Source organism: Bacillus cereus group sp. MYBK245-2 (genome assembly GCF_051916145.1).
Lineage (GTDB): Bacteria > Bacillota > Bacilli > Bacillales > Bacillaceae_G > Bacillus_A > Bacillus_A pacificus.
In genome coordinates, this window is sequence record NZ_JBQAGB010000015.1 from 1 (window position 1) to 112,585 (window position 112,585).

Sequence of the window (112,585 nt, forward strand, 5' to 3'; positions counted from 1 at the left end):
ATTCGTAACCTTTTGGTGCTTCTACTTCCACTAAGGTATAGTTACCTATTGGCAAATCTTTTGATATCGCTTCTCCTTTTTCATCTGTTACTAACTCCCCAACTACTTTTTCATTTAAATCTGTAATATGAAACTTTGCTCCGAGCAATTTTTCATTATCATTATTACTATCAACTTTTTTTATTTTTACTTTTCCTGTACTAGGCTTGTTCCAGTGTTGCCAGTTAAATTTGAAATTGTGAAATTCAAATCCACCAGTTTGTTGTACCGCACCGACAAATGCTTGTCCATTAATTGAGCCGCCTTTTGTTTCTAATACAGCATTTGGAGCAAACACACTCCCAACAACACCATATCCCTCTGTTGTAATCTTTTTCGCGTTAGGAAAAACCCAAATCACTTTCCCGTATAGCTCAGTAAACGGTGAATTAGAAGAATAGGGTTGAGAGGTAGGAATTATATCTGTAGCCCTTCCAATATTGTTCGTATCATATAGAATGGACCCATTTTTAAATGTAACCTCTATTGCATCCGAATACATAACAATAAAATCTTTATCCTTAGCATTGGGTAAAAATACATCTCTTATATCAAAATTGATTTTCCCGGTCAATTTTGATGAAACATAAATATTAGGATTGTTTATATCTTTTCCAATACCATAACTCATATTTGGAATTGGGGTATTCGTTTTATATTGACCTGCATTTTTACTGACTTGGTTGACTATGGTGCGAAATTCATTAAATTTCGCGTCAATTTCTAGTTTTTCTTTATAAACGATACGATCATAAAAAGATTGTATAATACAATCTGGATCACTCTCTTTTGTCATTACGACTATTCCGTTTTGAATGATAAAAGATTCCTCTCTTGATTTTTTGAATTTTCCAGACAATAATAAGGATGGATATCCCTCATCACTCCATTTTTCACCTACTATATTAGATGTTCCTGCTGCAGCACCTACAATCGTATAACCTGATGCATCCATATCACCTTGAACTGCGATTGCCCCTTCAATATCGCCACCTACTGCTTTATGGTTACCAAAGACAACAGCGTTATAACGCGATATATCTCCTAGACCTTCTAAGTTTATCGTGGATCCATATACTTCTTTTGATACATATACGACAAAACTTACACATAACATTAACAAAACCATAAATGGAATACTTACCAGTTTTAATCGTAGCCTCAATTCCTTTGTTCCCACCTTTACCGTATTTTTTCTACAGTCGAATAAAGTGCACTTTTATTAGTGATCCTTCCCTACATACCTTTTTTGCTTTTCCCAAAATTTTTGGATACACTACCGATTAGCGCGGGATAGATACATTCTATCTAGTTATTTTTCTCTTATAAATTACGATCAGAAGCGTACATAACAATAGGATTGGAACTATTACCGTCCACTTATTAAACATAGATACCCCTGCACCCATTCCTTGTTTTTCTTCCTGATTGAACTCTACACGTTCACCCCGAACTAACAATCTATTGGTGTTTACTCCATAAGGCGTACACGTAATTAATGTTGTATAATCTTTATTTTCTACAATTTGTAGATCGTCCGTTTCGTGTGGTAAAACTACTTTAATTTGATCTACTTTATAAGCAAGAACTTTGTCTAAAGAGTGAATATAAAAACGGTCTCCTTCACTCAACTTATCTAAATCTGTAAATAATTTTGCTGACGGTAAACCACGATGCCCTGTTAAAATAGTGTGCGTATTTTCTCCACCTACCGGGAGCGAAGAATAATCTAAATGACCTATCCCGCGACTCAACACTTCCTCAGAGGTCCCTTGATATATTGGTAGTTTTATATTAATTTTCGATATTTCAATATACCCCATTACATCACCTAAATTTAAGGCATCGGCATACGCTTGATGATTACTTTTTTCTTCAGAAAATGGATCTGCAAATGTTTTCATGGAAGTTTGAATTTGTTTATTATATTCGGCTGCTTCTTTTTCTCTTCGTTCTATTTCTTTCTTTTGTAGTGCTTTAATCTTCTTATCGTAAGAGCTAACCTCAGAATAATGTGCACGAGTCGCCAACCAATTACTAATAGTAGGATATAAAAAAATACCTAATCCAAATAAAAAAATACCTCCTAAAACAAGATTTCGTTTCATATTTCCACCTCTGTATATACTAAAATATCGAAAAGAGGGAAGCATTTTGCTTCTCCCCTTTTCACATCAAATGGTTACATGTTCCTAAAACCTTAATTATTAGCAAACTTTTTTCTAAAGAAAACAAATGCCGCTGTAACCATTAACACAAGACCTATTACAATAAAAAGAGTCGTTCCTATACCACCCGTAACTGGAAGCATCCATCCACTTTTATTATTTTCTATCGTTAATTTAACCGATTGATTATTTTCACTAATTTTTACATCAATGGGGTCTTTTAATAATTGATAAGAAGCTGTTGTACCATCCTCTTTTGTATATGTTGGTGCTTTCGTTTCAAAAATTTGATAGTCTCCATACGGAATGTTAGTCCATTTAATAACACCATTTTCATCTGATACACCAGTGACTTCTTTTCCTGCTACAACAACTATTTTCCCATTTTTATCTTTAAGTACAAACTCTGCACCTTTTAATTTCTTTTTATTAGCACCATCAATTTTTGTTAACTCAATTATTCCAGTTGTCGGAACAACAACTACAGGTTTAGATTCCTTTTCTCCAAATACATCATTTTTATTTATAAAATCAATTTTTGCTGTATTTAAAATTTCGGAACCAGAAGCTACTCCTTCTTTTACTTGTGATTTAATTTGTAAATGAAATTCTTTTTTACCATCTAATTTTGTGAAATCTTTTACTATAGCTGTTATTTTTTGACCTTCTACAGCTACCTCAACAATGCTTGCATTTACTTCCGCTCCATCAATTTTAACGATTGGTTTTCCTTGAATCACTAATCGATTGTCCAAAGTATCTGTTACTACATATTTTCTGTATTCTTTAATGTCTTCGGGAATTATTGTTTTAATATCATAATTGTAATTAGTTAACGGATTAATTGGTAGCGCTTCCAAATTTCCGTTAATCTTTTTATCAATAGTGGGTTCTTCATAGTTTTTCACTTCTACTTTAACTACTGTACCAGAAGTAATTGTTCCATCTTCGTTAATAGTTCCGGAATTCTTTATAAAAAACTCGCGTTTAGTCGGATCTATTACATACCCTTTCGGCGCTTTTGTCTCTTGGAAATAGTATTCCCCATACTCTAATCCTTGCACGCGAATATACCCATTACCATCTGTTACTAACTCTTTTTTTACTTCCGTACCATCTTTTTTAAATAAAGAGAATACTGCACCTGCTAAAGCTTTTTCATTTGCACCAGTTTTTATTAAATCAACTGCACCACGTTTAATCTCATTTTTCGGATACATATGAACATCATAGTTTAGCACCTTACCCTCTTTATTCGTTAATGGAATATCCACTGTATACGTATTTGGATTTAGGTTAACATGTGGAGGTCCTGCCACTTCCTTCACTTCATAACGTCCTAGCGGAAGTTCTTTTAATACAGCTTGTCCATTATCATCTGTTACTACTTGAGTTGGAGTTGCTCCCATTACAGGTTTCACATCTTCTTTTACGATTTTCCCATCGTTTGAAATTTTTTCAAACGATGCAACCCTTTTCACTTCAAACGTTACACCTTTTAACGGTTTCGCATTTGTTGGCACCTCTTGATTTGCAAAGCCGTCACCTTCTAGTCCTGGTGCTCCATCTTTTTCTTGTTCATATTTATGAATCGTTAAAGTACCTTTGGATGGTGACGCTGCCTTTACTAATACACTAGACCATGTAGAAAATGTTAAGAAAAACATTAAAAGCACACTAAATATTTTTTTCATTTCTCTTATCCCCCTTTACTACTTCTATCATTTTAAAAATCTCTTAATTACTATTACCTTCTTGAAAGCAATAGTGTGCCAAGTATCAGATCTAAACAAATAACATAAAACCTAGCCGACCAACAATCCATTGTTTACAATCACTTATTCACTCTTCTTCTTTTCTATTATTACGTTGTCTCTCCGTATGATAAATGTAGTTCTCTCCCATAAATTACACTTATATCCCTACTTCAAAAATCGTTACATATTAACTTTCATCGCTAAATTTCATTAAATACTTTGCGTCAATCCATTAATCTCTCCTTTCCTATCCCTATTTAAAATTCAATTTTAATCATTTTTTGATACATATAAGCAATAACAAGCAAATAAGTGTGACGATTCATATTTTACGTTACTCTTTAAAACTATTACCTGTATATTCAAATAATATGTGCTATTCATGTTAAATTATGGTATTATTCTTAGAAGTTTATAATTTTTATAGATAAAGTTTTTCCGTTTCTACTTTTGAAAAAAGGAATATGTAATCATTCAACTATTACGCACAACTGTAAGGAGGAAGAATATGACTAAAAAGCTCAGTCTAGTCGAGATAGAGTACATTTGTAATATGTTTTTCCAATCTTTTGAAATTCCAGTTTGTTTTTTAGATTGTAACAAAAATATTCTTATAGAGTTTACATCAAAAAATGATTCACATTCGTGGTATGCACCAAACATAGAGCAGTTACATGTGCTTTTACAGAAAAATGATTCGTATAATTTCCCAATCTTCAGAACTCACTATCATTTAGGGCACTTTATTTTAATTCACATAAAAAGTGATTACATGGTGAACGGTACTGTTATTATTGGGCCCTTAACACAGGTAAATTTTTCTACAAGTAAAACGGATAGTAACCTTAATTTTATTGCTAATTATAAAAAAACAATTAACCATTATTTTTCATTGTCAATCAAAGATCAAAATTTCTTTGTAAATATAGCAATATTATTCTATAACATTCTCTATAAAAAAATTTCAGATGTAAGTACCTTTTCAAATAACAGTGACTCATTTCATATAAGTCATAGCAGAATCTTAAATGAAGATATATATTTTTCAATGCAAAAAGACGAATCTATTTGTCATAACTTGTATATAGAACAACAACTACTTGGAGCTATAGAAAACGGGGATAAAGAAACCGTACTCAAATATTATTACGAGTTCCAACAAGAGACTCTTTCATCTTTATCTTCATTTCATCAATTAAGACGTCATAAAAACATTTGTATTTCATCCATCACACTTGCTACTAGATATGCTATAAAAGGAGGACTTCCTTCCGGGATTGCTTACAAGATTTACGATTTATACATTCAAAAGACAGAAGATTTAAAAGAAATAGAATCCGTTTGGGATTTATTAAGAAATGTTTTCTGTGCTTTTGCAGACCGTGTAAAAGTACAAAAAGTACAGCAACATTCAAAGACTATTTCTATTTGTAAAAACTACATTTTCAAAAATATTTACAATCAAATATCTATTAAACAAATTGCTAAATTTGCAAATGTGAATTCAGATTATTTATCTATATTATTCAAAAAAGAAGTCGGTATATCATTAATTGAGTACATTCAACGTGAACGAATTGAAGAAGCGAAGAAATTATTAACTTTCACAACCTATCCCTTATCAGACATATGTGCTTCGCTTAATTTTAGTGATCAAAGCTATTTCACTAAAATTTTTAAAAAATTCACCAACGAAACACCTGGTAAATACCGACAATCTCATGTTGTCATATAGAGTGAAATTTCAATTAAAACAAAGTGTTTTCAGTAACTTATCAATAGAAGTTTAGAATAAGTCCCGCATTCATGACCTTTTGGGTTTAGGCTATTTATAAATCAAAAAAACACGTTACTATTCTTTTATTTTAATGAGAATAGTAACGTGTTTTATATGTAATGTAGTTCTTTAGACACAATAGCATCCCAGCGCAAAGTTTTATAGAAACCAAATACACCACTTAACTATTAAAATATTATTAAGTAAAAAATCCATCTAATAATTATTGTGTGAGAAATAATCCCTACTATTATTTTTGTATCTTTCTAAATTTACGAGCCAAAGTGAGTACTGTACCTACAATAACCATCCATAAACCCATTGTTGTACTGTTAGTTGTACTAGCCCCCGTGTGGGGAAGCTCTTTATATGTAGATTCATTTTTATCAGAATTACTGTTGTTCGGGATATTACTGTTATTAGCAAGACCATTAGCTTTTCCAGTGTCATTATCTTTTACAAATACTTTTTGTATTGTATTTACTTCATTACCTACAGAATCTCTGACACTATATTTTATTTCAAAAGTATCAGTTCTAGAGGTATCTACAGTTCCTTCATACGTGACTTTAGAAGTAAGATCACCATCCTCTTTATCAGTAGCTGATACACCTACCATTGGATTGAATTCATCTCCCTTAGTAATTGTAGTTGTAGAAGGTACTTTTAGTATTGGTATGTCATTCTTAACTTCTTCTCTACCTGTGACTGTTACAGTTTGTTTCGCAATTTCTTCATGGCCTTTAGAATTTGTAACTGTATACGTTACTATGTAAGTACCGACTTTAGAGGTATCTACTTCCCCCTCAACTTTTACTTTAGAAGTAAGATCGCCGTCTTCTTTATCAATAGCTTTTACTTTTGCCATCGGATCGAATGATTCTCCTACAGTAATTATCGCTGCAATAGGAACTGTTAATGTAGGTTTTAGATTTGATGTTTTTCCATTTCCCTCTACAATTACAGTCTGTGTTACCGTTACTTTCCCACCTTGAGAATTAACAACAGAGTACTCCACAATGTATTTGCCTGGTTTAGAAGTGTCTACATCACCTTTATGTTCTACTCGATTTGTTAAATCACCATCTTCTTTATCAATAGCTTTTATATTGCTCATCGGGTCAAACGTATCACCGACACGTAGTGTAATTGTTGGCGGTACTGTTAGCTCTGGGACTTGGTTTGCCTCAGTTTTTTCGTTTTCTTTCACTGTTCCTTTAATTTTTGCTGCATCAAAAGCTTTTTGGACCGTTTCAACCTCAATGGAATTTGCCCCATATTTATTTGTTGCAACTTTAAGACACGCTAATCTTAATTCAGAGAAATTAGAAGTCATGTTCAATTCATCAGTATTTGCATAATAGAAAATATCAAACATTTTATCTTCACCAATACCATTTACAGTTACACCGTTATGAGTACCACCTTGTGCAATTAAATATGCGACTTTATTAATAATACTTGAATTAAAATGAACGCCCTCATTATCCTCTCCGTTTAAATCACTGAATTTACTATAATCATCCGGATACGGTACTCCATCAAAAAATTTGACTGAAGATGGATCTTTCATATTACGGAGAACGGATCCACTTTGTTCTCCTATTGTCCAATTAAATTCTCCATTATTTACATATTTCTCAATAGCCGTTCCCATAATATCAGATAATGCCTCGTTAATTGCCCCGGATTCTCCAAAAAATTCAAGATTAGATTCACTAGATGTAACCGCATGTGTAAATTCATGGCCCGCTATGTCAAACGCTCTAACCATTGGATCACCATATATAAGCATACTAACATTGTTAATATTAGCGCTAAATGCATTCCCCCAATTTTTAGGATCATTTGTTTCTCCTGAATCCCATGCATGTACAACTGAAACTACTTTTTTCCCGTTATTATCAAAACTATTACGCTTATATTTGTCTTTATAAAAATCATATACGTTTGTCGCTAAGAAATGAGCACTTACCGCTTTTGGGTCATTAAATGTTGTTGATGTGCTAGTTGCTAATATACCAGGATAATATTTATCTTCAAAAGTAATATCTCTATAATTTACATCGTACGTCTCAATTCCTTGCCCTCTTGTGTAATCGGCAAGCGCATACTTCCCGTTACTTTGTTCAGAAATACCAAATGTACGAGTTATTCCTAAATCATCTTTTCCAGTCCCGGTTAATGATTTAAAATTACTTTTTTTACTCTCCTGAATAGCTTCAACACGCTCTTCACTTACTTTTAAATCTGACTCTTGCACCATATTTTTCAACATATCACCACTATGAGCATCCACTAAATAAGTTCCAGATACATAGTTTGGTGTGGCAGCTGCAAATGTAACTTGATATGCATTTGTAGCCTGCCCACGATTTTCATCAACAAAAATAACTTCCTTAACTTCTGCCTCAGAAATAAATTGAATATCATTTCCGTACTTCGTATAAATAAATTCCTTTGCTTCTTCTTTTGATAAATTAATAGGATTCTTTAAATCTTCTTTTTCTAAGTTTTGTGCACTTTCCCCTGAAACACTTTTAATAATACCCTTTTTATCTACATGAGCAGTCAATTGGTGTCCATATACTTCTTTTCCTTCATATATTTGTTGCATACGCAAAAGTGTCGTCCCATCATATGAACTACGTTTTTGAAGAACCTTGTAATCTACCCCTTTGTCTCCACTAACTTGTTTTGGAGACAAAGCATGCTCCGTCTTTTCCTTAAGTGCATCTTTCACTACATTCTCTGGCGTCTTTTGTGATGGTTGTGTAAGTTCACCGGTACGAAACGAATCCTCTTGAACATCAACTTGCATTTGAACCGTTTCCTCTGCATAACCTACTCCATATGGTGTCACAGTTGTTAAGGCCAATCCTGTTATTAAAGCAACTATAGCTATTTCTTTTTTATTATTCATGTTATTTTCCTCGTATAATTTTTTAAAATATGAAACTGCTAAAATTCATACAATTTATTCCTAGCATAAAAAGATGACTTCTGTAATCAACAAAAGCCATCTCTTCAATATGTAATATCCCTAATATATTTTTAATGCATAATTTCTATATAAAAAGAAGAAACATTCTTTAACGAGCATTTTGTAAAACTTTTATTAGGTCATTTATATTTTCAACTTTCTGCTGAAACTGATCAAACCTGCTATGTAACAATGAAGGATTTTTATCTTCAGTTGAAATAACTAGTTTTAATTCCTGTTCTAATATATCATATGTATCAAAAAAATTATCAAATTCTACACTTACAAGTTCTTCATTTTCACGATAAAATCTTCTTGCTTCTATATAAGTCATATATGATTTATTTAAAAATCCTAATGAAACTAAATATTTAGAAGTGTTTTCTTGATAAATAGCAATATCACATGCTATTTTCATATCAGAATAAGTCTTTTGAACGAAACAATGCAACTCAACAATCTTAAGCTTTAATCCGTTATTCATTTTATCCCCTCCCATCCTATCTATTCTACATAAAAAAAGAATATTATACAAAGTAAAATATCAGTATAGTACAAAAATAAAAAGCGAAAGAATAACTTCTTTCGCTTTTTACAGTAATACATACATTTCATATTGTGCTAACGAATTCTTTTCAAATCCAGTTTTCTTTAAAAATCCTTCTAGTAAATTGTTGTTTGGAAACCCAATTGATAAACTTGACACATTTAAGTTTTCTCTTGCCACTTGTAATAATCTTGATCCAATACCACGATTTCTATAGTCTTTGTCTACGAAAAAAAAACTAATTTTACCTTGTTCATTCATACATATTGAACCTTTTAAATCATTATCGACATATGCGCCATAAAATGTATGATTTGTTTTTTCAATATAATCCATATCATTTTGCCAATTTATATGGAAGTATAACCATTTTTGAACTTCAACTTTGAAAGCTGCAAATTCTAATTGTTTTACTTCAATTCCGTTACAGTCTTTAGTTATTATTTTAGTCATATCTTTTAAATTATAATAAGATAGATCATATACTTTTTCATAGCCTAATTTATTATAAAAACGAATCGCCCGGTCATTACCTACAATGACTTCAAGGAAAAGTTGCTTACACTCATTTTGAATCGCCTCTTCTTTATGTAATTCAAATAACTTTTGGCTCACACCAATACCGCGATACTTAGGGTGAATAGCTAATGTTCCACAACGCATTGTTTTTATACTTTCATAAATCTTAATACCACCAAGTATTACACCAACTGGTTTGTCACCGTCTACAGCAAGAAACGAGTGTTCTAACGAATTCCCTTCAGCTCCAAAAAATCTTTTTATAAAATCTTCTTTTGAAACTTCCATCTTAATAATATAATCTGAAAACCCATCCCTAAAAGCTTCATACACTAAATCTATATTTATCTCACTGCATCTTTTATATTGAATCATATAAAATTATCCCCCACTTACTCGTGTTAAACTAATGTTCAAATATATAAGATCTACTAGTCACATCATACTTTAATTTTGAATTCTACTGCTTAATTTGAAATGAACGGACACTTCCCTACATATCTGTCACTATTAATTTGTTTTATAACAAATGGTGCAATATCACTATTTTGAATTTTGATTCCTGGCATATCTACTAAACTCTCGTTTATACGTCCAATACCATTTCCCTCTATAACAAATGGTAATCTAACAATTGTCCAATCTACTTCACTACTTTGGATAATTTGTAATTCTTTATATTTATCTTACATCATTTTTGATAAAAAAATTTTAAATAAGGTAGCTCCTATTTTATTTACAATTCCCTTTTGATCTCCTGTAACATTTAAAGAGCCTCCGGAAATTACAATATATCTTTTTATTTCAAACTCCTTCATTGCTTCTAAAATATGCTTCGTTACTGTGCTAAAAATATAAGATTCATTTTTGGGTTGACCTACTGCATTAATTACAGCTCCACACCCTTTAAGTAATTTGCGTATTGAAGCAAAATCACGTGCATCTCCATTAATGATCTCTATATTTTCATTTGTTATTTTGATATTATTAGAATTTCTTGTTAATATTTTTACTTGATACCCCTTATCTAGCGCTTCTTTTACAAGGAATTTCCCCGCTTTTCCGTTTGCACCCAAAATAGCTATTTTATTTGTACTTTCCAATATTAACCCCTCTTACTATCTATGATTTACTACATTAATCTCATATACACGTAAAAAAGCAATTAAATGCTCACACGCTCGTTCACATGCTAACATTTTAAAGATTTTTTGTTCCTCTTTCGTTTTATCATTCGCTTGATCTGAAGCAGCTTTTAAACATAGAAAAGGTTTGTTATTGATTTGGCACACATAAGCAAAAGCTGCCACTTCTTGATCAACCGCTAATGCTCCATATACAGTATGGAGTAAATATCTCATTTCTGAACTACGAATACGTTGATCTCCAGATAAAAATGTACCATAATGAATCGGATCATATGATCGTATCTTTTTTATTCTTCTTACAAGCCACTTTGTTGTTTCAATAGGTGCTGTCCTACCATTATATAAATTAAAAACATCTTCCCCCGAACCGGCAGCAGTAACATCGTGTTGTATTGCATTAAGAGCTACTACAATATGTCCATTTTTCACCTTATTTGATAGACTTCCACATATTCCTGTCATAAACAACTCATCTGGCTGAAACTCACTAATTAATAATTGTACACAACTTGCACAGCTTACTTTCCCAACTCCAGTTATAACTGAAATAATTTCCAGATCATTTATAGTATGAAAATGAAATTCCCAAGCTGCTCTTTTTTCAATACGTTTACTTGGATAATATTGATGCAAATACGTAAGTTCAGGTTCCCAAGCTGCTACAATTGCAATACGTTTCATTACACGCTTCACTTCCCCTATTGTTATCATGTAAATACTTTATCTATCCTCTCTCGTTCATAATCTGGAATCCACTCTTTATATTTCTCATATAAAGTGAAACTTTAATCAGCCCTCACCAATCGGACTTTTATGGGCAGCCCGATCTCCACCTAACTTCTTTGTTTTCGCTGAATTTTGAGGTGGGGGTCTTACTGCCCATTAAAGCGGGATAAACTTCGTATTGTTTCTTTATTCTTCGTAATTACTTCACTTCCTCTATCATCATACATAAACATAATAATATCTTTTGTTATATTTATGAGAAATACATCTGGATAAGAAGTTTCTTTTTTCGTCCAAAACGAGGAAAACGATTTGGAAAACCTTTATAATTCGGTGTTTAAATAGGTCGCTTATGCTTTATATCACCAGTGAACCATTTTAATGAAAATTGATATGTACAATACAAAGCAACTTCTTCATCTTTAAATAAAAATGGCATTGTTTCTTGCCTTATATGATGCTTTAAGTCTCTTTTCTAAATAAATCGTCTATATATTTATTTTCTGTAGATTTTTCACATTTTCCTTTTTCAATCGATAACCATTTGTTATTAAAAACACTTTATCTTCTTTTGAAAATATATCTTCAAATAAGTGTTTATTAAATGTACGGCACTAATGTAACCCCAGAAAATCTTTGATTCATTTATTTTCTTAGCTACATTTTCATACCCTTTCTACTCTACAATTTCTTTTAACTGCCAATATGATTCTTCTAACCAAGGATGCAAAACTTTCAACTTATCTTTTCTATCCCACAAATATGAAATATATGCAAAAGCAGCATGTTCTAAAGATTTTTCTAATCCTTTTTTTACTTCTGCTAAATATGGTGGCGCTCCATTTTGATCCCATTCTATTTTATCAGCAACAAATAACACTAAATCCATTTTCGTTGCATGTTTACGTAGTGTAGTATGGCAGCAAATTGCATTCAAAATTTCTTCATCATCCACTTTAAATATCTCTTTTGCAATTACTTTCGATAACTTTTGATGAATAATCATTGGAAATTCTCGTTCTTCTTGTAATATCTCTATTCCAAATTGCTCAGCAACTACAATCCGATCTCCATTCGGAAAGATTGCACTAATATCATGTAAATATCCTGCAATTGCTGCCTTTTCTTCATTTACATGATACATAACTGCAATTTTACGAGACTCATTTGCCACTCGAATTGAATGTTTATATGTAACTTCTTTATTGTATTTTAATAGAAAAGCTTTTATATCATTTTCAATTTTTCCAGTTGGAGTAAATGAGTATATATCCTTATATAGCATCGTATATCCCCTTCTTCCTAACTTTCAATATAACGCTGTATTTAAATATCCTTTTTATTTGTATTCGTTATTAATGTTTTAATCCCTTTTTTATACGTTACATGAAATTTTATAGAGAATCATTGCTACAAAACACATAAATGTTTGATATTATAGTAATGTTAATGATTTGTAAGGAAAGGAACTACATAATGAATAAAAACATATTAATTATTGATGACGATAAAGAAATTGTTGAATTACTTGCTGTTTATTTGCGAAATGAAGGCTATAACATTTATAAAGCATACGATGGCGATGAAGCATTGCAAATGATTTCTACATATGAAGTTGACCTTATGATTTTGGATATTATGATGCCAAAACGAAACGGATTAGAAGTTTGCCAAGAGGTTCGTGAGAATAATACTGTACCTATTCTTATGTTGAGTGCAAAAGCAGAGGATATGGATAAAATATTAGGTCTTATGACTGGTGCAGACGATTATATGATTAAACCATTCAATCCATTAGAATTAGTAGCTAGAGTGAAAGCTTTACTACGAAGATCATCTTTCCAAAATGCCACTTCTTCCAAAAATGAAGATGGTATGATTCGCATTCGTTCTGCTGAAATACACAAACATAATCATACAGTTAAAGTCAATGGAGAATATATTAAGCTTACATCTATTGAATTTGATATTTTATATTTACTTGCGAGTAATACGGGGAGAGTATTTAGTTCCGAAGAAATTTTTGAACGTGTTTGGAATGAAGATGGTTATGGTTCAAATAAAACTGTAATGGTTCACATTAGTAATTTACGAGATAAACTTGAAACAGGAATGAATGGAGAGAAGTTTATTCATACCGTTTGGGGAGTAGGCTATAAAATTGAGAAATGAAGCATTTGATATATTAAAAGATATCCCAAAGTGGAAGTTAATTTTTTGGTTCATGTTAGCTATCACACTTACCCCTATTACTGAATTAATTATATATCGTCTTGTTACAAGTGTAATTGAAAGTTCACTTACATTAAGCGAACTCGGCAAAGAGTTCATTAGAATTTTTGGTTATGAAAAATATAAAGGAATAAAAGAATCTCTTTGGATGATGATCGTCTCTTATTTATTTTTATTTTCGATTTTCTCATCTTACCTATACATTTTTTACCGTCATGAAAGAAAGCTTTACTATGAAACTTGCATTAAAAAAATGATAGAAGAGATTCGTTATATTGCAAATGGAAACTTCAATCATAAAGTTTCTATCGTAAACCATAATTATTTGGAAGAGTTAGCAAGCGGGGTTAATCAAATTGTTGAACAATTGAAAGTCTCAATTGATGAAGAAAGACAGGCAGAACAAGCAAAAAGTGAATTGATTACAAATGTATCACATGATTTACGCACTCCTCTTACCTCTATAGTTGGATACGTGAATTTAATCCACCATGATAATTATAGAGATGAAGTGGAATTACGTCATTATATACAAGTCATTTACGATAAAGTAACCCGTCTTAATGCATTAATGAATGATTTGTTTGAATATACACGTGTTCAAAATAAAGAATTAAGTTTATATTCTGTCCCTATTGATATTGTGGAGCTTCTTGGACAATTAACAGTTCAATTTCGAATACAGCTTCAAGAGGCTAATATTGATTGTCGCCCCTTTTTTCCATCAAAGAAGCTAATGGTATTAGCTGATGGAGACAAATTAGTGCGCGTATTTGAAAATCTAATTATTAATGCTATCGCTTACGGTAACGATGGTGATTATATTGATATTACTGCTTATGAAAGTAATAATATGATTGCAATCGATATAACCAATTACGGTCAACCTATTCCAAGTACCGATTTACCTCATATTTTTGAACGTTTTTATCGCGTTGAGAAATCGCGCTCTACAAACACTGGTGGATCTGGACTCGGATTGGCAATTGCAAAAAGTATTGTCGAATTGCATAAAGGAACAATTGAAGTGTATAGTGATGACAAAAAAACAACATTCACTGTAAAACTACAACCATATAAATGTTAATACAGCTTAATTTCAGGTCCAATTTCTTACGATATAAGAAATTGGACCTTTTATTTTCCATTAACATCCAAAATTTAATAATCCTTTATAATTCTTTAGAAATTCTTTACCTTTTCTTTCTTCCTAATTAAGCATTCCTTTTTACAATATTATTATCGATGTCATAATAGGAGGATCGCTTATGCAATTCTTAAAAAAATTCGCAATTTTATTATTATCTTTTGTTATTACTGCATTTATCGTTTTATATTTTTATCTTTATGTAAATGGCCCAATTATTCAAGCTAAATCAGCTATTTTAATAGATGCTCATTCAGGTGAAGTTGTTTATACAAAAAATGAAAAAACTCCTATACAATCGGCTACTTTATCTAAATTAATGACAGAATATATCGCACTAGAACAACTGAATGAAGGAAATATACAGTTAGATGAAGTCGTAAAAATAAGTAACGAAGTTTTCCAAGCAGAAACGAGTCCTATACAAGTAACTTCGAAAGATAAAACGACGGTTCGTGATTTACTACATGCATTGTTATTGACAGGGAATAATCGTTCCGCACTTGCCCTTGCAGAACATATCGCTGGAAACGAAGATAATTTTACACAGTTAATGAATGAAAAAGCAAAACGCCTAAAGTTTTCACAACCATCTCCGTTTCTAAACGCTACTGGAATGAATAACGATACAAATAAACTTGCAACTACAACAGCAATTGAAGTTGCTAAACTAGCAACAGAATTAGTAACAGACTTTCCAGATATACTGAACATTACAAAACTAACCTCTTACCAGTTCTCCTTCAAAGATACGAAAGTTTTCAACACCAATAAAATGATATATTCCCTTAATAAAAACATTAAACTCCAAGGTGTTGATGGCTTACAAACTAATTTTTCAACTAATGGTAATTATAGTTTTGTCAGTACCGCAAAACGAGGAGATACTAGACTTATTTCAGTAATATTAGACGCCGAAAATGAAAACAGTACTTTTATTGAAACAAAAAAGTTACTTCAGTACGGCTTTGATCCTTCTTCTTACTCTGCACTCCAAGCGTTCAAAGATGCTGTTACATCTTGGGCAGTTTTGCTTCAGTTTAAAAATTTGATTATACAAACATTGTTGATTTTCTTCATTATAACAATTTTAATGTTCTTACATATACGTCAGAAAAAATCCGAGGATTTCAACTAGGAAATCTTCTTATATATATAAAAACGGCTTGTATTTACAATGCAAGCCGTTTTCTAAATCTATAGTCCTCTCTCCCAATTAAATTCGCTGAAACAGGCTGGAGATTTAACTCCCTCGCCCATATAGATAACTGACCGATATGATGAATTTCATGTACAATTACGTGCCTTAAGACCTCACCATATGTATATGTTTTATCTGTCCACGAAGCTTTTAATAGCTTACATTCTAAGTTAGCTGACCATACTTGTAAAAAATCTTCTAATTCTTTTTTATATAAATCAGATAACACTTTCACTTTTTTAATTGATTGATAATCCTTAAACTGCGGTTCACTATCTTCTTTCCCTTGAATTGCACTAATCCAGCTATACTCAACATCAACAATATGAAATAATGTTGCTAAAATACTTCCAACACCACCAACACGTTTGCGGAGTAATTCTTCCGCTGAAAGTTGCTCACACCACTTAAACCAATCATCTCTTACTTGCCAATTGTATTGAAGTAAAGTGTACATATTTATCCCTCCCCTACCTCAATTATCCATTTAACAGCATCTATAATATAATGTGGCTCGTCTTTTTGAATATAGTGACCACTTTGTTCTGCAATTACAAACTTATTATTGCTCGATAATCGTAATAATTCTTCTTGAAATTGTAATGATTTTCATTTTTTTACTCATATTTCCTCTCCATACCCTTTTAGTTAACATAATAAAATTATAGAAAATAATTATTTTTTAACGCTCCATTCATATTCTAACATACTCATTTCCCATAAATTCCAATACGTTTCCCCTACTTTTTTTGATTCTCTTAATAAACCTTCTTTAACAAATCCTATTTTTTCATAGCATGATATAGCTGACGTATTAAAATCAAAAACACCAAGAGTTACTCTATGTAGTTTTAATTCTTCAAATGCAATATGAAGAACTGCTTTCATCATATGTTTCCCTATAGAACGTCCTCTCATTTCCGTATCACCAACTAGCACTTTTCCAATCCTTGCAGACTTATTTATGTTGTCTATTCGCCCAAGTGAAATATGACCAATTACTTTTCCGCTCTCTTCATCTATTACTTTAAATGCAAGCGTATTTGCGCTTTCTATATATTTTTCTAATTGTTTTTCATTTAAGGGATATGCAAATGCATTTCCTGACCATTGTATTAAAAATTCTTCGGAATGGATCCAGTTCATTAATTGTTTAAAATCGTTTCTTTTAAAGGGTTCTAGTTTAATCATTTCCATACTCCTTATCATGCCCGATAATTTTCACCTAGCTCTTTTCCAATTGAAAAATAATGTCTGAAATTATAAAACAATGGTTTCCATTTTAATGGATCAATATGATTTTCACTTTTAATGATCTCGTTATGTGCATGAACATGAACAACTTCAGTTTCAACAATTGCAAAGAAAGGTGCATATTCTGGAATATGTATTTCCTTCACTTTTGCTTCAATTTGTATTGGGCACTCCACTATTCGCTGTGGCTGTATTTTGGTTGAATCGATTAAAGTGAAATCACATACTGATACCTTGTCTTTTTTATATGTATATCCCATGTCTTGCTTAAAATTAGGAACATTTTCCACACCAGTAAATGGTGCAATTTTCTCAACTTGTTCCCATTGTAATGAAGAAGGTAAATTTACTACACATTCTTTATTAATTTCAAGATTTTGAATCGCTTTTCCTCCAAGACCTATCCCTAAAATAATATAATTCCCTAAAGCCCATGAAGATGACATAGGACTAACATTTGTTGTACCGTCCTCATTCAAAGTAGATAATAAAAAAATTGGCATACCATAATATAAAATCTTCGGTTGTATCTCTTTACATACAAACTTATTTATTTTTAAATCCATATTATCACTCCTAATATTTTCTATAAATCTATTGTAACTAATAAAAACTTCCATTATCATCGAAATATGGATGTAAAAAGGAGGGAATAAGATGAGTACAAATATTGCACGAATGGCATCGTTACTTAGTGATGCATCTCGATCCGCTATCTTAGTTCATCTTATGGACGGACGACCTCACCCTGCAACTGAACTGGCTAATGCAGCAAAAATCAAACCACAAACAGCAACTTTTCACCTTAATAAATTGTTAGAAGCACAAATTATCTCCGTTGAAAAGCATGGAAGGCATCGTTATTATAAACTAGCAAATCATGAACTAGCCGATTCTTTAGAAACAATCTTCTTCATTACGCAACCCGAACCAATTCAATCGTTTAAACAAGCAAAAGAAATGAATGAAATTGAATTCGCTAGAACATGCTATGATCATTTAGCTGGAAAATTAGGCGTAGAAATCGCAAATGCATTATTAAGAAAAGAAGTATTAGTAAAAAATGAAACTGATTTTCAAGTAACTAAGATTGGTGAGAAATTCTTTTATGGTCTTGATATAGACTTAGAAAAATTACAAACTAAAAGACGAGCCTTTTCTAAATGTTGTTTAGATTGGACTGAAAGAAAACACCATATCGCAGGAGCATTAGGAAATATACTTTTAGAACGAATGCTTGAAATGAATTGGATTATAAAAGTAAAACACTCAAGAGCAATACATATTACCCCGTTAGGTCGACAAAAACTTAAAGAAGTGTTTTCAATAAAAATTTAGTTTTCATTGAAAAAGGACAAGATATTCTGTAGTCTACTAAAAAAGCCATTCACAAGAATGGCTTTTTTAGTAGACTATTTAATTATGCTTTATTTGCTATATCCACACCGTTAAAATCAAACTCAGCAGTAACTGTTGTAACAGGCGGGAAAATTGCTTCAATTTTGCAAATTGAGATAATTACCCCAACTGAACCAGGAATAGCAGCAAGCTTAACGACGTCACAACTTACAGATGAAACAGTACCTACATAAGTACGTCCCTCTGTGTTAATTTGTACTGTACGATTAATTAATTTCTTAAGCTCGTCTCTAATTCCTTGTACACAAGAGTCATCACATTTTTCATTTTGTTCTTTTTTACACTCTTCGAAAACATCCCAACAATCATCCTGTTTACATGTACACTTCTTTTTACAATTATTAAATCGAGAACCCAAAATCTCACCCCCTAATCATTTCTATTAATATAGTATGTCCACTAACTTTAAAGTGTACGAGGCAAAAACATAGAAAGGAAAAAACAAACACATGTACTAAATTATCCTGTATATATAAAAACTGACCTCTAACAATTAGAGGTCAGTTCACCTTATACATGCTTTAATTTTATAATTTACTAGACTGCAATCCCTGAATAAACGGAACTACCTCAGGATTTACAAGTGATGATAAATCGCCTAATTCTTTTCCTAAATAAGCGGCTTTAATGACGCGTCGCATTACTTTAGAATTACGTGTTTTCGGTAAATCTTCTACAACGTGAATATCTTTTGGACATAATGCTTTTCCAATATGAGAGTTTACTAAACTCATTAATTCTTTCTTTAATTCTTCAGTAAATGTTACATTATCTCTTAATACTACAAAACAATGACAAACTTCACCTTTTACATCATCTGGTACACCAATCGCGGCAGCTTCTATGACATCATTATGCTTTACAAGAATTGATTCATATTCAGCAGGTCCAATACGTTTCCCAGCAATGTTTAACGTATCATCCGAGCGTCCTGTAATAATATATTGCTCACCATCGTAAACAACCCAGTCACCATGAACCCATTTATTTTCAAAACGTGACCAATATGTGTTCACATAACGCTCATCGTCTTCCCAGAAACTTTTCGTCATACCAACCCAAGGTTTCTCTAAACATAATTCTCCAACTTCATCACGAATCGGATTGCCTTGATCATCGAGCACAACCGCTGCCATTCCTGGTAAAGAAGCGTTAAAGCTAATCGGTGCAATTGGTTTAATAAGGACGTTCCCGAAAATCCCACCAGAAATTTCAGTCCCGCCTGAATAGTTACAAATTGGTACATTACTTTTTCCAACTGTTTCAAATAGCCACATCCAAGGATCTGGATTCCAAGGCTCACCTGTTGAAGCAAATACTTCTAAACTCTTGAGTGAATGTTTATTTACATACTTATCACCTTTTGCCCTTAACGCACGAATTAATGTTGGTGATATACCGAGATGTGTAATTTCATATTTATCAACTGTCTCCCATAAACGATCTGCTTCTGGGAAGTCCGGAACACCTTCATACATAACCATCGTTGCTCCATTAATGAGAGAGCCAAATAATAAAAATGGTCCCATCATCCATCCCATATCAGTTACCCATAATACGCGGTCACCTTGTTTGATATTCATTCCAAATCCCGCATCAAAAGCTGCTTTTAAAGGAAATCCAGCATGAGTGTGTACTGTCCCTTTCGGTTTTCCAGTAGTACCTGATGTATAAATGAGCATTAATGGATCATCACTATGCATTTCTTCAGCATGTACAAATGGTTTTTCTTTTTCTAATGTACTCCATGAGAAATCATAATTATGCGGTGTAAAATCATTTCCTGCATGACGCACGATAACAACTTTTTCAACAGTTGGACAATGCTCACAAGCTTTATCTACTTCATCTTTTAATGAAACAATTTTACCTCGGCGTGAAAAACCATCTGCAGTAATAATCATTTTAGACCCTGCCGCTTGTACACGTGTCATGACTGCATCAGATGCAAATCCTGAGAATATTGGTGAAATAATTGCTCCGATCTTCATAACCGCTAGCATCGCAACAACGGTTTCTGGAATCATCGGCATATAAATTGTGACACGATCACCTTTTTCAATACCCGCATGTTTCAAACCGTTTGCAACGCGACTTACCCAGCTATCAAGCTCCTCATATGTAAATGATTTTGAAGTTCCATTTTCCCCTTCATACTGAAGTGCTGGTTGTGTCCTCGTTTCATCATCTGCAAGCCAGCGTGATAAAACCGATTCTACAACATTACATGTTCCGCCATTATACCACTGTGCAAATGGCGTACCATTTTCTAAATCTAGCACTTCTGTATAAGGTTTCATCCATTGATAGCCAACTGCTTTCTCAGCTTCTCCCCAAAACCAAGCTGTTTCTTCGATTGACTTATTATAAAACGTTTCATAATCTTCATAGCCCAATGATTTCATCCAACCATATAAACGCGTTTTTTCTTTATACTCTTCTGTTGGAAACCAAACTGCTTGTTTCAATGTTTTCCCCTCCTTGACTTTTTGAGCAAGAAAGCCCTAAATAGGGCTTTTAAACTGGATAAACAGGATGTTTACGATCCGTAAACACTTGATATTTACTCATATACATTTCGAATCGTCCTTTTAACTCTTCTCTTAAATTGTTCGGATGAACAATACCATCAATGACCATCTCTGATGCTAAATGGTAAATATCAATATCTTTCTTATACTCTTCGCGTTTTTCAGCAATGAAGCTATCACGCTCTTCTTCAGGTAAAGCTGCAATCTTATTTGCATATACAGCATTGACCGCGGCTTCTGGACCCATTACCGCAATAGAAGCTGTTGGTAATGCTAGGCAGCAATCTGGTTCAAAAGCTGGACCTGCCATCGCATATAAACCAGCACCATATGCTTTACGAACAACGATAGAAATTTTCGGTACAGTTGCTTCACTCATTGCGGAAATCATTTTTGCACCGTGACGAATAATACCAGCACGTTCTACTTTTGTACCAATCATAAATCCAGGTACATCTGCAAGGAATAGTAACGGAATATGATATGCATCGCATAAATTAATAAATTTCGCTGCTTTATCAGCTGAATCGTGGAATAATACGCCGCCTTTCATACGCGGTTGATTTGCAATAATACCAACTGGCTTACCATCAATACGTGCTAAACCTGTAATGAGTTCTTGAGCAAATAATTTTTTCACTTCATAGAAAGAACCTTCATCAATAACTCTATTAATAAGATCTTTCATATTGAAAGGAGCATTTTGATTTTCTGGAATGATTTCTTCTAACGTTTTATCGAATTGTTTCGGTTCTTGAGGTGTAACTAATGGAGTCTTTTCTAAGTAGTTGTTTGGAAAATATGAAATGTATTGTCTTGCTTGTGTAATTGCATCTTCTTCTGTCTTACATAAAACATCTCCGCATCCTGATACAGAGCAATGCATACGAGCTCCGCCCATCTCTTCTAACGTTACCTTCTCACCGATAACCATCTCAGCCATACGAGGAGATCCTAAATACATAGATGCATTTCCCTCAACCATCATTACAACGTCACAAAAGGCTGGAATATAAGCACCACCAGCTGCAGAAGGTCCAAATAACAAGCATACTTGAGGAACTTTACCTGATAATTTCACTTGATTATAGAAGATTCTTCCTGCACCGCGGCGCCCTGGGAACATTTCAACTTGATCAGTAATACGTGCTCCAGCAGAGTCAACTAAATAAAATAACGGAACACGTAATTTTTCTGCCGTTTCTTGAATACGTAAAATCTTTTCGACTGTACGTGCACCCCATGATCCAGCCTTTACTGTTGAATCATTCGCCATTACGCATGCTGTACGACCATGTATTTTACCCGTTGCCGTTATAACACCATCAGCAGGTAATCCTGTTTGTTCACAATTTGCAAATAATGCATCTTCTACATATTCACCATTATCAAATAAAAGAGCTAAGCGATCTCGAACGAATAGTTTACCTTTCGCTTTGTTTTGTTCATGATATTTTGGTGCGCCGCCTTGTTTAATCGTTTCAACTCGTTCTTCAAATGTATTCGATTGTTGTTTTTGATCTAACATATTTACTCCCCCTTATACATTGGTGTGCGTTTTTCCTTGAATGCCTGTAATCCTTCTAATCTATCTTTCGTATGGATTACACCTTCATACGCTTGTTTTTCCATTTGTAATCCGGTATGTAAATCAACTTGAATACCGTTTGAAATTGCTTCTTTCGCTAATCGAACAGCAATAGGGCCATTACTAGCAATTTTCTCTGCTATTTCAATTGCTTTTTCTTCAAGTAAATGAGCTGGTACAACAAATTCTACTAGACCATATTCTTTCGCTTCTTTTGCTGAAATACGTCTTCCTGTATAAATTAATTCTTTCGCTCTACCAACACCAATTAATCTTGGCAATCGCTGCGTACCACCCGCTCCTGGTATAATTGCAAGTGTAGTTTCAGTAAGACCAAGACTTGCAGATTCAGCCGCAATTCTAAAATCACAAGCTAAACTTAATTCCGTACCACCACCAAGTGCGATGCCATTTATAGCAGCAATAACTGGCTGTGGTAATTGTTCAACCATTTCCATAGTAGTACGAATCATACTAACAGCATGGCGAACTTGTTCTTCATTCATACCAGCGCGTTCTTTTAAATCAGCACCAGCACAAAACGCTTTTTCACCAGCACCTGTTAGAATAACTACACGAGTATTTGCCTCTTCATTTATTTGAGTTAATATGTTTTGTAACTCTTCTAATAACGCTAAAGATAATGAGTTTGCTTGTCTTTCACGATTTAATGAAATCTTTACAACGTGCGGTGTTACATAATCAACTGAAATATTTTGTAATTGTAGCATCTTCTCACCTACTTATCGTTTTATGTTGAAGCGCTCTATACACATGACTCGGTAATTGGATATTTAATTTACTTTGAATAAATTGACTCGCTCTCAATAACTTCTCTTCATCAATATTCGTTTGGACCCCTAACTTATGGAGCATATGAACTAAGTCATCAGTTGCAACATTGCCCGATGCTCCGGGTGCATATGGACAGCCGCCAAGACCACCACAAGAACTATCAAATGTTGTAATACCATATTCTAAAGACTTTACTACATTCGCAAGAGCCATTCCGTACGTATTATGGAAGTGCATTGCAAACTGCGAAGCATCATATTTCTTTAATAAATGCTCTAATACTCGCTCTACTTGTAACGGATTCGCTACTCCTATTGTGTCACCAAGAGACACTTCATAAATGCCGTATGAAAATAGTTGATCACATAATTCGTCAACTGCTATGACGCTTATATCGCCTTCATAAGGACATCCAAATACAGTAGAAACATAGCCTCTTACTTTTTTCCCTTCGAATAATGCCTGTTTTGTTATATCTTCAATTACAACTAATGCTTCTTGAATTGATTTATTAATATTGCTTTTATTATGAGATTCACTTGCTGATAAAAAAACATTCACCTCATCTACATTTTGCAAAAAAGCTCGCTCCAAACCATTTTGATTTGGAACAAGCGCTGCATATGTAACATTTGGATCCCTTTTCAACTCAGAAAACACATCATTTGCATCTGCTAATGCAGGGACCCATTTAGGGTGAACGAATGAGGAAACTTCAACGTACGATAATCCAGCCTCTGTAAGTAGTTGAATCCATTTTACTTTATCTTTTGTGCCAACAATCTTTTTTTCATTTTGTAAGCCATCACGTGGCCCGACTTCTTTAATGACAGCAAAATTAGGTAGTTTCAATTCGCTTCCCCCTATATCTCCCTATTCAATTTCTAGTAATACATCTCCTTCATTTACAAAATCGCCTTCTTGCACATTAATTTTCATAACTGTGCCAGCTTCCTCTGAAACGATTGGAATTTCCATTTTCATAGATTCCAAAATGACGACATCCTGTTCTTCCTCTACTGTATCCCCTACTCCTACAACAATCTTCCAAACGTTTCCTGCCATCGATGCATATACTTTCGTCATCATTTTTTCCCCCTTAGTATTGTTAAATCTTATTTTTTAACAAGTTGTTTCGTTACAAAACTTGTTGTATAAATGCCCTCTTTAAACACTTCGTCCTCTAATACTTGAAGTAGCATTGGCGTGTTCGTTTTAATACCTTCTACTTTTAATTCTTCTAATGCATCGTGTAATTTGGAAATTGCTTCTTCACGCGTTTCACCATGAGCAATGACTTTCGCAATCATTGGATCATAGAAAGGTGTAATCGTTACTTGATTCTCCAAAAAGTGATCAATACGTACATTTGTTGGAAGCGTTAAATCTGTAATTTTCCCAGGTGATGGGAAGAAAGTTTTCGGATCTTCTGCATAAATACGTGCCTCGATGGCATGACCACTACGTTTTACATCATCTTGTGTAAACGATAATTTTTCACCATATGCAATTAGAAGTTGTTGTTCTACAAGATCTAAACCAGTAATTTCTTCTGTAACTGGATGCTCTACTTGTAATCTCGTATTCATCTCTAAGAAATAGAAGTTTTTCTGATCATCTACAAGAAACTCAACTGTACCTGCATTTGTATAACCAAGTGCTTTAGCAGCTTGTACAGCAACTTCACCCATCGCTTTTCGTGTACCTTCATCTAAAAATGGTGAAGGTGCTTCTTCAATTACTTTCTGATTTCGGCGCTGTACTGAACATTCACGCTCCCATAAATACACTGTGTTACCATGTGTATCTGCTAAAAGCTGAATTTCAATATGATGTGCATCTGCAATATAGCGCTCTAAATACATTTCTCCGTTACCGAAGAAGTTTTGTGCTCTTGTTTTGTTGCTTTCAAATGCTTTGGTGAGCGTTTGCTCAGTTTCCATCAACTGCATTCCAATGCCTCCGCCGCCTGCGGATGCCTTCAACATTAATGGGTAACCAATTTGTTTAGCAATTTCAATTGCTTCTTCAGCAGTTTCAATATTTGTAGTAATACCTGGAACTACTGGGACATCTGCAGCTTGCATCGCAATACGTGATTCGATTTTACTTCCCATCTTCGTAATGATTTCTTCTGATGGACCGATAAATACGATTCCTTCTTCTTTACAACGAACCGGAAAAGATGGATTCTCAGATAATAATCCATACCCCGGATGGATTGCTTCAGCATTTGTCTTCTTAGCTATTTCAATAATTTTTTCAAGGTTTAAATAGCTTTCTTGGACACGCGGCCCACCTACTAAGTAAGCTTCATTTGCCATTTTTACATGCAAGGCATTTTCATCTGCCTCAGAATAAATAGCAACAGTGCGAATGCCAAGTTTTTGACAAGTTTTCATAATACGAACTGCGATTTCCCCGCGATTAGCAATTAATATTTTTTGAAACATAGTGATTCCTCCTTTTTATCTACATCCTAAATGTCTAGCAATTACAAGACGTTGAATTTCAGAAGTTCCTTCACCAATTTCTAATAGTTTTGCATCACGAATATGTCGTTCTACTTCATATTCACGCATATAGCCGTATCCACCGTGAATTTGTACCGCTTGATTGGCAATACGACTAGCAGCCTCAGATGCGAAAAGCTTTGCCATAGCCGCTTCTTTACCGAAAGGTTTATCGTTATCTTTTAACCAAGCTGCTTTATGTACTAAATTACGCGCTAGCTCTACTTCAGTCGCCATATCAGCTAATTTAAATTGAATCGCTTGGAAATTAGAAATTGACTTTCCAAATTGTTGACGTTCTTTCGCATATTGCAGTGCACGTTCAAATGCAGATTGCGCAATACCAACAGCTAATGCTGCGATTGAAATACGTCCTCCATCAAGTGTATATAAGAATTGTTTAAACCCTTTATTTACATCACCAAGTATATTTTCTTTCGGTACACGTACACCATCAAGTACGATTTCACATGTATTAGAAGCACGTACGCCCATCTTATCGTAAGGGCTTGAAATCGTTAACCCTTCACTAGTAGTCGGTACGATAAATGCAGAAATACGTTTTCTACCATTCTCTTCAACACCGTTGACAGCGGTTACAATAATTGTGTTTGCATACTCTGCATTTGTAATCCAACACTTCTCACCACTAATAACATACTCGTCTCCATCTAATATAGCTTTCGTTTGTGTACCGCCTGCATCAGATCCAGCATTCGGCTCAGTTAGTCCGAAAGCACCTAACGTTTTGCCTGATGCCATTGGAACTAAATATTTCTGTTTTTGTTCTTCTGTACCGAAATAATAAATTGGAGAAGCACCTAATGAAATTGTTGCAGCGTAACTTAATCCTGTTCCACCACAAGCACGACCAATTTCTTCAACTGCTAACGCGTACGATACAGTATCGCCACCTGAACCTCCATACTCTTCTGGGAATGGGATACCTAATAATCCTAGTTCGCCCATTTTTTGAAATGTTTCATATGGAAATTCTGCAGTTTTGTCATAATATACAGCTTTCGGTGCGATTTCCTTTTCAGCAAAGTCACGTACCATTTCTTTAATCATTTGTTTTTCGCGAGTTAGAGTAAATTCCATTCCGCTACACACCCCTTATCGAATATTGAGTTTCGACAGCGTGCGAGTTTCTACTACAAACATTACGAATGAAAAGACAAGAACATTAGTTAGATAATTGTTATAATTCTGTCATAATTTAATTTTAAAACAGATTCTGTACTAATGCACAAAAAAATTCCTACATTGTTCTACAACAACATAGGAGTTTTATTGTCGAATTATGTAATTTTTTGTTTAATAATCTCTACCTTTACCTGAATCTGAAATCTCTACTAAAGCTTCAGGATATGGTTCGAAATATGTTTGTCTTAATAAATACTTTTCATCAAATCGAAGAGCCCATGATTTTAAAATTGCAAGTAAGCTACTAAGCGGAATTTTCTTTTCTTTATATTTTTGTATCAAATCTAAAAAATGATCTTTTTCTTGTTTTTTCAGCTTTGTTTTAAAGTATCCAAAAATATGCTCACATACATTTACATTCGATGTATAGCGGGGTGTGCGCATAAATAATTCATATAAAGTCTTCTCATAATTTTCAAATACAACTTCAATCTTTTCATTTTTGTGATTTGCAATAATACGCCCTAATTCCTTTTGTTTTACCTGATTATATGCCATAAATAAATATTTATTATCCGACTGAAACGATACGAGGTCTTTCATATTTTTATTCCGTTTCATCATCTTGTAATATGCGATTGTAAATAACCTTGTAAGGAAATGTTCTCTAATAATAAAATTCGACAATCTACCTTCTTCTTCAATTGGAAGATGCGAAAAATTTTTTATTACTGCTCCGCCAAATAAACCAGGTCCCTTTCCTTTTGCTGGTGCTTTTTCAAAACCAGAATAAATTTTCACATCACGCGTACCACAACTTGGTGAACGATTTTTTAAAATAAAACCATCCACATCTGATATCGTTTGTAAAAATTTATTTGAAAATTGCTCCATTTTTCCAGTGAGGTCTTCTCTTGTAGACGGTTGCATAAGTTTATTAACCCCTTTTTCTTCTACAATGCGTATCGTTTCACGAGGAGTCCCCAATCCAATCTCGACTTCTGGACAAACAGGTATAAATGTAACAAATGGCTGCAAATTTCGTATTGTTACATCCGGAATCATCTCTCCATTATAACGACAAGCATCAAACTCTAAACATTTACTTACAACGATTGTAGGTTTTGCAAATTGTCGCATTTCATTACCTCCTTAATGCTAGTCCGTATAATATAAATTGTACTAAGATTAACATTTTAAGCAAAGTTTGATTCATTTAATTTTATGATACATATATAGCCAATAATATATTAGCAATCATTCAACTCTATTTTCTATAAATGTGTCCTTTATAATGACGGTTTAGAAACTGTGAAACGAATAATACACACATGCTCTGGAGAAATTAATATGTAAGAAAGGAGGGAGCGTTATGAAGAAAAATTTATCATCTATTTTAAGTGTTTTAGCACTATCTATTATGTTTTTAGGTACATCTGCACAAGCTGAATACGATGGAACTAATATGAATAGAGTTAATAACACTGATATTTCAACTCGAGTTAATGACAATAACTTAGACAGAGTTAATAATGATGTAAGAACTCGAAATGTAAATACAACAAATGATTTAAATGATAATCGTGATAGAAATAATAATTGGGCTTGGCTCGGTTTATTAGGACTAGCAGGATTATTAGGCCTTAGAAGAAGAGACAAAGAAACACGTTAATTTAGAACATTTTTAGTAAACCAGTACTTATTTATCAAAAATATATAATGGATATAAATCGCCTTTTTAAAGGCGATTTATTATTTTTTTAATGGAAAATATGTACTTCACACTGCCACACATTTTTGCCTGCGATTAAATTCGTGGCGTTAATCCGTACAATATGAATTGAATCGTATTTTCAATTTCCGCTTCATCATTCCATTTTTCTTCTGGCAATAATAAAAATCGTGTTAATAATAAACCTAATACAGCTGATAAAGTAAGTCGTAAAACAGTAACTGGGGGCATTTCAATAATTTCCCCTTTTTCTTGAAACTTTTCAATCAACTTTTTAAAATGTGAAAGTAATTCTGTTTCAACTAACTGCTGTATTTCATTTTTCAGTTCCGGCTGAAATGGCACTTCTTGAATTAATATTTTTATCATTGGAAAATGCTTTTTTGCAAATTCAAACCTATTATGAATAACAACTCTTAGAAGCCCTTCATATGATTCATACTCCGATTCAAATATTTCCTTTGCGAATGCTTGCACGAAAAATGGTGCAGCAAACTTCGTTAATGTCGGCATGACAACTGCTAGCAATAAATCTTTTTTCGTTTTATAGTAGCGGAAGATTGTTCCTTCCGCTACACCAGCCCGTTTTGCAATTTCACTTGTTGAAGTTGAAGCATAGCCTTTTTCTCCAAACATATCAACAGCCGCCTCTAATATACGCATTTGACGTTCATTTCGTTTGTCTGTATTTGTTGCGGCAATTAATTCTTCCAGCCAGTCCTTCGTCATCTATAATGCCCCTTTGTATCATCATTATATTTTTCGATGTTTCTTTAATGCAAACACATTCCCTACTGCAAATAATACTGAGAAAAATAGTAAAACAGTTAAATCTAATGCAATCTCTGTAAATCCTTGATTTCGAATCATCACTTGTCTCATTGCGTCAGCGCCGTATGTGAGCGGAAATAATTTCCCTAACATTTGGAGCCACTTATTCATCGATTCAATTGGAAACAAACCAGAAAAGAATATTTGCGGCACAATGACAAGCGGTATAAACTGAATCATTTGAAATTCATTATTTGCGTATGCTGATAAAAACGTCCCTAAAGTTAGTGCCGTTAAAGAAAGCATACATGTAATAAGTAGGGTTAGCCATATAGAGCCAGCTACATACAAATCTAAAATATAAACTGAAAAACTTACGATTATAATGGATTGTATAAATGCAAAGATTCCAAAACCAATAATATATCCTACAACTATTTCCCATCTTTTAATTGGAGTCGATAATAACCTTTCTAACGTACCGCTTAAACGTTCTCTTACGAAAGACACCCCTGATAAAATAAATACAAAGAAAAATGTAAAGAAACCGATCAATACAGGGCCAAGCCCATCAAACATTGTAAAGTCTTTAGAGCCATGTAAATAATTCACTTCAGGTTTCATTATCGATACATCGTTCTTCTCTGTACTTTTTTGTAATATTTGAAGTACAGCACGATTTTTTGACGAATCACTACCTTCTAATACAATATTCATTTTTCCATTTTCTAAACGAATTACTGCATCTACCTTTTGATTTTCTAGCTCAGACATTGCCTTTTCTTTACTATATTCATAAATTGACGCTTCCTGATTTTTCATCACTTTTACTACCTGAAGCGGCATATCAACAACTGCGATATGCGGTACATAGTCTTTTTGTGTAAACACTAGCGATAATAACCAAAGTAATAACATAGGTGCTCCAAACATCATGGCTAACGAACGCTTATCTCGAAAAAATTGGCGAATAATACGAATAATTACACCAGTAACTCTCATGATAGGGCCACCTCTTCCAACAAAAAGACATCTTCAATCCGTCCTGATGATACCAGCTTTTTCAATTCTTCAGGCTCTCCAGTCGCAACTAGCTTTCCTTCTCTAATCAACCCTAGACGCTCACAAAACTCAGCTTCATCCATAATGTGTGTTGTTACAATAATGGTAGTTCCTTTCTTTTTCAAATCATAAAATTTTTCCCAAATCGTTTTTCTAAGAAGTGGATCTATCCCCACTGTTGGCTCATCTAAAATTAATATTTCAGGCTCATGAATGAGTGCTATCGCTAATGATAAACGCTTCTTCATACCTCCCGAAAAATGCTGTACTTGCTTTTTCATATGTTGTGATAATTGAACAAGATCAAAAACCTCTTCAATTCTTTCTTTTTTATGCTTTCCCTTTAATCCATACATTGTTGCCATAAAATCTGCATTTTCATATGCTGATAATTCTTCGTATAATGCATCAGCCTGAGCCATATAACCAATTCTTTTCATCTCATTTAAATTAGGCATGTTCGTGTTGTAAACAAGCACCTCACCTTTAGTCGGCTCATTAATACCAGCAATCAATTTAATAAGTGTCGTTTTCCCTGAACCAGAAGGCCCAACTAAACCAAATATCTCTGCTTTTTCAACTTGTAATGAAAGATTGTGTAAAACTTCTTTTTTTCCAAAACTTTTTGACACGGTTCGTAAAATAATTGCAGGTTGCTGCACGTTTTCTTCCCCCTTTTCAAAAATGAGTGAGTACTCACTTTTATTTTACTCTTGCGTAATTATATGTCAAACTTCATTGATTAGTATATATTTTCAATCCACAATATTAAACAATGAAACAGAGTCAACATTAGAATTTCATTTCCTAAAGCCGACTCTGTTTCATTTAAATTATATATTTTATTTTACGTTTTTAAATTCATATATTTTCTAATTCTAGCAACATCTAAAGAATACTCGATAACTAACTGCTGTAACGGTAATATAACTGTATCAGGATATAAATGGGCATATTGTAATGTTTCTGCGTATTTTTCTAACCTTTTTTCTAAATACTTAATTATTTGATCAGGATGACTTACTAATAAACATTTACAATAATAATGTATTTGTTCCTCAATCGCCGTATATTCTTCAATTTCATATTCTTTATGCATGTGTACACCCCTTTAAGTTTTTTCACATGAGTTACTTATCACATTTTTCACTCGACTAATTTTTAAGTTTTTTGATTATTTACACTATAACAAACTCTTCGGGTCAAATTTTGTTACTTTATGTAACGTAGAAAATTTTTAACAAAATTGTAATGTTTACTCCTGCAAAATACAGAAAGCCCCTTTACTCATTTTTGTATAAAAAAAATCGTACAGCTTAATTTAGCTGCACGACTACAAGTTCTGGCCTATTAAAAATTCTTTGCGGAATGATACTATTACCTAATCCTCTACTTACTACCATAGACGTATTTTGTTCTTCATATAAACCAGCTGTATATGTAGGGAATACCCCTTGATTCGGAGCAACTAACCCGCCAATAAATGGCAATCTAACTTGCCCTCCATGAGCATGACCCGATAATACTAAATCTAGTTGCTCATCAGCGTATTCTGTCAAAAATTCAGGCCTATGGGATAGTAATACATCAAATGTATTTGGAGGCATTTCAAATTTCGCTTTTAAAATTGCATCTTTTACAATATTTCCTTCATCACGGTTTCCAGTTACAAACTCCGGATCATCAATACCTAGCAAATTTATTTCTTGCTCACCCTTTCGAATGCCTACATGTTCATTCCTTAAAACATTGACATCATATTTCTTCAACTCTTTTTCTAAACGGTTATACTTTCCAGACCATTGTTCATGGTTTCCTGTCACAAAATATACAGGATACTCCTTTACAATTTCTCGTATTAATTGCATACTAACTTCTGCATCGTATGATTTACTGTCAATTAAATCACCCGTAATCGCAATAATATCTGGGTCTATGCTTTCAATTTTTTGAATTAACACACCTTGCTTATTGCCAAATTGTTTATTGTGTAAGTCTGAAATTTGTAGAATTTTATACCCTTTAAAAGAGGAGGATATTTTACTAGAGGTTATTTTAACCTCAGTTATACCTATTAAATTGTTCTGTAAATATAAAAAAGTAATAAAAGCTACTAATATGCCAATAAACAATATGATTCTATTAATATTTCTCTTCATATTCTCTCCTTTTATTTTTATAAAACACTTATTTTATATTAACAGAATTATATGATACATTTTGGTTTTTATTGAATATAGTACAGTACATGAAATTTCATATCGAATACGTCATATATATTTATTTTACCTTTATCCTCTTAATAATAAAAATACAAAAACGATTCTTTTCATACGAAAAAGAATCGTTTTCTAATTTTATACATCCAATAACATATGGTAAAGAACTGAAATAACTAAGAAATTATTATTTAATAGCATCAATTACAACTTCAGCCGCCTCTTTAATTAGTTGATTATCATAGGTAGCCCCTTTTTCATCTTTACTCGATAAAATTGCGATGATAATGGGTGCTCTATTTGGTGGCCAAACGATAGCAATATCATTTCGTGTCCCGTAACTGCCAGCTCCTGATTTATCTGCAACTACCCAGTCAGTTGGCACGCCTGCACGAATAAGTTTGTCTCCTGTAGCATTTCCTTTCATCCACTCTATAAGAATGTTACGCTTATGGACTGGAAGCACATTTCCGGCTGTAAAAGCTTTAAGATTCGTAGCAATTGCTTTCGCTGTACTAGTGTCACGAATGTCTCCTGGAATAGCCTCGTTTAACTCTGTTTCAAAGCGATCAGACATAGTAACCCGGTCCCCCATCTGTCTAAGCGCTTTTTCATATCCTTTCGGTCCGCCTATTTGATGAAATAAAATGTTCCCTGCAGTATTATCACTGTAACGAACAGCAGCCTCCGCAATTTCTCCTAGTTTCATTCCAGTATCTACATATTTCTCTGTAACAGGTGAATATTCCACTAAATCGTCTTTCGTGTAAGTAATAACGTCATTTAATTTCTCAGTAGAGTATTGCTGCAGTAATACTCCTGCTGCTAAAGCCTTATAAGTTGATGCAAAGGCAAATCTTTCGTTAGGTCGATAAGAAATTGTTTGATTGGTACCAGTATCAATCGCATATACACCTAATCGAGCATCAAATTTTTTCTCAAGTTTAGAGAACTCTTTATGCGTCGCCTGATGGTTATGTTTCACTTGTCCAGTCTTTTCTTTCGCTTCAACTTGCAATGCACCTCCTGTAAAAGTTACTAGGCTTGTAATACTTAAACCTAATATACCAACACACATCCCTATTTTTAGCATTTTCTTGTTTTTCAAAACTATCATTCCTTTCAAATACTTAATACCTTTTTATACGTACACATAATAGACAATCACCGAAACAAATTTGTTCCATAAACTTAAAAATTTTTATCGCTCGTATCACAGTTATTAATAAAATAAGAGATAACAACTATGACCGCTGCTATCTCTTATTTCACATTTCATCTTTTTACTTATAAATGCCTTTATACAAACAGGGGCTCTTCCCTGAGAAAAGTACACAAATTTTACTAATTTTGATTCGAAGTATCTGTACTAGCAGCTTCATCATGCATACGCTGCTTTTTCAAATCAAAGTATACATCTAAAACTTCCTTTCCAATTATAGAATTAATTCCACTTTTATCATTATGAAGCCATGGGACTACTACAGAAAACGCTACTTCTGGATTATCATATGGAGCATATCCAACTAACGTTAAGTTGTAACATTCCATACGTTCTCCTTTTGCATTTCTACCTATTGGATCATCTCCACCATACACAGTTTGGGCTGTCCCTGTCTTTCCTGCTGGTTTATATGGAGCATTTTTGAAATACTTCACGCCAGTTCCATCACCTTCTTGGAATACCCATCTAAACCCTTCTTTTATTCGATCAATATATTCTGTCTTCATATCAATCCGATTTAATACGACAGGCTCTATGGAGCGAATAACTTTGCCAACCTCTTCTTTTATTGATTGCTCTCGTATTTCTTGTACAATTTGAGGTTGCATTCTATAACCACCATTCGCAATCGTTGAAATATATTGAGCTAATTGCAATGGCGTATACGTATCATACTGACCTATAGAAAAATCTAGTAAAAAACCAGGTTGACTATCTACTTTTCTCGTTTGTCCAATTATTTCATTCGGCAAATCAATACCTGTTGGGACACCCAAACCAAATTGCTTGAAATAATAGCGCATCGTATCAAATGCCCCTTGTTTAATATCCAATGAACCATTTGGTACGTAATTAACTCCCGCAATTTTTAAAGCTGTCTGGAACATATATACATTCGAAGATACTTGTAGAGCTCGTAAATCATTAATATTTCCAAACCCAGATACATTCCATGATTTCTTAGCTTGTGTACCTTTAAATTTCATTGGCGCGTCATAAAATTGATCTCCTGGTTGTATTGCCCCTGTCTCATATCCAGTTAATAAAGTTGCACCTTTTACAGCTGATCCTAGTTCATACGAAGTTGTCATATTACCTAATGCCAAATCCTTGATTTCCATTTTCCCTTCTTTTTCTACAATCCTTTTGCCTGCCATAGATAAAATCTGTCCGTTATTCGGATTCGTCATAACAACAAAAGCTCGGTCCAATAGCGGCTCTGAACTCTTAAAAGCTCTCAAATTTTTCTCTAAACTTTCTTCCACTTTCTGTTGTAATTCCATATCAATCGTTAATGTTAAACTATTACCACTTTTTCCTTTAGAAATTATTTCTGTGTTTATAATATTTCCTGATTTATCTGTAATATTTTTCACTTCTTCTTTTGTACCATGTAACACATCTTCATATCGTTGTTCAATGTAACTTTTCCCTACACGATCATTACGGTTATATCCGCGTACTAAATAAGAATCTAAATTTTCTTTTGGCAAACCTTCTTCACTACTCGTAATATTACCTAACACGGAACGAAATAAATCACCATTTACATAATTGCGCTCCCAATCAACCGTTGCATCTACTCCTGGAAAATCCGCAAGATTTTCACTTATCCGCGCATACTCCTCATCTGTTACATCTTTTTTAATAATTTGTGGTGTTAGTTGATAACCTGAACTCATTTTACTTTTAATAGCTAACACCTTTAAATCTTGTTCTGTTAACTCACCCAATTCTAATTCTGTAACGCGACTTCGTCTTAAATCTTCTATTTTTTTATCTAACTCTTTTCCCTCTATTCCCTTTTCTTTAAACTTTTCTATATCTTTTTTCGTAATCATTGTTTCCGCACGTTTCGTATTCAACTGCATCCAAAAATCCTTTTTATCGATATCGGTTAATTTATTTATGTCTTGTTCGGGCATTTCAAGTACTTCCGCCAAGTCTTTTGCTGTTTTTAAAATATCTTCACTCGTAATCCCCTTTGCCCTTGTATACGTAATTGTGCGAAGAGATTTATTATTAACGACTGTTTTCCCTTCTCGATCTAAAATTTGTCCACGTGGAACTGGAATACTCGTTATTGCATTTTGACTACTTTCCACTTGGTTCTTATAAGCCTCTCCCTCAACAATTTGTACTTTCCCTAGCTGCATAATAATGGCTGAGAATAGTAAAAATATACAAAGGAACATGATATTTAATCGAATAGATATATATGTCTTCTGCTGCTTTCCTTTTTGTTCTTTCATAAATCCTCCATTTAATCCTTTCAGGGATTGCTACAAATACTAAAAGCATTCCTTATATATTAGATACCGATAATCGGTTATAAATATCGTCTCATTTTTTTCTTAATCCTTGTAAGCACCCATTCCTTTTCGTTTAACTACGTAATTAACGACTCTCCCTTCTTGTTTTCTCTATTTTTGTAGCTTGTATTAGATATGACTCATATTAAACTTACACATAGACTTGCTAGTAATTTTTCATACTGATTATTCCTTTCTTCATGCTGTAATACTTAATAGACAATCTAAATAATAAAGTTGTTCCACATTTACAAAAAAAATAATTAACTATAATATGGAATAGGCTACATAAGGGAGGGTTATATGTTACATACAAAAAGATGGAGATTTTTTGCGGTTCTTTCTATTGTAGGTTTGATTTTACTAATTTTATTTAAAATCAACTTCATTTCAATTACTATCGCAACTTCTTCAGCTGAAAGAGGAAAAATTTTTGATCAAAATGGTGTAATACTAGCTACAAATAAGAAAGTTAAGTCTCTTTATTGCACTTCTAATTATGAAAATTTATCGAATCAAGATACATCAAACACATTAGCTTTTTTCAATCAATTTTCCAACGAGTTTCAACATCATATTTCTACAGAGAATATAAAATCTCAATTACAACAATCTTGTAAAAAGCAAACTATGAATGATATACCGTTATACTCTGACATCACTGAGAACGAACTTGCATTCATAAAGAAAAACAAACCCAAAAATGTAATAATTAAAGATGAAGTAATACGTTATTATCCTAAACACGAAATTGGTTCACAGGTAATTGGGTATGTAGAACATGACCTTAATTCAAAGTATATGGTTGTTGGAAAAAGCGGGATTGAGTTGCAATATGAAAATGATTTAAAAGGCAAACCAGGTAAAACTCTTATTTTTAAAATGAATAATAAAAAGTTCTTTTGGAGCATTCGAAAAGTACAAAACGGAAAAGATGTCTGGCTAGCTTTAGATTTTAAGTTGCAACAAAAAACTGAAGAGGCATTAAAATCTCAAATTAAGAAAACACCTGATGCTAAAGGTGGTTATGCTGTAGTGAGCGATGCAAAAACTGGCGCGATTTTAACTATGGCCAACTCAGCAGTTTTTGATCCAAATATATTACATACACATGTAACAACTAAAATAGATAACATAAAATCACTTTCGCAAAATAAAGCAATTCAAAAATTAAAGTATGGTGAATCTTATGTAAATATGGCTTCTACTATAAAGCCACTTACTATTTTAATTGGATTAAACGAAAAGCTTTTTCAACCTGAAGATACTTACTTAGATAAGGGTACTTTTCAGTATGATAATCAAAATAATATTACGAATGCACCTGGAACACCAACAGGTGAGATTACACCGAGGCAGGCTATCATTAATTCATCTAACACATTTATGACAGCAAAAGTAGCTTTGCCCTTATTCAACCAAAATAATGGAAATATAGAAAAAGTGGCACATATATGGACAGATTATTTAATGCAATTCGGCCTACGTTCTAAAACCGGGATTGATTTACCCTTTGAAGAAGACGGACAATATGAATTCCATCCCTCTAATAAGTTTGAAAATGGAATTTCCGCTTTATTAAATGCCTCTTGGGGAGGAAATGAAGTGCATACTCCTCTTCAACTTGCTCAATATGCAGCAACTTTAGCAAGTAAAGGTGATAAATATAAACCTCAAATCGTAAGTGCTATTATTGGTCAAGATGGTAAGGAAACAAAAAAGTTTAAACCAATTTTAGAAAGTTCAAATCGTTACCCGATGAACTTTTGGAGTGTCGTGCAAGGTGGAATGAGTCAAAATATAGAGGAGATTAAAAAGTTGCCCTTTGACGTCGCTGGTAAAACAGGTATTACAGGTTTTCCAAATGAGCAAGCAAGAATGATAAATCATTCTCTATTCATTGCATATGCTCCTACCGAAGATCCACAGATTGCCGTTTCTGTCGTTATTCCTGGTAGTAATTCAGAAAAAAACATTGCTGCTCTCGTTACATCAGAAATTTTAGAGTCCTGGAATACTCTTCAAAAAGAGAATAAAAACCAAAAGGAAGGTTCACTTTAATGAACCTTCCTTTTTTACCAAATAGAATCTATATTTATTATTTTCCATTCACCTTCATTATTCTTTTCAAACATAAATGAGTATTTAATGTCAGTTAAAACATACTCTTTTTGTACATATCCAGTATTACCGTTAATTGTCGATATTTTTATATATTCATCCTTCTGCACTTTTTCTGGAATCCAAGCTTTTACCATTTCATTAGATACTTCATATAAAACTTGTGATTCTCGCTTTGGTTCAGCTAAAATTTTCGTTTTATTCCCAGTAACAGTCGCATATATAAAATGAGGTTGCTTTGGTTGGTTATTTTCTGTCAATCCACTTGGTACTTTATATACATGTTTTGTATCATTTGCAAATTCTCCCCCCATTGTAAGTGCGACTTGCAACTCATGAAAAATATCTTCATCAAACTTCAATTCATCCTTCTTATAGCTCTTCCCTTTAAATTGAACTTCATCGTTTAACGCTTTATACAATTCATTTTTATTTTTTACATTTGTACTTTGATATAACTCATTCATGAATTGTTTTAATGTTGGATCTTGAGCAGACTCATCTTTTGTTTTAGGCTTAATTTGTGTACTACTTTGCACCGGTGATTTATTATCATCAAGCCAAGGTTGTTGAACAATAAAAAATAAAAATGTACAAGCTAAAACCACAACAATTGGCAATGCTTTTTTACGAAATCGTCTTGTTTGTTTTAGAGAGCCTCCCTCATTACTTTCATATATAGATTGCTTTATTTTATAAATATATTCTTCTTCGTTTTTACGGTGTTCCATTGGGCCTTTTTTTAATTTTCTATACCAGTCAGGATTTTGTTTATTGTTCATCACTACTACCCTCCCCTATTAATTTTGAAACCTTACTTCTTGCTCTACTTAATCTAGATTTTACAGTTCCAATGGATACTCCTAGTGTTTCAGCCATTTCTTCATAAGATAATTCATATTTTGCATCCAATATTATTATTTCACGGTGCTTTTTAGGTAGTTTTAATACAACTTTCCACACATCATTCATTTCTTCTTGCTTAAAAAATTCTTGTTCTGCCGACACAGTTTGCTTATCGTCACTAAAAAAACCTACTAAAGATATTCTTTTAAAATAAGATGATTTCAAATAGTTTATTGCCGTATTTCTTGTGATTTTTAATATCCACGTTTTAATAGATGACTCCTTTCGAAATGAATTCCAATTTTTAAATACCTTTATAAATACGTCTTGCGTGATATCATCTGATAAGTGTGGATCTTTCGTAATAATAAATGAATAATTCCATACATCTTGCCAATAGTCTTTTATAACATAGTCCAGCTCATCATGATTACACTTTTCAATAAACGTCTGTTCCATTTCCACACCTCAAACTTATTTGAATAAACATAAAACTGCCCTCACTTTTATTATGGTTTCAATATATAGACAAGATACAAGTTTCATTTGTTCCATTGTTTATCTTTTAATAATCCCCTATACATTCTCTTACATGACAGGCTCCTAAAAAACAAGTAAAGCATACAATGTTAAAAATACACTCATAAAAATCTGATTATTATTTGTGAATTTCATACAACACTCCACTTATATCACATTTTTTCTTAGAGCATGCTTATTTGTGTGCTCTATTTATGTTTTACTAAATAACTGTTTTGTTTAATTTTAAAACTTGTCCATTTCATTTTGTTTTACTCTTCTATTTACTATTTACAATGTCAACCTTTCAAAAATGAAGATGAGTTATCAACTTTCTGTAGCCACAGTAAAAAAGCATTCTCGACTAGCAAGAATGCTTTTTCAAAATATATTTGTTCTATATTTCACGCAATTTATACCTTTGAGTTAAGCAAACATATAGTGAATTTACTAGAAGATTTCACCTTATGATAAGCTATTATTTCTGAAAAACATGTTTTACTTTTTCGCCTGGAACATTGCTCCCTCCTCTTCCTTTTACATCTTCAATCATCATGGTTACAATCATGTCTGGCTTATTTGCATCAAAAGCTGCAAACCATCCGAGTTCTTTTCCGTCTGCCTCTTTCGATTCTTTCAATTCTGCTGTACCTGTTTTACCAGCAAGAGTTACACCATCAATCTTAGCAATTCTCCCCGCGCCATCAGGGTCATTAATGACTTTGATTAATGCACTCTTTAATATATCTTGATTCTTTTTAGAAATCACATTTTCTTTCCAATTCCCCGTAACTTTTGCTTCTTTTAAAAGATGAGGCGACGGAATATTCCCTTCATTCACAATCGGTGCATATGTTAATGCTAAATGAAGTGGTGTCATTAATACTTGTCCTTGTCCGTATCCCGTGTCTGCTAGTTGAATATCATTTTTTATCCCATCTCTTGCAATGATTGAAATAGGAAATTCGTATTCAATTGGTAATTTTTCATGAAATCCGTATTTCTTAAATTCATTTACATACTGATCTTTTCCCATTTTCAAAGCTTGTTGAGCAAAATAAATATTATCAGAATACTTCATTGCCTTGTCAAAATCAATTGGACTTGCATCCTTCACACGTGTTACATAATAATTTCCCCAAGAGGAATCTTTTGTCCACTTTAATCCTTGAATATTAAATTCTTCCTTAGGTTTTATTGCGTTTGTTTCCAAACCAATTGCACCTGTAATCGTTTTAAATACGGAACCTGGTACAAATGCTTGTGTGAAGCGATTCATCATTGGTAGTTTCGAGTCGTTATTCCATGCTTCTCGTTGGGCCTTTGATGCTCCTCTAACTATTGTATTTGGATTATACGCAGGGCTACTTACAAGCGCGATTGTTTCACCTGTTTTAGGATTGATAGCTGCACTAGAGCCGACTTCATTTTTCATCTCATTATAGATTTTTTCTTGAATTGCAGCATCAATTGTTAACGTAACATTTTCCCCTGCTTTCGCTTCTTTTTTGGCTACGTTTTTAATTTCTTTCCCGTTTTCATCTTCTATAAATACGCGTCCACCCTTTTCACCACGCAATTTATTCTCCAGTACTTTCTCTAAACCTGTCTTACCTATTAAATCATCAGCTTGATAACCTCTTTTTTGAAGCGATTTTAATTCCTCTGCATTCACCTTTCCTATATATCCAATTAAATGTGCAGCTGCTTCACCTAATAGATACGTACGAATATTGACTGGACGAGATGATACTCCTTCTAATTCAATATAATCATTCTGTCTAGTTCCCTCTTTTAAAATACCAATTGGTACAAAGGAATCCGGCTTTATCCATTTCGCTGTAAGCTTCTGATCGACCTCTTCTATAGACATATCCAGTAACTGTGCTACTATTTCTTTTGTTTGCGCCGCCGTTTCGCCTAGTTTCTCTGGAATAATTCCAACTTCAGTCGCTTTACCATTCGTTGCTAGACCTTTCCCATTTCGATCGTATATTTCCCCACGTTTTCCTTGTTCTATTTGCATACGTACTTTGTAATCTTTTTTCATACCTGGAAAAATAAAATCTGGTGTCCAATCTATTTTCCAAGATTCTTTCTCTTTTACAAGTTTTGCCTCATGGATAAATGAAGCTGTTCCTCCACCTGTATCCATCTTAACTTCAAAAAGTAAAAGTTCTTTATCTTTTGCATTCTCTCCTTTCGTTTTAACTTTTAAATTCTTAACGCCAATACCTTCATAAATTTTTTGATATTTCTCTGTGAATTCCTTTTTAGAAATCGTTTTTTGGGCATGTTCTGATAAATGATCATACATATTTGCAAATTTTTTATCATTCCATAAATTTATATATTCTTCAAATGCTTGTTTTGGCGATTCGTTTTTATTACATCCTACCAATATAACTACGGAACAAAAGAAAAGCAGCATCCATAATTTTTTCAATTCAATCTTCTCCCTTAGTTAAAAATATTTATTTCTTTCTTGATATATTGAATAAAAAATGTTGTAACACTTAATAGACAGTGCAAGTAATGAAATTGTTCCACATTTACAAAAAATAAAACCAGTGTGTCCGATTAAATATCGAGACACACTGGTTTTATTAACTATAAAGGATTTTAATTATTCAATTCAGTTATTTGCTAGACTCATACCAGAGATAAATTCTCCTTAGTCTAGACTATTAATCTCTTATAATAAAAAACTACATCCTATATAGAATGTAGTTTTTTCACAGACTTATCTATTTTTTACTTCCTTTTTATAAAAATCATATAATAGATTGATAGATGAGCTAGATAATATAGGCATTGCCTTCTCAACTAATTCTCTATCCCAATCAAACCAACGCATTTCCATCAGCAAATTTATTTCTGTATCAGTGAATCGTTTCTTTATTTCTTTAGCTGGAGTTCCCCCCCACTATTGTATACGGCGGAACATCTTTACTTACGACAGATCCTGCTGCAATGATTGCGCCTTCACGATTGTAACGCCAGGCATTATAATTGATATGACTGTTCAATTTGCTCAGCGAATGGATATACTGTAATCCATTCTGAGTGATGATTATGATTACCACCCATTAAAATGACTACTCCACTGGCAATACAAACATAATTCCCAATAATGAGTTTATCAAGATGCCATCCCATCTGTTCAATTGGATTGAAAAGTGCTCGGGACTTAGCATCCCCCACAAATACCTTACACAGCTATCTTCAAAATTTTGATGACCATAATACCCTGAATAATAGGAGTACTCTCCTACTTCAATGAGTGGATTTGTTACTATATCTTTTATATACTTTGTTTCCGGCCAATGATTACATAATGGATGCTTCATAACTTTATTCCTCGCTTCTAAGTAGTGTAGGTTTTTACAATTTACTTAGAAGCTTACTATGACTGCTACATTTTTTAGCTTTCTCAAACGACGAATCATTGTCTTCAAGCCTTTCTTTTATTACAAAGGAATCTCTAATAAAACTCTATACAAAAAAATAGCCTATAAATTTTTATAGGCTACTTTTCATTTCATCATTATTACTTAGCTAATTCTTTCGTACCCTTCATTACATCAACAAAGAATCCCCAGTTATTCACAACAGAAGAAATACTAATATGTTCATCCGGAGTGTGAACATTAAATATATCTGGACCGAATGAAATTGCATCTAATTCAGGCATCTTTTGAACGAATACACTACATTCGATTCCTGCATGTACAGCAAAGATTTCAACATCTTTATTGTATTTTTCTTGATGCACTTTTTCAAACAAATTACGAATTTGTGAATTCGGATTGTATGGCCATTCTGGATACTCTGACTCGATTTCAAATGTTGCACCAACTAAATCGGCGATACATTTAATCTCATCTGCAACATGTTGTTTTAAACTACTTACAGAACTTCTCACTTCGTTACGTAATTTAATTTCATCTTGCAACGTTTCAATAACACCTAAATTTGTTGAACTTTCTACAAGACCTTTAATATCCATGCTCATACTTTGAATGCCGTTTGGGATTAAGAATAATGATGAAATAAGTTGTTTTTGCGTCTCTTTAGCAAATACTTTTTCTACTTTCTCATCCAATTTTGTAAGTGTAACATGAACATCTGGATCAACAGCACGCATTTCTTCTTGTAATACTCGTGTCCATGACTCTAGCTTTTCTTCTACCTTCTCTACATCTTCTTGACGTAATAAAATTGTAGCTACACTTTCACGCGGAATTGCATTTGTTTTTAACCCGCCGTGAACTTCACTTATATCAAATTGAATATTTGCTGATAAATCGCGTAATACTCGTCCTAATACTTTGTTTGCATTACCACGTTGTTTATCAATTTCCATACCAGAGTGTCCGCCTTTTAAACCACCAACATATAGACGATATGCATCCGTATTCGCTGACGCTTCATCCCAAATTACTGGAATTGTTTCAACAGCTTTCGCACCACCTGCGCTACTTACAAGTAATTTATGATCTTCTTCAGAATCAATATTTATAAAAATCTTTCCTTCAAAATGATTTGAATCAACAGCAAAAGCACCGCCCATTGTTGTTTCTTCTTCAGTAGTAATAACTACTTCAAGTGCTGGATGCGGAATGTCTTTCGAATCTAATAAAGCCATCGCATACGCCACTGCAATACCATTATCAGCGCCTAAAGTTGTTTGATTTGCATATAACATGTCCCCAATGATTCGCAATTCAATTGGATCTTTTTCAAAATCATGTACGGTTGCTTGATTTTTTTCACATACCATATCCATATGACCTTGAATGATAATAGCTGGTACATTTTCATAGCCAGCAGTTGCTTCTTTTTTAATAATGACATTCATTGCTTCATCTTGAATTACTTCTAAATTACGCTCTTTTGCAAAACCAACTAAATAATCACTAATTTCCTTTTCATTACCCGATCCTCTAGGAATCTTTGAAATTTCTGCAAAATGATAAAATACAGGGTGCTTTGTTAATTGTTCTAAAGTAGAATACATTTTTAAGCTCCTCTCAAAATGACAAAATAATATGTAAGTCTTTTATCATTATACCATGATTCGTTATTTTACTTTTCTTTTAACTTTTTAATATATTATTCATTTTATGTACAACACTCTTACAACATTGTAAGGATGTTGTAATCTATATCGATTTTTCTCACTTCATAATAGCCGTATACTGTGTAAAGAACGAAATTGAAGGAGATAAAGAAAATGAAAAAGTTTTTAACAATTATTACACTATGTTTATTATTTTCTAGTTTTACTATTGGCTGTGAGAGAGCATCACTCAATCGAATTGGTAAAGATGTATATTACGTACAGATAAAAGGCGAAGGAACTATCGAAAAAGTAGAAGGTAGAAACTTACGTAACTACACACTGCCTGCTTATGATGAAGACGGAGTAAAAAAACAAATTACATTTAGAAGTACAAAAAAAGAAAACGACCATAAATTAAATGAAGACGCACTTTTACGCCTATTTGTAAATCAAGATGATAATAACAAAAATGAAATATCATCAATTGAAGTAAAATCCTATGAAGAGATTCAGAAAACAGATTTACCTGAAAAAATAAAAGAAAAGTTTACTATGAAATAAAAAACAAAAGAAAATGCACTATGCATTTTCTTTTGTTTTTTTCACTCGTATATATTTTGAACTGCTATTATTCATCAGTTTCTCTAAGCGATTTATATTTTCCGTTAACGCACCTTTCACAAGAGAGAAATCTGTATTTGGTTCTTCTTTTTTTTCTTTAAAAAATGAAGACTTTTGTATATTTACTTCAGCCATCTCTTCTCCCCCTCTTCAAAAAGATACAATCTTCTATTTATATTATATAGCAAATGCAGAAAGAGTGTACACTTATGATTTTCTTTTTAATTCTTCTTCTAGCTCTTCTACTTGCTGTAATGTATCTCCTTTTATTAACGAGAAATCTGTTGTATCTTCATTATCTTTTTTAAAAAAATCATTGTCATAATCTTTTATCACTACAATCACCTCTACGTGCTAGTGTAGGGATGATTGTCCGATTTTATTCAACTTTTTCCGATTTATTCCGAATTTATGTATAAAAGAGTAGGACAGAAAGTTCTGTCCTACTTACTAAAATAACTATGATGTATTGTTAAATTATATACATTTTCAAAATCTCGATCTTGCAGGTTATTTTTCTTACCATCAATAACAATGAAAACATCACTCACTATTTTTGCTGGTATAATTCCGACATTTTCTACTTGCACCGCTTTCTGCTCATTCAATTGCTCAATATGTTCAAACGGAACGATGATACTAAATTGAGAACGGATACCGCGAAAGTTTGTATTTAATTCCTTTGCCGCTTCAAATACAACAATTTTTGCCCCAATCTTTTCACCATACGAATCTAAAAATACGTTTAAGCTTTTTGTATATTCTTCTTCCGTATGCCATTCCATCGTACCGAATACTGCCGGATTGACATTTTGAATAATTGTTGTGTATATTTCTCCTCTTGCTTTAGAAGCAATTAATGACCGTTTTATCGATTGAACAGTCTTGCCGATATCGCTAAATTTCGCTCCCCATATTTCTGAAATATTAGGTGTTAAAATAAATGCAATATCAACGAAAATAACCATTGCAGTGAACATTAAAAGATTTTTCCAGAGGGTTAAATCAATTCCTTTTACCATGAAATACACGGTGACTGATATTATAAACAACCCATACCAAGTCTTTCTAATTCGTTGCTTCTTCTCCTCGTACAACTCTTCGTTTTTCCAATAAAAGAAAACAAGTACTAGAAAAACGATTGCTAAAATAAATAAGCCGATTCGAATGTTAGAGATCACCAATGACATCACCCTCCATTCAAAAACTACTCACGATATCATTACATGCACAAGCAGCTCTCTTTATGACAAAAGACGTGGACAAGCTTCTAAATTTAGCTACATTGCATATACATTAGAAGGTGCCACGTCTTTTACCCCGCTATTTGTGGGCAGTAAGCTCCCCATCTCAACATTCTGCAAAAGCGAAGAAAATAGGTGGGGGATCAACTGCCCATAAAAGCCCGATTGGTTCAACTAATAATCAGTGGGACGAACCCCCCCACTGATTAAAGTTTCACTTTATCCTGAATCTACATTGTATATGTAGACAAGCACGCGTTTCAAATTTTCATGTTAAAAAGAAATATGTTTCGGAATTTCCCCTTCTGGTACTTCTCCGTCCATACTTAAGTAATAATGACGAATTGGTCGTAAATTATCGTCTAATTCATAAACGAGTGGTATACTCGTTGGAATATTTAATGAAACAACACCATCACTTGAAAGGTTATCTAAGTATTTCACTAGCGAACGAATCGTATTACCGTGTGATGAAATAATTACCTTTTCACCACTTTTTAATGATGGCGCGATTTCTGAATGCCAATAAGCAAGTACTCTTTTCTCCGTATCCACTAAACATTCAGTCAATGGAAGCTCACCTTTTTTAAGTGCTTTATATCTTGGATCATTCATTTCATACCTAGGATCATCTTCAGTAAGAGCAGGTGGTCTTACATCAATACTTCTTCTCCAAATATGAACTTGCTCCTCACCATATTTTTTCGCCGTTTCATCTTTATTCAATCCTTGCAATGCACCGTAATGTCTTTCATTTAGTTTCCAACATTTATGTACTGGGATCCATGCAAGGTCCATCTCATGAAGTACAATCCATAACGTCCGAATTGCTCGTTTTAATACAGATGTATAAGCAACATCAAAAGTATATCCATTTTTCTTTAATATTGCTCCTGCTTCTCTCGCTTCACTTAATCCATTCTCTGATAAATCTACATCAGTCCAACCAGTAAAACGATTTTCAAGATTCCATAAACTTTGTCCGTGACGAATAAGTACAAGTTTTATCATTATAATTCCCCTCTCGGAAATGTGAATTGTATTGTTCCATTGCGTACACGTGTCAACTACCCCATTGAGACAAAACGTTTCAGTGGGGCTTGAGTTAGAACGCTAGGTCTTTTCGTCTATCACTAGACAGGTTGACGCTCTAGCATTCATGCCACCATACGATAACACCTCAAGTAAGTTTTGGTTGGTACTGGCAACGAACGATTGTTTTCCCACTTGCACCCCCCTTTCAAAAAAGAGCAATTCTTCCTTATGGAAGAAGCCACCACTCAGATGACTCCGGCGTGTGCTACAAGCCCCGACAAATCGAGTACACATGGATGGTTGACACACCCACTAAGCTATGCACGAAGCAACAGCCTTACGTTTTTGCACTTCTAATAGAATCGGCGTTTTCACTTTGAGATTGCCATCCAATTGTACAACTCTTGATTTTTGCAATGTATTCAGCACACCATTAATGTCAGTATGGATACATGTTCCTGCTTTACTTCGGTACAATCTAAATGTAGGAGATTTTTTTATTTCTTACATTTTTAGGCATACGTATTTTAATGGAATGGATAAAATCTGTTCTTTTCCAAACTATAAAACAGATATATTTCTTATTATTTTTGATCGATTACAACTTCTCGCTTCGACATCCAAGCATCAAAACCTGATCGGCTATTTGCCATTTCATTCATAACTTGATGCCAATTTTCTTCACACGATTCACCAAATTTTGAAAAAATAGTACCCATTTGTTGCCTTTGTACATCGCTCAATTTTTTCTCTAATTCGGTACCTTTTTCTGTTAAAGATAACTGTTTCACACGACGGTCATGTGTAGCTTCATTACTCTCAATTAAACCCTTTTCCACAAGTTGTCGTAATGGTCCGTGTAGAGCCTGTTTACTTATTTCTAACAGTGATAATAATTCATTTACGCTTAGACCTGGAAAGCGTGCGATAAAAAATAAAATTCGGTGGTGTACTCGTTGTATGCCATACTCTTTTATAATTTCATCTGGCTTTTCAGTAAATGTTTTATATGCAAAGTAAAATAATGCTAATGCTTCATTCATCTGTTCTTCTTTATGTTGTGTCATCTACTTTCCCCCTGTATGTAAATTATACCACAATCCAGTAATCAATATTTTAATGAACGCATTTGAACTTCTTTCGTCTATTGAAATATTCATTGCACAATTAGGAGATGATTCATTTGAAAACGCAATATACTGTAAGTACATATTTATTAGACAGACTAAGCGAATTAGGAATTGAGCATATTTTTGGTGTCCCTGGTGATTATAATTTGGCTTTTTTAGATGATGTAGTAGCACATGAAAAGTTAGAGTGGGTTGGCAATTGTAATGAATTAAATGCAGCATATGCTGCTGATGGATATGCTCGTATAAAAGGAATCGCTGCTCTTATTACCACTTTCGGTGTTGGAGAATTAAGCGCCATTAACGGTGTTGCTGGCTCATACGCAGAAAATGTACCTGTTATAAAAATCACGGGGACACCACCTACAACAGTAATGGAGAATGGAGCACTCGTTCATCATACGTTAGGTGATGGAAAGTTCGATCACTTTTCCAATATGTATCGAGAAATTACTGTAGCGCAAACAAATTTAACCCCCGAACATGCTGCTGAGGAAATTGATCGTGTGTTACGTGCATGTTGGAGTGAGAAACGCCCTGTTCATATTCAATTACCGATTGATGTGTATAATAAACCAATTAATAAACCTACGGAATCCATTTTACATAAACCAGTTGTAAGTAATAAAGATGCGCTGGATAAAATGCTTTTACATGCAACTTCGAAAATAAACAGTGCCAGAAAACCTGTTATTTTAGCTGATTTTGAAGTGGCTCGTTTTCATGCTGAAGAATATTTGCATCAATTCGTAGAAAAAACTGGATTTCCTATCGCGACATTAAGTATGGGGAAAGGAATATTCCCTGAAAAACACCCCCAATTTATAGGAATTTATACTGGTGACGTTAGTCCTTCATACTTACGAAAAAGAATTGATGAATCTGACTGTATTATTAGTATTGGCGTGAAATTAACTGATACTATTACCGGTGGCTTTACACAAGGATTTAAAAAAGAGCAAGTAATAGAAATCCATCCCTATACTGTGAAAATTATGGATAAAAAATATGGACCCGTTGTAATGAAAGATGTTTTAAAACAATTAAATGATTTAATCGAACATCGCAAAGAAGACACACTTGAAATTAAGCCGTTTATTTCAGAATCACTACCTATAACAGAAGAGTTCAATCCAAAAGCACAAATGATTACACAAAAACGATTTTGGCAACAAATATATCATTTCTTACAAGAAAACGATGTTTTAATTGCAGAGCAAGGAACGCCTTTCTTCGGTAGTGCCACTATCCCTTTACCAAATAACACCACTTATGTAGCACAACCATTATGGGGATCAATTGGTTATACATTACCTGCTCTACTTGGTACACAGCTCGCTAATTTATCGCGGCGTAACATTTTAATTATTGGTGATGGTTCTTTCCAATTAACTGTTCAAGAGTTATCAACTATACTTCGGCAAAATTTAAAACCGATTATATTTTTAATTAATAACAATGGATACACTGTTGAACGTGCAATTCATGGTCAAAATGAAACGTATAATGACATACAAATGTGGGATTACACAAAACTAGCGAACGTATTCGGAACAGAAGAAAAAAGTCTAACATGGAAAGTGGAAAATGAAACAGAGTTAGCAGAAGTTTTAACGAATATAACTGTAAATAACAATCAACTTATCTTTATTGAAGTTGTAATGAGCCAAGGGGATCAGCCTGAATTGTTAGCTAAACTTGGGAAAAGATTCGGCATGCAAAATTCTTAATAAGGCAACGTGTAGCAAAAAATAATAACAGGTTCAGCTGAGAGTTGTAAAATTTGTTTATATACTCAAAATACACAAGAAAAAGGATGGCCATTGCCATCCTTTTTGACATATATTGAACTTTCCCTATTTTGAAGACCATTCTTCAACTAATCCCGGTATAACAAGTAATAATTTTTAATCCATCTTTAACTTTATAGCTTTTGTGGCAATAAAAGTTTTAATATGCTTATCTAATATTCTAGTTCCACCAAAATCATCCTCATAAAAACCACTTATAACTAAACCAGCTTCAATTTGACCTTGAATTTGGTCTTCAAGAGTATGTGCATATTCTATTGTTTGATTGGAATTTACATAATCTTGAACTTCATCCTCTGGTAAATAGTCTAGTGTTGATGAAGGTATAGAATGTTTAACATCAAGTATACCCTTTTGCTCTTGATTGTCATCAAAAATCCATAGTAACGGATTTGTAAATCCTGAAATAAGAATTCCTCTATTCTTTAGTACCCTTGATATCTATTCCATACAAGGTTAACATCTTTTACAAACAAATTAGAAACGGGATTTACGACAATATCAAAATATTCATCTTCAAAATCACTAAGGTCTGACATATCCCCTTGAACTGTTTTTAAAGTTAACCCGTCCCGTTCTGCTACCTTTTTATCTTGTTCCAACTGCTTCCTTGATATATCAGTAACTGTTACATCTGCTCCAGCAGCAGCTAGAACAGGTGCTTGTTGCCCTCCACCTGACGCTAAGCAAAGTATCTTTAATCCATCTAATGATTTTGGAAACCACTCTCTAGGAACTGATTTTTCTGTGGTAACTGTGATTTCCCATTCACCTGATTTACTTCTTTCAATAACCTCGCGACTTACAGGTTGTGTATATCTAGAACCTTCTTCAACCTTTTTATCCCATGCATTACTGTTTTGTTGAGTTGTATCCATTATAACTATTCCCCCTAGCTATCTTGTTATATTTTAAATGTAAGATCATTTACTATAAAAGCTTTCCTTTTTCTATTAACGTAACCAATAATTAATACATATTTTTCTATATTTATATTAACAGATAAAAAGCAGTAATAAAAACAAAATATTCTAAATAGGAAAAATACAAATTCGTTTAAACAAATAAAAAGGCATTCCAAACCTGTTGACGGTTGGAACACCTTTTTATTTGTTATTTAAATTTTTAACCTCTTAACTACACTCATTAAACAAATCAATTACAATTTATTCCGCAAGCGTTAACTGCCAAGACACACCATACTTATCATTTAACCAACCAAATTTTTTACTAAACGGATAGGCACCTAAAGGCATAAGTACTGCTCCATCCTCCGCTAGTTTATTAAAAGCCGTTTCAATTTCTTCTTCCGTATTACAAGTTACATAAAGAGACATAGCTGGTGTAAATGTAAAATTATGATTTACATAACTATCTATGCACATGAATTCTTGCCCGTGTAACGTAAATGTTGCCTGAATTACAGTACCCTCTTTACCAGGTCCATTTTCATCGTAGCGAGAGATACTTACAATTTCTGATTGATCAAATAGTGATGTGTAAAAATTCATCGCTTCTTCAGCTTTGCCTTCAAACATTAAAAATGTAGTGATTTTTTGATTTGTAGTACTCATACAGAGACAACCCCTTGTTATGTATTTATGCAAAATATACATCGGCCAGCAAAACCGAACGTATTTTCCCGTAAGTGTATTGTCTATAAAAACGATGAGTTTGTCAATTATCTACTTTCTTATTTCTTCTTAAATAATGCTGTCCAAAGAAATGATTCTCCAAACATAGTATTCGGTTGTTCAATTTGCTTCATTTTTCTAATTTCAATCACTTCAAATCCCTTAAATACCTCTCTTAATTTCTCTTCCGAATAAGCCAGACCACCTTGCAGACTCCATCCTCTATATACGTCCCAATCTGTTATTTCTGAGCCATTTCGCTCATCTAAATCGCCTGCCGCAAAACATGTTAATCCGAAATAACCACCTGATTTCAATGAGTTTTTAATTAAATCCACATAATTTATTCTTCTATGTGGTGGAATATGATGTAAACAACCCGAATCGTATACAAAATCAAATTCATTTTGGACCTCTAAATTAAAAATTGAATCACAAATAAATTCAATTTCTATCCTTTTTGCTAAAGCCCGCTCTTTCGCCCATTTAATGCCTTCTATAGATAAATCCACTGCCGTTACATCAAACCCTTCATCTGCTAGATAAATTGCGTTTCTACCCGGACCACATCCAAGTTCTAGTACTTTTCCTTTTGAAACCCAATTTTTATTTATATACGAAACTAGGTTCTCATCTGGAACGTTTTCAAAAAACGGAACATCTTTTTCTCTATTCGCATAAAATTCATTCCAAAATGGTTCTGCTGGTCTTAATAATGAATCAAGCATTTTAATAATATCTTCTTGATTATGCAACGTTTCATTTTTCACTTGTATCCCTCCAAATTTAAATAGTCAGAAAATCATTATACATCTTTTAGAACTTTCAGACAAAAAGAAAAACTCCTACATTCAATAGGAGTTTTTCTTTTTAAAATCCAAGTATAGCTAACCATTTTAACAACTTCTCTTCTCGCGCTTTTAAATCATCGTTCCTAAGCTTACCTAACTGTATTTCACTCACAATTTCTCCGTCCGCCATAAAAAGAACTCTTTCTGTTTTCGCTGCTACCTTTACATCATGAGTCACTAACATAATAGTCGTTCCATCACGGTTAATATTTAATAAAATTTGCATTACCTCTTCTGTTGATTTTAAATTTAGAGCACCCGTTGGCTCATCAGCAAAAATAATATTTGGATTATTAATGAGCGCTCTACAAATAGAAACTCTTTGTAATTGCCCTCCAGATGCTTCGGTTATATAATGAGACGCTATATCACTTATCCCCATTTTCCCCATTAGCGCTAGAGCACGTTTATTTACTATTTTCTTACTCTCACACTTCGCTAAATATGCTGACAAAATGATATTATCAAATAGATTCAAGTTTCTAAGAAGGTTACTCTGCTGAAAAATAAATCCTATTTCAGTAAGGCGCAACTTGGCTAACGCTTCTTCTTTCATACAAGATATTTCTTTACCACCAATTTTCACACTTCCTGATGACATTTGATCCATTCCACTAATATTATATAGTAACGTCGATTTCCCAGAACCAGAAGGCCCCATAACCGATACAAATTCTCCCTCATAAACCTCTAAATCTATATTTTTTAGCACGTGATAATTTGCATTTCCATCTATTGAATATGTTTTGTTTACTTGCTTTACTTCTACAATTTTTTTCAAGTTTTACACCCCTACTCCCCATTTGGCTTTACATCGTTTGTGTGCTTTATAGTAAAACTACTGAAAAGTGTTGTTGCAGTCACACATATAAATAATATCGCTGGGCATATTATATAAGAAACGATAGGATTTACGACAAACTTTATATGAGCTGCTCCCATAAATGAGCCTAACCGACTTACTAACATTTCACCAAACGTAGCAGCTATACATGTCCCTATCACAATGCCTAATAATACAATGACGATAGAACGTGTTATATACTGTATACGAATATCTTTACTAGAAAAACCGATATTTTTCATAATTAAAATTTGCGAAGAATCTTTTGCTAATAACATTTTAAAAAGCATTGCAGTAATTAAAACTGATATCAATATCGCAATCAAAATAGCCACTTGAGTCACGAGTCTTAATTGTTTAATTGTCTCTCCTAAAGTTTGCGTTAAATAATCATCCGTATCTGTTATTTTTGCAGAACTAAAATTTTGTTTATACTCCTTCACTTTTTCTTGCAAATCAACATTAGACTTTAAATCTACATTTACTACATACCATAATATGTTTTCGTTATTATAAGAAAAGTTCGCTTTAGCTGTTTTCCCGCCATTTGTTACATCTTGATACATACCACTAATCGTAAGTGTTTTCTCTTTCCCATCAACAAATAAAACGATAGAATCCCCTACATTCTTTTTTAATTCATTTGTGTTCATATAAGAAAGAGCAATTTCATTTTCATTTTTTGGTGCCCTACCTTGCATATAGTCTAATGGAAATGTAGTGAAGTCTCCCACTTCTACATGTAAGTTTTCATGTGTACCATCAGCGCTTACCATTTTAAATGTACTCGTTACAAATGTTGCATATTTTTCTACTTCATCATCATTTCGTAAATATGATATAACGTCCTTAAATCGTTTCTCTATATTTTCAGTTTGCTGTAAATCTATTCGAATATCACTTTTTCCTGTTCCCATATAATTAACAAACTTCGGTGACTGAATCGTATACAAAAAGTTAACAGGTACAACAATCATAAACACAGCTATTATTAATACGATACTTAATACGCGATATAACTTAAATCTTTTTATAACATCTTGTATACCAATAAATATATTTACATTTTTAAATTTAGATCGATTGAGTGAAAAAGAGTTTCTAATCTTTCTTTTCCCTATTTTATCTCTTGATTGTAAAGCATCTATTGCTGTAATTCCCCTAAATTTCCGTAAAATGATACCACAGAACAAGATAACGACTAAAAATAACAGTGTTGTAATTATGAATGGCACAACATTGTGTAAAATACTTTTATCTGCTGCCCCCATATAAAGAGTGATATTCGAAGTGAATATCTTTGTAACAAATAGGGAAAGTATATATCCACATATACACCCACCAGCTGAAATAACAACATATTTTGTTACATATAGTTTTTGAATATCTTTACTTGTAATGCCAATAGCTTTCATAACACCAATTTCCCGATAATCTTCTTCCATCGAAGTAGTAATCGTAAATCTAATACATAACATTGCAATTAACATTAATAATGCACTTATTATGATAAGTACCGCAGCTATTATTCCATCTGTTAATGAATTGAGTGTTTTAAATAGTGAATACGTAATAGAGGGACCTTTTTGGGGTAAGTTCGATGACTCGTATAGATTTTCAAATTCATTTATTTTATTTACATCAGTTAGCTGGAATTCAATAAGATATTCGCTTTCTCCAAAATTCCTTTTTATTCTTTTGAAATCTTCATTGCTTATTACGAATCGTTTTGAACTAACAATTGATGGATTCATTTGAACATCACGAACAAATGCTGAAATAGTAAATTCTAGTTCATTCTTATTTTTATCAACCCATATTTTATCTCCAATACGCAAATTATATTTTTGCATATAATAAATGGGTACACCTATTTCCCCTTTCCTAACATCAACCACTTCATTATTTAAATTTAATAAAAAATCAAACTTACTATTTTGTTTAACGAAGCTTATGTCCATTACACTATTATGTTCCGCTTCATTTTTCTTCTTTATAAAAATGTTAGATCCGTTTATTTGGACCATCTCAGCCGTTTGTTGTTTTTTTACAAACGGAGTTTTTTCTACAAAGGAATCAATTGATTTTTGATTTACTTCTCCGGCATGCATTTGTACGAAATGCGGTGCGTTTGATACTTTAACCAATTGCTCCATTGAGTTCAATAGATTTATAACGTTACTTGAAGCACTAGCCATTAAAAGACTTGATAACATGATAAACATAAATAAAATGGTAATTATCATTTTATTTTGAGAGAAATCTCTTTTTAACATTCTCCTAATCATATTAAGCTAGTTCCCTTCATTCGATAGTATTTTCTTCGTCACAACCGCTATTAATAACATTATGAAACTAATAACTAATATAGGTAAATAAATTTTCATACTGAATTCTTCAAACATAAAACCATAAACGACTTGCCCAATCGGTGCCATACATTGGGATACCGCTGTTATAATTGCCATTACTTTTCCTAAGTTTTCATTTGGTGTTTTCTTTTGAACTACAGTAATCACATAGATGGATACAATTGTCATGATCATTGCAATTAGAATAGAAGAAAGTATAAAGAGGATAAATGGTGGATAGTATCCTAAATTAAGAATAAATGGTGTAACTGATAGTGCCATTGGTATTACTAATAAAGCTATTAAAATCATCCAATAATACAATGTTTTCATCTGTAGCTTTTTCGCAAAAAAACCTATTGATAATGCACCTATTATAGTAGCAAAATCGATCAATCCCATTCCAATTCCATATAACGTGTGGCTACTTTCCATTGTGACTCGTATAATAATTGGAGCACCAACAACAAATAGCGGCGTCAGTATTAAATTTAGTAATGCGGCTAAAAGCATAGATTTCAAAATAAATGGCTGTTTTAAAACGTATATAAACCCTTCTTTCATATCCTTTACAATTGTCGGTATGATATGACTTTCTTGCACTCTCTTTATAAAAGGTATTGTAATAAACATTTCTAAAATCGCAGATAAAAAGAAAGCAAGACAGCTTATTATGACGAGCATTTTCAAACCAATTATGCCGTATAATATTCCTCCTAATACAGGAGCAACTATATTAGATAACGCTTGCACACCATTTACGATACCGTTCGCTTGTTCTAACTTTTTCTCTGGAACTAATTGCGGAATACTGGCCATTACTACCGGTGCGTACATTGCACTAATGATCGCTAGTAAAAACATAATTGTTCCAATCGATAAAATAGATACAGATCCAGTAAATAACAAAACTATAAAACTTAATACAATCGCAGCGTTTATAAAATCAAATATAACCATTACATTACGGCGATTGAAACGATCTGCTATCGCACCGCCAAGAGGAGCTAGCAAAAACGGAATACTCGTTACCGCATATAATCCTGCGAATATATCAGCACGCCCTGTTATATCTAGCACATATAATGACAGAGCAAAACGTAAAAGTGTTGAACCTAAAATAGTAATAATTTGTCCACTCACCATTAAATAAAAATCTTTCATCGAAGGTTTTATACTAATAGACATTATAATCACACCCTTCCCTTAATATAGACCGACTGTCGGTCTATAATAAACAAACAAAAAAGCATTATTTCTGCTTCATTAAAACCTCTATCATATAATCAAAGGATCCTTCTTTCGCTCCAACAGATACTTCCATCATTTTAATATAAGCTTTCGCTCTTCTCATCATTTCTTCCGGTTTCCATTGGAATAACCCATCATCAAATATGACTTGCGCGGAGGATAGTAATAGTTCAATCGTTTCTTGTGGGTATGGTGTAGAAAATACACCTTCATCGATTCCTTGTTCTAAAATCTCTGCTAAAACAGGAGATAAATGAATAATGGATTGCACTATACTTTTTTGATGCATTTCCGCATTATTTGGTTGATGAAATTGCTCAATCATTTTATCTTTTACATCCCCTGATTTTGGCGATTGCTCCATTAAAACTCGAAATAACTTTTCTAACACTGGGATATTGGGATTAGAGACAATTACTTTCGCTTTAGCAACATCTTCTTTAATGATCCTCATAATGATTTCATCCATTACTTCTTCTTTCGACTTAAAATAGTGATAAAACGTCCCCTTTGCTATCCCTATCTCTTTTAAAATGTCATTTACTGTTGTTTTCGTATAACCTTTCGTAACAAACAAGCGTTCAGCCGTTTCTAAAATTTCTTTTCTACGCTCCTCATACTCCTTTACTATTCGCATTCAAGTTCTCCTTCCCGTCAGACCGACTGTCGGTCTATTTCAATTATATGTTTAGTTAGTAAAAAGTTTCCTAATTATTGTTTATATACAACATCCTTCTTTCTATTTCCTTTATAAATTTTTATTTTTTAACTTCCGTTCAATTTATTTAAAACGTACCTCATGTTTCTTATCGTCACCTTTCATTTTAGGAAAAGAACGATGCCCCCGCTTGATCCTATTTTTCTTGATTCTTCATTCAAACGCACAATACTTTGTAGTTTTTCAGCTCCTTTACCACAAATCTACGCATCTCCTTTTCATCGATGACTTCAAAAAATGACAATTGATTCATACGAAACGGTTTCCCTCTGTTCGATCTATTTACTTATGAATGGATTATTTTGTTAGGTTCCAATATGTAATTTTGCATATTTCATACTTTTAATTTTTGCACATGCGATAATTTATTTATAAAAATATAAATTATTAATAAGGGTGATTTATATGAGCAAGTTCCGAAATAAGATGATTAAATATTTGCAAACATTTTGGGGATGCTTAGCATTTGGTGTATTAATGTTTGCTATCTTCTTAATTATGGATGTAACAGATGCATCTTTAAATACATTAAGCTGGAGAGACTGGCTAGGTTCTGTAGCAGGCGCAGCCATTTTATCTGTTGGGATGTTTACTTTAAATAAATTGGATTTAAAATAAATATTCGGTCAATACTGAATGTAGGCTGTATGCCAACATTCATGTAAAGTAGTCTTCTCTGTATCTCCTTGTATTGAGCAGTTAGCTTTTGCTAGCTGCTCTTTTATTTCGTTCCAGTTCTTACCTCTTAAAGAACTCTTTAACTACGTTTTCCCAATAAATACACATATCTATTCCCCTTTGCTATAAAATGAAATCTTTATTTTGTTATACGCTTCCATTCGTTCTATATGCATTCTCCCTTTCTCAACTATTAACCGGACAAGCATATATTATTGTATGGAGGAATCCACTCATAAAAATCTACCTTTCTTGTCAAAGAGCATGCTTATATGTATGTTCCTTTTTATTATGTTTCCTTTCATTTCTAAATAGCATTTTCAACTCTATTCATACTATTTTTTCAACTTTAGGTTACAAACTATTTCTGTAAGCGTAGTATCTCCTTTGTACAATAGGCAATTAGTGTTACCCATAACAGTACACTTCTGCACTATTCACTATAAATTTTCATATATTGTATTGTGCTTGTCCAAAACGTGAGGTTGTTACTCACGCAATCTAAATGAAAGAAAGGAGTGAAAATATGCGATCATCTAGTCGTAAGCTCACAAACTTTAATTGTAGAGCACAAGCCCCCAGTACACTACCAGCTCTCGGTTTTGCTTTTAATGCTACTTCACCTCAATTTGCCACACTATTCACGCCACTACTACTACCTAGTACGGGCCCAAATCCAAACATTACTGTCCCTGTAATCAATGATACAATTAGTACAGGAACTGGTATTAGAATTCAAGTAGCTGGTATTTATCAAATCAGTTATACATTAACAATCAGCCTCGATAATGTTCCAGTAGCCCCGGAAGCAGCGCGCTTTTTCTTAACACTAAACTCATCAACTAATATTATTGCAGGATCAGGAACCGCAGTCCGTTCTAATATCATTGGCACTGGTGAAGTAGATGTATCCAGCGGTGTCATTCTAATAAACTTAAACCCTGGTGATTTAATTCAAATTGTACCCGTTGAAGTAATTGGTACAGTAGATATTCGTTCTGCCGCTTTAACAGTTGCACAAATTCGTTAATAAAAACAATATGCTTGGCTAATTAACATTTAATATTCCTTATACACCCCAAAATATATGTTATAGATTTGACACACATTTATATCAAACAAGCATATTTTATTGTATGGTGACTATGTAGTCACACAAATCTAAAGCGTTCATAAGAGCACACTTATATGTGTGCTTTATTTTTTATGAAAATCAAGCTTTAATATAGCTATTCTGTTTTACTTTATACTCATCACTCTTTTGAACATTTACCTTTTTATTGTTACATTTGCTCATTCTTTTTCTACTTTGTTTTACTAATTAGTTGATTAATTTCGCAAACACCATTTATTAAACATTCCATGTTTCTTCACCCCCTGAATATTTTCCAAATAAAAATACATACTATTTTCAAGCCACCGTGTCCACGGCTAATACTTCTTTCTTTTGTTACCGCAGAAGCAGGTAGGTCCTTCACTTATCTACTTCTGCGGTATATTTTTTTAGAAATCGAAAATAATACCAACAAGCTGTTCGAACTAGCAGCTTCACTCTTCTCGTAATAGGGATGCAATTTATCACAATTAGCTAACTCATTGAACTCACTGGCAGACAACAAAAATCGTTGTCTGCTTTTTGTATGAGATTTTTCATTTTACATATACTACTTTTGAACCTGCAGACCAATACGAGCCATTTTGGTGCTTGGGATTTCCCTTCCGGGGATAAGTATTTTTTACTTATCCCTTTTTTTGTATAGACACTTATATTTAGGGTAAAACTAATTACAAGCAGATTTTCTGTTTATGCGTAGTTCTAAACAAGATTACTTTTTCTCCTATTAAAGGACAGCAGGTACGACTGCTAGTCCTTTTTTCTTATATCACTTTCCATTCTGGTAGTTTCACACTACATTACCTTCATGGTCGTAAGTAAGCAATTTCCCAATAAGAATGGCAGTTGTGCTTCTCGAGTTCCTCATTGAACAAAACTAACAAATTAGTTTTTCAGTTTCCAACGTTCGTACCCCCATACGAGTTAAATCCTTCATAAACTTCTCTTGTTCCATTTCGATAATTGCGGAATGTGTAATGAAAATACTCGCTCACTTAAATACCTTTTCTTTCAACCAAAGTGGTCTACTGAAATAGTAGACATAATAATTTCTGTTCTCTTTTTACTCTAGTATAACATTCCCGTATCGTTTGAATGTGTTATAAATTTTTCACCAAATCATCCAATTCTTTATTAGCAAAAGATATTTTCGTATCGTTATACCAATTGATTTTTTCATAATTCGTATCATCATCAGAGGAGCTAGTACGAATTGCTTTCTCTCGATTTTTTTCGATTAAATATTGTTTATATGTAAGTTGCACTTGTTCTTGAATTACGACATGGTTGTAATACCCTTGTTCTACTGGTTTTGGGTTATAAAATTTCCTATATAAGTTTTAAATACGGTGAATGAAATTTTTGTTTTTTTCTTGTCATCATCCTTGTTCTATACAAACAAAAAAAGAGCCACAATATTTTGCGACTCTTTACAATTATAACTACTTAACGGCCACGTCTTTGCTGACCTTGCTTTGTACTACCTTTTTTATTACTTGGCTTATTAAATGATCGGTTGTTTTCATTTCTTGAATCACTTCTTGAGCCATTTCTCGAACCACGTCTTGAATCACTTCTTGAACCTTCACGGCTATCTCTTTGACGATACTCGCCTGATTTCTTCGGAGCCGGCTTTGGTACCGGTTTTCCATTTTCATCAAAATGTTTTATCATCGGTTGTTCGATTATTTCTCTTTGCAGTGGTGCACCAAGCGTTTTTTCAATTTCTTCTAAATGTTTTTCATCTTTCGCTGCAACGAACGTAATTGCAAGACCTGATCCACCTGCACGTCCTGTTCGGCCAATGCGGTGAATATAACTTTCTACATCTTCAGGGATATCAAAGTTAAATACGTGCGTTACACCATCTACATCAAGTCCACGAGCTGCTACATCTGTTGCGATTAAGTACTGAATTTTTGCTTCGCGGAAACTCTTCATAACTCTTTCACGTTTCGCTTGAGGTATATCACCATGAAGTTCAGCACAATTATACCCTAGTCCTTTTAAATTATCATACAGCTTACTTGCTCTAACCTTTGTACGACAGAAAATAACAGCTAAAAATGGCTGATCACGGTCCATAACAAAACGAAGTGCGTCTGGCTTTGCACGATCTGTCGTCTCAATGACACGCTGCTCAATTGTATTTACCGTTACTTCTTCACTTTGTACTTGAATCATTTGCGGCTCATCCATATAACGTTTCGCCAATTTTTTAATATCTTTTGGCATCGTTGCTGAGAATAACATCGTTTGTTTACTACCAGGTGTCTCATCTAAAATATCTTCAATATCGTATAAGAAACCGAAATAAAGCATTTGATCCGCTTCATCTAGTACAATCGTTGAAAGATTACTTAAATCAATTGTTTCACGACGTATATGATCTAATAAGCGTCCTGGTGTCGCAACAACAATATGTGTATTGCCTTTTAATTTTCTCAATTGTTGTGCTACATCTTGCCCGCCATAAATCGCTAGTACATTAATATCTTCTCTTTGAACAAGCATTTTTTTAATTTCAGTTGTAATTTGCAGTGCTAGTTCCCTTGTTGGTGCAACAATTAAAGCCTGAACATCACTACACTCTGGATCGATTTTTTCTAAAATCGGTAACACGAATGCTAACGTTTTACCCGTTCCTGTTTTTGCTTGCCCAATAATATCTTTACCTGACATAATAACAGGAATTGCCTTCTCTTGAATTGGTGTTGCTTCTGTAATTCCATTTTCACGTAATGTATGATTAAAAGTTTCACTAATTCCTAATTCTAAAAAATTTTTCAAATAGACCACTTCTTTTCCTTATTTTTCACATTAGCTTTCATTGTACCATTTGTTTCGCCAAATATGAAAAATAAAAAAATTCTTATCTTCTTTTTTTATATTCATCGTGTACTAGTTGGACAAATTCTTTTTGTTTTTTCTCAGATTTTATTAATGCTTCCATGTTAGTAGAAGACAAAATGAACTTCTTAATTTTTCTATTACTCCAAATTAATTTTGTATACTTTGTATCTTCGTGTAGCTTTCGAAACCACTCAAATTCGCTTAATTTAGCAATATGATGTTTTAATTTCATGTCATTTCGAGGATAAAATAAAATTATATCCATTATTATATCAAGCAATAAACTCATCTTCTCCCCTCCTATACATATATATTTCAAATTTACGGAAACATAGTTAAAGGGTGATGAAATTGACCACTACATTCATAAAGATATTTTGTATATTTTTCTTACTATATTTTCAATCGACCACAATTATTATGGCAAAATCTCAAACAAATGTGATAAGTGAATTTAAACAAGCTTTACTCAAAAATGATATAAAATTAATGCAGTCATATGTAACAGACGGGGTTGAACTACCTACTTTCCAAACAAATAAACAAATTCATGAAATTAAAATCGTACCATCTCCAAAAGAGGATACTACAATTTTTATTTCTTATTTCAAAGACACTAATGATGAATTTACTATCGGTTGCGTTTTAGAAATAGTAACAAAAAATAATAAAATATCTCGAATTAATCAAATTTATGATGGTACCAATCCACTTATGAAAGAAGCTACTATCGTAAAAGAATATGAAATGAAGTATAGGGAACATATACTTACTCCTACAAAATTCCCGTTCGAAATTCACGAATTCCAAGGTTACATCTATAACGATTACTTAAACCTCCAATACTACAATGAAGATATTAATGGGATTTTTTAAATCACTGTTTCACCAGTAAAAAACAAATTAGGCCTATATGTACATAGGGGAGCTAAGTTCTACAGTTTAAAAAATAATATAAAAGCATTATATAATCCTCATTTTGATTTAGCATATGAGCTTATCTTTCAGAAGAATGGTTTTCAATATACAATTGCAATTGGTAACAAACTATACATAAAAAGAAAATACAATGTTACTGATTTGATAAGCATTGCTGAATCTATGAATTAAAAAACCGATCTTTTCGATATGGGAAAGATCGGTTTTTTATTATTTTATATAACGAGTTTTCCTCCATGATAACAATAATACATTGCTGCTTTAAGGTTTTTAATCCTATTTAAGGATTCTTCTGCTTTTTCTATATCTAAACAAAAATTCGGATTAGCTATTACTAACTCACGATTCTCTTGAACGGCCGCATCACCTGTAATTACACAATTTAAGTTTGGAAAATATAATGAAATATGCCCTGAAGTATGTCCTGGCGTTGCTATTATTTTACATTCATCATTCAAAATCATTTGACCATCATGTACTTTTTCATCGACAGAAATATGTCTTATATTTTTTATTTGTTGTATAAACCACTCACCAAATTCTTTCTCTTCATTTGGCATACGTTGTAACATGTCTTCAGCTTGAACTAATCTCTCTGATTTTATATCACCATTAATGTAGTTAGATTCAATTTCACTAGCAATAATATTAATGTGAGGATATTTCACTTTGAAATCATATAAAGATCCTATATGATCGTCATCATAATGAGTAATAATTATATATTTTAAGTTTTTCATCTCATACCCCTGTTTTAATATTGCATTTTCAATTAATGGTAAAAAATTTATATAACCTGTATCTACTAAAGTTAATTCATTGTTTATCACAATTAAACTCGGATATATACATTGTTTTGCTCCATTAAATTCAAATTCAATTGGTAGCTCTATTATCTTCATTTTTCTTCCCCCCATACCCGTTATTAAATGTTTAATAATATATAAATCATCCACATACATTTTACTGTACATACTTATGTAACGAAACACTGTAAGTCGTTACATAACCAACATTCTATTATTTTGAACAGGTAATTCCTTATTTTTATGGAAATATACAATAAGAAAACCAATACAATTGATTATTTCCTCACTTCTTTGTCTATCCTTTTAAAAAATCTATTTTTTGTAAAAGGAGTGTTTATATGGAGAAACAGACACTTTGGAAAAAATTCAAGAAAAGCTCAACAAATCTTGGGAAATCAAGCGTATATGAAAGTATTATTTTATACTACACAATGAGAAAAAAAGAGCTACCTACTAAAGCGAAATTTATCATATTAGCCGCTTTATCCTATTACGTGCTAACAATCGACTTCATTCCAGATATAGCTGCTATTATTGGGATTGGCTTATTAGATGATGTTTTAGCAATCGCTATAGCGCATAAATTTGTAATGCGCCATGCTGACAGTGAAATTCGTGAAAAGAGTAGAATAAAAATGGAATCATTATTTGCTTCAGCACAAGCTTAATTAAGCTATCTAGTCATTTACCTAGCTTTTGTAGTTTTAACTAAAGCCAATCTTTAATTACGGTAAACTCTATACACCCCACTGAATATTATCCTGCTCAATTGCGCTTTTACAGGGTAAACCCTTTCAGAAACAACAGAAATTCTCTTAACTCTCTAGTCTTAGACAATTAGGGTGCCCAGCACTTACTCTTAAGTTCCGACACCCTATTATTTGTTTTTATGCAGTTACATGCGTACCCCTATACAATACTGCTATTGCCACTACTATAAGGATCACCCCCATAAAAGCAGGAGCTGCATGACCAAGTGATACATAGATTTGTCCGCCAATAATTGGACCAATCATTCTTGCTAAAGCTTGAATAGATTGGCTACCACCTTGTATCCTTCCTTGTTCACTAGAACTGACAGACTTTGAGAGCATCCCATTGAATGAAGGCCCGAAAATTGAATCACCAAAACCAAACAGTAACATCCCAACGATTAGAAGTGGATATAAGGAAAACAAAGCAGATGCTGCAATAAAACTGTAGCCAATAATCTCCGAAACCATCCCAAGTATCGCTATTTGTTTATCACTAAGCTTGATTAAAAGTTTTGGCATTATAAAAGCTTGTGAAATGATGTCTTGAAAACCCATAATTGAAAACATAAGTCCGATTAATACAGGCTGCCAACTAAAAGTATCCATCGTAAATTGAGTGAAAATTGCTTGTAAAGATCCGTTAGGTATCCATAGTAAAAACGCTGAGACAAGTAACCATTTTAAGTTTTTCATGGAAAGTATGTTTGCTAGCTGCGCAAAAGGATTCAACCTTACAAAAGTAATTTCTTTTAATCTATTATTTTTGTCAAGACTCTCAGGCATATATTTCATCCCATATAAAACATTTAATAAAGTTATGAGCGCCCCAAAATATAAAGGTACAGAATGACCAAACTTTGCAAGTAAGCCCCCAAGAGTTGGACCAATGATAGTTCCCGCACCTACAACTGCACTCACCCATCCAAAGTATTTCGTTCTCTGTTCTGGAGGAATGATGTCTGCAAAATATGCAAAGATAGTGCTTATGCTACCGCCTGTTATACCTTCTATTATGCGTCCAGCAAATAGTACCCATAAAGCTCCCCCTATCCCGAAAACTAAGTATCCTATTACAGAGCCAAATAAACATATTAAAAGTAATGGACGACGACCATATTTATCGCTCAAAGCTCCGAGTACAGGAGCAGCCAAAAATACGCAGGCTGCATAAACTGAGGTTAGTAGTGTAACAACTAACGCTTGTTCTTCCGGATTACTTGTATATGGCTGCACTAAGAATGGGACTACAGGCATGATGATACTGAAACCTATACCACAAAGAAATACAGAAATAAGGCCGAATATTAAAGCATGTTTATCAATGTTTTTTTCAGTTTCGCTTTCATTTTGTGATTTTAAAATAGACATTTAACTTCTCCTCCTTAAATTTCGTTGCTTTGTCAACAAAACAATAACTCTATTTTGTTGAATCGTCAACAAAAATACATTAATAAAAAAGCAGCCTATTCTCATTAAAGTAAGGCTGCCATTTTATTATTAAAGTGTATTACGATTTAATATGTATACCTTGTTTCTTTATTTCCGTATCCAAATGCTTACTATATTTTTCCACAAAGCTAATTATACTGTCGAATTCTTCTTCAGTTACTTGCTCAAATACGACTTTATCCCGCTCTTGAAACTCTTTGTGCAAGTCTTCATGGATTTTATAAATTTCTTTCCCTTGTTCAGTAAGCCTAAAATAAATTTCTTTTTTATTTTCCGACTTTTGATAGCTTTCAATAAGGCCTTTTTGTATGAGCTTCTTAGTCATTCTACTTATTGCACCGCGAGTCACATAAAAAGCCTCCGCAAGTTGTGTCACGTTAGAATCTGCATTGTTTTCAATATATTCAATGCAATGTACTTCAGAAGACTTAAAACCTTTAAGACCTTCTTCCATCTTATCTTTATTAAGCCAAACTAGCTTATTATATAATTCCCTGAAACCATTCATAACCTGTTCTTCTTTATTCATGACCTACCCTCCTAACCGCTCATTAGCACGTTAAAACCATTATATAAAATTTCTGTTTCCGTTTCGACAATGTTGATATAATTATTTGAGTTATCTTTGAAAATAGACGATTACATATAATAATTCACTATACATTAGACAAAAAGTAAGAGCTAAGATTAGTTGTCTTAGCTCTGCTTTCATAAAATTTATTTTGTATAAATACTATTTCACTTCATTCGCTACAAAAAATTGCTCACAAACACTCGAAATACGCTGTAAGTCTACGTTCCCACCAGATATAACCGCTACTACTTTTTTCTCTTTAATATATGTATCCACTTTCCCTGCAAGTAGAGCAGCAGTAGCTAAAGCGCCTGCACCTTCTACAACAGCTTTACCACGCTGTAATAAGTCTTTCATCGCTACTTCTAGCTCTTTTTCTGATACTGTTACAATATCATCTACTAATTCTTTTACAATTTCAAATGTTAGTTCCCCTGGTATTTTAACTGCGCAACCATCTGCAATAGTAGGTGCCTCATAATGTTCTACTATTGTACCTTTATCATAAGATGCCTTCATCCCATGAACATTTTCTGCTTGTACACCAATTATATTGATTGATGGATTAAAAGATTTCAATGCAACAGCAATACCAGAAATAATTCCACCTCCGCCAATAGGAACAATTATTGTATCAACATCCCACATATCGTCAAGAATATCTAATCCTATTGTACCTTGACCAGCCATTACTTCTACATCGTCATACGGGTGTAAGTATGTTTCACCTGTTTCCCTAATAATCTCCTCACATTTTGCCTTCGCATCATCAAAGGTTTCACCATGTAAAACTACTTCAGATCCATATCCTTTAGTCGCATCAACTTTCGCCTGCGGTGCAGAAATCGGCATAACAATTTTACTCTTAATACCAAGTAAATGAGCAGATAAAGCAATTCCTTGCGCATGATTACCAGCAGAACAAGCAATTACTCCTCTTTCTTTTTCTTGATCTGTAAGCTGTGACATTTTGTTAAACGCACCACGGAATTTAAACGAACCTGTTAATTGCATATTTTCTAATTTCAAGTGAATTTCTCCACCCGTTTTACTAGTCAAGTAAAATGATTTTACTAATGGCGTTTTACGAGCATTTCTATCCAGAATACTTTGAGCTTTTTTAATATCGTCTATATGCAATGGTAGTTTTTTAGTTATCATACTAACACCTCTTCCAATGTTCTCTTCCTAAGTTTTCGTAAGTCGCAGCTCCTTTATACGAAAACATCTATGTTAAAGACCATTCTTTATATATGAACCCCACTTTGTAATACATATATTTGCAAACAATTTATCATCCTTTTCATATCACGTTCTTTGTAATGATTTAAGCATGCAATTTGAATCCAATTATTCATTTGTAAATACGCTGATTCATAATGGACTATATATCCTTGTAACGCTAACGCATCACCGACCGCTTTAGAAGAAAGACCTCCATTTAATTGAATCGTAAGTATAATTGGTGCGGCATGTTCTTTAGGTGAAACAAGTTTTAACCCCCTACTAGTTATAGCTTCTTCCATATAATCATATGTCTCTTTAATTTTTACAAATGCTTTTTCATCTTCAAATCTCTTCAGCGCTTCTTGCAATGCATAAATTAAATTCCATGAATGTGAATACGGAATACTTTCATTTTCTTCGTACATACCAATGTCCATATAGGCCGGTAATGTCTCGCTTACTTTTACATTGTGATTATAAAAAACGAAAGATAATCCAGTAAACGATTTAATTGCCTTTCCGCTAACGCCACTCGCAAAATATACACCCTTTAAATCTATCGGTATCGCTCCAATTGAGCTAATACAATCTACACATAGTTTCACTTTATACTTTTCACATAATGCATTTAACTCGTCTAAATCATTTAACATTCCGGTAGATGTTTCATGGTGAACAAACCAAAGCCACTCATAATTTCCAGCTTCCATTATTTGTTCTAATTCTGTAGAAATAAATGGTTGTCCCATTTCCTTTTTATACGTATCAAAATGTAATTGCGCGCGTGTTGCGTGTCTAACTAATCTATTGCCAAATTCCCCATTCGTTAATACTAGTCCATTTCCTTTTAAAGAGCGTAACTGTAAAGCGATGGCATCATTTGCTAACGTCCCTGTTCCTAACATGATTTGCACACGTTTTGCTTTTGTCATTTGTAGTAAACGTTTTTTCACATTTTCCATCGTCACATGAAATGACTTAGAACGATGTGAAATCGGCTTAGTAGAAAAAGCCTTTCGAACATTCTCTTCAATATCTACTGGACCAGGTAAAAATGTATATTCTTTCGTCATAATCCCCCCAACACTCGACTCTTCAAACATAGCAGGAGTAACATACATTGGCTGAAAGGCTGCTTCTTCTGTACCAACTAACGTATGGAAAGATTTGAACCCCATTTGCTCATATAAAGGTAGTTCACGTGTTGTCGCAGAAATGAGTGCCAATTCATATCCGTTTAGAAGCAAATAACGATGTAAAAAGCGAATTAATCCTAACAATGCTCTTCCATTTCGATATTCACGTTCTACTGAAAGTAAACGAATTTCATACACGTTTTCTCCATGTTCTTGCAAATAAAAATCTAAATTTGAAATTTTATAATCTAACGAGAATGGTCGTTTTCCTCGCAATGCAACCATACCTACTAACTTATCTTCATCTAAACAAATTAAATATGTATTTTCATCATGAAACCGATCTATACGAACACGATCTTTCGTTTCTTCATGTTGCGGAATTTCTTCTACAAATGTTTTATAATTCAATTTATGTATACGTTCAAATTCCCAATCTTGATCAGCAACTTTATAAATTAACCCCATGCCTTATCTCCTTTATGTGTTTGATAAAAATTATAAGTGGAGATTTCCTCCACTTATTAAAAGTTCGTTTCAGTCTCGATTTACATATAAAATAAGCACAATGATAAGAGCACTTAAAATAGTCGTAACAATAGAATAAGAATACAAAATCATGCAAACTGGTAAACAAGCAATTGTAATTAACCCTGGCTTAGTAAATCCTTTAAAGATTAAATAAAATATAATGAAAACAGCAACAAGGGTAAGCGCTATCAAGTAATCAAATGCGATTAATCCTCCAATAAAAGTTGATATGCCTTTTCCACCCTTGCCTTTAAATACAATTGGATAAATATGTCCAAGTAAAACAGCTAGTAAAGCTAACATTACAAATGTAGAATCTCCAAAAAGGTATTCTGCAATAGAAACTACGATTGCCCCTTTAATTGCATCACCTAAAAATGTAACGATAAAATACCCTTTTCCATATACACGTCCCATATTTCTTGCGCCGGGATTTCCGCTTCCTTCATTCCGAATATCAACGTCATGTCTCCATTTCGTTACTATATAAGCAGTCAATATGTTTCCAAATAAATAAGAAGCGACCAAATACAAAAACTGCATACTATTAATCATATAATCATTCACTTTCTACGTAGGAGTACTTATACAATATTCAAAAACTATGTATATTGTACTTTTTTATCTACATCCCTTTATATATTTTAACATCATATTTTTACAAATCATACAAAATTTCTCATACAGCTATTTTTAAAAATATATATTTTTCATTAAATAATATGTTCCTTTCACTGCTTGTTCTGATTGTGATACAAAATTAGCTTCTCCTATGCTCTTCTCACAACATTTCTTAAATTCAGCATATATTTCAGGAACGAAACGCAATATGCTTCCACTTACTGCAATTGAAGCTGACACATCAAACTGCATCTTCTTATAAACATCTACCGTAATCCTTGCTAATTCCTTTCCAGCTTGCATCATAATTTCATGTGCAACATCATTTCCATTTCTAGCTTCCCGAATAACGAGTGGTGTAATTGCTGCAACTTTATCTTTTGAAGAACTATAAACTAGTCTTTTTATATGAGACGATGCTAATAGTTGAAACTCATCTTGAATCCTTAAGCTTAATTGACAAAGTGGAACTCCTTGATCAAAGTGATTTGCCATTCTCTTTAAACCTTGTAATGCAATCCAATATCCGCTTCCTTCATCTCCTAAAATATGTCCCCATCCGCCGCTATACTCGTATACTTCTCCTTTTCTCCCTAGACAAATCGCGCCTGTGCCACCAATCGTTAAAATTCCATCCTTCCCGTTTAAAGCAGCTGCATGTGCAATTATTGCATCATTAAAAACTTCAATTTGTGTTCCGTAATTCTGTTTTAAACGTAATGTTAATTCATTTGTATTTGCGTCGTTTACACCCGCTAATCCTAAACAAATACAAACGCAATGCCCATTTAATACACCTTTCTGGCATTGATCAATCGCTTCCATAATATGCACAAGAGCTTCTTCAAAATCTATTAATATGTTTCCAAAACCACTGGTAGCTCTTACAAGTTCATTTCCGTCTTTATCAAATGCAATTGCTTCTGTCTTCGTTCCCCCGCCATCTACTCCAATCATATACTTCATATACGTTCTCCTCATTTTCTTCATATTGAAGGGTACGTTACATTCCCTAAAACTACAGATTTCTTTGCACCTGTTGCGCTTGGCACATTACTCGGATTGCGATGATATGTTTCGTTTGCTAAAATTGCAAAGGCGATTGCTTCTTTCGCTGCGGAAGAATAGCCTAAATCTTCTTGAATAAAGATTCCACATTTTTCTTCCTTCAATCCATTTCGGATCATTTCAACAAGTGTACGATTATAACTGCCGCCACCACCTAAAATCACCTCATCGATTTCATAAGACGGCAAAATAAACTCCTTATATTGATGAACAATTGAACTTGCTGTAAACATCGTGACACTCGTTAATATATTTTCCTTACTATGCTTTTCATACCGCTTCAATAACTGACTTACAAATTCTTCACCAAACTGTTCTCTACCAGTTGATTTCGGTGGATTCATTTTCAAAAATGGATGGTTCATACAATATGTCAAAATTTCATCAATAACTTCACCCTGTTCTGCAATTTCACCATTTTGATCATATGGCAACTGAAATAACCTTTGACATACTTCATCAATTGTCATATTCCCCGGACCAGTATCAAAAGCTATAACTTTCTGATCACTTTTTTGACTTGGTATTACTGTAACATTACCAATCCCACCAATATTTTGTAGTAGTCTATTTTTAGTTGGATGACGATATAAAATAATCTCTGAATATGGTACAAGTGGTGCACCTTGTCCCCCAGCTGCCATATCCATCGTTCGAAAATTAGAAATAACCGTTATATTCGTTTCATACGCTATAACTGATGGTTCCCCAATTTGCAATGTTGAAGAAATAATATTCCCTTCTTGCTTTGGCTGATGATAAATCGTTTGTCCGTGAGAACCAATTAAATCTAATTGTCCCAAAGGAAAATTGGCCTCTTTACAAACTTCTTTTACAGCGTTGGCAAAGCATAAACCGAGTTTGAAATTTAAGCTGCATATAAGTTGTACACTTGAATTTTCTATTGATAATGCCTGCTGGATCTCATTTTTTATATCATTACTAAATGGCACAGTAGTAAAATGGATGAGTTCAACTTTAGAACCTACACCGCTTCCCTCAATGTGAATGAGCGCTACATCTATTCCGTCTAACGAAGTACCGGACATTACCCCTGCAACATACATAACATGCATGACCTCCTCTTTATTAAAAAACAATCATGTAAGTTACAAACGTACAACCGATTGAAAATATTATAAATCTAAAAAATAACTGAGCTTTTGATGCAAACGATCCATCAATAAAAGAAACAACTATTGTAAGCAAGATACTTGCCGCAATACTTGTAACGAGCCATATACTATGCATTTGTGATAGATGTAGCATTCTTAATAAAGGTACAAAAAGAAAATTTGCACATATCACTCCAAATAGTAATAAAAATACACCTTTATAACTAAATTTTATATTCATTCCAATTCATCCTCTCTGAACTTCATGTAAAAGAAGTGATAGACAGAATGCCTATCACTCATAAATAGAGTATGAAGCCTACGAATTAACAGATTCTCCGTCTCCATTCTTTTCAATTTCAAGCATATTTTTGTCGTACATTTTAAAGAATGGTAAATAAATAAGAAATGATATTGCTATATTTATTAATACTAATACAACTGCACGCCAATCTCCTCCTGTAGCTAAATATGCACCAATTGGAGCTGGCAAGGTCCACGGCGGCATAATATGCGTTGGCGTTACAAATCCCATTGCAGTTGCAGAATAAGCTATAGTAGCTGTAACTAACGGTGTAATAACAAATGGAATAATTAAGATTGGATTCAGGACAATTGGTAAACCGAATATAACCGGTTCATTAATATTAAAAATGCCGGGCACAATACAAGTTCTCGATAGTGCTTTTGAATATTTTGATCGGCCAAATACAATCATAGCTAATACAAGTCCTAATGTTGCTCCCGAACCACCAATCCAAATAAACCATTGATAAAACGGCTCTGGTGCAATGAATGGAAAATGACTCGCCCCACTTGCTACAGCTTCACCGTTCTTCCCTAAATACACATCCCAAAGCGGCCTTGCGACAGTACCTACAACAGATACACCGTGTATCCCGAAAGACCAGAAAAATGTAATTAAAAATACAGGGATAATAACGCCAAAGTAACTATCACCAGCTTTAACTAACGGTGCTGCTAATTTATCCACAACGTAATGTACATCCACTTTAAAAACGACAGTAATAAGACTCATAATAATAATAACGAAAGCCGCAGGTATAAGTGCTTCAAACGAACGTGCTACCGATGGTGGTACTTGTTCTGGCATTTTAATCGTTACATTTTTCTTCTTACAAAATCTTAATATCTCCACTGATAAAATAGAAACAATCATCGTCACGAATAATCCATGACCTCCAAGATTGGTCATCGGAAGCATGAACCCTTTTTTATCAATTAATTCAGGTGTTAATGTTAGTAGTAATGAACATACTGCAAGCTGTGCCCCTGATAAAGCATCTAACTTATAACTTTTCGCTAAATTATATCCTATTCCGAATGCTATATATAAAGACATAATAAACATCGTTAATCGATATGGTATTAATATACTTGTTTGATTCTTTAATGCCCAAACTGATATGAAGCTATCTTTCGGTAGTGGTGGAAATGCTACGATTAAAAAGAAACTTCCTACGATGATAAACGGTAATGCTGAAATAACTCCATCACGGATTGCTTGTAAATGCCTTTGTTCAGAAAGCCTTGCCATCGGTCCAGATAAATTTTTATCAAGAAACGTGACAAACTTATTCATAACGCTTCCCCCTAACGAATTAAATCATTTACAGTTTTTAATAAAGTTGGTCCACCAAGCGGCGTGTATGCTTGCGGCGGTATAATACCGCACGGGATAGATTCCTCTTCTGCGAATTTTTTAACAGAATCAAATCGATGTCTGACTTGAGGTGCAACCATTACAACGTCCCAGCCATTCTTTACTTCTTCCTCTACCTCATTTGTTCCAATCGCATGCACTTCCATGTTCATACCCTTTTTCTCTGCCTCTTTTTTTAAAGCGTTTACAACAATTGCACTGGACATTCCTCCAGAACAAACGAACAAAACCTTCATTTATGAATCCTCCTATACTTATATTTTACTACCCTTCAAATGAAAGGAAGTTTCACTTTACTAACAAGCATATGAAGAAGTAAAAGAATTTAGTTATACTGAAAGTAAATTTCAGTAAAAATATTTTTCCTATTAAATTAATGTTTCAATATGCAATGTTCTCTATTGCAAGGCCAACCTTGCCTCGTATATTATCTTAGATAATCATATGATAGGGAGGCGTATACATGATCGTTAAACGTTTATTTATGATATGTTGCATCGTCATCTTGTTCATCCCTTTCTCTTTCATTTCCCCTCACTTTACTTATGCTGAAGTAACTACTACGTACAAAAAACACGAATTACGTGCTGTATGGATTGCATCTGTTCTTAATATTGATTGGCCCTCAAAAACTGGCTTACCAATTGAAAATCAAAAACAAGAATTTATTGAATTATTAGACGATGCAAAAAACACTGGTATGAATGCAGTCATTGTACAAATAAAACCAACTGCTGATGCCTTTTATCCTTCCAATTACGGCCCTTGGTCTGAATATATTACCGGTACACAAGGAAAAGATCCCGGATACGACCCACTAGCATTTATGATTGAAGAAGCACATAAAAGAAATATAGAATTCCACGCATGGATTAATCCATACCGAATAACGATGAATCACACTGATATAAATCGATTATCAAATAATCACCCTGCAAGACAGCACCCGGATTGGGTTGTACCTTATGGCGGAAAATTATATTACAACCCCGGTATTCCAGAAGTAAAAAAGTTTATAACTGAAGGTGCTTTAGAAATCGTACAAAATTACGATGTTGATGCATTACATATGGATGATTATTTTTATCCATATAAAGTGGCGGGTGAACAATTCCCCGATCAAAAAACGTACGAATTATATAATAACGGTAGATTTACAAATATAGAAGATTGGCGACGTGACAATGTAAATGAACTTGTAAGAGATTTAAATACTGCTATAAAACAAGAAAAATCATACGTAAAGTTTGGCATTAGCCCATTTGGCGTATGGCGAAATATAGCTGATGATCCGACTGGCTCTAACACAACTGCCGGCCAAAGAAACTTTGATGATCTTTATGCTGATACACGTGAGTGGATACAAAAAGGTTACATTGACTACATCACACCGCAAATATATTGGAATATAGGTTTTACTCCTGCTGCGTATGACATATTAGTAGATTGGTGGGTAAAAGAAACAAATAATAAACCAATCCACCTATACATTGGTCAGGCAGCCTATAAAATTAATAATAATTCTGTCCCCACTTGGTCTGATCCTGAAGAATATCCAAGACAGATTGCATTAAACCGGCTATACCCTCAAATTAAAGGTAGTATGCATTTTAGCTTAAAAGACATTAATAATAATCCACTTGGAGTGAAAGATAGACTCTCAAAAGACATATATAAACATCCTGCATTAGTCCCACCTATGCCTTGGCTTGATCATGAACCACCAAAAAAACCTACTTTAAAAGGTGCCATTCCAAGAGATGAAGGGGTTGCTGTAGGTATCATTGATAATAGAGAGAATGATTCTGCTTATTACGCTATTTACCGCGTGAATGGAAAAAGTGAAGTGAATATAGAAAATCCGAAAAATTTACTTACTACTGTAAGAAAGACAAAGCCTGGAGAAATTTATGTAGATAAAACGGCTATTCCTGGAGAAACATATACGTATGTAGTAACTGCGGTTGATCGATTGCATAATGAAAGTGTTGCTTCTAGTAAATCTACTATTCAAGCAAAATAAAAGTAAGAGCTCGCATTTTTTGAATGCGGGCTCTTACTTTTATTTTCGTAGTTCACTATATTGAATATGAATTCTATTCTCAGGGTTTTTATCTACTGTGTAAAGTACAAATAAGAAGAACCATTCTAGTGGCTTCATTAAAATATAAACAAAGTCAGCCGACCATTTCGTATTAATATGTTTACTAATCGGATAACCATATTTATCATAAAAATTACGAATAACCTTATGACATTTTGGTACTCGATCCTCAATTACATTTTCAAAGGCGTTCGCAATTAATAACTGTCGATTAACTGTAATTCTTTCTCCATGCCTAATTCCTGCTCGTAACGGCTTAACAATATTTTTATGCCCTTTCACAGAAACTGTACATAAATAATGCCCATCCCCGGAGACAATTTGAGGACTTGGAGCAGGAATCTTAGAATAATTAAAGCTACTTGTTTCCATAAACACTCTTATAAAACTATCTGGTTTTTGCCCAAACAGTATTAAAATAAATTGAACAATTAACAATATAGGAAATAAACTTATAGTCCAAACTGTAGCCATTTTTTGATACCCAAAAGAAATACGATGCAGATATAATATAATCCTGCTGCTCTGCTTATAATCTTTCTCATGCTGAGACTGTATGAAATAACTTAATGAATCTCTTAATTTCGCTATGAATAATAGACTAAATGCAAGCATCCCAACTTGAATACAAAAGACTGGAATGTATCTCAATCCTCCGAATTCTGTATAAAAGACAAAGCCTGTATGGGTAATATATATGAATGTATATACGATGTTTATTATCATTAAAGTACTATAAAAAATATAAAATATTGGTGAAAGTTTTGTTAAGCCTGTTGTTAATCTCCAATAAGAAACTCCACCTAAAACAACTAAGAGAACCACTATAGCAATGTGGTCATGTGCTAAAGAAGCATATTGATCAGACATCATTCCGTTCTTTTCAAATTTATGTAATGGTATTCCTCCTCTTACATCATTTGCATTCCACATAATACCTAAACCAAAGATAAAATAACTCAAACATATTGATAATATTTCCTGTGGCTCGAACTTTAATATACTTGAGGAATTTTCCTTCTCTCCTTGGAAACTATTCCATGCTTTACTAATAGGATAGCCAAGAAATAAAAATAGAATTACAAATAGTATGACTAACTCAAATAACACAATACCATACCCCTTTTATAATAATTGTTTACACAAAGTACTAAAAACCATTCTATATTTTACCATTTATTAACGTTTGTATATACAATCTTACAAAAGATTAAACTCTCTCAATTCAAAAAAAAACGCCTAAAAGCTGAAACATTCAACTTTTAAGGCGATTTCTTCTATTTATTCTTAAACTTCTCAGTCGCTGCTCTCATCTTCACATTCAAATCGTGATCAATCGAGTCACGAATATCTCGCTCTACTTCTTCCATTTCTTTTTGGAAATTTTGCAAGTAGATTTTTAATTCTTCTTCTTTTTCTGGCCGTTGTGAAGGTGGTAATTGTACGACTAACGATAGCATCGCTATTAAATCTTTCATTAAGAACGTTTCAAGTTTATGTTGCTGTTCAAACATACGTTGCTCTTGATAATATGGCAAAGCATTTAATACTGAAATTGTAATATCATCAACCGTTCGTTGTAATGAAGGATTTATTGAGCGTTTATACGCTTGAATTGTATTTAATGCATCTGGATATCGATCATAAAAATACAATTTATAAAACGATAAATCTGTCGGTTTTACTGTTTGCTGCGTTTCTTGTCTTAAAAAATCTTTTACTTTCATCGCTGCTACATCAATATCTTCATTAGTAAGCTTTTTCGTCGTTTTTGCCATTACATGTACTTTTTTCTGTTTTTCTTTCGGTAACATTGAGAATACTTGCTCTCTCGTACGTTGACCCGATGCACAGAAAAGCGTGTTTAATATATGTTGTTCTTTTTTTCCTTCAGTACGAATCCAGCGATAAAAGAGTGGATGTTGTGTAAATTCTTGTAGAAACGGTAATGATTTATTCGATAACTTATCTAAAGAATCGTGTGCTCTTTTATATGGCTTCGTCCATGAAAAATACAGTTTACGACCGAAATATACAACTAAAACAACGACAGTAAATGCGATTAAAAACAATGTACCGAGTAGTAATAATACAGTTTGAATGAAACTCATTTTTTCACCTCCTCTAAAAGTCTGCTATTTTCTTGGGCGCTGAATGAGTTTTTGTTTCATTTCATCATTAAATGTGTCTAGTTCAATAACAAACTTCTTACTTGACTCGATAATACGTTCTGACGATTTTTCAGAAGCTTCAATTGCAGCAAATACGTTTTGGAATGATTCACGTAATTTATCCATGCTAATTGCAGGATTTTCAAGTAATTTCGTTGTTTCTTCTGTATTTTGTTTTAATGCCTGAGAATTACTTAATACCATAGACTCAATTGCTTCATTTGTTGCATTCACTGCATCAATTGTTTTACGTTGATTTGTTAATGCTAACTGGATAGCAGCAGAAACTGTTACAACGTTTTGCGTCATCGTAATTGCATTACGAATTGCCTCTGTTAACTTTTCATTATTTTTCTTAATAATGTCTACAGATGCAATGGATTGTAATAACACACTTTTCGCTTGCTGCATATTGCGCGTACGCACTAAAATCTTTTCTAATGCATCATTAATTAATGGAATATCCCTTTGACGTTCTGGATTTTGTTTCTCAGCTTCCAGCATGCCAGCAAGTTTTTTCCCTAAGTATACTTGCTTATCAAGCGCGTGAATTTTATCGTGTGATTGCTCTTTAAGCATTTCAAGACCAACTGTATCTTCTTGTAAATTATCACGACCAATTAGAAGTGATCTTATAATCTCCTCAATTTGCTTATCTATAGATTGATATTTATGCACGTATGTTTCAAGTGGATTTTTCTTGAATACTTTAAACATAATTTTCTTCATACCACTTGCTTTTAGTGAATTTGGATCAAGCTCTGATACTACTTTGCGTAATTCTAACAACGTATTTGGAATTTCTTCATTCTTTCCATTCATCATCGCTGTGACAGGACGTTTTAATGCTGATAGCGTTTGTCCTGCTGCTTGCTGTTCTTTATCCCCTAAATCTCCTAGCTGAGACAATACTTTCGATAAATCTGTATTTTGCTCGCTATTCAACTTTTGTACATAAAGATCGGCTTCTTTGTTTAATTCATCAAGTTCTTCATCTTTTATAACTGTATCAACTACTACTTCTACATTATTATCTTTCACAATTGATACGGGTTCTTTTTTCTCGAGTTCAGTCAACAAAATCGCTCCTTTATTTATATGTGCGAATTTATGTGCACTATATTTCATCTAATATATTGTATTTCATTTGCAAACAGCCTATATGAAATCAATTTTCAAGAAATACCTGCTTATGCAGTCATTCCCTGTTTCTTACTATAAGTATACCTGTAAACAACATAATTTTCCTCAGACTTAAGACCTAGAGACCGACATGCTGAAGGCGGATTCTTCGTATGTTACGTATATAAATTACGTCCTTCCCATACTACTGCACTCAATCTTTTGACATACACCCTTTTTCAATGTGCGTAATTATATTACGCTAAAATCTATTTCTTCTTACGCGCTACAAATGCACCATTTTGAAATGCCAATAACACCGTTTCAAACATTTCATCTTCTTCAATCATGTTTATAAACTCGGCTAATTCACTCGCATGAGAAGTAGCATTATCGACAACAAGAAGACTTTTTGGTTGTAAAATGCGTTTTATATGCTCCAGCCACCACATGTATTGCGTACGCTCTGAATCTAGGAAAATAAAATCAAATGAATGATCTAGTTGTGAATCTAAAAATGCCCCTGCTTCTTGATTGTGAACATCAATCCTTTGTAAAAGATTTGCCTTTTCAAAATTGGCAAGTGCCTCTCCCACTCGTTCTGAAGAAAGTTCTACAGTTGTTACATTTCCATTTGTTTCTTCTACTGCATTAGCTAACCACAATGTAGAATAACCATTAGAAGTTCCAATTTCCAAAATGTTTTTTGCACTACACCCTTTTACTAAAATTGATAAAAATTGCCCCATCTCACGAGAAATATTCCGTAATTTTTCTTCCCGTGTTTTTTTATTTCGATCATGCTCTTCTCCATATTGTTCAAGTTGAAATAATAATGAATCTAACGTATCCATTCTTTTCATCGCCTTTCCACAGCAATATGATGAAAAAGCTCTCGTTGCCCGTCTACTTTCATTATATGCGAAACGAAAACCTTTTTCTCGTTATATGATAAAGATTTGAAATTTTTTATAGCATATTGTTTCGTTTTTTGGTAAAGTTAATTTCTACGTGCAATTATTCCATTCATACTATTTTTAATTCAATTGCAGTTGTTAAATCATATAAACCTCATTTAAATGAATCGGTATTTCAAATTCAATTAAGCGCCCTTTCCGGACGCATTTTCTTTTGTTTATATATTTTTAGAAGAAAGGATGCTTATAATGAACGTGATTAGCTTAGATGCCGCTCGAAAGCGAAAGCAGCATAAAAAATTAATGATTACTATACCGATTATTTCACGTATTTATGAAGAAGACGGGGAAATTAAATTTGAGGTAGCCGGCGAAAAAGACGTACCTCTTGAAATGTTAGAAAAATAATAAAAAACGCATTTCTTCAGAAATGCGTTTTTTATATTTTTACATTTAAATGCTAAATGCATAAGTTTCTCAAGATTAACCACCATATAAAGTGAAACTGTAATCAGTGGGTGTTTTCTTCATCCCCCACTGATTATTAGTTGAACCAATCGGACTTTAATGAATGATACAATTGTGAATAACAATTTATTAACTACAAATACAATTGCGTTCCAAAATCTAGTATCGTATGAACTATTTGAAAATACCATAACGGCTTATACTTCAGATTTACAACCTATTTATTTACCAGATGGTGCTACAATTATTGATTTTACTTTCTCTGCATTTCCAAACATTACACATAACATGAAAAAAGCAAAATAAATGTTATACCTGTTCCACTTAAAACAAAGGTATCTCATTTTGACATCATAGAAATCCATTTTGGTCTAAAACAAAACTTGGCATTAGAGTGACTCAATTATGCCAATACCGCTAAAGCACAATTAATTCTTCAGCAAAAACTATCTTAAATAACCCATATTTCGTGTGGGATAGGCAAATTTATTATGATACCAACAACTGCACATAACAAACACTAGACACATATCCTAATTTTGTAACCTTACTTACTAATAGAAAGGCAGGTAATACAATTGACTTCCAATATCGATTACACTTCCCCCTCAACTAACTTCACTCATGATTTAAATAGAAGTAATTTTTTTCAGAAAGATGCTCAAAATTATATAAACGTACTTGGCGTGAAACAATTAAATACGTTAGAAAACACTTCTTTATTAGATATCTATTTAAGTACAGGAAATGTTGTAGAGCCTCACATACATCAAAATGCAGCTGAACTTGTTTACTGCATTTCAGGCTCTGCGGTTGTTTCTTTACTTAATCCTTTTACAAATCAAATATTAAACTTACCAATAAAACCGGGGCAAGTTGCCAACATTCCACAAGCGTGGTGGCATTACGAAATTGCTACAGCAGATAACACTCATTTATTAGCTATTTTTGACGCCCCAACCCCAGAAGTTATTTTTGGTTCTGATATTTTAAGATTAACCCCCGCTAATATAATGGCTCATACTTACTGTCTCAATGGACAACAATGGAAACAAGCGGTATCCCCTATTCAATCCACTACAGTAATTGGCCCTCCAGCAAATTGTAATCAGAACCGCGGAACGATACCCCCTGCAACTCATCCTCCTAATCCACAACAAAATTTATATTACCAAGATTCATATTATTTTCCTCTTTACTGGGGATATTAATTTATATTATGAAAGGACAATTATTTATCTCCTCGGAAAATACGTAGGAGATTTTTTTATTGTATACCCATTCCTATTTATTATCGTAACAATTAATAGAATAGCTACATATAATAGTTATATATTTAATTGGAGGTGATAGTACTATGAGTAATTATAACTACCGAAAAAACTACTCTCATAATAAAAATAGTAGTTCATCAGCATCCTCTCAATCCTCAAATTCTCAATCTTCCAATTCCCAATCACAAAGAGACTTAGCCGAGCAAGGCTATGTAAAGAAAAAAGGATGTAACTGTAATAAAAACAAATAGTTTATTTGGACAATGAAATTTCATCACTCACAATAAACTGTTTACTCCCCTAGTATATAGTTTATTGAAAGGCTGAATTCTATTTTTAATAGAGTTCAGCCTTTATTATGTATGTGGAATATTGCAAGCTCATTAACTTATTTCATAAATTACAAATCATATTTTTCCAATTAATTTATTACCTATTCCCCGCAAAAATATGGCCCTCCCTAATAAAATTAGGAAGGGCCATATACAAGTGTCCGTTCACATTTCAAACAGACATTGTTACAAGTTAGACGATATTAATACCTGCACTTACAAATCCAGCTACTGCTGCTATTGGACTTGCTGCTGTTAAGGAAACATATACTAATATTTTATCCCCAGCTGCTACTGGAATAGCTTCAGGTATGATCCCTGATGCTGTAGAACCAATTGCTATCGCAGCAAATGCTGGTGTTAATAATAGTGGTGCGCCTTGTACTGTAAACGTATTACTTGCAGCAGGTGCAGTTAATATTTGTATCTGTACTTGAACAGGTGATAAAGGAGATAATGCAGCTGTTGCACTAAAGAAACCTGCTAATGACGTAATAGTTCCTGCGCGTGGTGCTACAAATGCATAATCACCTAGGCCTAACGCTAATGTGATACTAGTTCCACCCGTTAAAGCTACACCAGGCTGACTAAATCCAAATCCAAGAAGAGTTCCTGTATTTGCTACTAATGCGTTAACTAACGCAGCTGGTGTTGTACCCGAAGCGAATGGAATAATAGCTCCGCCACCTGTTGCTCCTGTTGCTCCTGTTAAGCCTGTTGCACCAGTTAAACCTGTTGCTCCCGTTGGGCCTGTTGCTCCTGTTGGACCTGTTAAGCCTGTTGCTCCTGTTGGGCCTGTTAAGCCTGTTGCACCAGTTAAACCTGTTGCTCCCGTTGGGCCTGTTGCACCAGTTAAACCTGTTGCGCCACCAGTACCTGCTGGACCTGTCGCTCCTGTCGGGCCTGTTGCTCCTGTTGGGCCTGTTGCTCCTGTTGGACCTGTTGCTCCTCCTCCTGGACCTGTTGGACCTGTTGGACCTGTTGCTCCTCCTCCTGGACCTGTTGGACCTGTTGGACCTGTTGGGCCGCCTCCTGGCGTAGCACCAATTAATTGAGTTAATAAGTTTAATAAAAGTTGTAAACTTGCAGGGTCAATAATTAATGAGAAGAAGAATGGTGCAAGAGCACTGTAGAATTGTTGTAATAAAGAAAGTAATTGACCTAAATTTGGATTAGGAGATTGTAGTAAGTTAATAATACTTTGAATTAATTGTTTTAAGAAATTTCCTTCTGGAGAAGGTGCTAATTCATTTAGTAAGTTCAATAGCTGAGTAAACAAATTGAGTAAAGCTAATCTGTTTGCATCACTTGGATTTGCAAAAAACGCTGCAATTGCCGAAATTAAAGAGTTTAGTAAAGTAATTAATCTACCTAATTGCTCACTAGTAATTGGAACTGTTTGTGGATTGTTACAACATTCTGGAGTGAACACAATCGGATTATTGCAGTTATTATGACCAAAACAATTATTATGTGACATTTATTTCCTCCTTACTTATTTTATATTTGAGTGTCTTCCTATTATAAGAGCTATACAATTGTGCATAGGTTTAATTCACTTAAAATAGGAAACATGAATGATAATTAAACTTTAAAAAGTTATTTAATTATGTTCATGACTCACATATTAATTATATGTTTTTAATAATTGACTGCTTAGATTAAACACCTAAACTTAAGAGTTTATTTTATTTTTCCACGTTTATCTCTTAGGTTCAAAAGCACATTTTAACTTGAGTATAAAAACTAAACATTGTCATATAACCACCAATTAACAACAATACCTTTACTAAAATTGTGTTCCTTCTATTATCATGAAGCCGTTTCTATTATCAAAAACTTTCATACAATATATTGGACAAGTTATCCCATACTTTGTTCAAAAAATAATTTAGGGAGTGAAAATTAATTGCCAATTATTCAACCATTTATGGCATCCAGAAGATTCACATCTACACTAGGAGCTGGAACCGGAACTGGTGCAGCTTTTGCAATTGCTGCTACAGCTTGTTTAAACGATGCTGGTACTACTGCAACTGCTTTTCCGACTTTTACGTATTATAACTTATATGTAAACGGCATTCTTCAACCTAGTGTGAACTCCAGTGTTACTACTGGACCTACTGGTGCTATTACAATTCCTGGCGGAGATGCATTAGACGGCGGAATTCCAATTACAATTGAATTTATCGTCACTTAGTTTTAACTACTTTAGTGTAGAGCAAAAAGACAGATCCTTTTTATTTAAGAATCTGTCTTTTTTAATTAATAATGATAAATTGTAAAATAATTGAAGAACCTTGTGATGGTGGTTGATTATCTAATAAAGTTAGCTGACCAGTACTAACCTGATATAATGGTTGTGGTTGAAGTATTCCATTAATAAACAGATTAATGTACGAAACCTCATCAGGAGATAATATGTGAGTTGTACCATATTGAGCTAGCCCATCTGAATCTGTATATATAAGTTTTTCTCCATCTGAAAAAGTGTAAAATAATAAATTAGTTGTTGTTATGGGGCCAATAACTCCAGTTGGACCTGTTGCTCCTGTTGCCCCTGTTACTCCTGTTACTCCTGTTGCTCCTGTTGCTCCTGTTACTCCCGTTACTCCTGTTGCCCCTGTTGCTCCTGTTGCTCCTGTTGCTCCTGTTGCTCCTGTTGGAATATAAATTGGCGGAAGAACCGGAAAAGTAGGTCCAATATTCTCTGGTCTTACCATCCCTTTATTCAAAGATAATTTTTCATTACTGTTCAATTTACTACCTCATTCCACATTTTGTTTACTGATTAACAAAATAAAACCTCTATCATTTTAGTAAAATTCCATAACTACTTTTTCATACTCAAATGATTTTACACAAAGTAAACTTTTTACTACTATAACTAGTAGTATTAATATAATAAAATGATAGTTCCATTCCCAAATACTAAATCGCTACTATTAAACTCTTCGACTCCACTTTCCGGATCTATCTTTTCACCCGCAATATCAACTTCAAATTATAATAATAATTTAATAATCAATTTAATTGCTGGTAATATAATTTCACTTCAACTATTCGGCGTATTATCCATAGTTAATTTAGTTGAGGGTGGTTCAACAGGTGCCTCTTTAACAATTATACGAATCGATTAAAAAATGATTCGTTCTTTTTTATAATAATCATTCTTAAATGCTAAAATAGTAACTATTACATCATTCCTTAAGCTTATATATTAATAACTTCACGACAGTGATTTTGCAATAAGAAATACTTTGTACTATATTCATAGTACAAAGTATCTATACTAAATTTTCCGTATATACATTATCAATTTACACTGCTCTCTGCCAATGTTACATTAAAGGTGAAGGTAGTTTCTCAAATGCGAACCATCTCAATACGTATATGAGAAACAAACTCCAATCCTATACGCGAGAGCAATACTATGTTGACACTCAAACGAGTGTCCTTTTTTATGAATTTCAAAAATAAAACCATCTTTTATAGATGGTTTATCAACGCACTTTTCTTTATATTCTTCATGAAATAGTAAATTTATATAATCGGATAATATATGGTCATACTTAACCTAGTTAGCGTTCTTCCGAAATTATGATAAGAGTGTGGTCTATCCGCCTTAAAGCGAATTGAATCCCCACTATTTAATTTATATTGACAATCATTTATTTCAATTGTCAATTCCCCTTCAAACACCGTTATAAATTCTTCGGTCCCTTCTTTATGGCCTTCCGAACTTAATTTTCCTTCATTTTCAATTTCAACTGTATAGATTTCAAAGTTCCTATTATCTTGAAAAGGAAAAGATGGATACACTTTATATCTCCCATTGTCTTCTAATAATGCTTGAACATCACTTCGTAAAACGACTTTCGTATCCGGTTGGGGATTATTAATTAAAGAAGTAAAAGACACTTTCAACCCATTAGCTATTTTCCATATCGTTGTTAATGTTGGACTTGACTCTCCACGTTCAATTTGTCCAATCATTGTTTTACTCACACCTGTTAATTGGGCAACTTTTTCTAAACTTAATTTTTCTTTCTCTCGTATTGTTTTTAAATTTTTTGCCAGAATAAGTTGAATTTCTTCCATAAGAAACACTCCTAAATCATATACAATATAACGACCGTTATGTATAATAAAAAGCACACGTTATATTGTTATTTTCGGTCATTATAACATACACCAAATAATTAGGGGGTTTTGAAATGCCTATATTTTCTTTTTTGTTATTTGTTATTATAAGTAGCTTCACACCCGGTCCTAACAATTTCTTAGCTATGACATACGCCAATCAACATGGTTTAAAAAAGAGTATGCAATTTTGCTTTGGAGTAGCTTTCGGTTTTTTCATCCTCACTTCATTATGTAGCTTCTTTAATATTGTACTAATTAATATCCTACCTATAATTGAATTCCCTTTAAAAATTTTAGGTGTAGCATACATGCTATATTTAGCCTTTAAAATACTCACTAGTAAAACTAGTGCAGATCCAGATGAAAAACATAATAAAAACTTATTTACAGTCGGGATTTTTCTTCAATTTGTTAATCCTAAAGGGATACTATTCGGGCTGACTGTAGTGTCAACTTTTATTCTCCCTTACTATAATTCATATTCAAGTTTTCTACTCTTCTCATTATTTCTAGGTGTAGTCGGGTTAATGAGTACATTCAGTTGGAGCTTATTTGGTTCTATGTTCCAAAAACTTTTATTAAAACATACTACATCATTTAACATCATTATGGCTGTCTTATTAGTTTTTAGTGCTATTTCAATAGTAATTAATTAAATTCAAATTCTCATTTTTTTCTTTTTAAATATATGTTTTGTAAATATACTTGAAATTTCCGGTGAACCTCTGACTTACATGTATTACTTATTATGTATTAAAACAGAAATCTTCTATATCTAATCATATTTATACGAGGTAACATTATAAAAAGAGGAATACTCATAATAAGTAATCCTCTTTTTATGTCCTATCGTTTTTAAAAATTTCTGTTCTACTAAACTAGAATTTCACTTAATTTCATACCACCAACCTTTCCGATCAAGGTAATCCGCCATCCCTTTAAGTTGCAGTATTTATGACTTTAAACTACTTATTTCAAAATCTTTTTATTATAATACAGAAAAATGCGTTATAATATAAGTTACTGGTCTCAAGGAGGAGTTTAATGACTGATAAATATAAATTTTTGATACTCATTGTTACAGCATTTTTTTCTTTCTTTTCTTTAATAAAAGATTTCCGTAACACTTCAAAAAGTTTCTTTTGGGGGAGCTTCGCAATCCTAACAAGCTTTATATTATTATTAACTCACACTTTAGAATTAACTCCAATACTTATCTATTCAGCACAGATGGCTCTTGAGATTATTACAATTCCACGTAAATTAATTCTTCCATCTGTCACTGAAGCTGCTAGTTTTTGCTAACAATTCGTATATATATAAAAGTTTCAACTCTACATTTCTAAGTATCTTTTCAAATATAATAGTGCGGTGTCTCCTTTCTAGAGAAACCGCACTATATTAAATTTCAAACTGACTAGTATAAAAATCTCATACATCGCTGTTTTTTTCATTGAGTTTGTTTTGTGTAAAAGAAAAAGCACCCAACTGGTTGCTTTTTCTAGAATCATCTTTTTCTTCTGCTTCTTTTTACTTCCTTTATTTCTCCCTGCTTAACTAGTTTTTCAATATATAAATGTACTAGCTTATAAACACACTCTCTTCGTTAATTTTCCTGATCTTCTTGATTTTTCATTCTGACGCACAATGCTTTGTAGCTTTTTAGCTCCTTCACCACAAGTCTTCGCATTTCCTTTTCACCGATATCCTCAAAAAATGAAAATTGATTCATACGATACGGTTCCCCTCCGTTGGATTTACTCTATTGAACTTTTACTTCATTTCAAAATTCTCCGTTTCAGATGAACCACTAGACACATACACCATATACTAAGTTAAGTACTTCCTAGGAAAGAAGGTGAAAGTTATGCCATCTATTGTCGGAAATATGGTTGCACAAAATAGTAACGGTTCTTTCAACTTAGGTGATTTTTATAATGTTTCTCCAAAAGAAAATACAAAAGCTTATAATGGTTCAGGTGCATCTAATGTTGCTTTTGTGCTTAATACATTTAACGGTGTTAGTGCAACCAACACATTTGATTCTGATGTTGCCGACCAAAGTCAAGTTGGAACAGCCTAAACTTATTTATTTCTTCTACTTCCGAATAAAAGCCAATATCACGTTAATAATGTATATATTGTTTCTGTTTCCCCTTCATACCCGAAGGCTTATCAGTTAGCTTTTGCTAGCTGTCCTTTTTAAATACGGGCTGCACACGTATTCAGCTTATAAATTAAGCCTTGTGAGCTGCCACCTTTTAAAGGAACACATTTAAATATATGCTCCTTTTATTCAATGTTTTTTCACGATCATGCAGAATAAAACATAAGGTATATGGTAATTCAGTGCTCATAAAATCTATTTTTTCTAAGAGTTTATCCATTTGCAAGCTCTTTTTTTCTTTGCAAATGACTCTTTTATTTTTAAATTTGTATTATTTTAAATTATCTATTCTACTTCTCTTTTCTTGTTCATATACCAAGTCTTTTATTCATAAGCTAAAAGTACTTGACATAACTGAATGGAGGCTAATAATGTCTTTTTCAAATATTATTAAATACGGACGCGTTCCCCTCTTTAATTCTAACTTCCCTTTGATTTTATTTTGGAGTCAAAAAAGTGGCTGTACCTCTCTTGCACATTGGTTTTTTTATCAAATAAATTTATTTAAAGAAGCAATAAAATACGATTCTTTCATCCATAATTATGAAAATGAAATATACAAAAACTCCTCGGACTACTTTATTGAACTAGCTGCAGCTTTAAATACAAACGGAAAAGATACCTATAAATTAGTGAGGAACCCCTATATAAGAGCTGTAAGTTCATTTTTTTCACTAATTGCCCCCCCTTACATAGAAAACCCAGCATGGAATCCTATTCGGAATTTTTATTATGGTAATGAATTTTGTAATAAACCTATTTCATTTAAAATCTTTCTCTACTACTTAAAAGAGCAAATGATAGATTTAGAACAAGTAGATCCACATTTAATGCAGCAATATGAACCAGGTGAGGAAGAGTTTGTTACAAAGTATATCTACCTTGAAAATTTCTCTACTGAAATTGAGCACTTAGAACAAACATATCAATTAAAAACTTCTCCTTTACACATACTAACCAAATCATGGCATCATCAGAAAGACAGGGCGATTTTTAGAGGTAATTTTGCAGATGCTGATATTACCGATCCTTTATTCCCACGCCTCCCAACATACGATAGCTTTTATGACTATGAAACTATCCAATTAGTACAGGATATTTTTAATAAAGATTTTAGCACGTACAATTACCCATTAACTTCTTTAAAAAATATATGATTTTCTAATTGTAGTTTCATATATTATAGAGAAACTTAGATTCACCTATTTAAGTTTCCTCACAAGGTGAAACTTTAATCAGTGGGGGGTTTTGTTCATCCCCACCTAACTTCTTTGCTTCCGCTGAATTTTGAGGTGGGGGTCTTACTGCCTGTTAATGCGGGATAAAACTCTCGTAGTAAGTTGGGACACTGGAAACAGTGTCTTTTTTTAATAAATCATTAAAACATTTAAATAGAACGTGAAATACTCATTAAGGTTGCCACCATTTGTATGTTTTACTTTGTATGCAAGAAAGACGCAGTTAAAACATTTAGTGAACGAATATTTAGATAGTAATGTTTACAAATATAAAAATGCGGTTTCTCCTTTCTAGAGAAACCGCACCCTATCAAAAATTCTTATTAAATTTTAAACTGACTCGTATACAGATCAAAGTAAAATCCTCTATCTTCCATGAGAGATTCATGGTTCCCTTTTTCCAAAATACTTCCATCTTTTATAACAAGGATTTGATCTGCTTTTTCAATCGTTTTCAGTCGATGAGCGATTACGAAACTTGTTCGACCTCTCATTAAATTGTTTAGTCCTTCTTGTATTTGTAATTCTGTTCTCGTATCAATATTAGATGTTGCTTCGTCGAGAATTAATATATCTGCATCTGCTAAAATTGCCCGTGCAATCGCAAGAAGTTGTTTTTGTCCTTGACTTAAATTCGATCCTTCTGAAGCAATTTTCGTTTCATATTGATTCGGTAAATGTTTTATAAAAGAATGTGCAGATGCTGCCTTAGCTGCATTGATTACCTCTTCATCACTAGCATCTAATCGACCATAACGTATATTATCCATAATCGTCCCAGCAAATAAATACGTATCTTGTAAAACTACTCCTATTTTACTTCGCAACGAATTCATATCATATTCTTTTATGTTTTTTCCATCAATATAAATTTGCCCTTGCTGTATATCGTAAAAGCGCGTTAGCAAATTAATGATTGTTGTTTTACCCGATCCAGTTGGTCCTACTAAAGCAATTGTCTCCCCTGGCCGCGCTTTCAGACTCACTTCTTTTAAAATCGTTTTATTTTCCTCATATCCAAATGAAACATTCTCGAGTGCAACATGGCCTTGTAAATTTTGTACAACGAATGCATCTTTTTTATTTTTGATTTCCGGTACTTCATCCATAATTTCAAAGACACGTTCCCCCCCAGCAACTGCCGCTTGAATCGTATTCATTAAAGTTGCGAATTGACTAAGTGGTCTTGAGAACTGACGAGAATAATTAATAAAAGCTGCAATGACACCTACAGTTGTCATTCCATTTAAAACCATTACTGATCCAGTTCCAATTACAAGTCCCATACCTAAGTTGTTAATAAAGTTCATACTTGGAAAAATAAAAGCTGAAAATGTATCCGCCTTCGTTGCTGAAACTCTTAGTTGTTCATTAATTTTATTGAAATTCTGTACGGTTTCTTTTTCTTTCCCGTATAACGTTGTAACATCCGCTCCTGTTATAGCTTCCTCAATAAATCCATTTAATTCTCCTAAATCTTTTTGACGCTTTGCAAAGTTTTTGCCACTATAAGCAACTAGTTTTTTTGTAACGAAAAACATAATAGGTACTGTAATTAAAGTAACAATTGCTAAAATCCAATCTAATGCGAACATCGCAATCGTCACACCTATAAAAGTTAGCGCTGATGAAATAATTTGTACAACACTTTGTGTCAACGCTTGATTCAAATTATCTATATCATTTGTTACACGACTCATTAAATCCCCTTGAGAACGTACATCAAAGAACCGTAAAGAAAGCGTTTGAATTTTCTCGAAAATATCTTGTCTTATTTTTTGTATCGTTTTTAATGCAACGTTAACCATGACAAATGTTTGTAACCAAGTTAAGAATACTGTTACACCGTAAATCGCGATAAGTAACAAACACATTCTCGCCGTACCGCTTAAATCTTTCGGTACAATATATTGATCGATAATTACTCCCATTAAATACGGACCTAATAACCCAAGTAACGTCGTAACAAACACTAAAAATATAACGAACGTAAGAGCAGCCTTTTGATAGCCCATATAGTTCCATACTCTCATCACAGTTCCTTTCGTATTTTTAGCCTTCCCCATCTTTGTTGCGTTACGCCCACCTTTATTAGCAAATTGCCCTTGGAAATTACGCATGTTCTTTCCCACCTTCCTTATACAAATTGCCACCTTGGGAAAGATAGATTTCTTGATAAACCTCGCATTGTTCTAACAATTCTTCATGTGTACCATCACCAACTAATTCACCATTATCTAAAACGAGAATTTTATCAGCATCTATTATTGATGAGATTTTAGAAGCAATTAATAATGTTGTTGTTCCTTTATATTCTCTCCTTAACGCTGATTGAATGTTAGATTCTGATTTAGCATCAACTGCTGATGTAGAATCATCTAATACAAGAATAGATGGCTTTCTCACAAGCGCCCTTGCAATGGATACACGTTGTTTTTGTCCACCTGATAAATTCGTCGCACCTTGTGTTATATGATATTGATAAGAATCTTCCAGTTTGTTAATAAACTCAGTCGCACAAGCTGATGAAGCCGCCACTTCCAGCTCTTCCTTCGTTGCATCTTCTTTTCCATAACGTAAGTTCTCTTCTATACTACCTGAAAACAACAATGCCTTTTGAGGTACAAACCCGATTGAACCACGAAGTTTTTGTAAATCGTATGCCTTAACATTTATTCCATCAATACATATTTCACCTTGATCAACATCGTATAAGCGTGGTAACAATTTTGCTAAAGTGGATTTACCACTTCCTGTAGAACCGATAACCCCTACTTTTTCACCTTTACATATGCGAAATGAAATATCTTTTAAAACATATTCATTATTTTTCGTATAACTATAACTAACATTTTTAAAATCAATATTTCCCTCAATTTCCTTAGGTACAAGCGCATTTGTTTCGCTCGTAATATCAACCTCAGTATTTAAAACTTGCTGTACACGATCCGCTGACGGAAATGCTCGCGCGATTTGCATAAATACCATACTTATAGACATAAGTGACATTAAAATAATATTCAAATAGTTTATAAATGCTAATATAGCCCCTACTTGAAGGGTTCCATTAAATACTTTCTCTCCACCAACCCATAACGTTGCGACAATTCCGCCACTTACAACTAACATAATGATTGGCATCATTAAGGAAATAAGCTGCACCGCTCGAATATTTATCTTCGTTAAATTTGTATTAACATTTCCAAACTGATTAATTTCATATTTTTGTCTTACATACGCTTTAATCACACGTACTCCAGATAAATTTTCTTGTAACTTTGTATTCACTTTATCTAATGCTTCTTGCACTTTTCTGAACGTCCCGCTTGCTTTACTCGCAATGAATATAATCGCAAGTAATAAAATTGGAACGACTACGAGTAATATAGGAAATAACTCACGCGCTGTCATAAAAACAATTATTATACTTCCGATAAATAACAAAGGACCACGAACAAGAACACGTAATGTCATCGTCATCGCCGATTGAATAGAAGTAATATCATTTGTAACAATTGTTAATAACTTTCCCGTTCCAAACGAATCACGATTTTCACTAGAAAATGTTTCTATTTTCGCAAACACATCTTTTCGTATGTCAGTAGCGAAATTAACAGCTGCTTTTGTAGAATACATCATACACCCAAGTCCTCCAACTAAACCGAGTGCTGCAGCTCCTATCATAAGAAGTCCCATTTTTATTACATAATTCATATCCCGATTTGCTATCCCAACATCAATAATATGTTGCATAATAGTCGGTTGAATTAAGTCCATCGCAACCTCAAGTACCATAAATAGCGGTCCAATAATAGCGAAGAACATGTATGGTTTTAAATACTGTAATAATTTGCGAAATGATTTCATACATAATCTCCTTTTTCTATGAAATTACCAACGAATAATTCATATCCCCCCTTATTTAAGCGATATAGTTTGTAATTTCTTTCTTACTTTTATTATATTATGTAAATTAATATTTAACATTATTAAATGATAAGCATTAATGACTTTTCGGTCAATAAATGTGCTTTGTATTATATAAATATAAAAACCGCATTCTCAATGAAAAGAATACGGTTTTTCATCTATATTTTTTCAGTTGTAAAATCTAAAAACTCAGTCTCAAATCCATTATTTTTAGAAGGACTACACGTGTAAAAACCTATTTTAATAGGCTTATCCCCTATATCTTCCATCAAATGAGCGATTCTGATTTGTTCCCATTGGTGGATTTTCTTCACATATATTGTATAATCACCACGTTTACGAACAATTCGAAAACGAAGTTGCTCGTTAGCTAATTCTGTCGGAAAGTCTTGCGTGGACCAATCGGAATATCCATTATTCGTTACGACAGCTCCTAAATGAGATGGACCATCTGGAATATATTCTAATGAAGTTTTCAACCAACACTTTTCCGAAACCATAACAAAAAGACCAGCTTGATCGAATTTTGAATTTGGATTCATACGCAATTGAACTTCAGCTTGAAAGTCTGTCATCGTCTCTGTATAAAATACATGACCATTCATTACTTCGAATCCATAATGGGTTTTAAGCCAAAAATCTGTTTCGGCTTTCGAACGGACAATAAACGCATGATTGTCGTTAAGCTTATAATATTCAGGTACATTCATTATAGTAAGTTGCTCAATACGTTCTGGTATATACGATATATTCATAGCTCCTCCATAGTAAAGCATTTATATAGACATTTAAAACTCCGCTAATACTGGGAATTTATAACCTTTAAAATCTAACTCTTTATCACTTCGAACCATTAAATACTTACTAGACTGTAATTCTGTAAACTTTACATCCTCAACCCCTAATTGATCTGGAGAAAAGTAAAATTCGATTTCTGTAAATCTTTCAGCGATTTCCCCACATATTTCATCTAAAACTGGAATTACTGGTGCAAACACTCCATATAATTTCAACTTTTCATTATCTACTTTATATACAATTAGAGCATCTAACTTCTCTGAATAATACAATTTCTCATTCCATTCCGAATTATACATATTCAAATAAAACGAAGGATGGAAGTTTAATGTTGAAAAATTATTTGAAAGTCTTTGGCTACTATCTATAGTTTCATGTATTAACTTTCTATCCTCTTCCATATAATAATCTAGCACTCTAAGTAAGGAATCATTATTATTCTTTTTATCATATGGAATAGTCATTAAATACTCCTGCACAACTTTAAATCCAAATGCTGTGTATAATTCCGGTTTTTCCGTAAACAATAATGCACATTCACATTTCTTATCGATTTCTTCTATCATTTTACCCATTAATTGTGTCATTAGCCCTTGTCTACGGAAATTAGGGTGTGTCATTACTGATTGAATACCCGCCGCATTTATTTTTTCACCATTAATTAATAATGGGAGTGAAAATGCCGCAACATTTGCAATCACTTTACCTTCTTGTAAAAATGATAAAGCTTTATATGTATCATCCCAATACCCTTTATCCGAAAAATCATTCAATATTTGAGTTGTAATTCCAAACACTTCTTCAAATAAAGGAAATAACTGCTCTCTTTTCGGTTCTTCTATTAGAAGACTTGCCAATTTTTCAACATTCCCCATGTTGTACCTCCAAATGTTAAATTCCATTAAATTAGATATGCTTATATGACCTACTCTTAAAAATAGAGGTCTTACCAATCAATATACTATCATAAAACATAAAAAAAAAGTCTAATTAATTTTATGTTTTGACTATTTGAAAATAAGTCGAATAAAACAATATTAAGATTTCCGGATATTAATTAGTTTATTTTATAAAAATAGCGCTTTCTAATTAGCTTTTACTAATAGAAATACACTATTTATAATAAAATATTTTTATTCTTTTATCCCTTCAAGTCTTTCCTTCGTATTAATTTCTTCTCCATACACATATCACTAATTGTTATGTTTTCTCCAAATGGTTTTAAAAGGAATGGGAATTACAGTTTTACCAAAACCGTATATAGACTTTTTACAAAATAAAAATATTCAAGCTATTAAAATAGAAGATCCTATTCTAACAATAGAAATAGGGCTTATTTATAGAACAGATAAATATATGTACGCTGCAACTCGAGAATTTATTGAACAACTAAAAAGAACAGTACATTCTTTACAAAGCTAATCTCTTTTCAAAGCAAAATAAAACATTATATATTTTAAGATTTCAATGTACCTTTTTAGATATTGGAATATACTTCGTAAAATATGCCGCTACTAGCAATAAAACAATTGAAATTAACCAAATAATAATCCCGCCAAAGTTTAACCAATATGCAAGTAAATTTAAGTATGCGATATTAAGTTTTCTTTCTGTATAAATTGCGGAACAAGATAAGAATGTTGTTTTACAAATTCCCCTTGTTGCTTACCGATGTCATAATGACTTCCTTTTAGCGATGAAAAATACCCCTTTACTTGATACATCTAATTCCCCCTTATTGAATTTATCCATATCATACCAATTAAACTGTATTCATTCTTGATGTTTTTTACTGTCTTTCAAATCATAAACGGCTGAAATAAAGCGCACAGTTATAAAATAAAAACTAGGAAACTGTAAGTTTTAACAGTCCCCTAGTTTCCTTAATACTAAATGATTCCATCTTCCACCATCGTCTCTGCAATTTGAACTGAGTTCCACGCTGCACCCTTCAATAAATTATCGGAAACGACCCAAAGATGGAATCCGTTTGGCGTATCAGGATCTTTACGTATTCTTCCGACAAATGTATCTATTTTCCCTTCTGCATATAATGGCATTGGATACAGCTGTTCACTAGGGTTATCCTGCAAAATAACACCTGGTGCATCCATTAGTACTTCCTTGATTTCCGCAACGGTTGCTTCTTTTTCAAGCTCTATATAAACCGATTCTGAATGGCCTGATAAAACCGGAACGCGCACACAAGTAGCTGCCATTTTCAAGTTTGGGTCTTCTAAAATTTTCTTCGTTTCTTGAATCATCTTTACTTCTTCAAAGGTAAAATCATTATCCGTGAATATATCGACTTGAGGCAATACATTGAATGCAATTGGATAATGTTTTTTATCTTTTTTCGCTGGTAATATAGTACTCTCCACTTCTTCACCTGCAAGCATTGACTTAGCCTGTTTTTTTAATTCATGAATCGCGTGAATACCTGATCCTGAAACAGCTTGATAAGTGGAAACGATAATTCGTTCTAAACCAAATGCTTTTCGTATTGGCTGAAGAGCTGTTACCATCTGTAATGCTGAACAATTCGGAACCGCTATTATACCTTTATGTTCCTTTAAAGTATGCGCATTTACTTCCGGAACCACAAGCGGTACATCACGTGCCATTCGATATTCACTTGTATTGTCAATTACGATGGCACCACTAGAGACTGCGTGATTCACAAATTGCCTAGAAACTTCTCCTCCAGCACTAAAAAAGGCAATATCTACACCTTCAAAGCTAGTTGTTTTTGCCTCTTGTATTATTATCTCTCGTCCTTTAAATGGTACTACCTTACCAGCGGATCGCTTTGACGAAAGCAATGTAACTTCAACTATATTAAACTTTTTTTCATTCTCTAACAGTTCGATAATTTTTTGCCCTACCGCACCTGTAGCCCCAACAACAGCTACATGATAGCCCTTTTTGATCATCTTTTCTCCTCCAATTTTACTTAAATGAATCTTTCTACAATTTTATTTTATAAAGAATTTAATCATTTGGAAAATTGAAATACGTGATATAATCATTCACAAATCATGATAATAAAAGAGGGATTACTTATGGAAATGAGACATGTTAAAACATTTTGTGCGATTGTTAAGTATGGTGGTTTTTCTAAAGCTGCTCATGCATTAGGTTATGCGCAATCTACAGTTACTGCGCATATGAAAGCATTAGAGAACGATTTACATATTCCTCTTTTCGATCGGTTAGGAAAAAAAGTACTTCTTACAAAAGCAGGTCATCAATTTCATCCTTATGCTTTAGAATTACTTGCAATTTATGAAAAAGCGCAAGTAATTCCTCAAAATACCGATCAATTAGAAGGTACATTAAGTATTACATCAAACGAATCATTAGCAGTGTACCGTTTACCACAATTATTACGTACTTACAAACAGAAAAATCCGAAAGTAAATATCGTACTTGAAACAAATACAAATGAACAAGCATTACAAAAATTACGTGAAGGAGAAACAGACATTGTCTTCATAATTGGAGAATGTATAGAACATAATGATTTTATTACGCGTACATTTAGTAATGAAACATTTGGATGGATTTTACCACCCCATTATTCTACACAATCTAATCCGTTTTGTTTATTAAAGGATACTCAGTTTATTTTTACTGAACAAAGCTGCGGTTATAGACCAATGGTAGATCGTTTTTTACGTCAAAGCGGGAATATTCCAGCTAAAACATTTGAAACTTCCAACGTTGAAGTTATTAAACAATCCGTTATGTGTGAGTTAGGAATTTCAATTCTTCCTTACATCGTTGTACAAGAAAGTTGTCAAAAAGAACAACTCTGTTTTCAGCCTATCGAAACGTCAACTGTTATTCAAAGTCATATAATCTATCATAAATCTAGATGGATTTCCCCTGTAGTACAGTCGTTTCTTTCACTATTAAAATTGATGAAAGTATAAAAAGAATATGAAAGAAAACATGAACTGAAATCCTTTGAAGAATATCAATCCACGTTTTCTTTCATACTCCTTATATAGTCATCTTCTTTTTATTAGATAATGCTTTTCCTTTAACTAGAACAAATATAATCGGAAGGACAAGTAAACTAGCAATTGCACACATTATTCCTAAAGAAGAAAACGGAAATCCATTACTTACGGTAAGCGACGCTAAGCCAGAAGCAATAGTCATCCCAATATACATGGCAGAGCTATTTAATGCCATCACAGTCCCCCGCACATCTGGTTTTAATTCTGAAATTAGTGCCGTTAATGATGCTTGGCCAAATCCAATAAATAAACTCCAAATGATATGTAAAGTAATTGCAATTACTAGATTTTCTATGGAAAGCGAGAATAATATTACACTTATTGAGGTTACAATACTCGCAATGGATATAACATTCTTCTTTCCTATTTTATCAGCTAACTTCCCACCCAAAATGTTACCAGCTACACTACCAACTCCCGCCAAAAAGATTACAACACCTATTTCACCAACGGAAAGGCCAAAATTATTCCCATAATAAACACCTATGTACGAAAACATGCCGTGTAATCCAATTGTCCATAGAAACGTTGCTAATAATGCAAATAAAACTGAAACATTTACTAAAACCATTTTAAGTGGTGCACTTAACGTTTTCGCTATAGAAACATGCACATCGTTTCTCTGTTTTTCATTTCTTAATATGCGATTAACTAGTAATGTAAGAAATAAAGTTAATAGTCCTATACTATAAAATGTCCATTGCCAATTTCCTACTTCAGATAAAAATGCACCTATAGGTACTCCAATGACTGTCGAACCTACCATTGCTCCCATAATCGTTCCCATCACTTTTCCTCTTGACTCATATGTAACTTTATCACCTACTAATGCAAAAACACTTGGCATAATCATCGCACCAGATAAACCTGTTAGGCCGCGAAATAATAAAAGAATTTCAAAACTCTTCGCTAATCCCGTACAAAATGTAGAAATAGAGAAAATAGTAAATCCTATTATGATCATACGTTTTCTTCCAACTCTGTCAGACATCGTTCCAAATACAGGTGCAGTTATTCCATAACAAAGTGCATAAATAGTAATTAATAACCCTCCACTTCCATCAGGAATACTAATTGTTTCTGTAATTACTGGTAATAAAGGTGCCACTAATAATGAATCTAATCCAACAAAAAAAGCTACAATTGCCAAAATGCGTATCATTGACTTTAACTCCATATATAACTCCCCTTTATTTCATATATGAAATAATTCTTTATTATGACCCCTTCTTCAATTTTTACTACTCTACATTTTATTTCATATATGAAGTATTTATATAAATAAAAATGTAACAGAGTGTTACATTTTTACTATATTTAATTCAAGTGCTTCTTCCACTTTAATAATAAATCCTCTAAAATCCCTTCTTCTTCTTTCGTAAAACAACCACAATTCTCTTTTAAAAAATCACTATATTGCACATCGACTTGCTTTTTCGTCTCTTCACCTTTTTTAGTTAAATAAACGAGCGTTTCACGTTGGTCATTCGGGTTCTTCTCTGTCATTACGTAACCATCACGCTTCATCCGTTGAATCATTGTTGTCATATTACTTGGAACACATCCCATGTTTTCAATTAACTTTGACATAGATACTTTCCCAGATTTTGCGAGTACTTGAATCACTCCAAATTGTACGTAACTTATATCATACTGTTCGATTGCCTTATCTAGATTTTTTTGGAGTAAATGATAAACATCACGAATATTACCGTAAAGCTCTCTGTTATTCATATGTAATGTAAGCCCCTCTAATTTATTTCATATATGAATCATATTCCCATTTATTTCTTGTGTCAACAAAAACACCTTTGTATGCATAACAACAAAGGTGTTTCAAAATCAACATACTTCTTATTTATTAGTCTGTTCTCCACCTGCAATTAATTTACTACCTGAATATGTACCTTTTTGCATAAACACTTGATTAATTAACTCTTTTTGTTCCGCTTCTGACATTACTCCTTTTCCTTCTCCTAAATTCCCGCTTTGTAATTTCCAAATCTTATTGTGATCCTCATCCATCTTTTCATATTTTCCTTGTTTCCATCTCTCTAAAATGTCTGCATATGTTTTTCCTTGTACTAGATCATTACTCTTTACAATATCAAGTAAGCTTTCAATTCGTTCTTGTGTGATAAAAATATAACCCCACTTTTGATCAGCCTTCGTTTTTTGATGTGCCATTTCATGTAAAGCTGTCTGTATGTTCTCATCTGTCCATTTAAAATTTTTATTAAAGCCGCTATTTGGTAATGAATGATTGCCATTTTCTAAAACCTTTGCATCTTCAGCTTTTACATTACTATCAGCCAGCACTTCTGCTGCCGGAGCAGCTGGTGATGCCTTTTTCGCAGCTGTTTTACTGTTATTCAAATAATACAGCATGCCATATGTTACACCTACTCCGATTACCGCCATACCAGCTATAATTCCAATTATTTTAAAGAATGTTTTCATCTTGCTTGTTTCCTCCCGCATATCTCATTTCATTTTTTCTATTCTCTAAACCACATATGTATTTCCTTATATTATATTTCTTTCTTTTATAAATTGAAAGATTATTCTGTCAAAACCACCATCTTTTTCAAATACAATTTCACCTCTAAGCATTTCATTTTAATTTTATAAAAATAAATGATAACCTTATATTTAAAGGAGATGAATAAATATGAGTTTATTGCATAACAGTTTAACTTTTTTAAACTTTGATGATACGTATTTATTACAAAATAAACTACATTCTTATTCACATGAAGATATTGATTTTACTCATTTAAAACACACAAACCTATATTGCGAAAACACTTCTTTAATGCATATCAAAAGGGCATTAAATCGTAGAAAGAATAAAGGGATTACTTTTATAGGTTCTGGAAATTATCATTATGTATCTTATTTATTATTAGAAGAAATGGACAAACCTTTTACCCTTATACTATTTGATCATCATACTGATATGGACTTAAAGGGCGCGAATGAACAGACTCTTATTTCCTGTGGATCTTGGGTATCATTTTCTCTTCGAGATAATGGTAATTTAAAGAAGGTAATCATTATTGGACCTTCTTCTCTAACAATTCATTCTAATGATTGTTCATACGTAGAAGTTTTTCCAATTGATATATCACATGAAGTGTCCATACATACAATACTTTCACATATTCATACAGAAACAATATATGTAAGCATTGATAAGGATGTTTTAGATCCAAAAGTTTCTATTACCAATTGGGATCAAGGGCACATGAAATTATCTAGACTTTTACAATTTATTCATTCTCTAATTATGAATAAATCTGTCTATGGTATTGATATTTGCGGTGAACTCCCAGTTTATCCTTCTCAACTCTTCTTACCTAAATATAAAAATGCTATTCAGAAAAATGAACAAGCAAACTTACAAATTTTAAAAACAATTTGTGAAACGAACTTACATATTCAATATGCATAAAAAGAACGAGTACCTTAAAAGGTACTCGTTCTTTTTATGCGCGATTTTCTTTTAACCACTTCGTAATCGCATTTAACCTCGAAACATCAAAACGTCTCTCTTCACACACTTTTATACTGTTTAAACTCTTCACAATTTCTAATTCATTCGACTTTATACTTTTTGCCTCAATTAATTTACAGTACCCGTCTGTAACAGTATTTAAATTTTCATAATAACGTTGAAACGATTTTGATATATGTAAATGTTTTTCAAAGTTTCTTCTTCTTTTTGTCTCGTCAGATTCTTTCCGTTTTCTAAGTTCTTCATCATTCGTATATAAATAAAAATATTGATCAGGAAAACCAATTTCCCTATTAATCAGCTTTTCTTTATAAAAGTTTTCTATTAAAGATAATGGCTGATCAAATATTTCAAAATGGAAACACCAATTATAACTAAGCGGCTGATAAATGTCTCCATCAAGTATTACTATTTCATATTGCTCTGACTTCTGCATTGCTATTTTCCAGCGCTCTACTTGTTTTTCAAAATACCATGTTCTATGTTCATTTTTTGGTCTTTCAAATAATAAATTCACTTCAGGTATAATATAAGCACCATAATTCTTTTCTAACTCACGACACGTTGTGCTCTTACCAACCGCACTCGCTCCCTCAAACGCTATAACCCCCATAGTTTCTCCCTCTTTCATTAACTAAAATTTCGTTGTTTCGCTTTTCTCCCCCATAACTGTTTCCATAAAACAATTGAAGCGATAGAGAGCATTATTGTTGTAATGATACTCCCTTCAATTCCGAACGAGCCTCCATGAAGGAATTCCAATCCGCTTGTTATAGGTTTAAAAAGTGGTGTAGAATACATTGCCATTCCACTAACTGCAAAACCGAATACGTTATATTGTGCCCAATTCCAAATGGAATGCCACGCACATATCCCCCAAAGGCTACTGTCTTTCAAAACGTAAAAAGCTGCAAATACACCAACTAATATTATATTCGATATTGAAAGAATTGTAATACCTGGATTTAGTAAATGAAGAAAACCAAATAAAAAAGAAGTCACAGCAATCCCGACCCATATACGGCTTCTAACAGAAAGAACTGGAAATAACCAACCTCGAACAACAATTTCTTCTGTTGCACCTTGTATTAAAAAAGCAACTAAAGATCCCACAATTCCAAGTATAGCGGTTGGTGTAATATGTTGCATTTGTAGTTGTACATTTCCGGTTAATAAAAGTAGCATGACTGGTATTGAAATAAAAACAAAACCTATTAATGCACCTCTTAAATATTTTCTTATCCACTGATTTCTCCAAAATCCAATAGATGAAATTGATCTTTTCTCTACAAATCTAATCCATAGAAAAACAAAAAACACAGCCCCACCAAACGTTAATATCATCTCAATGTTACTATAAATCGCTTTCATAATAATCGTTTCTGCTTTCGGTAAAAACAGCATAAATATCATGAACAATTCACCTAAAGTCAAAAATACAATTGCAAGTATAACAGCAAATACTGGATGAACTTTTCTTCTTCCTTCTTTGGCTGCTTCAATTATTTTAAATTGATTAGACTGCAATATTCTCGCCTCCTTAACAAATACATCAACACTATTCTTATACTATATATCGATTCAATAATACAAACTTTCAATAAAAATGTTCTTAGTTTAGCATAAACCAAAATTAGGAATAATATATAAATAAAAGAGATGTTTTTGTGTCTTTTACCATCCTATTTCACACTGGTATTACCAGCACTTGCTATTTCCCACCATTTGTTGTAAGATAGTAATTAAGGTCAATTTAACAGTATATTTTCTTTGCATATTATCAAGTATCAATTAGGAACATTTTATATTCCTTATGGGTTTTTGATAATATGTGAAATTTTATTTTTCATTCAAATAAGGCCGAACATATTGTAATCTTTTTAATTTTTAGGAGGCATTACCATGACATTAACAGGTAAAGTAAAATGGTTTAACAGCGAAAAAGGTTTCGGTTTCATCGAAGTTGAAGGTGGCAACGACGTATTCGTTCACTTCTCAGCTATCACTGGCGACGGCTTCAAATCTCTTGACGAAGGTCAAGAAGTTAGCTTCGAAGTTGAAGACGGTAACCGTGGACCTCAAGCTAAAAACGTTGTAAAGCTATAATTCAAACAATAAAAAGGTTGTTACCAGCACGGTTAACAACCTTTTTAATATATAACTAAAATTTTTTACATAAAAGGAGTGGTTACATGTATCGCAATCGAAAGAACGATGTAGCAGAAGTACCACCAGAACAAACCCCTGTCTGGGAATGTGAAGCAGAGGATTGTTTAGGATGGATGAGAAAGAACTTTTCATTTGAAGAAGAGCCTAAATGCCCTTTATGTAAAAGTAGCATGAAAAGCGGAGAACGTTTATTGCCTAAATTAGGTTAATTTTTACTTAACCCCTCTTTAATAAGAGGGGTTTTTTATTATAAATTGATATGTTCAACATCCGTTCGAACTATAGAATACAATAGTGCATCATGTTGCTTATTTCCTTGATGAATATATCCACGTAATAACCCTTCTTTATGAAAGCCTATTTTAGATAACATTTTACAAGAAGTAACATTTTCAGGGTATGTAATAGCACCAATTCTAAATAAGCCTAAATCTTGAAATCCATAATGAATAATTTCCCTGGCTGCTTCTGACGCATAACCATTCCCCCAATAACGAGGATGTAAGTCATATCCAATTTCAGATCGTTTACTCCATAATTGTAAATTATTTAATCCAATTGTACCTATTAAAGCATTTGTTTCTTTTAATACAATCCCCCATCGTATTGCCTTTTTCTCAAAATAATTTTTTGAAAAAGATTCAATCATACGTGAAGCTTGTCCAAACTCCGTAAAAGAATTCATACCGTAAAAACACGTTACCTCATCCAATGAAAAGATTTCAAATATTTTTTGACAATAAGATTGTTCTATTTCAACTAAACGCAAACGTTCTGTTTCTAATATAGGAAATGCCATAGGATCACTCCTTTCTTTCTACTTATTCATTATAGCAGAAAACATATTTATAATTAGGAAAGTCCTCAATGTCCCATTAATCAAATATTTCAAGAGTAGCCTACCTTCTTAATTCAATACGAACTAAGAGTAACCCTTCTTGCATTTACATGATGCGAAAAATAAAGAGATGATCATAGTACACTGATCATCTCTTTATTCCATACTCACTTTTCCCTTCTAAAACAACACCCTACCCCATACATTTATGGTAAAATATAGTTGATACATTATTTTATTGTGGAGGTGTAAATTTCCTTTGTATATATTCATCAGCTTATCCCTCTTACTCATATTACTCATATTTTTATTTGCGAAAAAGTTCGCCCCAAACTCATTCATGATGACTAGTTTTAAAGGCAATAGCTTTAAAACATTTTCAATCAGCATTTTAATCGCCGCTACTCTTTCTCTTTCATATGGAATCTATCACGCAGCAACATATCAACCTAAACATTTAGATATCACACTTCAAAATCAAAACTTTACTGTTTTCGGTAATGTTGGAGAGCTTGGATATTTCTCAGAAGAACTACTAAAAAAAGATACAGAAGTTAAGCTACATTTTGCCTCTTGGAAACAAACGCAATTAAATAATCCAGAAATAATAGTAAACTATCCTTCAGGTAAACAGGAAACATGGAAACCGAACATTACATTAATTCCTGCCAATAAATTAAAAGAGAAACATGGTATAAAAGAGCTTTATCAACTCTCATCATATTCATTTAAAGAATCCGGTAACATAACATTAACGATTACTGAGAATCATAAAACGAATCAAAAGATCTCAATTCAAGTAAAATAAATAAAATGTCCCTCCAATATAACGGAGGGACATTTTATTTATTTATTTATTTATTTATTCATTTATTCATTTATTTATTTATGCTATATTAATTTGTCGGTTCATTTAATGTTGCAATTATCTTATTTGCAGTGTTCTTTCCATTTCCAATACACGCACCAATGCCGACACCGTAATATGAGGCACCCGCTAAGTATACATTAGGATATAGATCCTTCATTTTTTCTTGTAATGTTTGAACTGCTTGATTATGTTCTAAATGATATTTCGGCATTAAATCTTTCCATTTTGTCACTTCAACTACTTCTGGTTCACCTTTAATTCTGAGACTTTTTTCAATATCATATAAAGCGACTCGTACTAGTTCTTCTTCATTATAATTTTTAATCGTTTCATATACTGGGTTAGTGCTCTTATAAAACATTCTCACTAATAGCTTTTGGTTTCCAGATGTATGTTTCCACTTCCGACTTGTCCATGTACAAGCATCACAATGTAAATCACTGTTTTCTGTTACGATAAATCCTGTGCCGTCCGCTGGTAATTGTTCATCTAGTATATCAAATCCTAAGTAAATACTTATAAGTGATGAATTTTTAAATGTATGAAACTGCTCGTTTAACTCATTAGACTGTAATAAAGTTTCTGCGATATCATGCGGAGCTGCTAAAACAACATAATCAGCTTGGATTGATTCTTGATTTACAAAGGAGACTTCATAGCGATTACCTTGTTTACTTATAGCTGTCGTTACAACACCCTTCTTAACAACCGTCTCAGTCAGCACTTCTTCTAAACGATCAATAATCGTAGATAATCCACCTTTAAATGATACGAACTTTTTATTTCCTGCTGATTGAAACTGTTTTTTATTCTCTTCAAAACCTTTAATAATACTTCCATATTTATTTTTATAATCCAGTAAATACGGTAGTGTAGACGCCATAGTAAGCTCATTCAATTTTCCGGAATATACACCTGAAAGCACCGGAGCAATTTGTCTTTCTACTAACTCTTTCCCTAAAAAGCTTTCTAAAAATACAGCAAGAGAAGTATCCTTCGTAAACTCTTTATTTTTCGTTATGAAATCTTTTAAAGCAACAATTTTCCCTTTCGTTGATACTAGCGTACTGCTAAACAACGACTGGACACTCATCGGTATCCCAAATATAGTATCAGAAGGAATTGGATGTAAAGTATTATCAGAATATATGTAAGAAATACCCGTTTCGTTATACACCATTTCTTCTTCTAAATTTAAATCCTTTATAAGCGGCATGACATGTTCATTACGAGCAACGATAGAATCTGCTCCGGATTCCATAATAAAATCCTTTTCTTCTACACTATGGATTTTCCCACCTAAGTACTCTTCTTTTTCTACAAGGATTAAATTTAAATCTATATTATAATCCTTTTTTAATTTTTCTAAATAAAACATAGTAGAAAGCCCTGTTATACCTCCACCGATGACAACAACTGTTTTCATATGTATTGCGCTCCTAACCGATACAATTAATAATTCCTTTATTATTATACCCAAAAGTCCTTATATTCGACTAGCAACTTGCGCGTTCTGTAAGAAATTAGACAATATATTCGAATAAATTTTTGGTTGATCATTATGCACTAAATGACCAGCAAACGGAATAACGGCAATATGAATATTTTTGTTTAATTGTTTGAACGTTGTTGCAGCTGTAACTTCATCTTCTGAATCTCCCCCAACAATACAAAGTGTAGGTATTTGAAGATTCGCTACATCACCAGTTTCATCGAAAGGGTACCAATCTTTAACTTGCCACGATTCAAGCAATGCTTTCCAATCACTTTTTTCATGAATTTGATTCATATACGTTACAACTTCTTCATTTTTCATCAATTGCTGGTGACACTTCGCTTCATACTCCAATGACTCTTCCCAATTATCCCTCTTAACCGGAAATATACCTGAAAAAGTTAATGTTCTCACTTTCTCTGGATACTTTTTTGCAAATAATAAAGCGACTAATCCTCCTAGTGAAACACCAGCTATATGACATCTATCAATTTGTAGATGCTCTAACGTATCATATAAATCCTTTGCAGAACGTATGAAATAATCCTCCAATGCTCCTCCTGATCTTCCATGCCCTCTTAAATCAGGGCGAATGACTTGATAATTTTGTTCTCGAAAAAATGCTACCTGCTCTTCATATTCTACTAAACCTGTCATACCACCAGAGTGTAAAAGTATAATTGGTTCTCCTTCACCTGAAATGTGTGTATGTAATATCATATATTCCCCTCCAACAAAACAGAATATTCCATCCATTATTAGTATATAGAATATACATCTGAATTTCCAAATAAAAAAGAACTATAACATTTTCACATCATGTCATAGTTCTTCCTATTTTAAAAACATAAAGTAATTAATTAATTTGTCTATTTCTTGACTTAATGCCAATACTTTTTCATGTTGAATTCCGTAATCTGATACTAAATATAAAAGTTCTTCTTTCTTTATTTCAATTACTTTTTCCAATTTCACTAATTCCATGTTGTTTTACTTCTCTCTCCAATACTAAAATGTATGTATTTTAGTATAGCCTATTTACATAATTAGTAAAAGTAAAACACGTATGTAAAATCTTACAAATATAAAAACAATATACTATAACAAAGAATTTTTCAAAAAAGCATGACATTATACTGTCATGCTTTCACTATGCATTATGTACGATTAAACCGTCAGGTCTAAAACGACTCATCATAATTTCATTAATAAACTTTCCGTGAGCTTTCAAATTCCCTATCTTTACTCCCTCTTCTACAAATCCGAATTTTTCATATAAAGATTTCGCTTTCGGATTCGTTTCTAAAACACCTAGTTCTACTCTCTCTAGCATTAACCAATTATCAGCCAAATCAAGCATTTTTGTAAGAAGAGCTTTTCCAATGCCTTTATTATGATATTCACTATCCACCCCGATAAACAAGTCACCCGAATGAGATCTACGTCCTGGACTTTGGGTTAATCCAACAAATCCTACAACTTCCCCATCATACTCTGCAACAAATTCAAATTGATTTGAAGCTAAATTTCGAATTCTATTTTCCATCGCATCTACACGCATGCTAGGTAAGAAAACCATATAAGGTAAAACGTCATCTTGTATGCATATACGGTGAATCGCTCTAGCATCTTGTATTTCTACCGCTCTTACTTTGATCGTCATATTTTCTTCCCTCCATATTCATAACAATACATATTTCTATCCTCCTGAATGAAACCCCTTCTCTTCTTTATTTCTTTATATTATTTTTACATAATTATTTCAGTATAACATTAGATTCGCGAGCAACTTATCTACATTACGGTTAACTTTTTACTTTATTATATAACGCAAGCAGTTTTTCAATTGGAATACCATTTATTTTCATACCGGTTATATCACAATTTTCTATGTCCATATTTTTTAGATTACTATTACTTATCGTACTACCTTCTAAATCACATCTATTAAATGAAATAGGATCTTTATCTTCTCCGAGACTTGTATCTTTAAATTGAACTCCACCTAAAGTCACAAAATTAAATTTACTACCAGAAAGATTTAAATCTGCATATGAAGAATTTCTAAAATTTATATTTCTAAAATTTGATTGTCTCACATTACAATTACTCATCTTCATATTCATCATATTGCTACCAACAAAGGAACTGTTTTTTAAATTCACTTGATAATACTCTGTATTTGCTAGATTACAGTTTTCGTATTGGCTATTTTTCATATCTTTATTTTTTATTAGGTTCTCTTCAGCTGACTCTACAGTGATTCTTTTTACATAACAATACTCATCTTCAGACTTAAAAATAGTTTCATAGCCCATCTTTTTATAAAAATGATGATTATTAAGTTGTCTACTAGATGTTTCGAGATCCCAAATCCTTATGCTCGGATATTCCTCTTCTATTAATTTAATTACATATGACCCAATTCCTTTTCCTTGATAAACAGGCTCTACAAAAATACGATCAATTCGGCCATATGATTTACCTGAGATCGTAACTATAATTCCCCCGATTATTTTTCCATCCATTATCACTTTGTAACAATCCAATTCTTCGATTGAATATCTCATCATTTCTACTGAAGAATACCCTGGTGGTTGGATGTTATAGTCAATAACATCACCTTGACCACATAACCATCGTTTTTCTTCTTCATCAAATGTTCTTGTCATTATTTCTGTTAACTTTTCTGCATCTAAAATTGTAGCTTTTTCTATAAATATTGTTGTCATTTTTGCTTTCCCCTTTATTATTACAAGATAATAACCTTTGCGAACAAAATAATTATCAATTCACTTTTGTTTTTAATGTTTTTCCCATTATTATATATGGAACATCATTTTTACTTGGATGGAATGGCTCCAATATATTTACCCACTCTAATCTTTCATATAACGAACGCGCTTTTTCATTATTTATTTGCGTTGTTAAAACACTCGTTCTATTTGAAATCCTTTTTAGTAATTCATTATGTAATTTTGTTCCAAGACCTTCATTTTGATATTGTGGATGAACTGCTAACTCTACAAATTCAAAACAATCTTGTAACCACTCTTCTACTTGCTCTAGATTCAACGCTTCTCTCATTAATTGATTATAGTACTGTCCTTCTAATGAGCGATAACCATAAGTAAAACCAACCACTTCATTTTCATCATTTATTGCTACTATACCTTTAAAATCTGTATATTCTACATGTCTTTTCATTCGCTCAATCATTTCATTGAAATTTGTTTTCTCAAATGCTTTACAATATAACTGTGCCATATTATTGATTAAAACCTCATCATTTTCAATACGTAAAAATTCCATTCTACTTTCCCCTCCTATTAAAACCGATAAATCATTCAACTTTTATATTTATTTAAAAATAGAGAAACTTCAAACTATTAATCTCTCTTCTATTAAACTACGAATACATCTATATTTTCCACCCAAAAAAAATAATATACATGTATAAAAAGAAGAGCATCTGTAAAATATACAGTGAAGTGACCCCTAAAAGTTAGACACGGTTATTTCATTAGGCAGCTTGATCCAAATGAGTCCGGTATTGTACCGGGCTCATTTTTAATTTTGCCTTAATCCGTTTCGTATT

106 protein-coding genes and 11 pseudogenes are annotated in these 112,585 nt (G+C 33.0%); 29 read left to right on the top strand and 88 right to left on the bottom strand.

Annotation, left to right across the window (positions count from 1 at the left end; translation table 11 throughout):
* The 3 genes from ACTFRN_RS21395 to ACTFRN_RS21405 all read right to left on the bottom strand — a co-directional run.
* Positions 1-1,204, bottom strand: a 1,204-nt coding sequence (locus ACTFRN_RS21395; RefSeq protein WP_440038493.1) for a collagen-binding domain-containing protein, incomplete at its 3' end; no start/stop codon positions are given.
* Between the two features lie 139 nt (positions 1,205-1,343).
* The gene (locus ACTFRN_RS21400; RefSeq protein ID WP_074568372.1) at positions 1,344-2,147 is read right to left on the bottom strand and encodes a class C sortase; all 804 of its coding nucleotides are present in this window, start codon (positions 2,145-2,147) and stop codon (positions 1,344-1,346) included.
* Between the two features lie 92 nt (positions 2,148-2,239).
* Entirely contained in the window at positions 2,240-3,901 is a 1,662-nt protein-coding gene (locus ACTFRN_RS21405) for a SpaA isopeptide-forming pilin-related protein (protein ID WP_088106776.1), read from the bottom strand.
* 571 nt (positions 3,902-4,472) lie between these two features.
* Between ACTFRN_RS21405 and ACTFRN_RS21410 the strand changes: the two genes are divergently transcribed.
* Positions 4,473-5,699 carry an AraC family transcriptional regulator gene (locus ACTFRN_RS21410; RefSeq protein WP_049122813.1) on the top strand — a complete coding sequence of 409 codons (1,227 nt, stop codon included), beginning with the start codon at positions 4,473-4,475 and terminating at the stop codon, positions 5,697-5,699.
* Between the two features lie 292 nt (positions 5,700-5,991).
* On the opposite strand, the gene ACTFRN_RS21415 is transcribed toward ACTFRN_RS21410, so the two are convergent.
* From ACTFRN_RS21415 to yqeK, 7 genes and pseudogenes are all read right to left on the bottom strand, one after another.
* The gene (locus tag ACTFRN_RS21415; RefSeq protein ID WP_074568373.1) at positions 5,992-8,664 is read right to left on the bottom strand and encodes a M4 family metallopeptidase; all 2,673 of its coding nucleotides are present in this window, start codon (positions 8,662-8,664) and stop codon (positions 5,992-5,994) included.
* A 169-nt stretch (positions 8,665-8,833) separates the two neighbouring features.
* Positions 8,834-9,208 (bottom strand): hypothetical protein, encoded by a 375-nt coding sequence (locus tag ACTFRN_RS21420; protein ID WP_049114040.1) that lies wholly within the window; start codon positions 9,206-9,208, stop codon positions 8,834-8,836.
* Positions 9,209-9,316: 108 nt separating this feature from the next.
* Positions 9,317-10,165, bottom strand: a complete 849-nt coding sequence (locus tag ACTFRN_RS21425; protein ID WP_074568374.1) for a GNAT family N-acetyltransferase — start codon at positions 10,163-10,165, stop codon at positions 9,317-9,319.
* 92 nt (positions 10,166-10,257) lie between these two features.
* Positions 10,258-10,893, bottom strand: a pseudogene (locus tag ACTFRN_RS21430) (SDR family oxidoreductase).
* Positions 10,894-10,908: 15 nt separating this feature from the next.
* The gene (locus tag ACTFRN_RS21435) at positions 10,909-11,646 is read right to left on the bottom strand and encodes a phosphorylase family protein (protein WP_116733359.1); all 738 of its coding nucleotides are present in this window, start codon (positions 11,644-11,646) and stop codon (positions 10,909-10,911) included.
* 164 nt (positions 11,647-11,810) lie between these two features.
* Positions 11,811-12,272: pseudogene (locus ACTFRN_RS21440) on the bottom strand (DUF3885 domain-containing protein); the annotation flags it as partial.
* Positions 12,273-12,340: 68 nt separating this feature from the next.
* On the bottom strand, positions 12,341-12,949 hold the full coding sequence (gene yqeK, locus ACTFRN_RS21445) for a bis(5'-nucleosyl)-tetraphosphatase (symmetrical) YqeK (protein WP_000965863.1): 609 nt from the start codon (positions 12,947-12,949) through the stop codon (positions 12,341-12,343).
* A 191-nt stretch (positions 12,950-13,140) separates the two neighbouring features.
* On the opposite strand from yqeK, the gene ACTFRN_RS21450 reads away from it, so the two are divergent.
* The 3 genes from ACTFRN_RS21450 to ACTFRN_RS21460 all read left to right on the top strand — a co-directional run bounded on the left by ACTFRN_RS21450 (position 13,141) and on the right by ACTFRN_RS21460 (position 16,181).
* Positions 13,141-13,836 (top strand): response regulator transcription factor, encoded by a 696-nt coding sequence (locus ACTFRN_RS21450; RefSeq protein ID WP_001038817.1) that lies wholly within the window; start codon positions 13,141-13,143, stop codon positions 13,834-13,836.
* Complete coding sequence (locus ACTFRN_RS21455) at positions 13,826-14,983, top strand: sensor histidine kinase (RefSeq protein WP_001243288.1); 1,158 nt, start codon at positions 13,826-13,828, stop codon at positions 14,981-14,983. The genes ACTFRN_RS21450 and ACTFRN_RS21455 overlap by 11 nt, the downstream gene beginning before the upstream one ends.
* A gap of 181 nt (positions 14,984-15,164) precedes the next feature.
* The gene (locus tag ACTFRN_RS21460) at positions 15,165-16,181 is read left to right on the top strand and encodes a D-alanyl-D-alanine carboxypeptidase family protein (protein WP_001160062.1); all 1,017 of its coding nucleotides are present in this window, start codon (positions 15,165-15,167) and stop codon (positions 16,179-16,181) included.
* 34 nt (positions 16,182-16,215) lie between these two features.
* Here ACTFRN_RS21460 and ACTFRN_RS21465 read toward each other — a convergent pair whose 3' ends face one another.
* The 4 genes and pseudogenes from ACTFRN_RS21465 to ACTFRN_RS21480 all read right to left on the bottom strand — a co-directional run bounded on the left by ACTFRN_RS21465 (position 16,216) and on the right by ACTFRN_RS21480 (position 18,064).
* Entirely contained in the window at positions 16,216-16,701 is a 486-nt protein-coding gene (locus ACTFRN_RS21465) for a DinB family protein (RefSeq protein WP_014893709.1), read from the bottom strand.
* A 2-nt stretch (positions 16,702-16,703) separates the two neighbouring features.
* Positions 16,704-16,853: pseudogene (locus ACTFRN_RS21470) on the bottom strand (alpha/beta hydrolase); the annotation flags it as partial.
* A gap of 66 nt (positions 16,854-16,919) precedes the next feature.
* A complete protein-coding gene (locus tag ACTFRN_RS21475) occupies positions 16,920-17,441 on the bottom strand; it encodes a GNAT family N-acetyltransferase (protein ID WP_080120884.1) in 522 nt (173 codons plus the stop codon).
* A gap of 8 nt (positions 17,442-17,449) precedes the next feature.
* On the bottom strand, positions 17,450-18,064 hold the full coding sequence (locus ACTFRN_RS21480) for a flavin reductase family protein (protein WP_014893710.1): 615 nt from the start codon (positions 18,062-18,064) through the stop codon (positions 17,450-17,452).
* A 91-nt stretch (positions 18,065-18,155) separates the two neighbouring features.
* Here ACTFRN_RS21480 and ACTFRN_RS21485 point away from each other — a divergent pair, with 91 nt between their 5' ends.
* The gene (locus ACTFRN_RS21485; protein WP_000106145.1) at positions 18,156-18,836 is read left to right on the top strand and encodes an ArsR/SmtB family transcription factor; all 681 of its coding nucleotides are present in this window, start codon (positions 18,156-18,158) and stop codon (positions 18,834-18,836) included.
* A gap of 82 nt (positions 18,837-18,918) precedes the next feature.
* Here the strand turns inward: ACTFRN_RS21485 and ACTFRN_RS21490 are convergent, their stop codons facing one another.
* The 9 genes from ACTFRN_RS21490 to ACTFRN_RS21530 all read right to left on the bottom strand — a co-directional run bounded on the left by ACTFRN_RS21490 (position 18,919) and on the right by ACTFRN_RS21530 (position 28,630).
* Positions 18,919-19,275, bottom strand: a complete 357-nt coding sequence (locus ACTFRN_RS21490) for a hypothetical protein (RefSeq protein ID WP_041184526.1) — start codon at positions 19,273-19,275, stop codon at positions 18,919-18,921.
* 169 nt (positions 19,276-19,444) lie between these two features.
* Complete coding sequence (locus ACTFRN_RS21495) at positions 19,445-21,385, bottom strand: AMP-binding protein (RefSeq protein ID WP_088106777.1); 1,941 nt, start codon at positions 21,383-21,385, stop codon at positions 19,445-19,447.
* A gap of 49 nt (positions 21,386-21,434) precedes the next feature.
* Positions 21,435-22,976 (bottom strand): acyl-CoA carboxylase subunit beta, encoded by a 1,542-nt coding sequence (locus tag ACTFRN_RS21500; RefSeq protein WP_000886752.1) that lies wholly within the window; start codon positions 22,974-22,976, stop codon positions 21,435-21,437.
* Between the two features lie 2 nt (positions 22,977-22,978).
* The gene (locus ACTFRN_RS21505) at positions 22,979-23,767 is read right to left on the bottom strand and encodes an enoyl-CoA hydratase (RefSeq protein ID WP_000939803.1); all 789 of its coding nucleotides are present in this window, start codon (positions 23,765-23,767) and stop codon (positions 22,979-22,981) included.
* A gap of 4 nt (positions 23,768-23,771) precedes the next feature.
* Positions 23,772-24,683 carry a hydroxymethylglutaryl-CoA lyase gene (gene mvaB, locus ACTFRN_RS21510; protein ID WP_000775445.1) on the bottom strand — a complete coding sequence of 304 codons (912 nt, stop codon included), beginning with the start codon at positions 24,681-24,683 and terminating at the stop codon, positions 23,772-23,774.
* 21 nt (positions 24,684-24,704) lie between these two features.
* Complete coding sequence (locus ACTFRN_RS21515) at positions 24,705-24,920, bottom strand: acetyl-CoA carboxylase biotin carboxyl carrier protein subunit (protein ID WP_001985297.1); 216 nt, start codon at positions 24,918-24,920, stop codon at positions 24,705-24,707.
* 26 nt (positions 24,921-24,946) lie between these two features.
* Positions 24,947-26,284, bottom strand: a complete 1,338-nt coding sequence (locus ACTFRN_RS21520; RefSeq protein ID WP_000486747.1) for an acetyl-CoA carboxylase biotin carboxylase subunit — start codon at positions 26,282-26,284, stop codon at positions 24,947-24,949.
* Between the two features lie 15 nt (positions 26,285-26,299).
* Positions 26,300-27,445 (bottom strand): acyl-CoA dehydrogenase, encoded by a 1,146-nt coding sequence (locus ACTFRN_RS21525; protein WP_000397274.1) that lies wholly within the window; start codon positions 27,443-27,445, stop codon positions 26,300-26,302.
* 216 nt (positions 27,446-27,661) lie between these two features.
* Entirely contained in the window at positions 27,662-28,630 is a 969-nt protein-coding gene (locus ACTFRN_RS21530; protein WP_001248629.1) for a YbgA family protein, read from the bottom strand.
* Between the two features lie 232 nt (positions 28,631-28,862).
* Here ACTFRN_RS21530 and ACTFRN_RS21535 point away from each other — a divergent pair, with 232 nt between their 5' ends.
* Entirely contained in the window at positions 28,863-29,162 is a 300-nt protein-coding gene (locus tag ACTFRN_RS21535; RefSeq protein ID WP_000739916.1) for a WGxxGxxG family protein, read from the top strand.
* A gap of 135 nt (positions 29,163-29,297) precedes the next feature.
* On the opposite strand, the gene ACTFRN_RS21540 is transcribed toward ACTFRN_RS21535, so the two are convergent.
* The 7 genes from ACTFRN_RS21540 to ACTFRN_RS21570 all read right to left on the bottom strand — a co-directional run bounded on the left by ACTFRN_RS21540 (position 29,298) and on the right by ACTFRN_RS21570 (position 36,751).
* Entirely contained in the window at positions 29,298-29,951 is a 654-nt protein-coding gene (locus tag ACTFRN_RS21540; RefSeq protein WP_000159205.1) for a TetR/AcrR family transcriptional regulator, read from the bottom strand.
* A gap of 24 nt (positions 29,952-29,975) precedes the next feature.
* Positions 29,976-30,995, bottom strand: a complete 1,020-nt coding sequence (locus ACTFRN_RS21545; protein ID WP_088106778.1) for an ABC transporter permease — start codon at positions 30,993-30,995, stop codon at positions 29,976-29,978.
* Positions 30,992-31,717, bottom strand: a complete 726-nt coding sequence (locus ACTFRN_RS21550) for an ABC transporter ATP-binding protein (RefSeq protein ID WP_001186989.1) — start codon at positions 31,715-31,717, stop codon at positions 30,992-30,994. Before ACTFRN_RS21550 ends, ACTFRN_RS21545 begins: the two co-directional genes overlap by 4 nt.
* A gap of 185 nt (positions 31,718-31,902) precedes the next feature.
* A complete protein-coding gene (locus tag ACTFRN_RS21555; protein ID WP_000548621.1) occupies positions 31,903-32,154 on the bottom strand; it encodes a hypothetical protein in 252 nt (83 codons plus the stop codon).
* A 217-nt stretch (positions 32,155-32,371) separates the two neighbouring features.
* Entirely contained in the window at positions 32,372-33,214 is an 843-nt protein-coding gene (locus tag ACTFRN_RS21560) for a metallophosphoesterase (RefSeq protein WP_049112177.1), read from the bottom strand.
* A gap of 247 nt (positions 33,215-33,461) precedes the next feature.
* Positions 33,462-34,391: a class A beta-lactamase Bla1 gene (gene bla, locus ACTFRN_RS21565; RefSeq protein WP_049112183.1), complete on the bottom strand. Its 930-nt coding sequence runs from the start codon at positions 34,389-34,391 to the stop codon at positions 33,462-33,464.
* 227 nt (positions 34,392-34,618) lie between these two features.
* Complete coding sequence (locus tag ACTFRN_RS21570) at positions 34,619-36,751, bottom strand: peptidoglycan D,D-transpeptidase FtsI family protein (protein ID WP_074568120.1); 2,133 nt, start codon at positions 36,749-36,751, stop codon at positions 34,619-34,621.
* A gap of 363 nt (positions 36,752-37,114) precedes the next feature.
* On the opposite strand from ACTFRN_RS21570, the gene ACTFRN_RS21575 reads away from it, so the two are divergent.
* Complete coding sequence (locus ACTFRN_RS21575; protein ID WP_000903338.1) at positions 37,115-38,872, top strand: peptidoglycan D,D-transpeptidase FtsI family protein; 1,758 nt, start codon at positions 37,115-37,117, stop codon at positions 38,870-38,872.
* Positions 38,873-38,886: 14 nt separating this feature from the next.
* On the opposite strand, the gene ACTFRN_RS21580 is transcribed toward ACTFRN_RS21575, so the two are convergent.
* The 5 genes and pseudogenes from ACTFRN_RS21580 to pepD all read right to left on the bottom strand — a co-directional run bounded on the left by ACTFRN_RS21580 (position 38,887) and on the right by pepD (position 45,317).
* Complete coding sequence (locus ACTFRN_RS21580; protein ID WP_001060775.1) at positions 38,887-39,714, bottom strand: hypothetical protein; 828 nt, start codon at positions 39,712-39,714, stop codon at positions 38,887-38,889.
* Positions 39,704-40,237, bottom strand: coding sequence for an RNA polymerase sigma factor (locus ACTFRN_RS21585; protein WP_000438333.1), 534 nt, complete (start codon positions 40,235-40,237; stop codon positions 39,704-39,706). The genes ACTFRN_RS21580 and ACTFRN_RS21585 overlap by 11 nt, the downstream gene beginning before the upstream one ends.
* A 538-nt stretch (positions 40,238-40,775) precedes the next feature.
* Positions 40,776-42,743, bottom strand: coding sequence for a penicillin-binding transpeptidase domain-containing protein (locus tag ACTFRN_RS21590; RefSeq protein WP_074568122.1), 1,968 nt, complete (start codon positions 42,741-42,743; stop codon positions 40,776-40,778).
* Positions 42,744-43,040: 297 nt separating this feature from the next.
* Positions 43,041-43,647, bottom strand: a pseudogene (locus tag ACTFRN_RS21595) (CatB-related O-acetyltransferase).
* A gap of 200 nt (positions 43,648-43,847) precedes the next feature.
* Positions 43,848-45,317: a beta-Ala-His dipeptidase gene (gene pepD, locus ACTFRN_RS21600; protein WP_000287562.1), complete on the bottom strand. Its 1,470-nt coding sequence runs from the start codon at positions 45,315-45,317 to the stop codon at positions 43,848-43,850.
* Between the two features lie 216 nt (positions 45,318-45,533).
* Here pepD and ACTFRN_RS21605 point away from each other — a divergent pair, with 216 nt between their 5' ends.
* Positions 45,534-45,923, top strand: coding sequence for a YxeA family protein (locus ACTFRN_RS21605; protein ID WP_000714179.1), 390 nt, complete (start codon positions 45,534-45,536; stop codon positions 45,921-45,923).
* Between the two features lie 18 nt (positions 45,924-45,941).
* On the opposite strand, the gene spoIISB is transcribed toward ACTFRN_RS21605, so the two are convergent.
* The 6 genes and pseudogenes from spoIISB to ACTFRN_RS21635 all read right to left on the bottom strand — a co-directional run bounded on the left by spoIISB (position 45,942) and on the right by ACTFRN_RS21635 (position 49,329).
* Complete coding sequence (gene spoIISB / locus ACTFRN_RS21610) at positions 45,942-46,118, bottom strand: stage II sporulation protein SB (protein WP_000852590.1); 177 nt, start codon at positions 46,116-46,118, stop codon at positions 45,942-45,944.
* Between the two features lie 72 nt (positions 46,119-46,190).
* The gene (locus tag ACTFRN_RS21615) at positions 46,191-46,319 is read right to left on the bottom strand and encodes a hypothetical protein (protein ID WP_000588714.1); all 129 of its coding nucleotides are present in this window, start codon (positions 46,317-46,319) and stop codon (positions 46,191-46,193) included.
* Positions 46,320-46,426: 107 nt separating this feature from the next.
* Complete coding sequence (locus tag ACTFRN_RS21620; protein ID WP_014893739.1) at positions 46,427-47,164, bottom strand: type II toxin-antitoxin system SpoIISA family toxin; 738 nt, start codon at positions 47,162-47,164, stop codon at positions 46,427-46,429.
* A gap of 336 nt (positions 47,165-47,500) precedes the next feature.
* Entirely contained in the window at positions 47,501-48,238 is a 738-nt protein-coding gene (gene gpmA, locus ACTFRN_RS21625) for a 2,3-diphosphoglycerate-dependent phosphoglycerate mutase (RefSeq protein WP_000594137.1), read from the bottom strand.
* Positions 48,239-48,574: 336 nt separating this feature from the next.
* Positions 48,575-48,757: pseudogene (locus ACTFRN_RS21630) on the bottom strand (RNA-guided endonuclease TnpB family protein); the annotation flags it as partial.
* An 89-nt stretch (positions 48,758-48,846) separates the two neighbouring features.
* A complete protein-coding gene (locus ACTFRN_RS21635; protein WP_016717517.1) occupies positions 48,847-49,329 on the bottom strand; it encodes a MarR family winged helix-turn-helix transcriptional regulator in 483 nt (160 codons plus the stop codon).
* A gap of 107 nt (positions 49,330-49,436) precedes the next feature.
* On the opposite strand from ACTFRN_RS21635, the gene ACTFRN_RS21640 reads away from it, so the two are divergent.
* Positions 49,437-51,122 carry an alpha-keto acid decarboxylase family protein gene (locus tag ACTFRN_RS21640; RefSeq protein ID WP_062822446.1) on the top strand — a complete coding sequence of 562 codons (1,686 nt, stop codon included), beginning with the start codon at positions 49,437-49,439 and terminating at the stop codon, positions 51,120-51,122.
* A gap of 177 nt (positions 51,123-51,299) precedes the next feature.
* Here ACTFRN_RS21640 and ACTFRN_RS21645 read toward each other — a convergent pair.
* From ACTFRN_RS21645 to ACTFRN_RS21675, 7 genes and pseudogenes are all read right to left on the bottom strand, one after another.
* Positions 51,300-52,081 (bottom strand): annotated as a pseudogene (locus tag ACTFRN_RS21645) (class I SAM-dependent methyltransferase).
* A 288-nt stretch (positions 52,082-52,369) separates the two neighbouring features.
* Positions 52,370-52,777 carry a VOC family protein gene (locus tag ACTFRN_RS21650; protein ID WP_014893741.1) on the bottom strand — a complete coding sequence of 136 codons (408 nt, stop codon included), beginning with the start codon at positions 52,775-52,777 and terminating at the stop codon, positions 52,370-52,372.
* A 119-nt stretch (positions 52,778-52,896) separates the two neighbouring features.
* Entirely contained in the window at positions 52,897-53,607 is a 711-nt protein-coding gene (locus ACTFRN_RS21655; RefSeq protein ID WP_088106779.1) for a class I SAM-dependent methyltransferase, read from the bottom strand.
* 100 nt (positions 53,608-53,707) lie between these two features.
* The gene (locus tag ACTFRN_RS21660) at positions 53,708-54,469 is read right to left on the bottom strand and encodes an ABC transporter ATP-binding protein (RefSeq protein WP_000724598.1); all 762 of its coding nucleotides are present in this window, start codon (positions 54,467-54,469) and stop codon (positions 53,708-53,710) included.
* Between the two features lie 11 nt (positions 54,470-54,480).
* On the bottom strand, positions 54,481-56,820 hold the full coding sequence (locus ACTFRN_RS21665) for an ABC transporter permease (RefSeq protein WP_074568125.1): 2,340 nt from the start codon (positions 56,818-56,820) through the stop codon (positions 54,481-54,483).
* A 6-nt stretch (positions 56,821-56,826) separates the two neighbouring features.
* Complete coding sequence (locus ACTFRN_RS21670) at positions 56,827-58,074, bottom strand: MFS transporter (protein ID WP_116733357.1); 1,248 nt, start codon at positions 58,072-58,074, stop codon at positions 56,827-56,829.
* Positions 58,075-58,135: 61 nt separating this feature from the next.
* Positions 58,136-58,771 (bottom strand): TetR/AcrR family transcriptional regulator, encoded by a 636-nt coding sequence (locus ACTFRN_RS21675; protein WP_001223585.1) that lies wholly within the window; start codon positions 58,769-58,771, stop codon positions 58,136-58,138.
* 486 nt (positions 58,772-59,257) lie between these two features.
* Between ACTFRN_RS21675 and ACTFRN_RS21680 the strand changes: the two genes are divergently transcribed.
* Both ACTFRN_RS21680 and exsF read left to right on the top strand, forming a co-directional pair.
* A complete protein-coding gene (locus ACTFRN_RS21680) occupies positions 59,258-59,470 on the top strand; it encodes a hypothetical protein (RefSeq protein WP_074568126.1) in 213 nt (70 codons plus the stop codon).
* A 586-nt stretch (positions 59,471-60,056) separates the two neighbouring features.
* Positions 60,057-60,560: an exosporium protein ExsF gene (gene exsF / locus ACTFRN_RS21685; RefSeq protein WP_001257912.1), complete on the top strand. Its 504-nt coding sequence runs from the start codon at positions 60,057-60,059 to the stop codon at positions 60,558-60,560.
* Between the two features lie 1,530 nt (positions 60,561-62,090).
* Here exsF and ACTFRN_RS21690 read toward each other — a convergent pair.
* Both ACTFRN_RS21690 and ACTFRN_RS21695 read right to left on the bottom strand, forming a co-directional pair.
* Complete coding sequence (locus tag ACTFRN_RS21690) at positions 62,091-63,443, bottom strand: DEAD/DEAH box helicase (protein WP_074568127.1); 1,353 nt, start codon at positions 63,441-63,443, stop codon at positions 62,091-62,093.
* A 73-nt stretch (positions 63,444-63,516) separates the two neighbouring features.
* Positions 63,517-63,786 carry a hypothetical protein gene (locus ACTFRN_RS21695; protein ID WP_014893745.1) on the bottom strand — a complete coding sequence of 90 codons (270 nt, stop codon included), beginning with the start codon at positions 63,784-63,786 and terminating at the stop codon, positions 63,517-63,519.
* Positions 63,787-63,917: 131 nt separating this feature from the next.
* Between ACTFRN_RS21695 and ACTFRN_RS21700 the strand changes: the two are divergent.
* A pseudogene (locus ACTFRN_RS21700) lies at positions 63,918-64,607 on the top strand (hypothetical protein).
* Positions 64,608-64,651: 44 nt separating this feature from the next.
* Here the strand turns inward: ACTFRN_RS21700 and ACTFRN_RS21705 are convergent.
* The gene (locus ACTFRN_RS21705) at positions 64,652-65,338 is read right to left on the bottom strand and encodes an MBL fold metallo-hydrolase (protein ID WP_014893746.1); all 687 of its coding nucleotides are present in this window, start codon (positions 65,336-65,338) and stop codon (positions 64,652-64,654) included.
* Positions 65,339-65,583: 245 nt separating this feature from the next.
* Between ACTFRN_RS21705 and ACTFRN_RS21710 the strand changes: the two genes are divergently transcribed.
* Positions 65,584-65,913 (top strand): YkvA family protein, encoded by a 330-nt coding sequence (locus ACTFRN_RS21710; RefSeq protein WP_074568128.1) that lies wholly within the window; start codon positions 65,584-65,586, stop codon positions 65,911-65,913.
* Positions 65,914-66,132: 219 nt separating this feature from the next.
* On the opposite strand, the gene ACTFRN_RS21715 is transcribed toward ACTFRN_RS21710, so the two are convergent.
* The 10 genes from ACTFRN_RS21715 to ACTFRN_RS21760 form a co-directional block, all read right to left on the bottom strand.
* The gene (locus ACTFRN_RS21715) at positions 66,133-67,368 is read right to left on the bottom strand and encodes an MFS transporter (RefSeq protein WP_074568129.1); all 1,236 of its coding nucleotides are present in this window, start codon (positions 67,366-67,368) and stop codon (positions 66,133-66,135) included.
* A 139-nt stretch (positions 67,369-67,507) separates the two neighbouring features.
* On the bottom strand, positions 67,508-67,978 hold the full coding sequence (locus ACTFRN_RS21720) for a MarR family transcriptional regulator (RefSeq protein ID WP_001030899.1): 471 nt from the start codon (positions 67,976-67,978) through the stop codon (positions 67,508-67,510).
* 204 nt (positions 67,979-68,182) lie between these two features.
* Positions 68,183-69,184 (bottom strand): bifunctional threonine ammonia-lyase/L-serine ammonia-lyase TdcB, encoded by a 1,002-nt coding sequence (tdcB, locus tag ACTFRN_RS21725; protein ID WP_074568130.1) that lies wholly within the window; start codon positions 69,182-69,184, stop codon positions 68,183-68,185.
* Positions 69,185-69,270: 86 nt separating this feature from the next.
* Complete coding sequence (locus ACTFRN_RS21730) at positions 69,271-70,854, bottom strand: aminotransferase class V-fold PLP-dependent enzyme (protein ID WP_074568131.1); 1,584 nt, start codon at positions 70,852-70,854, stop codon at positions 69,271-69,273.
* A 69-nt stretch (positions 70,855-70,923) separates the two neighbouring features.
* The gene (gene plsY / locus ACTFRN_RS21735; RefSeq protein WP_000610849.1) at positions 70,924-71,472 is read right to left on the bottom strand and encodes a glycerol-3-phosphate 1-O-acyltransferase PlsY; all 549 of its coding nucleotides are present in this window, start codon (positions 71,470-71,472) and stop codon (positions 70,924-70,926) included.
* A gap of 138 nt (positions 71,473-71,610) precedes the next feature.
* Positions 71,611-72,504 carry a BadF/BadG/BcrA/BcrD ATPase family protein gene (locus tag ACTFRN_RS21740; protein WP_074568132.1) on the bottom strand — a complete coding sequence of 298 codons (894 nt, stop codon included), beginning with the start codon at positions 72,502-72,504 and terminating at the stop codon, positions 71,611-71,613.
* Positions 72,505-72,524: 20 nt separating this feature from the next.
* Complete coding sequence (gene anmK / locus ACTFRN_RS21745) at positions 72,525-73,673, bottom strand: anhydro-N-acetylmuramic acid kinase AnmK (protein ID WP_074568133.1); 1,149 nt, start codon at positions 73,671-73,673, stop codon at positions 72,525-72,527.
* A 22-nt stretch (positions 73,674-73,695) separates the two neighbouring features.
* Entirely contained in the window at positions 73,696-73,962 is a 267-nt protein-coding gene (locus ACTFRN_RS21750) for a hypothetical protein (protein WP_074568134.1), read from the bottom strand.
* A gap of 78 nt (positions 73,963-74,040) precedes the next feature.
* The gene (locus ACTFRN_RS21755; RefSeq protein ID WP_048524829.1) at positions 74,041-75,324 is read right to left on the bottom strand and encodes a PTS sugar transporter subunit IIC; all 1,284 of its coding nucleotides are present in this window, start codon (positions 75,322-75,324) and stop codon (positions 74,041-74,043) included.
* 11 nt (positions 75,325-75,335) lie between these two features.
* Complete coding sequence (locus tag ACTFRN_RS21760; RefSeq protein WP_000865887.1) at positions 75,336-75,641, bottom strand: PTS sugar transporter subunit IIB; 306 nt, start codon at positions 75,639-75,641, stop codon at positions 75,336-75,338.
* A gap of 227 nt (positions 75,642-75,868) precedes the next feature.
* On the opposite strand from ACTFRN_RS21760, the gene ACTFRN_RS21765 reads away from it, so the two are divergent.
* Positions 75,869-77,428, top strand: coding sequence for a glycoside hydrolase family 10 protein (locus ACTFRN_RS21765; RefSeq protein WP_049113984.1), 1,560 nt, complete (start codon positions 75,869-75,871; stop codon positions 77,426-77,428).
* A 39-nt stretch (positions 77,429-77,467) separates the two neighbouring features.
* On the opposite strand, the gene ACTFRN_RS21770 is transcribed toward ACTFRN_RS21765, so the two are convergent.
* The 4 genes from ACTFRN_RS21770 to ACTFRN_RS21785 form a co-directional block, all read right to left on the bottom strand.
* Positions 77,468-78,619: a DUF6688 domain-containing protein gene (locus tag ACTFRN_RS21770; protein WP_049113985.1), complete on the bottom strand. Its 1,152-nt coding sequence runs from the start codon at positions 78,617-78,619 to the stop codon at positions 77,468-77,470.
* 167 nt (positions 78,620-78,786) lie between these two features.
* Positions 78,787-79,620, bottom strand: coding sequence for a DUF3974 domain-containing protein (locus ACTFRN_RS21775; protein ID WP_000008359.1), 834 nt, complete (start codon positions 79,618-79,620; stop codon positions 78,787-78,789).
* A 24-nt stretch (positions 79,621-79,644) separates the two neighbouring features.
* On the bottom strand, positions 79,645-80,757 hold the full coding sequence (locus tag ACTFRN_RS21780; RefSeq protein ID WP_000137402.1) for a toxic anion resistance protein: 1,113 nt from the start codon (positions 80,755-80,757) through the stop codon (positions 79,645-79,647).
* Positions 80,758-81,071: 314 nt separating this feature from the next.
* On the bottom strand, positions 81,072-81,665 hold the full coding sequence (locus tag ACTFRN_RS21785; RefSeq protein ID WP_014893748.1) for an O-methyltransferase: 594 nt from the start codon (positions 81,663-81,665) through the stop codon (positions 81,072-81,074).
* Positions 81,666-81,968: 303 nt separating this feature from the next.
* Between ACTFRN_RS21785 and ACTFRN_RS21790 the strand changes: the two genes are divergently transcribed.
* From ACTFRN_RS21790 to ACTFRN_RS21800, 3 genes and pseudogenes are all read left to right on the top strand, one after another.
* Entirely contained in the window at positions 81,969-82,127 is a 159-nt protein-coding gene (locus ACTFRN_RS21790) for a hypothetical protein (protein ID WP_001100983.1), read from the top strand.
* 156 nt (positions 82,128-82,283) lie between these two features.
* Positions 82,284-82,585, top strand: a pseudogene (locus ACTFRN_RS21795) (TGS domain-containing protein); the annotation flags it as partial.
* 180 nt (positions 82,586-82,765) lie between these two features.
* Entirely contained in the window at positions 82,766-83,398 is a 633-nt protein-coding gene (locus ACTFRN_RS21800; protein ID WP_049114026.1) for a cupin domain-containing protein, read from the top strand.
* Positions 83,399-83,986: 588 nt separating this feature from the next.
* Here ACTFRN_RS21800 and ACTFRN_RS21805 read toward each other — a convergent pair.
* Positions 83,987-85,273: an exosporium glycoprotein BclB-related protein gene (locus ACTFRN_RS21805; protein ID WP_000019174.1), complete on the bottom strand. Its 1,287-nt coding sequence runs from the start codon at positions 85,271-85,273 to the stop codon at positions 83,987-83,989.
* A 429-nt stretch (positions 85,274-85,702) separates the two neighbouring features.
* Between ACTFRN_RS21805 and ACTFRN_RS21810 the strand changes: the two genes are divergently transcribed.
* On the top strand, positions 85,703-85,993 hold the full coding sequence (locus ACTFRN_RS21810; RefSeq protein ID WP_001121647.1) for a DUF4183 domain-containing protein: 291 nt from the start codon (positions 85,703-85,705) through the stop codon (positions 85,991-85,993).
* Positions 85,994-86,054: 61 nt separating this feature from the next.
* On the opposite strand, the gene ACTFRN_RS21815 is transcribed toward ACTFRN_RS21810, so the two are convergent.
* Complete coding sequence (locus ACTFRN_RS21815; RefSeq protein WP_254231436.1) at positions 86,055-86,552, bottom strand: DUF4183 domain-containing protein; 498 nt, start codon at positions 86,550-86,552, stop codon at positions 86,055-86,057.
* A 180-nt stretch (positions 86,553-86,732) separates the two neighbouring features.
* Between ACTFRN_RS21815 and ACTFRN_RS21820 the strand changes: the two are divergent.
* Positions 86,733-86,933: pseudogene (locus ACTFRN_RS21820) on the top strand (BclA C-terminal domain-containing protein); the annotation flags it as partial.
* Between the two features lie 403 nt (positions 86,934-87,336).
* Here the strand turns inward: ACTFRN_RS21820 and ACTFRN_RS21825 are convergent.
* Complete coding sequence (locus ACTFRN_RS21825; RefSeq protein ID WP_124878288.1) at positions 87,337-87,951, bottom strand: helix-turn-helix domain-containing protein; 615 nt, start codon at positions 87,949-87,951, stop codon at positions 87,337-87,339.
* A 59-nt stretch (positions 87,952-88,010) separates the two neighbouring features.
* Here ACTFRN_RS21825 and ACTFRN_RS21830 point away from each other — a divergent pair, with 59 nt between their 5' ends.
* Entirely contained in the window at positions 88,011-88,595 is a 585-nt protein-coding gene (locus ACTFRN_RS21830) for a LysE family transporter (RefSeq protein WP_049122404.1), read from the top strand.
* Between the two features lie 230 nt (positions 88,596-88,825).
* Here the strand turns inward: ACTFRN_RS21830 and ACTFRN_RS21835 are convergent, their stop codons facing one another.
* Positions 88,826-88,891, bottom strand: coding sequence for an N-acetylmuramoyl-L-alanine amidase C-terminal domain-containing protein (locus ACTFRN_RS21835; protein ID WP_367633995.1), 66 nt, complete (start codon positions 88,889-88,891; stop codon positions 88,826-88,828).
* A gap of 92 nt (positions 88,892-88,983) precedes the next feature.
* Here ACTFRN_RS21835 and ACTFRN_RS21840 point away from each other — a divergent pair, with 92 nt between their 5' ends.
* Positions 88,984-89,244, top strand: a complete 261-nt coding sequence (locus ACTFRN_RS21840) for a hypothetical protein (RefSeq protein ID WP_000130518.1) — start codon at positions 88,984-88,986, stop codon at positions 89,242-89,244.
* A gap of 301 nt (positions 89,245-89,545) precedes the next feature.
* Here the strand turns inward: ACTFRN_RS21840 and ACTFRN_RS21845 are convergent, their stop codons facing one another.
* A complete protein-coding gene (locus ACTFRN_RS21845; RefSeq protein ID WP_014893752.1) occupies positions 89,546-89,671 on the bottom strand; it encodes a hypothetical protein in 126 nt (41 codons plus the stop codon).
* A gap of 135 nt (positions 89,672-89,806) precedes the next feature.
* Between ACTFRN_RS21845 and ACTFRN_RS21850 the strand changes: the two genes are divergently transcribed.
* On the top strand, positions 89,807-90,022 hold the full coding sequence (locus tag ACTFRN_RS21850; protein WP_001139344.1) for a spore germination protein: 216 nt from the start codon (positions 89,807-89,809) through the stop codon (positions 90,020-90,022).
* Positions 90,023-90,477: 455 nt separating this feature from the next.
* Entirely contained in the window at positions 90,478-91,263 is a 786-nt protein-coding gene (locus ACTFRN_RS21855) for a sulfotransferase family 2 domain-containing protein (RefSeq protein ID WP_061680673.1), read from the top strand.
* Positions 91,264-91,667: 404 nt separating this feature from the next.
* On the opposite strand, the gene ACTFRN_RS21860 is transcribed toward ACTFRN_RS21855, so the two are convergent.
* The 4 genes from ACTFRN_RS21860 to ACTFRN_RS21875 all read right to left on the bottom strand — a co-directional run bounded on the left by ACTFRN_RS21860 (position 91,668) and on the right by ACTFRN_RS21875 (position 96,947).
* On the bottom strand, positions 91,668-93,464 hold the full coding sequence (locus ACTFRN_RS21860) for an ABC transporter ATP-binding protein (protein ID WP_001243541.1): 1,797 nt from the start codon (positions 93,462-93,464) through the stop codon (positions 91,668-91,670).
* Positions 93,457-95,211 carry an ABC transporter ATP-binding protein gene (locus ACTFRN_RS21865; RefSeq protein WP_074568276.1) on the bottom strand — a complete coding sequence of 585 codons (1,755 nt, stop codon included), beginning with the start codon at positions 95,209-95,211 and terminating at the stop codon, positions 93,457-93,459. Before ACTFRN_RS21865 ends, ACTFRN_RS21860 begins: the two co-directional genes overlap by 8 nt.
* Positions 95,212-95,432: 221 nt before the next feature.
* Positions 95,433-96,029, bottom strand: coding sequence for a DUF1349 domain-containing protein (locus tag ACTFRN_RS21870; RefSeq protein ID WP_074568277.1), 597 nt, complete (start codon positions 96,027-96,029; stop codon positions 95,433-95,435).
* 33 nt (positions 96,030-96,062) lie between these two features.
* Positions 96,063-96,947: a GNAT family N-acetyltransferase gene (locus ACTFRN_RS21875; protein ID WP_074568278.1), complete on the bottom strand. Its 885-nt coding sequence runs from the start codon at positions 96,945-96,947 to the stop codon at positions 96,063-96,065.
* A 334-nt stretch (positions 96,948-97,281) separates the two neighbouring features.
* Between ACTFRN_RS21875 and ACTFRN_RS21880 the strand changes: the two are divergent.
* Positions 97,282-97,494 (top strand): annotated as a pseudogene (locus ACTFRN_RS21880) (LysR family transcriptional regulator substrate-binding protein); the annotation flags it as partial.
* Positions 97,495-97,661: 167 nt separating this feature from the next.
* On the opposite strand, the pseudogene ACTFRN_RS21885 reads toward ACTFRN_RS21880, so the two are convergent.
* Positions 97,662-97,796: pseudogene (locus tag ACTFRN_RS21885) on the bottom strand (C45 family autoproteolytic acyltransferase/hydolase); the annotation flags it as partial.
* A 165-nt stretch (positions 97,797-97,961) separates the two neighbouring features.
* A complete protein-coding gene (locus ACTFRN_RS21890; protein WP_000591701.1) occupies positions 97,962-99,005 on the bottom strand; it encodes an aspartate-semialdehyde dehydrogenase in 1,044 nt (347 codons plus the stop codon).
* A 129-nt stretch (positions 99,006-99,134) separates the two neighbouring features.
* Here ACTFRN_RS21890 and ACTFRN_RS21895 point away from each other — a divergent pair, with 129 nt between their 5' ends.
* Positions 99,135-100,007, top strand: coding sequence for a LysR family transcriptional regulator (locus tag ACTFRN_RS21895; protein WP_074568280.1), 873 nt, complete (start codon positions 99,135-99,137; stop codon positions 100,005-100,007).
* Positions 100,008-100,077: 70 nt separating this feature from the next.
* On the opposite strand, the gene ACTFRN_RS21900 is transcribed toward ACTFRN_RS21895, so the two are convergent.
* The 3 genes from ACTFRN_RS21900 to ACTFRN_RS21910 all read right to left on the bottom strand — a co-directional run bounded on the left by ACTFRN_RS21900 (position 100,078) and on the right by ACTFRN_RS21910 (position 102,557).
* A complete protein-coding gene (locus ACTFRN_RS21900; RefSeq protein WP_074568281.1) occupies positions 100,078-101,274 on the bottom strand; it encodes an MFS transporter in 1,197 nt (398 codons plus the stop codon).
* 140 nt (positions 101,275-101,414) lie between these two features.
* Positions 101,415-101,831, bottom strand: coding sequence for a MarR family winged helix-turn-helix transcriptional regulator (locus ACTFRN_RS21905; protein WP_001065033.1), 417 nt, complete (start codon positions 101,829-101,831; stop codon positions 101,415-101,417).
* A gap of 120 nt (positions 101,832-101,951) precedes the next feature.
* Positions 101,952-102,557: a PRK06770 family protein gene (locus tag ACTFRN_RS21910; protein WP_074568282.1), complete on the bottom strand. Its 606-nt coding sequence runs from the start codon at positions 102,555-102,557 to the stop codon at positions 101,952-101,954.
* 211 nt (positions 102,558-102,768) lie between these two features.
* Here ACTFRN_RS21910 and ACTFRN_RS21915 point away from each other — a divergent pair, with 211 nt between their 5' ends.
* Positions 102,769-103,551 carry an arginase family protein gene (locus ACTFRN_RS21915; protein WP_049122608.1) on the top strand — a complete coding sequence of 261 codons (783 nt, stop codon included), beginning with the start codon at positions 102,769-102,771 and terminating at the stop codon, positions 103,549-103,551.
* A 34-nt stretch (positions 103,552-103,585) separates the two neighbouring features.
* Here the strand turns inward: ACTFRN_RS21915 and ACTFRN_RS21920 are convergent, their stop codons facing one another.
* Both ACTFRN_RS21920 and ACTFRN_RS21925 read right to left on the bottom strand, forming a co-directional pair.
* Entirely contained in the window at positions 103,586-104,245 is a 660-nt protein-coding gene (locus tag ACTFRN_RS21920) for an AAA family ATPase (RefSeq protein WP_124878286.1), read from the bottom strand.
* Positions 104,245-105,141, bottom strand: a complete 897-nt coding sequence (locus tag ACTFRN_RS21925) for a CPBP family intramembrane glutamic endopeptidase (protein WP_088106781.1) — start codon at positions 105,139-105,141, stop codon at positions 104,245-104,247. Before ACTFRN_RS21925 ends, ACTFRN_RS21920 begins: the two co-directional genes overlap by 1 nt.
* A gap of 375 nt (positions 105,142-105,516) precedes the next feature.
* Here ACTFRN_RS21925 and cspD point away from each other — a divergent pair, with 375 nt between their 5' ends.
* Together cspD and ACTFRN_RS21935 are read left to right on the top strand one after the other, a co-directional pair.
* Complete coding sequence (gene cspD / locus ACTFRN_RS21930) at positions 105,517-105,720, top strand: cold-shock protein CspD (RefSeq protein ID WP_000176368.1); 204 nt, start codon at positions 105,517-105,519, stop codon at positions 105,718-105,720.
* A gap of 86 nt (positions 105,721-105,806) precedes the next feature.
* Positions 105,807-105,992 (top strand): cold-shock protein, encoded by a 186-nt coding sequence (locus ACTFRN_RS21935; protein WP_000286198.1) that lies wholly within the window; start codon positions 105,807-105,809, stop codon positions 105,990-105,992.
* A 38-nt stretch (positions 105,993-106,030) separates the two neighbouring features.
* On the opposite strand, the gene ACTFRN_RS21940 is transcribed toward ACTFRN_RS21935, so the two are convergent.
* Positions 106,031-106,582, bottom strand: a complete 552-nt coding sequence (locus ACTFRN_RS21940) for a GNAT family N-acetyltransferase (RefSeq protein WP_000885371.1) — start codon at positions 106,580-106,582, stop codon at positions 106,031-106,033.
* 298 nt (positions 106,583-106,880) lie between these two features.
* Here ACTFRN_RS21940 and ACTFRN_RS21945 point away from each other — a divergent pair, with 298 nt between their 5' ends.
* The gene (locus tag ACTFRN_RS21945; protein WP_049111734.1) at positions 106,881-107,429 is read left to right on the top strand and encodes a hypothetical protein; all 549 of its coding nucleotides are present in this window, start codon (positions 106,881-106,883) and stop codon (positions 107,427-107,429) included.
* Between the two features lie 88 nt (positions 107,430-107,517).
* Here the strand turns inward: ACTFRN_RS21945 and ACTFRN_RS21950 are convergent, their stop codons facing one another.
* From ACTFRN_RS21950 to ACTFRN_RS21975, 6 genes are all read right to left on the bottom strand, one after another.
* Positions 107,518-108,918, bottom strand: a complete 1,401-nt coding sequence (locus tag ACTFRN_RS21950) for a protoporphyrinogen oxidase (RefSeq protein WP_049111731.1) — start codon at positions 108,916-108,918, stop codon at positions 107,518-107,520.
* A gap of 60 nt (positions 108,919-108,978) precedes the next feature.
* Positions 108,979-109,707, bottom strand: a complete 729-nt coding sequence (locus ACTFRN_RS21955) for an alpha/beta fold hydrolase (RefSeq protein WP_074568283.1) — start codon at positions 109,705-109,707, stop codon at positions 108,979-108,981.
* 114 nt (positions 109,708-109,821) lie between these two features.
* Positions 109,822-109,971, bottom strand: coding sequence for an aspartyl-phosphate phosphatase Spo0E family protein (locus tag ACTFRN_RS21960; RefSeq protein WP_000424361.1), 150 nt, complete (start codon positions 109,969-109,971; stop codon positions 109,822-109,824).
* Positions 109,972-110,137: 166 nt separating this feature from the next.
* The gene (locus ACTFRN_RS21965) at positions 110,138-110,650 is read right to left on the bottom strand and encodes a GNAT family N-acetyltransferase (protein WP_000153565.1); all 513 of its coding nucleotides are present in this window, start codon (positions 110,648-110,650) and stop codon (positions 110,138-110,140) included.
* Between the two features lie 142 nt (positions 110,651-110,792).
* Complete coding sequence (locus ACTFRN_RS21970) at positions 110,793-111,719, bottom strand: GNAT family N-acetyltransferase (RefSeq protein ID WP_000207432.1); 927 nt, start codon at positions 111,717-111,719, stop codon at positions 110,793-110,795.
* A gap of 55 nt (positions 111,720-111,774) precedes the next feature.
* Entirely contained in the window at positions 111,775-112,299 is a 525-nt protein-coding gene (locus ACTFRN_RS21975; RefSeq protein ID WP_049111726.1) for a GNAT family N-acetyltransferase, read from the bottom strand.
* Positions 112,300-112,585: the final 286 nt, after the last annotated feature.

Excerpts from the sequence above, each read along its gene's own strand:
- ACTFRN_RS21585 (WP_000438333.1), bottom strand. The coding sequence starts at position 40,237 with ATGGAACAGACGTTTATTGAAAAGTGTAATCATGATGAGCTGGACTAT.
- ACTFRN_RS21475 (WP_080120884.1), bottom strand. The coding sequence starts at position 17,441 with ATGGAAATGATTAAACTAGAACCCTTTAAAAGAAACGATTTTAAACAA.
- ACTFRN_RS21750 (WP_074568134.1), bottom strand. The coding sequence starts at position 73,962 with ATGAATATAAAATTTAGTTATAAAGGTGTATTTTTATTACTATTTGGA.
- ACTFRN_RS21760 (WP_000865887.1), bottom strand. The coding sequence starts at position 75,641 with ATGAAGGTTTTGTTCGTTTGTTCTGGAGGAATGTCCAGTGCAATTGTT.
- ACTFRN_RS21530 (WP_001248629.1), bottom strand. The coding sequence starts at position 28,630 with ATGCGACAATTTGCAAAACCTACAATCGTTGTAAGTAAATGTTTAGAG.
- ACTFRN_RS21960 (WP_000424361.1), bottom strand. The coding sequence starts at position 109,971 with ATGGAATTAGTGAAATTGGAAAAAGTAATTGAAATAAAGAAAGAAGAA.
- ACTFRN_RS21765 (WP_049113984.1), top strand. The coding sequence starts at position 75,869 with ATGATCGTTAAACGTTTATTTATGATATGTTGCATCGTCATCTTGTTC.
- ACTFRN_RS21640 (WP_062822446.1), top strand. The coding sequence starts at position 49,437 with ATGATTCATTTGAAAACGCAATATACTGTAAGTACATATTTATTAGAC.
- cspD (WP_000176368.1), top strand. The coding sequence starts at position 105,517 with ATGACATTAACAGGTAAAGTAAAATGGTTTAACAGCGAAAAAGGTTTC.
- ACTFRN_RS21500 (WP_000886752.1), bottom strand. The coding sequence starts at position 22,976 with ATGTTAGATCAAAAACAACAATCGAATACATTTGAAGAACGAGTTGAA.
- ACTFRN_RS21405 (WP_088106776.1), bottom strand. The coding sequence starts at position 3,901 with ATGAAAAAAATATTTAGTGTGCTTTTAATGTTTTTCTTAACATTTTCT.
- ACTFRN_RS21485 (WP_000106145.1), top strand. The coding sequence starts at position 18,156 with ATGAGTACAAATATTGCACGAATGGCATCGTTACTTAGTGATGCATCT.
- ACTFRN_RS21560 (WP_049112177.1), bottom strand. The coding sequence starts at position 33,214 with ATGAAGAGAAATATTAATAGAATCATATTGTTTATTGGCATATTAGTA.
- ACTFRN_RS21720 (WP_001030899.1), bottom strand. The coding sequence starts at position 67,978 with ATGAATAAAGAAGAACAGGTTATGAATGGTTTCAGGGAATTATATAAT.
- ACTFRN_RS21545 (WP_088106778.1), bottom strand. The coding sequence starts at position 30,995 with ATGAGAGTTACTGGTGTAATTATTCGTATTATTCGCCAATTTTTTCGA.
- ACTFRN_RS21715 (WP_074568129.1), bottom strand. The coding sequence starts at position 67,368 with ATGTCTATTTTAAAATCACAAAATGAAAGCGAAACTGAAAAAAACATT.
- ACTFRN_RS21420 (WP_049114040.1), bottom strand. The coding sequence starts at position 9,208 with ATGAATAACGGATTAAAGCTTAAGATTGTTGAGTTGCATTGTTTCGTT.
- ACTFRN_RS21955 (WP_074568283.1), bottom strand. The coding sequence starts at position 109,707 with ATGATATTACATACACACATTTCAGGTGAAGGAGAACCAATTATACTT.
- ACTFRN_RS21740 (WP_074568132.1), bottom strand. The coding sequence starts at position 72,504 with ATGAAGTATATGATTGGAGTAGATGGCGGGGGAACGAAGACAGAAGCA.
- gpmA (WP_000594137.1), bottom strand. The coding sequence starts at position 48,238 with ATGATAAAACTTGTACTTATTCGTCACGGACAAAGTTTATGGAATCTT.
- ACTFRN_RS21540 (WP_000159205.1), bottom strand. The coding sequence starts at position 29,951 with ATGACGAAGGACTGGCTGGAAGAATTAATTGCCGCAACAAATACAGAC.
- ACTFRN_RS21635 (WP_016717517.1), bottom strand. The coding sequence starts at position 49,329 with ATGACACAACATAAAGAAGAACAGATGAATGAAGCATTAGCATTATTT.
- exsF (WP_001257912.1), top strand. The coding sequence starts at position 60,057 with ATGCGATCATCTAGTCGTAAGCTCACAAACTTTAATTGTAGAGCACAA.
- ACTFRN_RS21775 (WP_000008359.1), bottom strand. The coding sequence starts at position 79,620 with ATGAGTTTCATTCAAACTGTATTATTACTACTCGGTACATTGTTTTTA.
- ACTFRN_RS21965 (WP_000153565.1), bottom strand. The coding sequence starts at position 110,650 with ATGACGATCAAAGTAAGAGCGGTAGAAATACAAGATGCTAGAGCGATT.
- spoIISB (WP_000852590.1), bottom strand. The coding sequence starts at position 46,118 with ATGGCTGAAGTAAATATACAAAAGTCTTCATTTTTTAAAGAAAAAAAA.
- plsY (WP_000610849.1), bottom strand. The coding sequence starts at position 71,472 with ATGATTAATAGTATGCAGTTTTTGTATTTGGTCGCTTCTTATTTATTT.
- ACTFRN_RS21935 (WP_000286198.1), top strand. The coding sequence starts at position 105,807 with ATGTATCGCAATCGAAAGAACGATGTAGCAGAAGTACCACCAGAACAA.
- yqeK (WP_000965863.1), bottom strand. The coding sequence starts at position 12,949 with ATGCTATATAAGGATATATACTCATTTACTCCAACTGGAAAAATTGAA.
- ACTFRN_RS21680 (WP_074568126.1), top strand. The coding sequence starts at position 59,258 with ATGAGCAAGTTCCGAAATAAGATGATTAAATATTTGCAAACATTTTGG.
- ACTFRN_RS21400 (WP_074568372.1), bottom strand. The coding sequence starts at position 2,147 with ATGAAACGAAATCTTGTTTTAGGAGGTATTTTTTTATTTGGATTAGGT.
- ACTFRN_RS21705 (WP_014893746.1), bottom strand. The coding sequence starts at position 65,338 with ATGAAGATAATAGAGCTACCAATTGAATTTGAATTTAATGGAGCAAAA.
- ACTFRN_RS21875 (WP_074568278.1), bottom strand. The coding sequence starts at position 96,947 with ATGGGGAATGTTGAAAAATTGGCAAGTCTTCTAATAGAAGAACCGAAA.
- ACTFRN_RS21710 (WP_074568128.1), top strand. The coding sequence starts at position 65,584 with ATGGAGAAACAGACACTTTGGAAAAAATTCAAGAAAAGCTCAACAAAT.
- ACTFRN_RS21575 (WP_000903338.1), top strand. The coding sequence starts at position 37,115 with ATGTTACATACAAAAAGATGGAGATTTTTTGCGGTTCTTTCTATTGTA.
- ACTFRN_RS21905 (WP_001065033.1), bottom strand. The coding sequence starts at position 101,831 with ATGAATAACAGAGAGCTTTACGGTAATATTCGTGATGTTTATCATTTA.
- ACTFRN_RS21580 (WP_001060775.1), bottom strand. The coding sequence starts at position 39,714 with ATGAACAATAAACAAAATCCTGACTGGTATAGAAAATTAAAAAAAGGC.
- ACTFRN_RS21870 (WP_074568277.1), bottom strand. The coding sequence starts at position 96,029 with ATGAATATATCGTATATACCAGAACGTATTGAGCAACTTACTATAATG.
- ACTFRN_RS21665 (WP_074568125.1), bottom strand. The coding sequence starts at position 56,820 with ATGATTAGGAGAATGTTAAAAAGAGATTTCTCTCAAAATAAAATGATA.
- ACTFRN_RS21755 (WP_048524829.1), bottom strand. The coding sequence starts at position 75,324 with ATGAATAAGTTTGTCACGTTTCTTGATAAAAATTTATCTGGACCGATG.
- ACTFRN_RS21865 (WP_074568276.1), bottom strand. The coding sequence starts at position 95,211 with ATGAAATCATTTCGCAAATTATTACAGTATTTAAAACCATACATGTTC.
- ACTFRN_RS21805 (WP_000019174.1), bottom strand. The coding sequence starts at position 85,273 with ATGTCACATAATAATTGTTTTGGTCATAATAACTGCAATAATCCGATT.
- ACTFRN_RS21970 (WP_000207432.1), bottom strand. The coding sequence starts at position 111,719 with ATGACAACAATATTTATAGAAAAAGCTACAATTTTAGATGCAGAAAAG.
- ACTFRN_RS21920 (WP_124878286.1), bottom strand. The coding sequence starts at position 104,245 with ATGAAAGAGGGAGAAACTATGGGGGTTATAGCGTTTGAGGGAGCGAGT.
- ACTFRN_RS21415 (WP_074568373.1), bottom strand. The coding sequence starts at position 8,664 with ATGAATAATAAAAAAGAAATAGCTATAGTTGCTTTAATAACAGGATTG.
- ACTFRN_RS21450 (WP_001038817.1), top strand. The coding sequence starts at position 13,141 with ATGAATAAAAACATATTAATTATTGATGACGATAAAGAAATTGTTGAA.
- ACTFRN_RS21940 (WP_000885371.1), bottom strand. The coding sequence starts at position 106,582 with ATGGCATTTCCTATATTAGAAACAGAACGTTTGCGTTTAGTTGAAATA.
- anmK (WP_074568133.1), bottom strand. The coding sequence starts at position 73,673 with ATGTATGTTGCAGGGGTAATGTCCGGTACTTCGTTAGACGGAATAGAT.
- ACTFRN_RS21520 (WP_000486747.1), bottom strand. The coding sequence starts at position 26,284 with ATGTTTCAAAAAATATTAATTGCTAATCGCGGGGAAATCGCAGTTCGT.
- ACTFRN_RS21535 (WP_000739916.1), top strand. The coding sequence starts at position 28,863 with ATGAAGAAAAATTTATCATCTATTTTAAGTGTTTTAGCACTATCTATT.
- ACTFRN_RS21570 (WP_074568120.1), bottom strand. The coding sequence starts at position 36,751 with ATGAAAGAACAAAAAGGAAAGCAGCAGAAGACATATATATCTATTCGA.
- ACTFRN_RS21425 (WP_074568374.1), bottom strand. The coding sequence starts at position 10,165 with ATGATTCAATATAAAAGATGCAGTGAGATAAATATAGATTTAGTGTAT.
- ACTFRN_RS21950 (WP_049111731.1), bottom strand. The coding sequence starts at position 108,918 with ATGAAAACAGTTGTTGTCATCGGTGGAGGTATAACAGGGCTTTCTACT.
- ACTFRN_RS21480 (WP_014893710.1), bottom strand. The coding sequence starts at position 18,064 with ATGGATTTAAAAATAAATAAGTTTGTATGTAAAGAGATACAACCGAAG.
- ACTFRN_RS21465 (WP_014893709.1), bottom strand. The coding sequence starts at position 16,701 with ATGTACACTTTACTTCAATACAATTGGCAAGTAAGAGATGATTGGTTT.
- ACTFRN_RS21505 (WP_000939803.1), bottom strand. The coding sequence starts at position 23,767 with ATGCTACAATTACAAAATATTTCAGTTGATTATGTAACACCGCACGTT.
- ACTFRN_RS21730 (WP_074568131.1), bottom strand. The coding sequence starts at position 70,854 with ATGGGGTTAATTTATAAAGTTGCTGATCAAGATTGGGAATTTGAACGT.
- ACTFRN_RS21855 (WP_061680673.1), top strand. The coding sequence starts at position 90,478 with ATGTCTTTTTCAAATATTATTAAATACGGACGCGTTCCCCTCTTTAAT.
- pepD (WP_000287562.1), bottom strand. The coding sequence starts at position 45,317 with ATGTATTCTACTTTAGAACAATTAACAAAGCACCCTGTATTTTATCAT.
- ACTFRN_RS21525 (WP_000397274.1), bottom strand. The coding sequence starts at position 27,445 with ATGGAATTTACTCTAACTCGCGAAAAACAAATGATTAAAGAAATGGTA.
- ACTFRN_RS21605 (WP_000714179.1), top strand. The coding sequence starts at position 45,534 with ATGAAAAAGTTTTTAACAATTATTACACTATGTTTATTATTTTCTAGT.
- ACTFRN_RS21515 (WP_001985297.1), bottom strand. The coding sequence starts at position 24,920 with ATGATGACGAAAGTATATGCATCGATGGCAGGAAACGTTTGGAAGATT.
- ACTFRN_RS21555 (WP_000548621.1), bottom strand. The coding sequence starts at position 32,154 with ATGCATAAAGAATATGAAATTGAAGAATATACGGCGATTGAGGAACAA.
- ACTFRN_RS21850 (WP_001139344.1), top strand. The coding sequence starts at position 89,807 with ATGCCATCTATTGTCGGAAATATGGTTGCACAAAATAGTAACGGTTCT.
- ACTFRN_RS21840 (WP_000130518.1), top strand. The coding sequence starts at position 88,984 with ATGACTGATAAATATAAATTTTTGATACTCATTGTTACAGCATTTTTT.
- ACTFRN_RS21460 (WP_001160062.1), top strand. The coding sequence starts at position 15,165 with ATGCAATTCTTAAAAAAATTCGCAATTTTATTATTATCTTTTGTTATT.
- ACTFRN_RS21410 (WP_049122813.1), top strand. The coding sequence starts at position 4,473 with ATGACTAAAAAGCTCAGTCTAGTCGAGATAGAGTACATTTGTAATATG.
- ACTFRN_RS21675 (WP_001223585.1), bottom strand. The coding sequence starts at position 58,771 with ATGCGAATAGTAAAGGAGTATGAGGAGCGTAGAAAAGAAATTTTAGAA.
- ACTFRN_RS21695 (WP_014893745.1), bottom strand. The coding sequence starts at position 63,786 with ATGAGTTTATTGCTTGATATAATAATGGATATAATTTTATTTTATCCT.
- ACTFRN_RS21785 (WP_014893748.1), bottom strand. The coding sequence starts at position 81,665 with ATGAAAAGAATGGATACGTTAGATTCATTATTATTTCAACTTGAACAA.
- ACTFRN_RS21915 (WP_049122608.1), top strand. The coding sequence starts at position 102,769 with ATGAGTTTATTGCATAACAGTTTAACTTTTTTAAACTTTGATGATACG.
- tdcB (WP_074568130.1), bottom strand. The coding sequence starts at position 69,184 with ATGATAACTAAAAAACTACCATTGCATATAGACGATATTAAAAAAGCT.
- ACTFRN_RS21895 (WP_074568280.1), top strand. The coding sequence starts at position 99,135 with ATGGAAATGAGACATGTTAAAACATTTTGTGCGATTGTTAAGTATGGT.
- ACTFRN_RS21900 (WP_074568281.1), bottom strand. The coding sequence starts at position 101,274 with ATGGAGTTAAAGTCAATGATACGCATTTTGGCAATTGTAGCTTTTTTT.
- bla (WP_049112183.1), bottom strand. The coding sequence starts at position 34,391 with ATGATAGTTTTGAAAAACAAGAAAATGCTAAAAATAGGGATGTGTGTT.
- ACTFRN_RS21910 (WP_074568282.1), bottom strand. The coding sequence starts at position 102,557 with ATGAAAACATTCTTTAAAATAATTGGAATTATAGCTGGTATGGCGGTA.
- ACTFRN_RS21830 (WP_049122404.1), top strand. The coding sequence starts at position 88,011 with ATGCCTATATTTTCTTTTTTGTTATTTGTTATTATAAGTAGCTTCACA.
- ACTFRN_RS21845 (WP_014893752.1), bottom strand. The coding sequence starts at position 89,671 with ATGAATCAATTTTCATTTTTTGAGGATATCGGTGAAAAGGAAATGCGA.
- ACTFRN_RS21890 (WP_000591701.1), bottom strand. The coding sequence starts at position 99,005 with ATGATCAAAAAGGGCTATCATGTAGCTGTTGTTGGGGCTACAGGTGCG.
- ACTFRN_RS21650 (WP_014893741.1), bottom strand. The coding sequence starts at position 52,777 with ATGAGTACTACAAATCAAAAAATCACTACATTTTTAATGTTTGAAGGC.
- ACTFRN_RS21860 (WP_001243541.1), bottom strand. The coding sequence starts at position 93,464 with ATGCGTAATTTCCAAGGGCAATTTGCTAATAAAGGTGGGCGTAACGCA.
- ACTFRN_RS21790 (WP_001100983.1), top strand. The coding sequence starts at position 81,969 with ATGAACGTGATTAGCTTAGATGCCGCTCGAAAGCGAAAGCAGCATAAA.
- ACTFRN_RS21975 (WP_049111726.1), bottom strand. The coding sequence starts at position 112,299 with ATGGAATTTTTACGTATTGAAAATGATGAGGTTTTAATCAATAATATG.